This window comes from Leeuwenhoekiella polynyae, from assembly GCF_004104075.1.
Lineage (GTDB): Bacteria > Bacteroidota > Bacteroidia > Flavobacteriales > Flavobacteriaceae > Leeuwenhoekiella > Leeuwenhoekiella polynyae.
This window is the reverse complement of the sequence record NZ_QOVK01000014.1, coordinates 1-102,993: the sequence shown is the minus strand read 5'-3', so window position 1 is coordinate 102,993 and position 102,993 is coordinate 1. Positions and strand designations below refer to the sequence as shown.

Below are 102,993 nucleotides of genomic sequence, written 5' to 3'. Positions count from 1 at the left end.
GCCTGGGGGCCTTGGGGACCGTGGGGCGGAGGTTTTGGAAACACCGTATCCAGAACTACTGAAGGTACATTATATATAGACCTTATTGATGCATCTAAAAAAGAATTAGTTTGGCAAGGTCAGGGTACTGGCTATTTAGCTCGTGACGTTGAACGCAAACAAGAACGTATTAGCGAAATTGTAGGCGAGATTATGCAAGAATATCCACCAAAGCAAATGGCTTCTAATTAAGAATAACAACTAAAAAAGCCCTCGAAATGAGGGCTTTTTTTATGCGTAAGACTTAAGTTTATTTCTTGTAAATTCAGACAAAACAAGCTTACCGCTTGTTGTTGCCCTATCTTCTAAAAGTTTTTTCCAACCCTCGGTACCTGACCAAAACATTTTTTTACATTCCGCTAATGCTTTGGGATTATAGGTTGCCAGTTGGTTAGCTAATTTAGCTACAGCTGCATCCAGTTCTTCAGCTGAATTTAAAACTTCAGCATACACTCCTTTTTCTTTTGCCCATTCAGCTGAATAAAATTCCTGTGCATTTATGGTCATTTGAGAAAATGCTGAAACTCCAATTTTGCGAGTTACCGCCGGCCCGATTACAAACGGACCTATACCAATGCTTATCTCACTCAGTTTTATTGAGGAATATTGAGAAGCCAAACAATAATCTGCAGCAGCAGCAAGACCTACTCCACCTCCTACAGCTTTACCTTGCACGCGTAAAATAGTAAGCAACCTGCTCGCACGCATTGCTAAAATTACTTTTGCAAAACCCATAAAAAAAAGTTTTCCCTGAGCTTCATTCTCAATAGCAATAAGTTCTTTAAAGCTTGCTCCGGCGCAAAACGTTCTATCACCTCCACTTTTAATTACAAGCACTTTGAGATCAGTATTCGCATCTGCTTTAAGTATTTGTTGTTCTAAATCGGTTAAAATGGCTGTAGGTAATGCATTATGCTCTGGCGTAAAAAAAGTAAGCGTACCTACCGCTCCTTCAATATCAAGTTTTACAAATGAGTTTGACATATGATTGTTTTAGTAAACTACCTCGGGCAAGCCCACGAGGTATTTGTTAGAAACAAATTTTCAATTTCGAGACAAGCCTTAGGGTATAAAACCCTTTGGCAGCGCCAATAAATAGAAGTATTATTAAATATTCCTCAAATTTATAGATATAATTACGATAATTATAAACAGATTCTTATTTTTCTAGTTGAAATACAATTGATCTTATGAGCGCTGTTTTAGATAAAAATATAGAAACTAATCCACTTATTGAGCGGTTACCCGCGCATTTAAAGCAGTTTATAAAACCTCAAAATTATGAGGATTATACGGCGATCAATCAAGCGGTTTGGCGTTATGTAATGCGTAAGAACGTGAATTATCTCAGTACAGTTGCTCACAACTCCTACTTAGAAGGGTTAAAACAAACCGGAATTTCGATAGACCACATACCAAATATGTACGGGATGAATCGTATTCTGAAAGAAATAGGATGGGCTGCAGTAGCAGTTGATGGCTTTATTCCTCCTGCTGCTTTTATGGAATTTCAGGCGTATAATGTTTTGGTTATCGCTTCAGACATCAGACAACTCGAGCATTTAGAGTATACTCCCGCTCCAGATATTATTCACGAAGGTGCAGGTCATGCCCCAATTATTGCGAACCCTGAGTATGCCGAATATTTAAGACGTTTTGGAGAAATAGGCTGCAAAGCCATTTCATCAGCTAAGGACTATGAGTTATATGAAGCTGTTAGAAAACTATCTATTTTAAAAGAAGCTGAAGATACTCCACAGGAAGAAATTGATGAGATTGAGCATGTGGTTGACCACTTACAGAATAATATGGGAACTCCAAGCGAAATGGCACTTATACGCAATTTGCATTGGTGGACGGTAGAATATGGCCTCATAGGTACTCCTGATAACCCTAAAATTTATGGAGCAGGATTACTTTCATCAATAGGTGAAAGTGCGTGGTGTATGACTGAAGAAGTAAAGAAAATCTCGTATTCCATTGAAGCAGCACACCAGGAATTTGACATTACTAAGCCTCAACCTCAACTTTATGTAACTCCAGATTTTGCCTATCTCAGTGAAGTTTTAGAAGAGTTTGCAAACATGATGGCTTTACGTACCGGCGGTCCCGAAGGCTTACAAAAACTTATAGACAGTAAAAATCTAGGGACCATTGAACTGAGCACCGGCTTGCAGATTTCAGGTGTGTTTTCTGAAATGATTTTATATAAAGACAAAGTATCTTATTTACAAACTACAGGGGAGAGTGCTTTAAGTTTTCATGAAAAAGAGCTCGTGGGTCATGGCACTAACATTCACAAAGACGGCTACGGTACAGCTCTTGGTAAGCTTAAAGGCATCAATCTTGCTATTGAAGACATGAGCCCCAAAGACCTTCAAGCTTATAAAATATCAGAAGGCAATATCGTAAGCTTAGAATTTGAAGGCGGAATCAGTGTAAGCGGTAAAATAATTACCGGTACGCGCAATTTAAAAGGGAAAATAATTCTAATCAGTTTTGAGAACTGCACGGTTAAACACAAAGATCGTTTGCTCTTTAAACCAGAATCTGGCATCTATCATTTGGCTGTAGGCAAAAAGATCTCATCAGCATTTGCTGGTCCGGCTGATTTTAAATCTTTCAATTTATTGGAACATAAAATTTCTTCAACCACGGTTAAAGCTTCAACAAATACAAAACGCCAAGAACTAGAATCGCTATATCTTTCAGTTAGAAATTACAGAGAAGGCAAAGACACCAAATTCTCTCCGCAGGCTGTTTTTGATATTTTAAAGAAAAATCACGAAAACGACTGGTTACTCTCTGTAGAACTTTATGAATTGGCTAAAGAAGATAACAGAGAAGATTTTCTAAAAGAAATAACCACATATTTGGCAGCGCTAAAAACAAGTAATATTAAAATCAAACATCTTATAGAAGACGGTATCGCACTAGTCTAAAATTTGCTGTAAACTTTGACTGCTTTCTATTGGTGTGGTGTTGTACTTTAATGTCCATCCCAATGTATTAGTCACTACATAAATATTAGACAATTCAGCTACTAATCTATTTTGAGCATTAGCAGGTAATTCTGAAGCTTCAACTTTTTTTCTAATGCTGCTCATCACTCGTTTTTTTATGGTGTTATAGTCTGAAGCTTCAAACTGATTGAGATAATCCTGAGACACATCATAATATTCAATATCTGGATTGATGTTTATTTCAGGCTTAGGGATTTTTGTTATGGTAATTGTTTTGGCTTCTGAGTCTACTTCTGTTTCTAAAGCTCGTAGATCGTATGAAATCGTGACTTTTGCATTGATCACCACAAGTGCCTTTTTATTAGCTTCAACCAAATTAAAAATCTGTTTAGAGTCTTTATAGGTAAAAACCTGTGCAAAAGAACCTTCTGTCACAACGAGCTTCCCTACATTTTTGATTTCTTTCTCAATGAGCGAAGTAGCTTCTAGTAATTGATTGCGCTCTTGATTTTTTTCCTTAAAATATTGATAGGTAAAGTACCCAAGTATGAGAACCAGAATTACAATTAGAACCTTGCGCATAGATCAATTAATTAGAGAATCATTTCAATTTATCTATTAAATACGGAAAGAAAAAAGGAAGCTGTTAATCTTAACAGCATATTATATTATATAATATTATTTTGGCGGGCTTTTTCTATCGCTTCAATTTTACTATGCACCTGTAGTTTTTTATATATATTTTCTATGTGCTTACGCACCGTGCTGGGAGCTAAAAATAGATTTTCTGCAATACGTGTATAACTCAAGCCTTTACTCAACTGCTCTAAAACTTCGGTCTCACGACTAGACAGTGATATTTCTTCGCGTTCATTTAAGCTATTTACAGAACTTGGATTGCGAAGCAATTTAAGTGTTCGCATAGCGATAGAGGGATTCATCGCTGCACCACCAGATAAAGTCTCTTTTACACCCTTTTCTAAAATATCTGGAGCCGTTTCTTTTAATAAATAGCCATCTGCACCCGCTTTAATGGCACTAAAGATATGCTCATCATTATCAAACACAGTAAGCATTATAATTTTTATCTGCGGAAATCTTTGTTTTACAAGTGCTGTAGCTTCAATACCATCAAGTATCGGCATCTCAATATCCATTAAGATTAAATCTATATTCGAATTTGAATCGAGTTTATTTAACAGGTCCGCTCCATTTTCAGCAATAAATTTTAAGCTGAATTCATCAAAAAAGGAAAGCTTTTCTGCTAATGCACGGGCTAGAAATAATTTGTCTTCTACAATTGCAATTTTTACCGGCATTACAAACGCGTTTAAATTAAAAACCGGGAAAGTCCCCTAACTCTTTCCCGGATTTAAAAAATTCAATAAATAGTACTGAGATTGAAAGCACTAAACTAAAAAAGTCTGTTTAGGAATGCAATAGGGCAAATGCCCTATTTATGAGTTAAATTTCAAAATTATAACCACTTTCTAAAAGCTCTTGATATTTTTCGGCGTCAAAACGGTACAAAAATGCTCCGCGTTTAGATCCGGATTTATCTTTCTCTTCAAGTTTTACCAGCACTTTAAGCGACAATACTTTTTTTCTAAAGTTACGAGGGTCTAACTCGCGTTGATAGATCGCTTCATAAAGCTGCTGCAATTGCGGTATAGTAAATTTTTCAGGAAGTAGTTCAAAACCTATAGGCTGTTGTCTCGCCTTACGTCTTAGTTTATTTAGAGCATCTGCTACCATCTGGTCATGGTCTAATGCCAACTTAGGCAAGTCTTTTAAAGTGTACCAATAAGCGCCATGACTTTCTACCAATTCTTTATCATAATCATCAATACGTATCAAGGCGTAATGCGCCACCGAAAGACAGCGATAACCCGGATCACGATCTGCTTTGCCATAAGTTTTAGATTGCTCTAAAAAGATTTCATCAAGACCTGTTATCTCTTTAAGAACACGACGTGCGGCATCATTTACATCTTCATCAAGTTGTACAAAACTACCTATCAGTGACCAGATACCAGAGTCTGGCTCTACGCGTCTTTTAAAAATCAATAGTTTTAAATCTCCTTCATCAAAACCAAAAACAATACAGTCTGTAGCGACATACAATTTCTCGTTATCAGCATAAAAATCATTATTGGAAGCATGTGCAACACTTGCAGAACTTGGGGTCATAAAAATTACTTTTAAACGTACAAAATACGTTTTTTTGATGAAAAAAAGTAATTCAACTTTTTTTAGTTTGACCTACTAATTTTATCAAGCTTTGGATTGAATAGAAATTGTTGTTCCCTTATTTACCGATGTTGATATCTTAAAATCTGCGTCAATATCGTTCGCCCGCTTTTGCATATTAGAAATCCCATGGCCTGATTTACCCCCATTTATATCAAAGCCTCTTCCATCATCAAGAATTACTATTTTATACTTGGAATCTGAAATTTCCATCTTCACACATATAGTCTGTGCTTCCGCATATTTTAATGCATTATTTACTGCTTCCTGAATGATGCGGTAAACATTAATGCCACCTACAGCAGAGAATTCTAATTTTTGTAGATGTTTTTCTTTATACTTAAACTGAAAATCAACATCTCTCCTCGAACTTTGTGCTTGATCTATAAAATTAGAAATACGCATTTGCAAGTCTTTTACCGTTATCACTTCCTTATTCATTGCCCAGACCGTATCGCGAAGTTCATTTATAGTAACCGAGGTGAATGCACTGATCGCTGCAATACGTTCTTTCACCTCCTGACCAGTATCTTTAAGCATATAATTAAGATTGTCAAGACTGATTATAATGAATGTAAGCTGTGAACCAATGTTGTCATGAAGATCTCTTGAGATGCGCAGGCGCTGTTCTTCAAGTCGGTTTTGTGTTTCAATTTTAGCGAGAGCGACCTGTAATTCTTTTTCTTTCTGAAGCTGACGGTTTTTTTGCTTTTGACGGCTATAAATTAAATACCCTAAAAGCCCCAAAATGATAGACAGCCCTAGGCTTCCAAAGATATACGCATTCTTGCGGCGCACTTCAAGATCCTTCTCAGCTAATTGTGTCCGCTGTCTTAATATCTCATTTTCCTTTTGTTCGGTTTCAAATTCAACCTCCAGAGCTGCAATTTGCTTGGTGGTCTCTAAACTATTGATACTGTCTTTAAAGACGGCGTATTTTTCAAAATAATACAAAGCAGAATCAGTTTGCTGCATTTGCTTAAATGTTTCAGATAATTGCTGATACGTGTATTGCATTAGAAAACGGTAATCCTCCTTACGCGCAATTAGCAGCGATTTTTCAAAAAACGGAACAGCTTCGGCGGGCTTACCTTCTATAAGATAGACTTCACCAATCTGTGTGAAATTTTCGGCAATTCCTTTGCGGTCATTGATTTCTTCCCGTATCACTTTGGCTTTGTAAAAATAGTCGCGTGCGAGGTCAAAATTGCCCATTTGTCCGTAAGCGCCCGCCAGGTTACTATAGCTGTACGGCAAGCCTTCGGTATACTTACGCTCTTCTACAATAGCAAGTCCCTTTTTATAAAAATACAGGGCACTGTCTAGCTGTCCCTGCATTTCTTTAAGCACCCCATAATTATTGTAGGTTCGGTCTAAAACCTCTTTGTAATTTCCTTCTTCAGCCATTTTTAGGCCTTTATTCATATAATACTGAGCTTTCTCCATATTATCGCGCTTCATCCCATAGCCCATTTCACCATACAAGTTTGCTGCCTGCGGCTTAAGGTCATTCTCTTCAAAAATGCGAATGGCTTTCAGATTATAAGCTACCCTTTTTTCACCATTAGCTTCATAACCATAAATGGTTGCCAGATTTTTATAAGCTTCGCCTATTCCTTTTTTGTAATCAATTTTTTGAGCTGCCTTTAGGTTATTCTCAAAAATGACAAGAAGGGAGTCTGTTTTGAGCGAACTATTCTGAACCAGAATAGCATTTATTGAATCTATCTTTTGTATTTCCTGAGCAGAAAGCGCATAAACACTCAGTAAAAAAGCAAAAGCCCAACAGTAGCAGTGTTTCATAAAAATATGAATTCTTTTGATTTACAGGCTAATATATAAAAATGCTAGAATACGTATTCACTTTAATTTGTGTAAAAACAAATTTTCTTAAACTACTATTTCGGGCTGAATGATTAAAGCTTCATCAAGATTGTATGCTAAAAAGTTATAGCGATCCAAGTGGTTTTTGCGCTTTATAATTTGACTTTGATTAAACTGAATGCTGTGCTCAAAACGAATTAATCTGGATCTTGCCTTTTTACTATCCTGTATTTTGACTACCTGGAAATACAGCACGACAAACGCAAGCGCCAAAACAACACTTCCTGTAATAACCGCAAATTCTGTCTCAATCCAAATCATTTTAGTTCTTTTGATTCATAACTAACAAGGATATAAGTTTTAAAGTGCTATAAATCAGTTTTTCAATTCTTGAAGTAATACGTTGGATTAAAATTTCCGCAACATCCGCTTCAACATTTGAATCATGGCTCAAAGTCTACTTCTACCCTTATTAAACTATGAGCCAAAAGCTGCCTATATAAGCAGCTTTTGGCAAAAAAATATTTAGAATGGTTAATTGTTTTTAGTCAAAAAACTCTTTCATTTCTTCATCTATAAAAGAACTCCCGGCTTTATAAAGCGCATCGGCCATTTTTGCTCCATCGGTTTCTGCAAATTTTGCATTGGTACTTATGGTGCTGTAGGTATTTTTCACCACATACAAATCCCCAATATTGGTATAGGTTATTGATTTTCCTTTATCAAAAGCACTTGCTTTGGTATCATCAATCACTCCGGAAATATAGATAGGCTTCTTTAAATACCCTTTTGATTGAACTTTTTTCAACCCGGCTCCCTGGTAAAATTCAATTGAAGTGGGCATTGTATAAACCTCTTCCTGTCCTTTCATCCGTAGTCCTTTGGTTTTGGGAGCTTGCACCGTATGCGTACCCATCATAAGGTTTGTCTTTACAGATGCATTGGCACCTGACAAACTTTTAAACCAACTGGAGCCCGCTTCGCTAAAGTTAAGCGCAAGTTTCACTTCAATAACCAGAGCGTCATCAAGGTCTTTTGATAACTGATTGGGACCTGCAACTGCGTTACCTATCATTTTCAAATTATTCATAAATCCTTTTTTGTTGTTTGCCTTTCCTTCAGCCTCGCGTTTACTAACCATAAAACTGGCTCCGGTAGGTAAGATTTCCAGATAACCGGGATTGGCACTTTCCCGAATATTAGGACCGTTCATACGCTCCGCATTTTTATAGTAGTCTGTCTTTGCTGCGGTTTCCACATCAATAAGCGTATACCCTTTAGCCTTTAAGTCAGCTACAAATTCTGCATACAGCTTATCTACTTCAGCCTGTAATAAGTCTGTATCAACCCCTTTAAGCCCTAATGCTGCCTGTGCTGTTGCTTCGCCCCGACCTATGCCTCTAAACTCGCGTTCCTTTTTGTAATCTACATCTTCGCGGTAAACTTCTACCAGCACCTGAAAGTCTGAGATATACGCCTTCATAGGCATCTTACCTTTGGGTTTTTGCCCCCAGTGATCCAATTTTGCATTGACCTCACTCAGTGTTTGTGCCTCAGCTGAAACTCCAAAAGAAAGTAGCAACAGCAACAGCGCATAAAAATAATTTGTCTTCATAATTGTTAAGGTTTAAAAGTTTTTACCTCCCAAAAGTCTCTAAAAATCAAGCATCAATCAATAGGGCAATTGCCGTATATTTTGACCTGTAAGTGCGTTTTTAGAGTTATAGAAATAACCGCAAGCAATAAAGCCGAAAACAGAATTGCTCCTGCTTCCGGCTTCGTGTAAAAACCTCAACACTTGAGATTTTTGATAACTACTTACTTTCTGATCTTAACATTAAACTCTCCATTACTTACCTGTACCGTTTTACTGGTATCGCTGATAAGGTATCCGGTAAAACTGAAGGTGCCTTTTACGCTTTCGCCTTTGGTGTATTCTGCTATTTTAATCTCGCCGTTTGAAGCCGCACCCGTCGAAGTAGAAAAAACCTGTGCACTCATAAAGTCAGACTTATCTTTCAGGAAGGTATACGTAGCGATATTACTGGCATTAAGGTCGTAGGTTCCTACTCCTTCAAAACCTATAATAGTAATTTGAATATTTTCAGAGTCAATTGAGCCACCCGAGATGGTGATGACCTCTATATCCCCCGACGAATTTTCTTCAGCCAGAGTAGCTTCGGGCATTGAGGTATAGGCTTTACCCTCAACGCTTGCCTTTAGTTCGCTATTGCCGGTTACACTGTCACCGCCATCATCGTCTTTGGAGCAAGCTGCAAAAAGAAGAAGTAAGCTTAAAACGAAAGTTGAAATGAGTTTTGTAGATGTTTTCATGGTTTTGGTTTTTAATTACAAGACAAATCTCCTGTAAATCAAAACCCAAATCCATAAGGCAATTGCCGTATTTAAAATTGAATGTGCGATACTTCAGCCTGAAGTGCTTTTATTTTCTCATCCAGCTTTTGAAGAAATTTTTGATGTGCGGCGGAATCAGGATTGAAAGCTTTGTGTGCCAAACCGCGTTGTATTTCTTCAACCTGATCCATCGTTTTTTTAGCCTGCGGCGAAAGATACACAGCCAGGAAACGCTCCCAGATATAATCAACTGCCAACGCATTAGGATGTACCATATCCCGATCGTAAAACCGGTAATCGCGCAACTCATCCATCATAATCTCGTAAGATGGAAAGTATTCAACACGTTTATTTTTTGCTATTACTGAATGCACAGCGGCGATAAGATGCGCCTTACTACGCTGATTTTCCACAAAACCGTCTTTAATGTGACGCACCGGCGAAACAGTAAAAATTACGGAAGCTTTAGAATTAAGACTTTCGACAGCCGATAATACGCGAAGCAACGATGCTTTAAGTTGTGCAACCGAAGCCAACTCTTTCTCAAACTCTTTTTGCGGAATTTTATGACAATTAGCTACAATTTTATCTTGCTTTTTATGCCGGTAGCCCCAGGCAGTACCCAACGTGATCACCAAATAGGTTGCATTTTTAAGCAGTTCAAAAGTTTCTTGAATTGCAGTATTTAAGTGCTCGACCGCAGCTGCAGAATTAGTGGCACCCAAGTCTGAATGCGCGTCCAGCGAAACAAACAAACCGTTTACTTCTTCCAGATCGGCTTCCGTAAATTGCATTTGAGCCGCCACAGCTTCAAAAAACCTTGCAATCGCTTCGGGATGAAACAAAATCCCAAACGGATTAACCAAATTCTGAAACTTAAAATACTCCAGCTTCGCCCCAATATTCTCTACAAAACAACTACCCACCAACAGCATCTTTGAATCATAATCAAATTGATTCGCTGAAGGTTGGAGTGGGATTTTGGTTTGTAGATGCACTATTATTATTGGAATTGGTTTACTGGTTGTAGATTGGTTAAAAGTTAGTGATTATTTAGTTACTTAAAATTGCACGATACAAGCGCGCAAGAGCGAGGGCTTATAATTTAAGTATCAAGAATTGTTGAGCCATATAATTAACTGGTTTCAGTTCAAGACCCAATTCCTTTTACCTGTATCCTTTTACTTTCTCCCCTTCAATATCAACAAAAATAATAATAGCAATTAAATAAGGTACTCCTTCACCGCTCCCAAAGCAGCTACAATTCCATCAGGATTTTTACCCCCGGCAGTTGCAAAAAACGGCTGACCGCCACCGCCTCCCTGAATGTACTTACCTAATTCGCGTACAATGGTTCCTGCATTTAAGTCTTTCGCTTTAGCTAGATCTTTATCAATATAACAGCTCAACAAAGCTTTTCCACCTTGACGAGAAGCCAGCAATAAGAATAAATTATCTACTTCGCCACCCAGCTGAAAAGCCAGATCTTTAATTCCATTTGCGTCGAGGTCAACCTCCTTAGCTAAAAATTGAACATCACCAACTGATTCTAGGTCGCTTTTCAGTTCGTCTTTAAGATTCTTAGCTTTTTCAGCTAATAAAGATTCTAATTGCTTTTTGAGTTCGTTGTTTTCTTCTTGTAAACCTTCAATTACTCTTGCAGGTTCTTTAGTGTTATTTAGCAAACCGCGCACCGCCTCTAAAGTCTCATCCTGATCTTCAAAATACTGCATAACAGCATCACCGGTAATCGCTTCAATACGACGAATTCCCGAGGCAACTGCTCCTTCTGACTTGATTTTAAAATACCAGATATCTCCGGTATTTGTAGCGTGAGTACCACCACACAATTCCATTGATTTACCAAAACGAATCGTACGCACAGCATCACCATATTTCTCACCAAAGAGTGCAATCGCACCTTCAGAAATTGCCTGATCGTAAGGAATAGCACGCTGCTCTTCAAGCGGTAACTGCTCCTGAATACGCGCGTTTACAAACTGCTCTACTTCTTTTAATTCTTCGGTAGTGACTTTTGAGAAATGTGAAAAGTCAAATCGCAAATACCCGCTATGCACCATTGATCCTTTTTGCTCCACGTGTGTCCCTAAAATGGTACGCAACGCCTGATGCAATAGGTGAGTTGCGGTATGATTAGCTTGTGTACGGTAACGTTGCTTTGCATCAACCACCGCTGTAAACGTTTCGTTTAAATGCTTCGGAAGGTTTTTAGAAAGATGAATGATCAAGTTATTTTCTTTCTTGGTATCTGTGATGTAAATCACATCGCCATTCGCCGTTTCTAAATATCCTTTATCACCTACCTGACCACCACCTTGCGCATAAAAAGGCGTTAGGTTGAAAACCAATTGATATTGATCTCCTTCTTTTTTAGTATTGATTTTTCGGTAGCGGGTAATTCGCACAGGAGTTTCTAGCGTATCATACCCCACAAATTCTTCTTCGGCGTCCTCTTCAAGAACCGTCCAGTCGCCAGCTTCAATTTTTCCGGCAGCACGAGAACGTTCTTTTTGCTTTTGCAATTCTGTCTGAAAACCTTTTTCATCCAAACTGTAGCCTTTTTCAGAAAGAATCAAAGCTGTTAAATCTATAGGAAAACCATACGTATCGTATAATTCAAAAGCTTTTACACCAGAAACTTCTTTTCCGGTTGTGTCTGCTATAATAGAATCTAAAAGAACCAAACCTTGATCAAGAGTTCTTAAAAAGCTTTGCTCTTCCTCTTTAATCACATTGAAAATAAGATTCTGTTGTTTTTTTAATTCCGGAAAAGCTTTGCCCATTTCGTCAACCAGAACACTAACCAATTTATATATAAAAGGTTCTTTAGTATCTAAAAATGTAAAACCATAACGTACTGCACGGCGCAAGATGCGGCGAATCACATAACCTGCTCCGGTATTACTTGGTAACTGTCCGTCTGCTATTGAAAAAGCTACAGCACGCACGTGATCTGCAATTACACGAATTGCAATATCAATATCTTCTTTAGCACCGTATTTTGAATTGGTAATGGTTTCGATCTCGCGAATTAGCGGAGTAAAAACATCAGTATCGTAGTTAGATGTTTTATTCTGAAGCACCATACACAACCTTTCAAAACCCATCCCGGTGTCAATATGTCGTGCCGGAAGGTTTTCAAGAGAGCCGTTTGCTTTTCTGTTGAATTGAATAAAAACCAGATTCCAGATTTCTACTACTTGCGGATGATCTGCATTTACTAAATCAGCTCCCGGTACTTTTGCTTTTTCTTCTTCAGAACGCAGGTCAACGTGAATCTCAGAACAAGGTCCGCAAGGCCCCTGATCGCCCATTTCCCAGAAATTATCCTTTTTATTTCCATTTAAGATTCTGTCTTTTGACACATGCTTACTCCACATATCAAAAGCTTCCGTATCACGCTCCAGGTCTTCACTGCTATCGCCCTCAAATATGGTCACATATAGCTTGTTTTTATCTATTTTAAAAACTTCAGTAAGCAACTCCCAGGCCCAGTCTATCGCATCTTGTTTAAAATAATCGCCAAAACTCCAGTTCCCCAGCATCTCAAACATTGTATGGTGATACGTATCTTTACCTACTTCTTCAAGATCGTTATGCTTTCCGCTTACGCGTAGACATTTTTGAGTATCAGTTACCCGAGTGTCTTTAGGAACCCCATTACCAAGAAAAAATTCCTTAAATTGATTCATTCCGGCATTAGTGAACATCAACGTAGGATCGTTTTTGATCACCATTGGCGCAGAAGGCACGATGGAATGATTTTTGGATTTAAAGAATGATAGAAACTGATCGCGTATTTCCTGGGATTTCATGAGTAAATTTTAGAGTAGATTTTGCCAATATAGCATTAGCGGCAAACTATTTTTTATATTTGTTCGTTTCCCTTTATTTAATTAAAGGTTAGAGACCTGAATTTTAACGCAAAAATAGAATAATTTAAATAATGTCTAAGGTTAAATATTATTACGATAAAGAGACACTTTCCTATAAAAAAATAGAGAAGCGCAAAGGTCGTAAACTTGGCTACGGATTGCTTTCTATTGGAGCATCTTTTTTAGCCGGTTTTATTCTCCTTCTTATTTATCTCAATATTCCAGATCTGGAAACCCCTCGTGAAAAAGCACTTGCCCGCGAACTTCAGAATATGAAAGTTCAATACGGCGTGCTCAACAAAAAATTAGATCAGGTACAAAATGTTCTAGGTGAAATTGAAGAGCGCGACAACAGTATTTACAGATTGTATTTTGAAGCGAACCCTATACCTGACGAACAACGTAAAGCGGGTTTTGGAGGGGTAAACCGGTATAAAGATCTTGAAGGGTATGACAATTCTAAGCTGATTATAGAAACTAACAAGCGTCTTGACATTCTAACAAAACAGCTTGTGGTTCAAAGCAAATCTCTTGATGAGATTGCAGTTTTAGCAGAAGAAAAAGAAAAATTTCTAGACGCGATACCAGCTATACAGCCTGTTGCCAACAAAGATCTTACCCGTATAGCTTCTGGATATGGTTTACGTACAGACCCATTCACCAAAGAACGTAAAATGCATTGGGGGATGGATTTTACCGCTCCTCGCGGTACTCCTATTTATGCTACCGGTAATGGTGTGGTAGACCGTGCTGATAACAACGCTACGGGATACGGAAACCACATACGTATTGATCACGGGTATGGTTATGTAAGTCTTTATGCACATTTATATAAATACAATGTAAAAAAAGGGCAAAAAGTTGAACGTGGAGATTTAATAGGTTTTGTAGGCAGCACAGGTCGTTCTGAAGCTCCACACGTGCACTATGAGATTTTTAAAGATGGCCAACGTATTAACCCTATTAATTTCTACTACGGAAACCTTTCTCCTGAAGAGTTTGACGTAATTTTACAGAAAGCTCAGCTAGAAAACCAATCTCTGGATTAATGCACGTACAACTGCCCGAAAAATTATATTATAGCATCGGCGAAGTCGCTGAAGCTTTTGGTGTAAACACGTCATTGATACGTTTTTGGGAAAAAGAGTTTGACGTACTTAAACCTAAGAAAAATGCTAAGGGCAATCGTAAATTCACTCCAGAAGATATTAAAAGCCTGGAACTGATTTATCACTTGGTTAAAGAACGTGGCTTTACTCTAGAGGGAGCAAAGACACATTTAAAAGAAAACAAACAACAAACACTCAATAAATTTGATCTTATTAGAAAACTAGAAGGCATAAAAGCACAACTTCAGGAATTAAAAGATCAACTCTAAATCAATCATCAAATATGAAAAAAGGAATCATTGCACTCATCGTAATCGTTATTTTGGGAATTATTGGCTATTCATTTTTTAAAGGCTTTTACAATACCGCAATAACGCTAAAAGAAGATGCAACAAAACAATGGGGTAACGTAGAGAGCAGCTACCAGCGTAGATCTGACCTGATCCCCAATATTGTAAACACGGCTAAAGGCTATGCAGAATTTGAGCAAAAAACCCTTACAGATGTTATTGAGGCTCGTTCTAAAGCTACTGGCGTAAACATCGACCCGTCTAATGTCACCCCAGAGCAACTGGCCCAGTTTCAACAAGCTCAAAGCGGTGTAAGCTCTGCTTTATCAAGACTTCTGGTTACTGTAGAACGTTATCCTGATCTAAAGGCTAATGAGAATTTCAAGGAACTTATCAATGAATTAGAGCGCACAGAAAACCGCATCAATGTAGAGCGTAATCGGTATAACGAAGCGATCGCTCCGTATAACAAGCACATTAAAACCTTCCCTAATAATATCGTGAACAACTTCATAGGCAACTTTGAAGAAATGGGATATTTTAAAGCTGATGAAGGCACTGAAAGTGCTCCCGAAGTCAATTTTGACTTTAATAACGACGCAGCATAATGGCATCTGTAGTTAAAGACTTTTTAAATACCGAAGAAGAACAGGAAGTTGTTGAAGCAATACGTCAAGCCGAATTGAAAACTTCTGGTGAGATTCGTGTGCACTTAGAACGCCAATGTGAAGGAGAAGCTTTAGAGCGAGCCAAAGTGCTTTTTCATCATCTGAAAATGGACAATACTAAAGCTGAAAATGGCGTGCTAATTTATGTTGCTGTTGACGCTAAAAAATTTGCCATTTGCGGTGATCGCGGTATTAATCAAGTAGTACCAGAAGGGTTTTGGCAAAGCACCAAAGACTTGATGCAAACTGAATTTAAAAATCGAAAGTTTAAAAGTGGTTTAGTAAAAGGAATTACTTCTGCTGGTGAGCAACTTGCGCAGTTCTTTCCGTGGGATGATAACGACATAAACGAACTTTCAGACGAAATATCAACCTCTTGATCAATTTACCCAAACTATATACTTTTAGAAATGCAGTGCTTATTGCTTTTCTTTTTTGCCTTACTGCAACAAGTTTTGCACAGTATGACATTCCTGAAGTTCCCAGTGAGCAAACCAGTGTTTATGACTATGCCGGCCTCTTAAATTCTGGTCAGAAATCTGCTTTAGAAAATAAACTGGTTAAATACAGCGACACAACTTCAACTCAAATTGTAGTTGTTATTATTCCAAGTTCCAAAGGAGAAGACATTAGTTTTCTAGGAGCAAAATGGGGACAAAAATGGGGAATAGGTCAAAAAGGAAAAGACAACGGTATTCTCATCACATTAGCTACTAAAGATCGTAAGGTGGATATCAATACCGGTTACGGAATTGAGACGATCATAACAGATCGTATGGCAGAACAGGTTATCAATCGCATTATGATTCCCCAGTTTAAAAAAGGGGATTACTATGCCGGTCTGGATGAAGGATCAGATGCTATTTTCCAGATGTTACAAGGTGAATATAAGGGCTCAAGAGCCAAAAATAGTCAGCCCGGTTTAAAGAACTTTTTACCCATTATCATAATCTTCTTTGTCATTATTTTTATACTGAGTCGTTCTCGCGGAGGTGGCGGAGGTCGAAATGGCGGTAGACGCAGTGGGACCGGCAGCTTACTTGATGTTATTATCTTGAGCAGTCTGGGTCGTGGTGGCCTAGGCGGAGGTGGCTTTGGAGGAGGATCTTCCGGTGGAGGTTTTGGCGGCGGAGGAGGCTTTGGAGGTGGCTTCGGTGGCGGAGGCTTTGGCGGAGGCGGTGCTTCCGGTGGATGGTAACACACTCTCTAAAGTTTTATTGTTATAAAACAATAATCATTAGTTAATACCTCAATTTTAAAAAGCAATTCATTTGGAATCTTTTCTAAAACTTATACATCAGATCACCCGCTACGGAACAAAACCAGTTATTCAAAAAGATAAGCTGGTTTCTTTAAAAAAATCTCTGGGAGACCTTTATGCGCTCTACCTCAACTTGAATTCAAATTTTGACGAAAAACTTTACGAAGAAGTACACCGACTGGATTATGGAGTGGTTTATGCTCACGTAAAAGCTAATTTCCCAGAATTTATTGAATACCATCAAATTGATCAAATATTGGAGCTTGACCAAACTCCTGAGATACACCTTGGGGATGTAGCAGATGATCTTACAGACCTCATCATAGACTTAAGCGAAGTTGCGTGGCGATTAGAAAACACGAGTCTTAATGATGGGCTGTGGTACTTCAATACGTTGATGAAGATTCATTCTGAAGCACATTTACTCAATTTGTTGACGTATTTAAAAGCTTTAGATGCTTAATTGTAAAATCGCACAGTACACAAAGCGACTCTATAATCTAGAGTCGCTTTGATCTAATTACCAAAACCTGTCTTGTTACCAGAACAGGTCTTGATTTATATTTCTCACTTATTCAATTTTTGATGCAGTTTTAAATCTCGTGTATTTTTCTGCACGGTAACTGCCGCAAACATACTTAAGGTAAAAGCCATACCGTAAAAGCCTTTTTCGCTAAGCTCAAGATCTGCATTCCATAAACCGATAATCAACAATAAGATTGAAGCAATTGTTGTAAACCAGCTGATGCTATAATAAATATCAGTTACTTCTATCCCCTCCTGCTTATCCCGCACACTCTTTTGTACAGAGATTACCGAGAATAATCCAAAAAGTAAAATCGTAAAATAATATCCCTTCTCATTAAGTAACATAGATGCATTAAAGAGCCCTATACAAAATGCAGCCATCCCAATGAATAATGCTGCCCATGCCGCAGATATAAAAGCAGATGTAGGTTTTGTATTGAACGTAAATTGATCTTTTGCAGTTTGAGAACTCCTTGTTTTTTTCTCGTTTTCAAATGTAGTTTCCATATTGGTTATTTTGATAATTAGACCACAAAGATGCTGATGACTGGTTAGATGAAAAACTTCATTTTTTTTAAATACTTATGATTTAAAAAATTAAAATAAAACATAATTTACTATATTTATTGATTTAACTTACTTTAAAACTTATGATTTAATGAGTGCTATTTTTAAATTAATAAGAACGTTCACACCTGAACAACAACAACAAGTTATTCAGTTTTTAACTAATAAAAACAGACGTGGGGACACGAAGAACATAGATCTGTTTAAAAAAATTTGTAAAGGTGAAATCCTTAATCTTCACGAGACACTTTATAAAAATCCCAATCGCAATGCGTATCACGCACTAAGCAAACGTTTGCTTGATAATTTAATTGATTTTATAGCAACTAAGAGCTTCTCAGAAGAAGCAGGCGAAGAGATGACAACTCTAAAACTTATTTTAGCAAGTAGAATTCTCTTTGAACAGAAACTTAATAAACTAGGCTGGAAGACTATATGTAGAGCCGAAAATCTTGCAATTAGTTATGATTTATATACCGCACTGCATGAAATTTATGACACTCAATTACAATACGCTCATCTATTTAAAAATGTAGATTTTGAAGATATCTTAGCTAAAAGCAGTGATAACCTGAAACATCTCAATTCCGCTTTTAAACTGCAACAAGCTTACGCTTTTTTAAAAAATCATTTACAAAGCAATACACCCCATGCTAATATGCTTTTAGAAGAAACATTTGAGCGCTTTAATATAAGCCCCAAAGAAGAATTCACCTATAAATCTTTGTTTCAATTTATGGAGTTGCTTAGTGACACCGCAGAATTAGAAAGTGATTATTACCGTATTGCGCCATTGATGCAGGAAGCATTTGCATATATAACACAAAAAAATACATCAGAAAAACACCTGTATTACCATCTTCAGATTTTATACCTGATGGCTTCAAATTCTTTTAGAAATAAAGATTTCAAAGAGTCTCTTGATTATCTAGATGAGCTAGACCACTTATTAACGGATAAATACCGGAATCAATTTCAAATTTCATCAGCAATACTCAGATCACTTGCTATGAATTATATGGGGATTTATACGCAAGCTATTTCGCTTTGCGAAAACCTAAATGATAAGTCCCCCAGAGTCCTCTTGCTTTTAATGACACTTTACTTTCAGCAAAATAAGTTTAAAGAGTCTTATGCTATTTACAAGAAGCTTAATCACAGTGATCAGTTTTACGAAAAACAACTGGGTTTTTTATGGGTTGTCAAAAAAGAAATTATAGCACTACTCCTGCTGATTGAATTAGACAAACTTGATCTCGTTTTACAGAAACAAAATGCCATTCGTAAAAAATTTCACAGTAAACTCAGCGCTTTAGGAGAAGAGCGGGTAATGCATTTTATAAAACTTGCAGGAATCTATTACGATAATCCTCAGTTTGCAACTTCAACAAAATTCCATGATCAAGTTGAAAACTCCTTTAAATGGATAGGTGTTGACCGTGAAGATCTGTTTGCAATGAGTTTTTATGCCTGGCTTAAATCTAAAATGGAAAAACGAGATTTATATGTTGTTACACTAGAATTAGTTAATCAAACCAATTATTCTCTCTAACCTCTCCTTTTTTCCCAAGCGTATTGAATTTATAACTAAAACTCAACATAAAGTATTGCTGCAATACAGTACTCTGTACATCTTCTACATAAGATTGTGTTGCATTACGACGAGAGTTTGTATTCTGGTTGAGCAGATCATAAACTTTGAAAGTTGCCAATGCTTTATTCTGCATAAATGAATAAGCTAAAGAACTATTCCAAAAAACAGCATCTCTCTGAAAACCAGAACCTACATTAGGGTTGTAGATATAGCGTATATCATTTTCCCAAGTAAGCCATTCAGGGAAGAAGGTTGTGGTTCGCAAGCGTGCCGAATGTTGTGTGAACTCACGCCCGTCAAAAAAGTCTCGATTAAAACTTGTATTGTTAAATTCAATGCTGTATTCTGGTCGTAATTCAAACCACTTGTTCCAGGTAAAGCGTAAGCCCAAGCTGGGGCGAATATTTTTAGTTATACTGGCGTATTGATCTGTATTGAAAAAGTTTACAAAACGATTTAACCCTCCATAAATACGCGCTTCAAGTTTTAGAGTTTTAAGACTGTCCAACTTAAAGTCTTTATTATAATTCAAGTTTCCGTAGGCATTATAAACTCCGTCTACGTTTGTAAAGGTGGTTTCCCGTACGAAATTATCATCAACCGTGGTAAGGTTTACAACCTGATCATTTATTAATGAAGCTCCCAGATAGGCGTAAAATCCTGATTTTGACTCCCAGTCATAATTGTTAATCCCCAAATTAAAATTATGTTGATTGGTAGGGCTCAATTCAGGGTTACCCTGAATTGTGTTAATAGGGTCTGAAACATCTAAGTAAGGAGAAAGCTGGCGTATATCTGGCGCATTATTAGTTAATCTATAAGCAGACCATAAGCTTAATTTCTGTGTGAAATTGTAATTAAGTCGTGCTGAAGCTTCAAGAGCATTAAATTTATTTTCAAAATCAATATCGCGTACCCGGTTTCCTGCATTATCAGTTAACAAATCTTCACCGGTTAACTTTCTGGCAACATAAGACGCATTAATACCAGCTCTTAATTTTTTATCATTATACGTGACTCCAAGTTGCGGTTTATGGGTTCGGTTTCTACTTTCAAAATCGGTACTTTGAGGTAAAATAATGTCGTCATAACTCTGGTTAAGGTTATCAAAGCCGTAGACAAGTTGCGTATTGGTTCGATTCTGAGAATTGTATTCATACTCAGTCTCTACAAATAATTTTTTAGCAATAACGGGAATTCGCCAGTTTACATTAGTTGTTATACCGTTATTCACATTATCCCCATCAGTAAATTGATTACGCAAAATTTGACTGGGATTATCGCCGTAAACATTTGTTTCTGAATTTGTAAAATCTTCGCTTTTAGTATCATCTAACTGAAGGTTTCCATTAATTCGAATAAAGCCTCCTTTATCCCCATATCGTTTAGTTGCAGTTAAGCGATTACCAAAGTTACGCGTGGTTCTAAAGTTACTATTATCATAGTCACTGTCATTCACTAAACTCCCATCAACATTTGTCACTTCAGACGTACCACTACTTGTATTTTGCCCTTCAGAATAAGATAAACTAGGTAGAACCTCTATCATAAGGGTAGAGTCTATTTTAGCCTGAAACCTCAAGTTTGCCGTGTGATTATCAACATTAGAGTCTGTTCTTGAAGTACTCACCGATGTAAAACGATTTTGAGGTAAAATATTTTCTCGATTTCGCTGGGTCTCCTCAAAACTATTGGAGCCAGAATAGAAATAATCAGCAGAAGTCTCAATTTTTTCACCAAAATCATTGGCAAAATTCATGCCTGCATTACGTGAATTCACAATACCATTCCCCATACCAAAGCTTCTACCTCCTACATTAAAACCACCATTACTATTAACTGAGATATAGCTAGCGTTACCAAACATTTTTTCGATCTCTCCAAAACTAAAACCTGGCGAATTGATATTGTTCCCACTCCCCAGCAAACTTATTCGCAAATCATTATCAAAATAATTACCAATACCTGCATATTCAAAACGGTCATCGGTACCACCTCCAGCGGCAATCCGACCGAAAAGACCTTTATTCTTATCCTCGTCAATTGTTATATTGATCGTTTTATTTTCGCTATCTCCTTCTTCTCCTGAAAATTCCTGAGATTCAGTTTTCGTGTCAACAACCTGAATTTTATTAATAAGTTCTTTAGTTAGATTACGCGTCGCAATTGTAGGATCATCACTAAAGAAGGGCTTTCCGTTAACGAGTATATTACTAACCGGTTTTCCGTTAATACGTATCTGACCATCTGCATCAACTTCTGCTCCGGGCAACTCCTTAAGTAAATCTTCTAGTGTTGCATCCGGATTTGTTTTAAATGAAGCTGCGTTAAATTCTAAGGTATCTTGTTTAACAACTACTGGCGCTGCTCTACCTTTTACAACGACGTCTCCTAAAGATTCTACTTGAAATTCTAAAGGAATTGATCCCAAATCGAGTGTGCGGTTTTGAGTAAAATCTATCTCCTTTTCAAAGGATTGATATCCCACAAACGTGACAAAAAGATTTGCTTTAGTTAGCGAACTTTTACCGCTCAACTCAAAATTACCATTACGATCACTTATCGTATAAGTAATCATGGTACTATCTTTTAAAGTTTCGAGAACTACAGTTGCCGCTTCAATAGGACTCTTTTGTTCATCATCTATTAAACTTCCGGTAATTTTAAAATCTTGAGAGAATACACTAATGGAGAATAGGCCTAGTACAAGGCACAGTAAATAACGATTGATCATGATTGTTTTTTGATTGATGTACGAAGAAATGTATTTTTAATAAAACTAAAAAATTAGTTATTCTGTTTAAGATAATTTTAACTATTTATAAATCACTCTATATTAACAAGCTATCTCCTTCTAGGCCCTCCTCTTCTATTTCCACCTCCAGATTTGCCTCCAAAGTTGCTCATTTTATAAGTGAAACTCAACATTGCATATTGAGTTAAAATCAGGCTGTTAGTATCCTGAATATAATCATCACCTATGATTCTTCGGGTATCTACCACCTGATCGAGCAAATCGTAAATCTTTAATTTTAACGTTGCTTTTTCATCTAAAAACTGATATCCTAAACTGGTATTCCATAGAATTGAAGAGTTCTGAAAGCCGGGAGAAACATTTCCGTTGTAATTGTAAGTGATATCATTACCAAAAATCACATTTTTAGGCCAGAAGGTCGTTGCTTCAAAACCTACGGTATGATTTATAAAATCTTCATTTCGGTTAGCATTTATAGAATACTGCGTATCATTATACGTAAGACTATAACTTGGATTCAACTCAAAAAACTCTTGAATTGCATAAGTAAGCCGAATCCCCGGGCTAAAACTAAAACGTTTTGAATTGAATAGCGTTCCGTTTGTAAAACCTACGTTTTTATTATAATTCCCGGTAAGGCTCAACCGGTATCTAAACTCCTTTTCTTCTTTACGTGTACTTTTAGTATAAAAAAGACGTACACCCGCAGACATCGCACCATCTACGTTTGCATAGGTTGTGGTTCGTCTTAAATCATCACCTACAGTACTTACAGACACCACTTGATTCTCTGTAAAATCCAGAGAGAACGAACTGAAAATACCACTACCTCCACCAGCTCCAAAATTGAAACTTCTAAAACCCCCATCAATATTATGGCTGTAAGCAGGGCGCAACTCGGGGTTACCAATAACAATATTTAATGGATTTGTTCTATCTGCCACCGGTTGCAACTGGCGTATTGAAGGGGTGTTTGCATTTGTACGATAATTTAAATAAACACTTTTTGAGCGTTCTAATTCATAACGTACCCGTGCGCTTAAATACAGGTTATTATAGGTATTATCAAAATTTACCGGGTTGAGTAAATTCTCATTTTTGAGTATTGTGTTGAGCAGCCCAAAGTTAGTATTGATCCGCCATGCCTCGTGATCGTAGTTTAAACCTAAACTGGGTGTATTGCGAATAGTGTTTACTTCAAAATCACTACTCAACGTATCATTTTGTACAGTATAGTTCCCGTCGTTATCGGCCTCATAAACATATCTTGAGTTTGTAGATTTTACAGAAGAAAAATCATATGCCAAATCCATAAAAAAGTCTGTTGCCAGCACCAGTCGCTGCTCTACTTCAAAACCGTACTCATACTGTTTCTCATCTTCATCAATGTACTGATCTTGAACTTCGGTACGGGCCTCATCTCCAAAAAATTCACTGCTTGAGAAATAAAAATCATCGTTTACCTGATCGTTATAACCTTGCGAAAGCTCTAACCTCAAATAGGCTCCTCTACTCCCAAAACGTTTTATAAAGTCTAGGTTATTATTAAAACTAAAACTCGATCCATCTCCCTGATTTGAAGTCTCAGTATTGTTGACAAGATCACGGTTTCCGTCTAATGAATTAGCTAGCGAACTACGTATAGATTTTGTTTTGTTAGTATTGAATCTTGGTGAAAAAGAAAGACGGGTTAGAGTATCAAATTCTACTTCAAATCGAGCGTTGGCGCGATGCCTGTCGTTTAATGCGTTGCTGCTATTTTCTGAATTGGAATAATACGTTGTATCAGGTAAAATATTCTCGCGTTCAGTTCGAGAACGCGTATCTGTATCAGAACGGTCAAAGAAATAATCGCCGTTAAATTCGTATTTATCATTCCAGTCGTTGCTGTAGTTCAAACCAGCCGTTTCAGATTTTGTTATTCCTCCACTTCTATTTCCTGCCGCTACTGCTCTGGCACCACTACGCCCCATCATCCCATAAACATCATCAAAATCAAATCCAGAACTGTTGATGTTGTTAGATCCTGCCAGAGCCGTTAAACGCATATTATCTTTAAAAACATTACCTATAGCGCTCATCTCATAGCGCTCATTAGTACCACCACCTAAAGTTGCCCTGGCAAAGTAGCCCTTGTTTTTATCTTTTTTAATAGTGATGTTGATCGTCTTATTTTCAGAATCTCCAGACTTCCCGGTAAACTCTTCAGATTTGGTCTTGGTATCAACCACTTGTAGTTTTTCTATAATTTCCTTCGGAAGGTTTTTAGTCGCGATCTTAGGGTCGTCACCAAAGAACTCTTTTCCGTTTACCAGAATTCTCGAAACCGGTTTTCCGTTAATGGTTATAGCCCCATCTGAATCTACTTCAGCACCCGGAAGCTTTTTCAGCAGTTCTTCAAGATTCGCATCGGGTCTGGTATCAAAAGAAGCCGCATTAAACTCAAGCGTATCCTTTTTTACCGTTACTGGTGCACGATTTGCAACTACAACAACCTCGTCTAATAAATTATCTTGCACTTCTAATTTAAGATCACCTAGATCCATCGTGGGGGTTATCGTAACCTTTTTACGCATTGGTTTAAAGCCGGCATAAGAAACAAAAAGATTAAGCTCTTTTTGCTCTGTAGTTCCCTCCATCTCAAAAAATCCTTCCCGATCTGTGATTCCGTAAGTTACCAGCGTGCTGTCGCTTATCTTTTCAACATAAACCGTAGCAGATTCTAACGGAGTTCCGCTATTATCTAAAATTTTTCCTGAAAGTTCAAAGTTTTGCGCGAGCAGGGAATGACCTAACAAAACCCCAAATAGTAGCAGTAAAAAGTGCTTCATAAACCCAATATATGTACAGTGTACGTTTATTCTATGACTGAATAAAACTCAAAAGGTTTAAAACAAAGACCCACTTTTTTTAAAAAAAGTGGGTCTTTGTTATTTAAATAGATGAAGCTATTACTATTTCTTACGAAAATATACCGCTACCGGCACACCTTCAAAGTCAAACTCTTCACGTAATTTATTTTCTATAAAACGTCTGTACGGATCTTTTACATACTGCGGAAGGTTGCAGAAAAATGCAAACTGCGGATGCGGTGTAGGCAACTGCATACAGTATTTTATCTTAATGTATTTTCCTTTAGTTGCCGGTGGTGGAGTCGCTTCAATAACCGGTAACATATAATCGTTAAGCACACTTGTTTTAATTCGCTTTGTACGATTTTCAAAAACTTTTACAGCTGTTTCAATCGCTTTGTAAACACGTTGCTTAGTGAGTGCAGAAATAAAAACAATAGGCACATCAGTAAACGGTTCCATCTCCTGACGGATCATTTTCTCGTACTCACGCATGGTTTTATTTTCTTTTTCAACCAGATCCCACTTATTCACGAGAATAACGATTCCTTTTTTATTCCGCTCTGCGAGCCAAAAAATATTTTGAACCTGCCCGTCAAAACCTCTTGTTGCATCCAGAACAACCAGACATACATCACAATGCTCTATTGCCCGAACAGATCGCATAACAGAATAAAACTCTAGATCTTCTTTAACCTTAGATTTACGACGAATCCCGGCAGTATCTACAAGATTAAATTCAAAGCCAAAACGGTTATATTTTGTATCAATTGAATCTCTTGTAGTCCCTGCAATATCGGTAACGATATATCGATCTTCACCAATTAAAGCATTGATAAATGATGATTTGCCGGCGTTAGGTCTCCCTACCACAGCAAAACGAGGCAAAATACTTTCTTCTACTTCTTCTTTCTCTGGTAACACCTCAACAAGCGCATCAAGTAAATCACCCGTACCACTACCGCTAATACTTGCTATGGTATAGTAATCACCCAGTCCCAGACTATAAAACTCTACGGCGTTTTCTTCACGCATTGCGTTGTCTACCTTATTGATCGCCAAGAAAACCGGTTTTGATTGGCGTCTAAGCAGTGTAGCTACATCTTCGTCCATGCCGGTAACTCCGCTTTCTACATCAACCATAAAAATTATGGCATCTGCCTCTTCAATAGCAAGTTCTACTTGCTTATCAATCTGTTCTTCAAATACATCATCACTTCCTTTTACATACCCCCCGGTATCAATAACAGAAAATTCCTTTCCGTTCCAGTCAGTCTTTCCATAATGACGATCACGCGTAACACCACTTACTGAATCAACAATGGCTTCCCTACGTTGAATGAGGCGGTTAAAAAAAGTGGATTTTCCCACATTAGGTCTCCCTACAATAGCTACAATACTCATAAATCTTTCTTTGTGCTTTTCTCGATAATCGAGATTTGACAACGCAATTGCTTTTTAAAAAACAATCGTGATCTCAAATTATTCCCCTGAGCATTTTATCTCAAGGTAGTTTTTGCGCTGCAAAATTACGATAATTAACGGCACAGAAATCAACAATGATTTATTTAGCTAATAACTAGTAAATCAATGCCCTACCTACACAAAAACGTATAAAAGGCTAAATTATACCTAAAATCTGTTAAGAATGCTGTTAATATTAAACATCTCAAATCTACATCCTCCTATCTTGCGTATGTATTACCAAATAAACAGATTATGTATCTTCTTATGAAAAGAGTATTTATATGCCTTACATTAGCCTTCACATTAAACAGTTGCAACTTACTTTCTGCAGCGGGTATTACAAGTGGTGGGCAACCAACTAAAGAGGCCGGAGAAAATTTAACTTCAACAACAGCAAACTCTGCAGAAAATGTAGATCACAGTGCGTGGGATGCTTTACTTAAGAAGTATGTTGACGCAAATGGGATGATTGATTATAAAGGGTTTAAAACCGAACGTTCTAAATTAGATGCGTATTTAAAAACGTTATCTGGTTATGAACCCTCTAACGACTGGTCTGTACAGGAATTACTGGCTTATTACATCAATTTGTATAATGCCTATACTGTAGATTTGATTCTAGATAATTACCCGGTAAAAAGTATAAAAGACATTAATGGAGCGTGGACAAAAGGTATTGTGCCTGTTGGTAATAAAGAACTTTCTCTAGGTGGAATTGAAAACGGTGTACTTCGTAAAATGAACGAGCCGCGTATACATTTTGCAATCAACTGTGCTTCTATGTCTTGCCCTAAATTATTAAATGAAGCTTATACCGCCGGAAAAATTAATGAGCAATTAGAGCGCGCAACTAAAGAATTTATAAATTCTGACAAGAATGATATTAGCGCTAACAGTCCCAAAATCTCTTCCATTTTTGACTGGTATAAAAAAGATTTTATAACCGATAAAACTCCTACTGTTGTAGATTACATCAATCAATACAGTAAAACTAAAATAAATTCTGGCGCAACAATCTCTTATAAAGATTATGACTGGAATTTAAATGAGCAGTAGCCCAACAGATTAATTTTTATAAAAATCCCGAAATCTATCGGGATTTTTTATGCTTAATGCGTAAGAATTAATTTAGTTTTGAAAGGCTTACCTGATCTAAACCTTTTGATTTATCGAACTTAACTTTATGATTAGTATTGTCATCCCGGTTCTTAACGAAGCGGAAAACTTACCCTTTCTTTTAAAGCATCTTGCTGATCATGCAGCAGATACAAATTCATTAGAAATCATAGTTGTAGATGGTGGCAGCACAGATGAAACGTTATCTGTAGCCAAACAAATTCAAGCTAAAAATACACTTAAAATTCAGGTTGTATCATCAGAGCGTGGTCGCGCAAAGCAGATGAACACTGGTGCTGATAATGCCAATGGATCTGTTTTATATTTTTTACACGCAGATTCTTTCCCTCCTAAAGACTTTGACAAACACATAGCTAATGAGGTTGCTAAAGGCGATCCTGCAGGTTGTTTTAAAATGCGCTTTGACAGCAATCATTGGTGGTTGCGTCTGGCGAGTTACTTAACAAAATTTAGTTGGAGAGCGTGTCGCGGTGGTGATCAAAGCCAGTTTATTACCCGTGAACTTTTTGATGAAATAGGTGGTTTTAATGAAAGTTATGTTATTTATGAGGATAATATCCTTATTAATGAATTGTATGCTCGAAACTCCTTTGTAGTTATTCAGCATCCTATTAAATCTTCAGCACGTATGTATGACAAATATGGTGTGTGGTATGTACAATATCACTTTTGGACTATTTATGTCAAAAAATGGTTTGGTGCTTCAGCCGAAGAATTACTGGCTTACTATTCTAAGCATCTTAAGAAATAACCCTTATATCATTTAGAAGAATTAAGCATTATCAATAATTGTAAGAATTGATACTTTGTTAATAGCCTGCTGAAAAGCTTCGGTGTATTTTCAATAAAAATCTAAAAAACTACGCCATGAATATTTTTGAAGCCATCCGTAAAGATCATGATAAACAGCGACAGCTTTGCGAACTTGTAACTTCTACTTATGGAGAAAGCAAAGACCGTAAATTGCTTTGGGAACAATTAAAGAAAGAGCTTGAGATTCATGCTGATGCAGAAGATCGTACGTTTTATTCTCCACTTATTCATAACGATATGATGCAAGAACACGCGCGTCACGGCATTGCAGAACATCACGAAATGGATGAACTTATAGAAAAGATTGATGATACTGAGATGGATTCCCCTGCCTGGTTAGTTTATGCTAAACAGCTTTGTGAGAAAGTAGAGCATCATCTGAAAGATGAAGAACACAGCTTTTTTCAATTAGCAGGAAAAGTTTTTACTGAAAAACAAAAGATAGATATCGCAAAAGACTATCAAAAACAAATGCAAGAAAACCGATAGATTACAGGGTTAAACTTCCTATAACCTCAACAAAAACACCATCAGGATCTTTCAACAAAATCAGAAAGCTACCATTACCAAGATCAATAGGCGTTTCTGCTTCCGGCAAAATGCCTTCTTTTTTTAGACGCGCTATAATGGGATCTAAAGAATAGACTTGAAGGGTTAAATATTGCAAACCTAATTGCTCCTGAATACTGGTTTTCACTTCTTCAACATTAAGGTCCTCCTCTTCTTCAAACGATACGATTTTAAGTTGTGAAGAATCTGGCGAATCTGTGAACTTTAGCACGGTTACTTCAAAAGGAACACCAGCTGACAAGCCTAAACGTTCTGCAAAGGCTGCATCAATAGTGAATGCGCCGGCATCTTTAAGGCCTAAAATATCTCTATAAAAATGTAGTGTTTGTTGACTATTACTAGAAATAACAGCAGCAGTTAAAGCTCCAGACTTGAAATTTGTTTGCGCGCATAACGCCTGTATCGAAAGTGCAAAAAAGATTAATCCAGAAAAAAGAATACGCATAAAAAAAGGGTTTTATAAATATACTTATAAAACCCAATGCTTCGTATTATTTTTAGACTTAGCCTCTGCTATTCACATAAAATGCGTGAATTACTCCCGGCAACCAGCCTAGTAAAGTAAGAATCACATTGATAACAAAATCTTTACCAATACCTTTTGCCATTGCAACACCTAGTGGTGGTAAAAGAATAGAAATTATTATTGTAAGAATTGACATAATTAGAATTTTTAGTTAGTTATGCTAAACTAGAACTAATCACAAAATCAAGCTCTTAAACAAATATCAATTGGCAAGAGTTTGACACTTAAAGCGGTTATTTAACATCTCTTTTATACCACTTTTTTAAAATCTGTTCTGCTTCTTTTCCCTGCGGAGTAAAACGGTTGTTTTCTTCCTGTATAGCGCGGTCGTGATTGTGAAACCATTTCCATGCAAAACCGCCTGCAAACCACTCTTCGTCCCAAAACGTTTCAAATACCGCTTCGTATAAATTAGCCTGAGCTTTAGCATTCATTTTCCCGTCATGACGATCGCTTACCCAAGGTTCTTTTCCCGCATAATCTGCACTTCGGTATCCAAACTCGGTAAATAAGATGGGTTTACTATACCTCTGCGAAAGCGATACCAGCAATTTTTTATGCGGCTCCCAGCCTTCTTTTGCTTTAGCTGTTCTGGGTGTAGCCTCATCAGTAACCGGAAAATAAGCGTCAGCACCTATAAAATCTAAGTCACTCCAAAATGTTACTTCACCAACTTTATCCCAATTTTCTGCATACGTCAACTTACCTGAAAAAACATGGCGTACTTTTTCAATTAAAGAAGCCCAAAACTCAGGACGCTCTTTTGTGAAATTATAAAGTTCGGTTCCTATGCAAAACAATTCTGCGTGAGTTTCTTCGGCTAATGTTGCATATAGCAAAATGTAGTCTTCATAACTTTTTTCAAAAAGCTCCCAGTCTGCTTCAGAGTCCATTTTCATATCGCCTGTAAATACACCACGCCAAATCCAGATATGCGGTTTTATCATCACCTTAATATCATTCTGATGCAAAGCTTCGACATATTGTTTCACACCGGTATATCGCTCACCAAACCACTGTCTTTCTGAATTGAATTGCAGCTCAGGATTATTTTTATCACGCACAAAAGCAAACGGCATAACCGCTGCGTGACTTGCACCTACATTAAGAATAGGGTCTATATGTGATTGCGTCAAGGTATCTTTTGACGAAACAAAACTAACCCCATTAATCTTTTGCCCGGCAACGGGTGTTGCAGAGCAAGCTGTAATGCAAATGGCAACAACTAAAACAAGTAAAAAACGAATATCTATTCTCATCACGCTAAAAATACTGGAAATTTTTAGATAGCTCTTGTGTTTTCTTTCGTCTAAAAATGCAGTTAAAAAGATTTTAAGAGCTTGCTAAGTTCTTATCTTGTAAGTATTCTCAACAGCTAAAGATATGGAGCATGTGGTTATTGTGGGTAATGGTATAGCAGGAGTTACGGCTGCGCGTCACATCCGCAAAAATTCTGATAAAAAAATAACCCTTATTTCTGCCGAAAGTGAGCATTTTTTCTCGCGTACGGCATTAATGTATGTGTATATGGGCCATATGCGCTGGAAAGATCTCAAACCGTATGAAGACAAATTCTGGGCTAAAAACCGAATTGATTTAATACAGGCTTATGTTGAAAAAATAAATCCTCAAGAGCAAATACTTCATTTAGCAGATGGTCAAAAACTAAAGTACGACACACTTATTTTAGCTACCGGTTCTATTCCTGCAAAATACGGCTGGGAATGTCAGGATCTTAAAGGTGTTCAGGGTTTGGTCTCTAAACAGGATCTGGAATTGTTAGAGCATAACGCACCCAATAATGAGGTTTGCCCAAAAGCCGTGATTGTTGGCGGCGGACTTATAGGTGTTGAATTAGCTGAAATGCTTCACACTCGTAAAATTGATGTGACCCTCCTGGTGCGAGAAAAAGGGTTCTGGTCTGGTGTTTTGCCTGATGCCGAAGCTCAATTGATTTCTGAACATATTTTAAGTCATGGTATTGACCTTCGTCACGAAGAAGAACTCGATAAAATTATAGACAACGGCACCGGAAATGTACAAGCTATAATTACAAAAAAAGGAGAAGAAATTCCATGTAATTTAGTTGGCATCACCACCGGAGTAAAACCAAAAATCGACTTTCTGAAAGACAGCGGTATAGAAACCGATAAAGGAATACTCGTAAATAGATTGCTTGAAACCAATGTAAAAAATGTTTATGGCATTGGCGACTGTGCACAACAGCGTGAAGCCATAGGCTTGCGCAAACCGATTGAAGCGGTATGGTATACCGGCCGTATGATGGGAGAAACAGTAGCTCAAACCATCTGCGGAACACCCTTTGAATACAATCCTGGAAACTGGTTTAATAGCGCTAAATTTTTTGATATCGAATATCAAACGTATGGCTGGGTCTTCAGTACCAAAAATAAAAAAGACTACGAGCAACATTTTCATTGGAAACATCCTGACAATACAAAATGTATCACAATCGCCTTTCACAAAGAATCCTTACAATTTTTAGGGATTAACACCTTTGGGATCAGAATGCGCCACGAAGTTTTAGACCGCTGGCTCAATGAACATAAGTCTGTTGAATATGTGCTACAGCATTTAAGTCAGGCTAATTTTGATCCCGAATTTTACAAAAAATATGAATCACAGATACAAGCTACTTACAACGCTTCAAAACAAACAGCATAACTATGAGCAGCATACAACGAGATCTATCGCTTACCGGTCAGCCACCAGCTTCTATAAACAGCATTCAGAAAATAGGTACAGCAATTGGTGTGGGCGGTCTCATCATTTTATTACTCGCTTTATTCAACATTAATTTGCTTAACAAAACATTGTGGCTTACACTCTCGCTTGTTTCAATTTTTGGTGGGATTCTTCTTTTTTCCTACGGAGCCTATGCTGACAAACAAGAGGGGATTAAAAATGATGGCGTCTGGTTTAAATCTATTTCCAGTCGCGGTTTTTTGGCCTGGGTTGCTGGCCTTGCTCTAACCGGGTTTTACATTGTTCTTTATTTTAAAGCTGATCTGCTAGGTCTTAGTGCAGAAGGAGAAAACACTGGTCTCATTGCACTTTTTGATCCTTTGAGTAAAATTCTAAGTGGAAACCCAGCCAGCCAATGGTTTGTTTACGGGACTTTATACACCATTGCTATTTTAGGTTTTGGTATTAAATTTCTATGGAAGTACCGCCACAACCGTTACGAGCGCTTGCGAACAATAAGCGTTATGTTTTTTCAGACAGCTTTTGCTTTTTTGATTCCAGAATTTATGGCGCGTTTAAATTCTGATGATTTCAGTCTTCCGTATTACGACATAAAAAATGTTTGGCCGCTCAATTATTATAATTTTGAGCAGTACCGCGTAGATGATTTTATTTCAGCAGGTGAAATCGGGTTGGCATTATTACTATTTGGTATTGCTTCAATTTTTGTAATTACGCCTATACTCACTTACAAATACGGTAAACGCTGGTATTGCAGTTGGGTTTGCGGCTGTGGCGGACTCGCAGAAACTGCCGGTGATTCGTTTAGACATCTTAGTGATAAGAGCGAATTTGCATGGAAGGTGGAACGCTGGGTTGTACACAGTGTTTTGGTTTTTGTGGTAGTGATGACAACAGCTGTAATTTCTACATATCTGGGTTACGATCCTGATAAATACTGGCTCACTAAAGATATTTTTCTAATTGGCGTGGGTGTTTTTTTAACGCTCCTTTTTACTGCAATATGGATTTTTAAAAAAGAAGAGTTACAAAAAGATGCGCGTTATGGCGCTTTTGGGTATTTAGTGATTGTTTTAGCCTTAATAGGTATTCATTATACCAGCGGAAGTACACTCTTTTTAATCCCGGCAGAAACCTTGCGTACAAGTTATGGTTTTCTAATCGGTAGTATTTTTAGTGGAGTAATCGGTACAGGCTTCTACCCTATTTTCGGCAATCGTGTGTGGTGCCGTTTTGGCTGCCCAATGGCTGCAATTTTAGGCCTTCAGCAAAGACTTTTTTCAAAATTTAGAATCACGACAAATGGCGGACAGTGCATTTCTTGTGGTAACTGTTCTTCCTATTGCGAAATGGGAATTGATGTACGTGCTTATGCGCAGAAAGGCGAAAATATTGTACGTGCAAGTTGTGTAGGTTGTGGTATTTGCTCTGCAGTTTGCCCGCGTGGCGTTTTAAAATTAGAAAATGCTGCTACAGATAATCGCATCAACAGCCGTGAAGTATTGCTTGGTAATGATGTAGACCTTATGGATTATTTGAATCAAAACTAGAAACTCTTCAGTATAGGTTTAGATTCATAAATAAAAAAAGACGGAAGTCTCCACTTCCGTCTTTTGAACAAATCATATAACAAACAAACAATCTCTTTTATATTTTAATATTAAGGCTAATCAATACAACATGAATTATTTTTTAAGATCACTATGATTGGTACATTTCTTAATGCATTAATTATAAATACATACGAAGCTTGTTCACATTCGGTTTTGAAAAAAAATGTTAAATATTTGATTTTCAGATTCATTAATTAAAAAACCACTTAAACCTCAGCTAAGTCTAAATTCCCTTCTATTATTCGAATACTCTTTCAGCAAGTCTAATGCACATATCAACTAAAACTCTAATTACATAAATGAAAAAAGGTGCAAATCTCAACCTGCACCTCTTAATAACAAATCTAATAATCAAACGGTATTTGCATTATTTACGAAATGACAACCATTCCGTTCTAGAATTTTAAAGTATAGGTAATAACATCTGATCAATTACGTGTACAATACCATTTGTAGTTTGCACATCTGGAATCACCATATTTGCAGGTGCAGCATTACCAGAACCGCTTACACTAAGCACACCATCTGTAAATACTCCTAGAGTTATATCATCTGATCCTAATGCATCATAAGTACCTGCATTTAATTCTGAAGTAAATTTACCGGCAGAAAAATCTGCAAAAACATGATTTAATAAAATTGCTTGTACTGTACCAGCACCTAAAACCATATCTAATTTTGCTATATCATCTGTAGTACCAGTATAATCATCACCAAGTACAGCTTCTAAAACAGCTTTAAAAGCTGCATCTGTAGGAGCAAAAACCGTAAAACTAGCATCAGGATTGCTCAAAGCACCTGCTAAATCAGCATAAACTACAGCCGCCACTAAAAATGTAAGCTCCGGGTTTTTAAATACGTTTGCATCATTTAATGCCAAAGCTGTTTGTACTACATCTGCTCCTGATGCAATCATCACTTTGTCAATCACGTGTACGGTTCCATTTGAAGCTGATATGTCTGTAGCTAAAATCTCAGAACCGTTAATATATATAGCTCCGTCGCGTTCAATAAAACGACGTGTTGGACCTAAAAGTGAAGGCGCAGTTACTCCATCTGTAATAGAATTTGCAAGCAAATTACCGTTAGAAACGTGATACAGCAATGTACTTTTCAAAAAAGGTTGTTGCAAAGCGCCTAATGTTGACTCCTCAAGACCCAAACGTGCAAATGCTGCATTTGTAGGAGCAAAAACTGTAAAGTCGCCAGAAGCATCATTAGAGTTACTGTTACTCAAGGTTACAGCTACATCTCCTAATACAGCAGCAGTTTCTAAAGTGCTAAAATCAGGATTAGCCACAGCAATTGCTGCAATAGATGCAGGCTCATCTTCGTAAGCACTATCGGTTTCACAAGATGTGTTTAAAACAGCACCTAAACAGGCCAGTGCGACACCGGTATATTTGTATATATTTTTCATAATATCTTTTTTATGTAGTTATTGAAATTTTTGATTTTTAGAATGAATACGTCACCCCCCAGTTAAAACCATCTGCATCTCCCAGGTTACGACCTTCGATATAGTTAGAATATCCTCCAGAAAGGCCTACACTCTTACATACCGGAACGTATGCATTAAAGCCTAAGCGTGTATAGTTCACCCGCGTTGCAGGAAAGAATCCATTAAAGCCTTCTCCTAAAATATCAACCCCACTATCATCTGATAACTGGTTTGCCACATACCCTTCTAAGTAAAATTTTGAAGCAGCATAGCCCAATTTAACTTCACTCAACAAAGCATTAGGAACGCTGTTACTGCGTAAGCTGTAACCAATTTGTCCCGTAATAAAAATACCATTATTGTGTTTGTAAGATGCAATCGCAAGACCTGTAATATCTGTAGAGCGATTACCTATTGCTATAATAGATTGTAGTGCTTCGTCTACACGATAATCACCCAAAGGTGTTTCAATACCTGCAGCAGCGATAAAGTCTATCATTCCGTTAGGAGTTGCTTTAGAAGCAAAACGGTACTTCCCGTAAATACTAACATCCTGCAAACCTTTACGCTCATTCTCATAACCTGTATTTTCTAAGGTTTCTGGTATAGCTTGTCCTTCAGACTTGATATAAGGAAGATTAAATACTAAATTGAAATTATCTGAAATTCCATACTCAGCATAAAGCGAGTAACTTGTTGTTTTAACTTCATTAAAAACCGGTACTCCATCTACCTTTTGAGGTACAAGAAATACTTCATCATATTTTTCAGAAGAAAAAGAAGCCGTTATACTCCCATCTCCTTTAGTTTTCATAAAGCCGCTTACCGGACTCTGAGCAAGCATCAGAACTGGCAGCATAAAAAGCGCACCAGTAAGAAATCGTAAATTTAAGTTCATCGTTATAGATTTTTGGTTACACGACACATACGCTGTATTCAATAATTCAGTTTTATTAATTTTATGTTAAAAACTCTTGAGAGGGTTTTTGCGTATACAATCCTTGAAAACCATATGTTAGTTCAAGCAATCTTTTTCGTCTTACATTAATAATTCCATGATATTTAAAATCTTACTCTGTTTAATTGGTTTCATTTGCATTTCTCAGGAGAGCAAAATCTATATACGGGAATTTGACGCCAATGGAAACCTAATTGCTGAAGGATGGGAAAAAGGCTCTGATAAAGAAGCTTATTGGTATTATTATTATTCATCAGGAGTGGTTAAAGCAAAAGGAGAATATTATAATGATCAAAAAAATGGATATTGGTTTTATTATGACAAGACCTCCCGACTCTTAAGAGAAGGGCACTACAAACAAGATCAAAAAGTAAATTGGTGGATTGTTTACAGATCAGAAAACCAAAAAGAAAAAATTCAGTATCAGAATAACGTAAAAGAAGGTTACGGTCTGCTTTACAAAAATGAAAAACTTATAAAAGCTAATAGATATGATCAAGATAAACTCTCCGGAAGTTGGACGAGCATATCTCAGTTTAAGAAAGACAATCCTAATGCCCGCTTTTAATGCAAAAAATTAAAGTAATTATACCTGCTTATAATGAAGAAGATTCTATTGAATCTGTAGTTAGGGACATTCCAGATCATGTGGATGAAATAATTGTAGTCAGTAATAATTCTAAAGACCAGACCGAATTACGCGCTAAAAATGCCGGGGCGACAGTGCTATCTGAGAAAAGACCTGGTTATGGCTACGCATGTTTAAAAGGGATAAGCTATGTAGCTGCGAAAGAAACCAAACCAGATATTATTGTTTTTTTAGACGGTGATTACAGCGATTACCCGGAGCAGTTAGATGAATTGATTAAACCCATCATTCAGGATAATCTCGATTTTGTAATTGGTACGCGTGTAAAGCGCCTGCGCGAAGATGGCAGTATGACGTTCCCGCAACGTTTTGGTAACACATTGGCGACAACCCTGATGCGCTGGTTTTTTGGTTCCCGTTTTACCGATTTAGGGCCTTTTAGAGCCATAAAATACGATAAGCTTTTGGCCTTAAAAATGGAAGACAAAACCTATGGTTGGACGGTTGAGATGCAGTTAAAAGCCTTAAAACAAAAGCTTACGTACACCGAAATTCCCGTAAAGTACCGCAACCGCATCGGCGTATCAAAAGTTTCAGGAACCGTTAAAGGTGCTATATTTGCCGGTGTAAAAATTCTGGGCTGGATTTTTAAATACAGTTTCAAATGATAGAGACAGCAGTAATCATCCTATACACTCTGGCGCTGGCAGTTATATTTTTATACAGCCTGGCACAACTCAACCTGCTACTTAATTACCTGAAAGCCAAAAAAAGTACAGAAAACGCACCGCTTTTTGACTTTTCAAAACCGGAAGAAACTCCGGTTATAACGGTACAACTTCCGCTTTATAATGAAATGTATGTGGTAGAACGATTGCTTGAAAGCATCGCAAAGCTCGATTATCCTAAAGACAAATTAGAAATACAGGTGCTTGACGACTCTACAGATGCGAGTCTTGAGACTACCCGCAAGCAAATAAACCAATTACAGGACCAGGGTCTTGATATCAAACACATCACCCGTACCGACCGAAGCGGCTTTAAAGCCGGCGCTTTAAAAGAAGGCCTTCTGATCGCAAAAGGTGAATATATCGCCATTTTTGATTCAGACTTTGTTCCCAATCCCGATTGGTTGCAAAAGACAGTACCGTATTTTAAGGATGAGAAAATCGGCGTGGTGCAAACCCGCTGGGCGCACCTCAACCGCAACTATTCCCTATTGACCAAAATTCAGGCATTTGCACTTGATTTTCATTTTGTTCTGGAACAGGTAGGCCGCAATTTTGGGCATCACTTTATCAACTTTAACGGTACCGCAGGAATCTGGCGCAAAACCTGCATCCTTGATGCCGGCAACTGGCAGGGAGATACCCTAACCGAAGACCTGGACCTCAGCTACCGCGCGCAACTCAAAAAATGGGATTTTAAATACCTCATTGATGTAGAAACCCCAGCCGAACTGCCCGTAGCCATTAGTGCTGCACGTTCGCAGCAATTCCGTTGGAACAAAGGAGCTGCCGAAAACTTTCAGAAGCTGTATGGCCGACTTTTAAAAGATCCTACGGTTTCGTTTAAGACGAAGTTTCACAGCTTTTTTCATCTGCTCAACAGCAGCATGTTTTTGCTGGTATTGCTCGTAGCGATCCTGAGCGTCCCGATTTTATATATCAAAAATAACAATCCCGCATACAGCTGGTATTTTAATGTGATCGCTGCTTTTGCCGTGAGTACAATCATCTTTTTTGGCTGTTATTGGGTCACCTATAAAAAAATACACGGCGGCGGATTTAAAAATTTCCTCAGGTATATCGGTATGTTTTTTACCTTTTTCTCCATTGCCATGGGCTTTAGCGTACACAATTCGCTTGCCGTTCTAGAAGGGCATTTTGGTAAAAAGTCTGAATTTATACGTACGCCAAAATTCAACATCAAGAAAAAAGGCGACAGCTACAAGGCAAACATTTACCTTAAAAAACACCTGTCGCTCAACACCATCGTAGAGAGCCTGCTCTTTTTATATTTTGGCTTTGCTATTTACAGCGCGTTTGCCATTCAGGATTTTGGCCTGATGCTATTTCACCTGATGCTTTTCTTTGGTTTTGGCTTTGTAGCCTTTAAATCTATTTTTTCACAAGCCTGATTTTGGGCACCTGTTTCTGATGCTCCCGCTTCAGAAAAACCGCGCTTTCCACTATATCTTTAGCGCCAAAAAAGGCGCTAAAGGATGCCGCTGTAATCGCTGGCGCATGGTATAAAAGCCTATATTTATCCTAATTTCTGCACTAAATTGATGCTAAAAAAACTAAAGCCTTATAAAATACAACTCCTATTTATCATCAGTATCCTGGTGATGTATTGCACGTTTGCCTACGGTTTACAGCGTTACGATTTTGTAAAACTCATCACACTTTACGCAGCTTTATTCTTTCTGTCTTTTAAACTCATTCATCTTCTAAAAACCGATTTTAAAATTCTTGTTGCTGTGGGTGTCCTTGCCCGATGTATTTTCTTTATTGCCGAACCCAATTTGTCACAAGATTTTTACCGCTTTCTATGGGATGGCCGTTTACTCACTCAGGGATTGAGTCCGTATTTACTTACGCCCGATCAATGGGTAGCTCAGGGAACTATTCCTATTAGCCAAAGCAGCGAACTACTGGAAGGAATGGGCAGTTTAAGCCGTGCGCATTATTCAAATTACCCCCCGGTGAATCAGTTTTTCTTTTGGCTTGCCGGACTTTTCAGCGGTAATTCGATCCTGGGCGGAATCGTAGTTCTGCGACTCAGTATCATCGCTGCAGATCTCGGAATCGTTTGGATAGGAAGCAAATTTTTAAAAGTGATGGGCTTGCCAGCACAACAGATTTTCTGGTATTTTCTCAATCCGTTTATTGTAATTGAACTCACCGGAAACCTGCATTTTGAAGGCGTTATGCTCTTTTTTATGCTTGCAGCGCTGTATTTGTTATACCTTAAAAAGTGGTTTTGGGCGGCAGTGCTCTGGGGACTTTCGGTTTCCGTAAAATTGGTGCCGTTGATGTTGCTTCCGCTGTTGTTTCAGTTTTTGATCAAGCCTGCAAAACCTTCAGTTCAAACGCAAGACTTTTTGCGTTACGTAAAACAAAATCTTCCGGCTTCACTCTGGAAATCAACCCGCTTTTACGGATTGGCTATTTTGATTTTCATCTTGAGTTTTTCACCCTTTTTAAATTCAGCTTTGCTGGAGCATTTTAGTGCGACATTATCCCTTTGGTTTCAGAAATTTGAGTTCAATGCCAGTATGTATTATGTCGTGCGCTGGGTAGGTTATCAGGTAAAAGGCTATAATATTATTGAAACTGCAGGCAAAGTTCTTCCGCTTATAGCGGTAGTTGCACTACTCGCACTAAGCTTTTTTAGAAAAAACAGAAGTCTGCAACAACTCTTTACCGGACTTCTTTTTGGTATTTCCTGTTATTTTGCGCTTTCTACAACCGTGCATCCCTGGTACCTCGCTACGCCATTATTACTTTCGGTTTTTACAAGATACCGCTATATGCTAATGTGGACATTTACTATAATGTTTAGTTACGCTGCGTATCAAGTAGATGGCGTACACGAAAAATTAGTATTAGTAGCTTTTGAATATTGCGCCGTTGCCGGCTATTTAATTTTGGAATTGAATACCAAAAAGAGCTTGAAGCTATTTTCTTAATTGGCTTCAGAAACAAGATATAGGCAACCAATCCTTCGGGTTTTATAATTACGATCCGCTTTCGTCGTTATATTTCCATCATAGCAGCCTTTTAAAGTCATTTTTAAGCCGGCTAACAATTGTTCTACTTCTTTTTTACGTTCTTCCTCTAAAATCAAATAAAAAGAAGTTTGAGCAGGCAACTGCAAGCCTTCACGTGTATTAAGCACTGGTACACGCTCTCCTAAATCCCAAATCAGTTCCGGCGAACTGTTTTCAAATAGGTAGATGGGTTTGCCGGCAACCTTATAGTCTGCAATTATTGGTGCGATTTCTCTAAAATCTTGATTGGTATAGCTAAGCCTAACCACCGGAAACACAAAAAGAATAATAGCACAAGAAAAACCAATTACTGCAAAAAATGCCGGTTCAATACTTTTAGATCGTAAACTCTTTATAAATACAAAAGCAAAGCCTATCGCAGCTAGTTGAAATAAGCCAAACCAGAGCCAGTCTGTTGCCTGAAAATCTTCACTGAAAAGGTATAAAATGACAGGACCGGAAAGTAAACAAATCGTCGCCAGCAAACCAAAGTAAAAATATACCGGTATGGTTTCGCGCTTATCACTCAGGCTTTTGAATTCACGGACGAGATACTCTATGTAGAACGAGGTATTGAACGCAAGGGGAATTAGTACCGGCAATAGATATCTTGATTTTTTCTCCGGAATACAAGAAAGTAAAACGACTGCTGCTAACGTCCAGATCAAACTGAAGCGGTAGGCTCTTAAATGCGTAACCCTTGATTTTAAATAAGGATATAAAAGCGCTACAAAAGCCGGAACCGTCCAGATTCCGCTTTGCGTAAAAAAGCTCCAGTAATAATAAAAAGGACGCGTATTGTGATTGGCCCACGCTGCCGACTCTTTATCGGCTATTGCCTGTGCTGTTTCCCCGTCTACAAAATAAATAGCCAGTGCCCACCAAGAACTAAGCACCAAAGCGATAACCAGCAGCATCATAAATGGTGCTATTCTACCTTTAAAACTTCTGAATTTGTAAACCCAGGCGTAGGCAATCAAAAATGGTAGAAGAAGCGCAAAATGGCTTACAGGGCCTTTACTCATAAAAGACAGACCAAGAAACAACCCGGCAAGGGAAGCGTTTTTATACTTCTGCTTGCTTTCGGTAAAAAACTGAAATAAAAAATAAATACCACCCAGCATAAAAGCGTGGGCGAAAATATCCCAGGTGCCATTTCGCCCTGCAAAAATCACATAAAAGGAGGTTGCAAGAATGAGCGTCGTATACAAACTTTGTTTTGGAGACAAACTGAGACGTTTTCGCGAAAGCGAAAAACTAAAAAGGGCCATTACCGTGGTAATAATTGCAGAAGGCAGTCGCAACGCCCAAAGTTTACTAATACCAAAAATCGCACCCGAAAAGGCCGCCAACCATGTTGGTAAGGGTGGCTTTTCATAACGGGCTTCACCGTTCATTGTGGTAAACACCCAATTGTCGTAGTGCAGCATTTCGCGTGCGGTGATGAAGTTACGCGCTTCCATAATGTTGGCGTATAGCACATCAAGATGCGGAAAAAACAGCAATGCACAAACTGCCAGAATGATTAGCGGATAATATTTTTCGTCAATACTCATTCTTTATCAATACCAATTGAAAGTTTCATATTGCGATAATAGATAAAAACGCCCATAAGGTGTCCCACAAAAAGTACCGGATCTCTGCGCAAAATAGCATAGGTAAGAATTAGGAGTCCGCCTACGAGGCTCAACAACCAGAATCCTAAAGGCAAGCTTGATTTCTTTTTGCGTTCAGAATAAATCCACTGATAGATAAATCGCAACGTAAAAATCACCTGAGCAATGCTCCCCAAAAGCAACAGCCACAAGGGAATATCTTCATTTCTAAACAATTTATCGATATCATAATGCCCATTATTGTAGCCATAAATCACCAGCAGAATCGGAAAAACAAATAAAAACCAGCGAAGGACTTTAGGTGATTTAACCCACTGTCCCTGTAGTTGCAAGTTTCTGATGTAAATAAAATAGGTTAAGGTTTGGCCTAGCATAATGGCGAAATCATCCCGTAAATACCCGTAGACAAAAAGCAAGAAAGAAGCTCCCAAGCTCAACCACCAAAAGGTTGAAGGCGTAAGTACCCGTTTCTGCTTTTCAGATAAAAACCATTGAATAATCAAGCGACCGCTAAACATTAACTGCGCGAGAAAACCAATTGCATATATCCAAACGGGGCTATGCATCTGATTTTTTGGCTACTTCATAATTAATGTATTTGTTCTTCATCCACAGGTACGCAAAACAGTCCATCAAGGGACCTAAAAGGCGGTTCCACAAACCAAACTTGGCAGTTCCTGCAATACGTGGAAAATGACGAATAGGAACCTGTACCGTTTTCCCATTTTGAAGCATAATCATGGCAGGCAAAAAGCGGTGTAAACCTCTAAACATGGGGATTCGCTGAGCATAATCAGTCTTGATAATTTTTAAAGGACAACCTGTATCATCCATCCCATCATTTGTAAAAGCACGCCGAATTTTATTTGCAATTGTACTCGACATATTTTTTACAAAAGAATCCTTTCGATCGGCACGATGACCGGTTACCAGATCATACTCTTTAATATAAGGATACAGGACGTTAAAATCTTCTGGAGTAGTCTGCAGGTCACTGTCAATATAACCTACCAGAGGAGTTTTAGTATAATCAAATCCGGCTTTAATCGCTGCGCTCAATCCGCAGTTTTTTGCAAAAGAAATAAACTGAAATCCTTTACTACGCGCGCAAATGGTTTCTATAAGCTCTTGACTTTTATCTTTAGAACCATCATTTACAAAAAGCACTTGAGTAGGTACCGCAGCTATTTTAAAATAATCCTGAAAAACCTGCTCTACCCGAAGTAGATTATCTTCTTCATTATAAACAGGAACGACTACCGTTAACTTGTAAGACATACTAATAAATAAGTTTGCGAAAATAAGCAATACTTCTAAAGCAAATCTAAAGATTACCTGTTTTTGTTAATTACAGAACTTTAAATGCATCCTCTAATTTACAGAGCACTTTTTCTTTTTATAATTTTTGATAGTGTAATTTGCAAGATTCTTTTAACTAGAAAGTTAAGTATAACAGTTAAACCTTCGATTTTAATACAACCAATTGATGCATTATTCTAAATCTTCAGCTATAGCATTCAGCTGTATTGCAATGCTTTTTTTTTCTTGTAAACCCGAAAAAGAACCTCGGCACTTAAATCTTCCTAAAACCGATTTAACTCAGGCAGACCTCATCCCAAAACCTTCAACTACAGAAGCTACATACAGCGCTTTTCCGTTAGATCGATTTACAGCTATTCACACAGCACCAGATTCATTAGATTTTAATGATGTCGGCTTGTTTTTAGCTGATAAACTAAAAGATTTAATACAGATGGATGTTCCTGTAAATACAGAGTTCCCGAATCAGGAAAGTGTCATCTATATTCACCATTCAAATAGTTTATCTAAAATAAATCAAGAGTCTTATTTTTTAAAGATTAATAGAGACTCTATTGTTTTGAGTGCTGCAAGTGCTGCCGGAGCCTTTAGAGGTATTCAGACTTTGCGCCAACTCATTCCTTCAAAAGCAAGTGATTCTATCATCGATTATCCTGTGTGGCCTATCCCTTCAGGAAGTATTAATGACAGCCCTTTATTTGCGTATCGCGGCGCTATGCTAGATGTAGCACGTCATTTTTTTACTGTGGAAGAAGTCAAAAAATATATTGATCTCCTGGCTTACTATAAGTACAATATTTTGCATCTACACCTGACAGATGATCAGGGATGGCGAATTGAAATAAAATCATGGCCCAAACTTACGGAGATAAGCGGAGTTACAGAAGTAGGTAGCGAGCCCGGTGGCTTTTACACACAAGAAGATTATAAAATTATTGTTGAGTACGCTGCCCAAAATCACATCACCATAATTCCCGAAGTCGATATGCCTGGTCATACCAATGCAGCTTCGGTGGCTTATCCTATTTTAAATGGAAACGGAAAAACTCCGAAAATATACCGAGGCACACACGTAGGTTTCAGCACGTTTGACACGCATAAGGATACGGTTTATACATTTATAGATGATGTTGTACGAGAGATCTCGGCATTAACGCCCGGACCTTATTTTCACATAGGTGGTGATGAAAGCCACGTGACCAAAAAGGACGATTATATCTATTTTGTAAATAAAGTTGAACAGATTGTTCAGCGCTACGACAAAATTATGATTGGTTGGGATGAAATTGTTACGGCAGATATTGATACTACATCTATTGCTCAGTTTTGGTCAAGTACAGACAATGCAAAAATGGCCGTAGCTAAAAACCTAAAGATAATTATGTCTCCTGCAAACAAAGCCTATCTGGATATGAAATATGATCTTGAGTCTGAATATGGCTTGAATTGGGCCGGCTATGTGCCAGTAGATACAGCCTACATTTGGAAACCGGAATCTTATAAAAATATACCTCAGAAAAATATATTGGGTATTGAGGCACCTTTATGGTCTGAAACTATTAGCACTATTAGCGAACTTGAGTACTTAGCGTTCCCAAGAGCTATAGGTTTTGCTGAGTTGAACTGGTCACAACCTGAAAACAGAGACTGGGAAAATTATAAAGCTCGTCTCGGCAACCAAGCTCCATTCTTAGAGAAGATGAATGTAAACTATTATCCTTCCCCTTTGATAGAATGGAAGACTGAAAGCGAAATACCCAAGACTTTAAAAAAATAAAAGTATATATCTTTAGTTATTGAATATAGACTTATAAAAAAAGCCTCCTGAATTTTGGCTTTAGGAGGCTTTTAGTTTACTAGAATTCATCTTACATATCCAACAGATATGCAAAAATAAGCGGAGCTACAATAGTAGCATCACTCTCGATTATAAATTTTGGTGTATTGATATCCAGTTTACCCCAGGTGATTTTTTCGTTAGGAACAGCTCCTGAGTACGAACCGTAACTGGTTGTAGAATCTGATATCTGACAGAAATAACTCCAAAATGGCGTGTCTTCGCGTTCCATATCCTGATACAACATAGGCACTACACATATAGGGAAATCCCCGGCAATACCACCACCTATTTGAAAGAAACCAATTCCGTTTTCAGAATTATTGGTGTACCAATCTGCTAAAAAGGTCATATATTCAATACCTGACTTCATTGTTGAAGCTTTTAGCTCTCCCTTTAACACATAAGAAGCAAAGATGTTACCCATTGTGCTATCTTCCCAACCCGGGCAGATTATTGGCAAGTTTTTCTCAGCCGCGGCATACATCCACGAGTCTTTTAAATCAATCTCATAGTATTCTTCAAGCACACCACTCAACAACATTTTATACATAAACTCGTGGGGTAAATAGCGCTCACCGGCATCATCTGCATCTTTCCAGATTTTGAAAATATGTTGTTGCAATCTGCGGAAAGCTTCCTCCTCAGGTATACAGGTATCGGTAACACGATTAAGACCTTTTTCTAAAAGATCCCATTCTTCCTGCGGAGTTAGATCTCGATAGTTAGGCACGCGTTTATAATGTGAATGCGCTACAAGATTCATAATATCTTCTTCAAGGTTTGCACCGGTACAAGAGATAATCTGAACCTTATCCTGACGGATCATTTCGGCAAAAATTTTACCCAACTCTGCGGTACTCATAGCACCGGCAAGAGAAACTAGCATTTTTGCACCATTCTCGAGTTGCGCTTCATAACCTTTTGCAGCATCTACAACCGAAGCAGCATTAAAGTGTAAATAATATTTTTCTATAAATTGAGAGATTGCTCCCTTAGTCTTCATCGTCATTTAGGTCAAATTTATTTACGCCGCCTTTAGAAGTTTTAGCTACGTAAGTATTATCATAATTATCTTCTATATCTTCTCCTTCAAATTTGTAGCTTAACATTTTATAATACAGTTTAGCAGCTAAAAAGTCTGAAGATTTATCGTGCTCGCTAGGGCAAAGTTCCATTATATCAAAGCCTACCACATTCTTTTCAGCAAAAAGACGCTTTAAGAAATCCATAGTTTCATACCAAAATAAACCACCCGGCTCAGGAGTTCCTGTAGATGGCATTATAGAAGGGTCTAATCCATCAAGATCAAATGTTACAAAAACGTGATCTGTACATAAATCTATAACCGTATCTGCCCAGTACTCATCCTGCACCATTTCGTGAGCGAAAAAGACTTTGTCCTCATCCATTACGGTTTTCTCAAGAGCATCCATACTTCGTATGCCTACCTGGATTAGATTTGTTGTCTGGCTAGCTTCATACATTGCACAGGCGTGGTTGCATTTGCTACCCATATATTCCTGACGCAAGTCTGTATGTGCGTCTATTTGTAATACCGTAAGATTGTCGTACAGCTCATTAAAAGCACGTATGGCACCTATTGATACCGAATGTTCACCACCAAATAGTGTAACAAACTTGTTACGTTTAATAAAGTCTTTAGTTGTTTTATGAACTTCTTGTACCATTGCTTCTGGAGAACTAGCTTCAGTTATTGCAGGAGCGAGATAAATACCCTGCTGATAAACTTCAGTATCAGTCTCAATATCGTAAGTCTCCATATTTTCTGATGCGTCTAAAAAAGCCTGCGGCCCTTTGTCTGCACCTTTACCCCAAGTACTAGTCCCATCATAAGGCACCGGGATTAGTACAATTTTTGAAGTCTCCAATTTGGCAAACTCATCAGGGATGCCAGCATAATTTTTAGTTGTACTCATAACCTAAAATCTTAAGCAATTGTTCTGCTTTTTGTTGTTCATTAAATATACGGGTTGTTAAGCTACCATTTTCATCCCTATCTATCAGAATATGTTTAGGCTGAGGGATTAAACAGTGTTGCAGACCGCCATAGCCTCCTATGGTTTCTTGATAAGCACCGGTATTAAAAAACCCGATGTATAATGGTTTGTCTTTTTTATATCTGGGTAAGTAAATCGCGTTACTGTGCTGCTCACTGTTGTAGTAATCATCACTATCACATGTTAGACCTCCTAACAGAACGCGCTCATATTCTTCATCCCAGCGGTTTACCGGTAGCATAATAAAGCGCTTGCTAATCGCCCAAGTGTCTGGCAAAGTAGTAATAAATGATGAATTTATCATATTCCACTTTTCACGATCATTTTGTTGCTTTTGGTACAACACTTCATAAATGGCACCGCCGCTTTCTCCTACTGTATAACTACCGAATTCTGTAAAAATATTAGGCACAGGCACCTCAGCCTCATCGCACGTGATCTTGATTTGATTGATGATCTCATCTACCATATAAGCATAGTCGTAATCAAAAGCCAACGAATTTTTAATAGGAAAGCCTCCACCAATGTTTAGACTGTCTAATGAAGGACAAATCTTTTTCAACCTAATATAGACCTTAAGACACTTATTCATCTCATTCCAGTAATACGCGTTGTCACGAATCCCTGTATTGATGAAAAAATGAAGCATTTTAAGTTCCAACTGATCATTATTCTTAATCTGGTCTTCATAAAAAGGAACAATATTCTTATATCCTATTCCTAACCTTGACGTATAAAACTCAAACTTAGGTTCTTCTTCTGAAGCAATACGAATACCTATTTTAAAATCACCTTTAATACCTTCAGTAAGCAGATTGATTTCCTCATAATTATCAATGATAGGAATGCAGTTCTTTTGCCCATCATTGATAAGATTGGTAATATTCTTTATGTATTGGTCCCGTTTAAAACCATTGCAAATCACAAATGTCTCATCTGTGATCTTACCATTTTCTTTCAGCTTATTTACAATATTGATATCAAAAGCAGAAGAAGTTTCTATATGAATATCATTTTTTAGAGCCTCATCAAGTACATGCTTAAAATGCGAACTTTTAGTACAATAGCAGTAATTATAAGATCCCTTATAGTTATGCTTTTTGACAGCATCTGCAAACCAGCCTTTGGCTCGGTTGATATTTTCAGAAATTTTTGGCAAATAACTGAATTTCAATGGAGCGCCATACTGCTCTACAAGAGCCATCAAGTCTATATCATGAAACTTTAATTGATTGTCCTCAAGTTTGAATTCCTCTTGAGGAAAGTAGAAAGATTGATCTATAAGATCTATATACTTTGTATTCATTAAATTGTTTAAAGCAGGAAATGTAAAAAAAGAATTTGATATACAATGCAATCAACTCTTAAGGTAATGTAAAAAAAATACTAATCTCCCTTTTTACAACACTTTAAATCTAAAATAAAAAATAAAACAAAGCCTTAAAGCATCATAAGATTATTAATCTCCTGCTCACTCAAGTGTTTATATTTACCTCTTGGCAGGTCTTTTTTTGTCAAACCGGCAAGTGTAACACAATCTACACGTACAACCTGATAATCTAAATGTTCAAAAACAGTACGTATAAGACTGCTTCCTATATTTCTTATACGAAGACCTACTTCTTTTTTAGGAGCTCCATCTACATATTTTAAATCTTCAACCTCGTACTTTTTACCATCTACCGTAAGACCCTTTTTAATTTTCTCAAGATCTTCACCTTTTAGGTTTTTATCAAGCTCTATATGAAAGAGACGCTGCAAACCGGCTTTTGAGTTGGTTAATTTTTGCATCACCTTCTCATCATTGGTAAATAAGATAAGTCCTGTTGCATTACGCCCCAATCTTCCTACCGGCTGAATTCTAGACTTTGTAGCGCTAGCCACGAGATCCATAACCGTCATTCCTTTAGAATTACTGGTGGTTACAGAAAAACCTTTTGGTTTATTAAGCAATACATACGCTTTAGACTCCGGGTTGATGCGACGACCGTCAAAACGCACATCATCATCTAAATTCACTTTATACCCCATCTCATTAATGATCTCGCCATTAACCGAAACCTGCCCGGTAGCGATATACATATCTGCCTCTCTGCGAGAACAGATGCCACTATTAGAAATATATTTATTTAAACGAATACCGCCTTTACCAGAACTGGCGGTCGCTGTGCGACTGCTAGCGGCTGTATTTTTCTTTATAGGAGCGTTCCCTCTTGCGTTACTTTTGCTACGCATATTGTTAGAACCGCGACCAGACGCTTTCCCGTCTCTCTTTCCATCTTGATGTCTGCTCATAATTTAAATTTTGTGCAAAGATACATATTTAAAAAACGAATTTAACACCTGAAACAAAGCTTCAAAGACATAAACTGAATGCCTAAAAAACTCTTCTTCTTAACCCTTAGTTCATATTAGAAACCAGTGCGGTTATTAAAACTGAAGGCTTGAGAAACAATAACAAATTAGTATGTATTAATTCAATCTAAAACCTTCTGAAAATTCACGACTTTCTTGCTTTTAATTAATAAAAATAGATTTGTTTAGAAATTGTCACTAACCTGAAATTTAACAGAAAAAGCAGGTATTTCATCAAATTAGCATAATACAAATTATACCGTGTAACGCAAGCTGAGTTAATATTTTTGAGACATCAATCACAAATAAAAAAAAACATGAAAAAGTTACACGTTTTAGTTTTAGCTCTTGCACTAACAGCTACAAACCTTTTTGCAAACACAGACCCAAAACCAGAATCAAAAAGTGTTGAGCTTCGTGCTCAGGTTGTAGCACTTTTAGGAAATTCTGATATCGAATTAGAGCAGGATATACTAGAAAACAACATTCACTTTATGGTGACTGCTCAAGGGAAACTTGTTGTACTCAATGTAGATACGGAAAATAAAATCATTGAAAACTACATCAAATCAAGATTAAACTACAAAAAGACCGATATTAAAGTATCAGGGAATCGTTTTTTCAATATTACCTATACCATTAAAAAAGCATAAGTAGTAATTAGTTTATTTGAGTCAGCCTTAAAAGCCATCCTCTCAGATGGCTTTTTTTTTTATAGAATACGGTTGATCACAACATCTGTATCAATTAGTAAAATACTAAAAACACCTAGCACGATAATTAATTTCAAAATATTGTGTAAAAGCAGGTAATGCAACTTCTCGTTAGACTTCCACAACCAGAATAAAAAAACCAGTAGCAGAATCATACTTAAATAGAAATAGTAGCTCATCAACCCTACATCAAAGTTGTTGATGAGTAAAAAAGCGGGAATTACTGTAATACCCACAAGTAATGTTATTAAAGCTTTGGTAGGACGTTCTCCATAAATAACTGGAAACGTATGATAACCTAGGGCAATATCTCCTTTTATATTTTCCAGATCTTTAATAAGCTCGCGCACTATTATAATCAAACCCAAAAATAATGCGTGTACAAAAATCACTTTTTCAAAATTTCGGTAATAAATAAATACTGCAAAAAAAGGAGTTAACGCAAGAGATGCAGAAGTAAGATTTCCAAGAAAAAGAACTTTCTTCAGTTTGTGGGAGTAAAACCAAATCCCGAAAATATAGGCTGAGAAGAACAGCACTGCAAAGAAAGAAACATAGCTAGCAACAATGACTGAAATGAAATTGAGTACAAAATACAAAGTGAGTATTTTTTTCTGGCTCACCATATGGTCTAGCCTCGTCTTATTAGGCCTGTTGATCAAATCTTTTGCACTATCGTAAAAACTATTAATAATGTACCCCCCGGCGATAACCAGAGAAGTAGACAACACAATTAAAAATAGATTAAGATCAAGCACTACATCTCGCGCACGTAGATTATCTGGCGATAAAATGAATATCGAAGCCAGGTATTGTGCTAAAACAATAATAAGAATGTTATACCCACGCACCACCGAAAACAAACTCAAAAATTTGAGAAGTAACAGTTTATTTCTTCGGCTTATGCGAGACATAAACGAGTATTTTAAATGAAGATAATTCTTAGAAGTTATAGACCACTTCTAATTTGTGACCATCAAGTGACCTACGGGCTTTATCAATATCTTCGGTAAAACCTAAAATATAACCGCCACCTCCAGAACCGCAAAGCTTCAAATAGTAATCATTAGAATCTAAGCCTTGTTTCCATAGATCATGAAAACTTGCAGGGATCATAGGTTTAAAATTGCGAAGCACCGTTTTAGAAAGTTGTTTAACATTACTAAAAAGCGACTTCACATCACCTTTTAAAAAGTCATCGATACAAGCATCGGTATGTTTGACAAACTGATTTTTTAACATTTTACGAAAACCTTCTTGCTTCATACTTTCCATAAATATATTGATCATCGGTGCTGTCTCGCCTACAATACCACTATCTAAAAGAAAAACTGCTCCTTTACCGTCAACGGTTTGAGAAGGAATTCCGGCAGGCTCTATATCATCTTTGCTATTGATCAAAATAGGCAGGCTCAAATAACTATTTAAAGGATCTAAACCAGAAGATTTTCCATGAAAAAAAGACTCCATCTGCGCAAAAATCTGCTTAAGCGTCAATAATTTTTCACGGGTAAGATTCTCCAAAATTGTGATCTTATCACTTGCATATTTATCGTAAATGGAAGCGACAAGCGCACCGCTACTCCCCACTCCATAGCCTTGAGGAATAGTACTGTCAAAATACATACCTTCAGCTATATCAGCCTTTAAAGCTTCAATATCAAACTGCACTAATTCCGGTTGATTTTCTTGTAGTAACTGAAGATACTCAGCAAAACGACCTAAACTTTCGTTAGATTTAACAGCGATCTCATCTGGATTTTCATCTAGTTTTAAAGCACCCTTATAAAAGTTATAAGGTATAGATAAACCCTTTGAATCCTTGATGATTCCGTACTCACCAAAAAGAAGAATTTTTGAATAAAATAAAGGTCCTTTCATAAATCTACTAGTTATTAGGCCTTGGCAAAGTTACAACTTAATTGCGCCACTTCCCACACTGTCAAAAATATACCTGTTATCCTGACAGTATTTACTTAAATCATTCTTAATAAATTCGTGAATCTGCTCTTTATCTATATCCGAAAATAAAACATGAACATTCGCACCCGCATCTAGCGTAAAACACACAGGTATACCGGTTTCTCTTCGATATTCCCAAATCTTATCTATAATATGAAGTGTGTTTGGCTTCATTAAAATAAAATAAGGGTTACTGGTAAGCATCATTGCGTGTAGCGTAAGCGCTTCACTTTCTACAAGCCTCACAAACCCATCTAAATCTCCGGTTTTTAAAATAGGGATGAGGTTAGATAAATTTACCACAGCCTGTTCAAAACGACTTGCAGCATAGGCATGATTGTGCATCAAGTTATGCCCCACAGTACTACTCACTGGCTTTTCTCCTTTATCTACTAAAAGAATAGCATCTTGATAGTTATCAAAAACCGGGTGTATTTCATACGGATATTGAACTCCGTATAAATCGCTGCTCCCTTTTATTTCTGCATGTTCTCCCCAGACAACTAAAGGACCTTCTAAAGATCTACAACCACTTCCTGAACCCAACCGCGCAATAAACGAAGCTTTTTGATTGAAATGTTTCAAAGTCATTTCTGGCTGCATTTCGCGTTCCATTTCCACCAAACATAATGCAAGAGCACTTAAACCGCTAGCAGAAGAAGCGATACCGGAACTATGAGGGAAACTGTTTGATGTTTCAATAGTAAACACATAATCTTTTACAAAAGGCAGATAAGATTGAATACGCCCAAAGAATTGATGAATTTTAGGCTCAAAACCAGGCTTGTGTTTCCCATCTAAAATCACCTTAAGCTCATATTCATCAGTGACTTTCTCACGCTTAACATAACTCAATTTAGTTGTGGTCTTACATGTATCTAGTGTAAAACTAATTGAAGGGTTTTTAGGTATTTGCACACCGTGTTTACCCCAATATTTAATTAGAGCTATATTACTAGGGGAAGCATAACTCACTGACTGACTTGTCAGTGCCTGAGTGTAGACCTCAGGATGAAATTTGGTAGTTGTCATACTGCAAATATACTGTCTCTAAAAACTTATGAAAGTTTAAACTCAATTTTTTAATGAATTAAAAACTCATATTTATTTTCTAAATTAGTAACAAGTACAGTTCTAATGATCACACAAAAGGCTTTACGTATTTTAATACCCGTAACGATTTGCTTAATCGTGGGATTTCTTAGTGCAATAGCGACTCAAAGCAGCGTTGACGTGTGGTATATTAATTTAGAAAAGCCTTTTTTCACTCCACCCAATTGGTTATTTGGCCCCATATGGACGCTTCTCTATATACTTATGGGTGTAGCAGCAGGTATGGTTTGGAACAAAGGTTTCTACCATAAATGGGTAAAAACAGCTCTATATCATTTTGGTTTTCAACTTATATTAAATGCCAGTTGGTCTATATTTTTTTTCGGGCTTAAACTTATATTACCTGCACTTATTATTATTTTGGCTTTGATTATTCTCTTACTTTTTACTTTTAAATGGTTTAAAGTAGTGAATCCTAGTGCGGCGACTCTATTAATCCCCTATATAATATGGGTAGCATATGCAACAGCTCTCAATTTTGAAATCTGGCGTCTCAATTAAAGGCTTTCTGCCAGAGCCTTTGCTGCGATAAAACCACCCGTCCAGGCATTTTGAAAGTTAAACCCTCCCGTTACTGCATCTATATTAAGTACCTCACCTACCAGATACAAGGCCTTGATCTTTTTACTTTGATATGTTTTAAAATCAATTTCAGTGAGATCAACACCCCCTGCAGTCACAAATTCCTCTTTAAAAGTACTTTTTCCACTTACACGAAAATGACACGTTAGCAATTGTTGCTCCAGATCATTAAGCATAGCTTTATTAAGATCTGCCCATTTTAAAGAATCAGAAATCCCTGAAGCTTTAACCAAACTTTGCCAAAGGCGTTTAGGTAAATCAAAAGGAGCCCACTTCGCAACAGTCTGTTTTGCCAGATTAAATTTTGATTCTCTCAAGGCTTCCCGTAATTGATTTATATTATAATCTGGCAACCAAGAAATCTCAATTAGAAATTCATAATTAGATGCTTTTAAAGTGCGAGCACCCCAAGCTGATAATTTAAGAATTCCCGGCCCGCTCATACCCCAATGCGTTATTAAAACTGGTCCTTCAGTACCATTCTGGTCAATTTGTGTCTCATTTACAAGTAATGATCTTTTATTTAAATCTAAAAGCTTCACTCGAGCTTGAGTAGCAACTCCTGCTAAATTTGTGATACGCTCATCTTTTATATTAAATGTAAACAAAGATGGCACTGTGGAAGTCACTTTTACCCGAGCTTCCTCTAGTAATTTCAACATCTTAGGATTACTCCCGGTAGCCACAACAACGGTTTTGGAGAGATAAGTGAAATTTTTAGAACCTAATTCAAAGGTATTATCATCAACTTTTTTTAATGATGTCACAGGTGTTTTAGTTTCTATCGCTATGTTGTAGTGCGAAGCCTTTTCAAGAAAACAATCTATAATACTTTGTGAACTGTCGCTTTGCGGAAAAACCCTCCCGTCTTCTTCTATTTTCAAAGGAATACCTAAATCTTCAAACCAAGCCATTGTATCCCCAGTCATAAACGTATGAAAAGGCCCCAGCAATTCTCTTTTTCCTCTTGGATAAAAATCGGTAAGTAGTCTAGGTTCAAACACAGCGTGCGTCAAATTACAACGACCACCGCCCGAAACACGCACTTTCTCAAGAACCTGACCTCCTCGTTCTAGAATAATAATTGAGCTTCCAGGTCTGTTTTTAGCTAAATTAATTGCAGTAAAAAACCCGGCTGCTCCACCTCCAATAATTATCGAATCGTAAATCATTTTACAAAGATACCACCAAGCTTGATTTCTCTAACTAAACTACTATAAATTTAAAAATCGTTTAATCGATTTAGCACCTTATTAAATAAGCTTTTAAGAATTTTGAATTCAGAGATTACGCAGATTTGACGTTTTAAGGATTAAAAAGGGTGTTTTGTGCAGGTAAAAAAGTACTATTTGAGGTGCTTTTTTGAGCTTACTTTTATTTTTTTTCAAAAAAAAAGAATCATAAGATTCACTAAACTCTTTTAGGCGAAAAATTCAACAGCATGAATATTTCATAATTTTTTCACTATATTATCAAATATTATTAATCATTTGATAATATATTGAGGATAAGCGTATTTCTTACAGTTTTCAAAACTATATCGATTTCGTTACTTAAACGTTGTAGTTACCCTTGTTTATTCAATTATTTATATAAATTTGATAACCAAGAAACACTTTTGGAAAAACCAATAATTCAATTAAAATTCAAACTTATGAAGCATGTAATACTTAAAAGTATGTTGTTTTTCGCTTCGCTCTTACTGGCAGGTATGGCGCAAGCACAAACAGTATCCGGAACAGTATCAGAACCCAATGGCCCATTGCCTGGCGCAAACGTTCTAGTCAAAGGAACCACAAATGGCACTACAACAGATTTTGATGGTAACTATACCTTAAATAACGTTCCTTCAGATGCAACACTTGTATTTAGTTATGTAGGATTTTCACAACAGGAGGTTGCTGTTAATGGCAGATCTACTATTAGTGTAACCCTAGAAGAAGATGCTGCAGCTCTTGAAGAGGTTGTGGTTATTGGTTATGGATCTACGACAGTAAAAGATGCTACTGGTTCGGTTGCGTCAGTAACTTCTGAAGATTTTCAAAAAGGGGTAATCTCTTCTCCTGAACAATTAATTCAAGGTAAGACCGCTGGTGTTCAAATTGCATCGGGTAGTGGTGAACCAGGGTCAGGAATTGCTATACGCATTAGAGGTACATCTTCTGTAAGGTCAAACAACAACCCTTTATTTGTAGTGGATGGTGTACCCCTTCCATCTGGAGACACTTCTGCTGAAGGATCCGATATAGGGGTAGGAAGTAGTGCAGCTAGAAACCCTTTAAGTTTCTTAAACCCAAATGATATTGAAAATATTAGTATTTTGAAGGATGCCTCTTCTACTGCTATTTATGGATCTCGTGGCGCAAACGGTGTAGTAATCATTACGACTAAAAGTGGTCGCGGGGGAGCAAGTGGCGGTACTTTTGAAGTTTCATCAGAAGTTAGTGTTGCTAACCCAGCAAATGAATATGACTTACTCAATCGCCAGCAATTTTTAAGTACGGTTGCTGCCTTTGGAGGTACTGCGAGAGACTTAGGTAATGACACAGACTGGCAATCACTGGTGACAAGAAATACAATTTCTACTAACACAAACTTTGCCTATTCTCAGAACTACGGTTCTGGTAATGTTAGAGCAACTTTCAATTATGGCAATCAAGAAGGGGTTGTAAATAAATCTTCTCAAGAGCGTATAGTAGGTAGGCTAAATGCTTCACAACGCTTATTTGATGACAAATTATTGCTTACCCTTCAAAGTACTTTATCTCGGGTAAATGATGAAGCTCCTCCACTAAGTGGTAGTGCTGGTTCTACAGGAGATCTCTTAGGTGCTGCATATTCTGCAAACCCAACTTGGCCTGCAGACCCTACATTTAATCCTGGAGACCGTATAAACCCTTTAAATCTAATTCAGAATTTTCAGAGTTTAGCTCAAACAGATCGTTTCTTACTGAATCTATCGGGATCTTATGATATAACAGATAACATTTTAGCTAAGGCTACTTTTGGATATGACGTTGCTAATTCAGCAAGAAACGCATCATTGAATGCAAATTCTTTCAACGTTTCACGGGGTGCAGCCGGTAATGGTAGAGGTGCTTTAAATGAGGTTGATAATGATAATAGACTGCTTGAGTTAACCCTTAATTATAAAAAAGATTTCGGAAATTCTAAGTTTGATGGTTTAATAGGGTTCTCCTACCAACAATTTCAAGCTTCGGGCAGAAATATTGAAGGCTTTGGTTATCAAACAACAGATCTAGATCTAATGGCAGATGATCTTAATAATGCTGTTGGCAGATTAGAGTCATTGATCAATGGGGGTTATCAGCAATATGGTTACTCTGCTGGAACAGGTTTGTTTGTTAACAGACTCTTTCCCGAGCCTTCTAATGAATCATTGGGAGAGGTTTCTAACTTGCCTTTACGATCAGTATTCGCTAATACATTTGATAATACTGATGAGCTTCAATCCTATTTTGCTCGTGTTAATTATACAATTGCAGATAAATACTTATTTACAGCAACCGTACGAGCTGATGGATCATCAAAATTTGGTGGAAATAATCAGTATGGTATTTTTCCATCCGCTGCATTTGCCTGGAAAATTAATAATGAAGCGTTTGCTGGAGATACCTTCTCAACACTTAAACTAAGATTGAGCTACGGTATAACAGGTAATCAGGATGGTCTAGGTTATGGTCAATTTGTGAGAAGACAACGGTATTCTGATGGTAGCATTAATGATGACGGAGCTATTAACATTCCGGGAATTACAACAGTTGCCTTTGCTAATCCAGACTTGAAATGGGAAGAAACTACACAATACGCTGCCGGTTTAGACTTTGGCTTTGATAATGACCGCTTTAGTGGTAGTTTTGATGTGTATCGCAAAGAAACCCGTGATTTATTGTTAAATATTGAAGCTGCTCAACCATCACCACAGCCCTTTTTCTTTCAAAATTTAGATGCTGTTGTATTAAACACTGGTTTTGAAGTCGCATTGAATTACGATATACTTCAAGGAGAAGATTTTAACTGGACTTTTGGAGTGAATCTTGCCTATAATAAAAATGAAATTCAAGATTTTGATGGAAGAATTGCTGCAGGAACAATACGCGGTGCAGGTCTTACAGGGGCATTTGCACAAAGACTACAGACAGGTCAACCTATTTATTCCTTTTACTTAAGAGAATTTATTGGATTTGACGCTAACGGTAACCCAACCTTTGAAGGCGGTGTTGATAATCAAAAATTTGTAGGTAAAAGTGCCTTGCCAGATTTCACAGGAGGTATTTCAACCTCAGCCAGCTATAAAAACTGGAGTGCTTCATTATACTTTAATGGACAAGCCGGAAATTACATCTATAACAATACCGCTAACGCATTTTTTACTGGTGGAGCTATTGGTAGTGGAAACAATGTTACAACCGATGTTATTGATCTGGCAGGGGTTGAAGGTAGATTTGCTGAAGCATCAGTTTCAACACGTTTTTTAGAGAAAGGCGATTTCTTAAGATTACAAACAGCATCATTATCCTATAATGTTCCTATTCAAGGCGTAGGATTTTTTAAGAGTATGCGTTTTAACTTAACTGGTCAAAACTTATTTGTCCTAACAAGCTATAGCGGGTTAGACCCTGAAGTTAGTGTTGTACCAGGAGGTGGTGATTTATTAAATGGATTACCAATCGCAGGTATTGATTACACATCATTCCCTAGACCAAGGATTTATAGCCTTGGGGTAAACTTAACTTTTTAAAAAATAGATATGAAAATAAGAACAATAATTAAACCCTTTGCGTTATCAGCACTTATTATTAGTGCTTTGATATCCTGTACAGATTTAGAAATTGAGGAGACCGATTCCATTATTAGTAAAGATACTGGCGACTTTACATTCTCGCCATTAGCAGATCCGGCATCTTCCCTAAGTGACCTCTACAACAAGATAGGTGGTGATTTTCAAGGTCAAGATAATATCTATGCACTTAATGAAGTTACTACAGATGAACTTTTAGTGCCTACTCGAGGTACTGACTGGGGAGATAATGGGGTGTGGAGACAACTCCATACACATACTTGGAATTCTGCACATTTATTTATAAAAAATGCTTGGAACACTCTGAACCAAAATATTTTTAGAGCTTCTGAAATTATAGAAAGTAATCCTTCTCCTGCTATTATTGCTGAAGCAAAATTTTTAAGAGCATATAATATGTTCTTTGTTATGGATTTCTATGGTTCTGTTCCATTTAGAGAAGTTGACGAAGGTCCTAAAGTTAACCCTAGAGTTTTAACAAGACCAGAAGCCTATGCTTTTGTACTTCAAGATTTAACAGAAGCCTTACCTGATCTTCCATCTACCGGACCAGATTTAACTAAAACTGTAAAAGCTACTAAAGAAGCAGCTCAATTTTTAATGGCAAAGTTATATTTAAATGCCTCTGTTTATAGTAGTTCTGGTGAATTTGACTCCGCTGATATGGATAAAGTTATTGCTGCTGTAGATGCTATTACAGCAAGCGGATTTGCTATTGAGTCTGAAAAAAGCTATTTTGAAATTTTTGAACCCACTGAAGATACCGAAACTATTTTCTTTTTAAGAAGTGAAGTTGCTCCAAGAATTTGGAATACGCTACATTACAATCAAAATGCTCCCGATAATACTGGTGGTGGTTGGAATGGATTTTCTACTCTTGCTGAGTTTTATGACAAGTTTGAAGGTGATCCCAATACAAATTACGAAGGCGACGGTCAGGAAGAGCGTAGAGGTATTGTGTGGGATAACACCAATGCAAATGATCTTAATCTTGGAATAGGCTATGGATTCCTTATCGGACAGCAATATGACTCAGATGGTTCTATGCTAAAAAACAGACAAGGCGGACCTTTATCTTTTACTAAAGAAATTCCCTCTTTGGTAGGTAATACAGAGGTACAAGGTATACGACTTATTAAATATCATCCTTATGATCCAATTCCCGATACAGGTGATGATACAAGTCCTTTTATTGAATCTTTTAGAAGACATCAAGTCTTTTTTAGATACGCTGATGCTTACTTAATGAAAGCAGAAGCAATGTTTAGAAAAGGGCAGACTGCAGAGGCTTTAACTATGGTAAATACTTTAAGATCTAGTAGAGATAACACCCCTGCATTAACAAGTCTTGACGAATCATCCTTATTAGATGAGCGTGCCAGAGAGTTGTTTATAGAAACCTGGAGAAGAAATGATCTTGTACGTTTTAATCAGTTCACTTCACCTTGGGCGCTCAAAGAAGTTTCCGGGGACCCTAACGTTAATCTGTTCCCAATTCCAGAAACTGCTTTATTATCAAATCCAAATCTTGTTCAAAATCCTGGATATTAATCCTTATATTTTGTTACCCATAATAGAAAAGAGGATCATTTATGGTCCTCTTTTTAAATTAGTAACTTTCCAAAACTACTGTAACCTACTCTATGCCGCGATTACATCTTTATACTATAATCGTTTTGATTTATACTTTTTGCTGTTCTTGCGAAAAGGAAGGTCAGCCCTATAAATTAGCTTATGTTGCAGATTCTGGGGTAGATTTTAAAAATACATTAACCAGCACTCCTCAACTCAACATTCTCAACTACCTCTACTTCTACAATGGTGGTGGTGCAGCTATTGCAGATTTCAATAATGATGGGTTACCTGATCTTTATTTTACAGGAAATCAAGTTTCAGATAAGTTATACCTTAATGAAGGTGATTTTAAATTTAAAGACATTACCTCAGCTTCCGGAATTCATGAAACTAAAAGTTGGAGTACAGGGGTCACCGTTATTGACATCAACGCAGATGGCCTACTGGATATTTATGTATGCACAGTAAGCGGTCATTTACAACTTAAAGGGCACAACAAATTATACATAAATATTGGCGAGCAAAATGGCATTCCAAAATTTAAAGAAGCTGCTGCTGAATATGGTCTGGATTATGCAGGTCTTTCCACTCAGGCTTCTTTCTTTGATTATGACTTAGATGGCGATCTCGACATGTATTTACTCAATCATTCAGTTCATCCCAACGCCAATTATGGTAAAGCTGCTGTTCGTAAAAAAGCAGATAGTTTACTTGGCGATAAATTGTACCAAAACAACAACGGTTATTTTACAGATGTCACTGAAAAAGCAGGTATTTTAAGCAGTAAAATAGGCTACGGCCTTGGTGTTTCAGTCTCTGATATTAACAATGACAGCTATCCTGATTTATATATTGCCAATGATTTTTTTGAAAATGATTACCTCTATCTTAATAATCAAGACGGAACATTTTCAGAGCTAAATACCACAGAAAAAAGTTTAGGACACACCTCACACTTTTCTATGGGAACTGATATTGCTGACATTAATAACGACGGAAACACAGATATTTTAAGTCTCGATATGCTTCCTGAAAATCTGGAAGTTCTCAAGGCTTCAGGGAATGAATATTCCTACCCTATTTACCAAAATCAGTTGCGTAACGGTTATGATTACCAGTTTATGCAAAATACGCTACAGCTCAATTTAGGTGATGGTCGCTTCGCGGAAACTGCTTTTCAAAGTGGAATTGCCGCTACTGAATGGTCTTGGACTCCACTCATAGCTGATTTTGATAACGATGGATTTAAAGACATTTATATCGCAAACGGAATTCTTGGCGCGACCAACGATATGGATTTTGTGAATTTTATTTCTAATGAGTCTATTCAGAAAAGATTAGGCAAAAACATGTCTGAAACAGAAATGGAATTCATCAAAAAACTCCCGGAAACTCATGTAGCAAACTACATGTATAAAAATAATGGCGACGGTACTTTTGAGGATGTCACCCAGTTATGGACGGCAAATAAACCATCTTTTAGCAACGGGGCTTCTTATGCTGATCTGGATAACGATGGGGATCTGGATATTGTCGTTAATAACGTAAATGAAGAAGCCTATATTCTTGAAAATACAACAGCTCAGGAATCAACTCAGAAAGGCATTCAAATTCAGTTTAAAGGGGAAGACAAAAACACTTTTGGCATTGGAGCAAAACTCATCGCCTATCAAAATAATAGAAAACAAGCTTTTGAAAATTACACCACACGAGGTTTTATGTCTGCTGTACCCCCCTCTGTTTTTGTGGGGCTGGGCGATGCTAAACAATTAGATTCTCTTATAGTGATTTGGCCATCAGGAAAACAACAGATTTTGACAAACACAAACTCAAATCTTGTCTTATCTGAAAGCAATGCTGAATCAAAAGAAAAAAATATCAAAAATCCTGAAACTGAAATCAATTGGACTATTGATTCTCTTCAGGTAGATTTTAACCACAAAGACGGAAATTCTATTGAGTTTAGCAGAGACGGCCTTGTTCCCTATGCGAATACTAATACGGGCCCACAAATTCAAACTGCTGATTTGAATAATGATGGCTTAGATGACTTTATAATTCTGGGTGCTAAGGCTCAAAAAACAACGATATTCTTTCAGAACAAAACAGGAAATTTCACCCAGAGCTTTCTTCCTGATGCTGATGAAGATGCTATAAATGAGGACACCGCAGCAGCGCTTTTTGATGCTGACGATAACGGAACTCTTGATATTGTTATAGCAAGCGGAGGTAACGAATTTAAAAATGGTAAAGCCCTTACTCCCCGACTCTACTTAAACACTAAAGGTTCTTTTGAAAAAGTAAATAATGCTTTTGAAGGTATTGAACTTAATGCGTCAAAAATAAAAGCTGTTGATCTTGATAAAGACGGAAAACTAGATTTAGTGATTACCAGTGATTTAGTTCCTCATGAATTTGGAGCAACTCCTAAACAATATATTTTTAAAAACTCCGGAAAAGGAAAGTTTGAAAATATCACAGCAACCTATGCTCCAGAATTTGCGACACTAGGAAATGTAAAAGATATTATTTGGGCAGATCTGGATGTAAATGGATATCCTGATGCGATAGTTTGTGGTCATTGGATGCCAATACAAATTTTGATGAATTCGGGTTCTAAACTAGAATTACAAAATATTGAAAGTCTAAAAAACACAAATGGACTCTGGAACTCGATTCTGGTTGAAGATTTTGATCAAGATGGTGATTTAGATATGATTGCCGGTAATTGGGGCTTAAACACAAGATTAAAGGCTTCTTTAGAGCAGCCTATTAATTTATATCGCTTTGATTTTGATGCTAATAGTAAAACTGATCCTGTGACTTCATATTATTACAAAGGCTCAGAAACGGTTTTAGCAACTAAAGATGAACTGGTTAAACAGCTCCCCTTTTTAAACAAGAAATTCTTAAGCTATCATGCATTTGCACAAGCCAGTATAACCGATTTATTTTCAGAAGAAAAATTAGAAAAAGCTGAAAAAAAACAAGTTTTTAAACTCGCAAGTACGTATTTTGAAAACGTAGGTAACTTAGAGTTTAAAGCACATCACCTGCCATTTATGGCGCAAGTTTCAACGGTTAAAGTTATCACCGCTACAGACTTTAATGAAGATGGCTTAAACGATCTGCTACTTTTGGGTAATGACAGTGAGATTAGCACACAGTTGGGAAGGTTAGATGCATCACACGGTGTTTTTCTTCTGAATACCGGTAATAATTTTAAGTACGCCGGACAACATAAAATTGATATTAAAGGAGCTGTGCGCAGCATTGCACCGCTAAAAATAAAAGACAATCCCTATTACATTATAGGTCGTAATAATGACAAACCCCTATTTTTAAGAAAAGAGAATAACTGATGAATAGTCTTAATAAACTTTACTTTTTCAGCTTAGTATTGATACTTATTGCTTGTGGCGATAAAGGTTCAGAAGAGAAAGAGACCACTAGCAAAGAACCTACACTCTTTAGCCTGATGGCTACTGAAGAAACCGGTATCGACTTTGTCAATACGATTAAAAATGAGAAAGATTTCAATATTTTTAAATACCGAAATTTCTACAATGGTGGTGGAGTTGCTATAGGTGATATTAATAATGACGGTCTTGCAGACATTTACCTAACCGCAAATATGGGGAAGAATAAACTCTACCTCAACAAAGGTAATTTTGAGTTTGAAGACATTACCGAAGCTGCCAGGGTAGGCGGCAGTAAACCCTGGTCTACCGGTGTGGTTATGGCAGATGTGAATGCCGATGGCTTACTGGATATTTATGTAAGTAATGCCGGTAATATGAAAGGAGACAACCACGACAATGATCTTTATATCAATAACGGGGATCTTACTTTTACCGAAAAAGCCAAGCAATACAATCTGGCTAAATCTGGTTTTTCTACACAGGCCAGCTTTTTTGACTATGATAAAGATGGGGATCTTGATGTCTATATTTTGAATAACAGTAATGTGCCCGTAAGTGGGTTGGGATATGCTGAACAGCGTGATACTCGCGCAGAAAACTGGGAAAATGTTCCGGATATTTTTAAAGGTGTAGGTGATCTTTTAATGCGGAATGATGGCGATACTTTTACAGATGTAAGTGAAGAAGCAGGTATCTACGGAAGCCTTATAGGTTTTGGCCTCGGAGTAATGATCACAGACATCAACAATGATCTTTATCCAGATATCTACATCTCAAATGACTTCTACGAGCGCGATTATCTTTATATCAATCAACAAGACGGGACGTTCAAAGAAGATATTAAAAACTGGACATCACGCCTTTCTCTCTCCGCGATGGGTGTTGATATTTCTGACATCAACAACGATGGTTTGCAAGATATTTTTATAACCGATATGCTTCCCGAACCTGAAGAACGGGTGAAATCTGTGATGGAGTTTGACAGTTATAATGTTTATAAACTAAAGCAGAGTAAAGACTTCTATCAGCAATTTATTCAAAATACCCTACAGGTAAATAACGGTAACGGTTCGTTTACAGAAACTGCTTATTACAGCGGTATAGACGCTACAGACTGGAGTTGGGCGGGATTATTAGCTGATTTAGACAACGACGGCTACCGCGATATTTATGTCACAAATGGAATCAATCACGATCTTACTGATTTGGATTTCGTAGACTTCTTCGCTAATGAGATTATTCAAAATATGGCACTCACGGGTAAGCGCCAGGTTATTGATTCTATCATTAATAAAATGCCTAAAAAACCGTTACCCAACGCAGTTTACCGCAACAAAAAAGATCTGACTTTTGAAGATGCCGGTAAAAAATGGGGGTTAGACATTCCCAGCATGTCTAACGGTTCTGCTTATGGCGATCTGGACAATGATGGCGATCTGGATCTTGTGGTGAATAATGTGAATATGCAGGCATTTATATACCGTAACGAGAGCAGACAACAAACCGATAACAATTATATAACTATCACTTTTAAAGGTGGTGAGAAGAATCCGTTTGCAGTGGGATCTTCAGTACGTCTGTACTTTGATGGGCAAGAAGTTTTACAGGAATTATATCCTGTGCGAGGCTTTCAATCTTCTATGGATTATAAGATGACTATAGGTCTGGGACAAACGCAAACCATAGATTCATTACGCGTGCTTTGGCCCAATGATAAAACTGAAGTATTCAAAGAAGTGGCTGCAAATCAAACTTTAAATCTCGATCAGGCTAAGGCTACTGAAGTATTTATTCCACAGAAGCAAAAAACAGGTCCACAATTGCTTACCGAACTTAATAACGATAAGCTTAAAGCTAACAAAGAAAACAACTACAATGACTTTGATTACGAAGGTCTAATTGCTAAAAAACTTTCTCAGGAAGGTCCGGCTATCGCTGTAGGCGATGTCAATAATGACGGAAATGAAGATATTTTTGTAGGAGCTCCCAGTGGAAGTGCGGGAACACTATATCTACATCTAGGCGGTGGAAAACTAAATGCAAAAAATCAGTCGCTCTTTGAAGATGAAGCTAATTTTGAAGATACAGCAGCTGCATTCTTTGATGCAGACGGTGATGGGGATCTTGACTTATTAGTAGCTTCCGGAGGTAATGAAGTGGGCAAAAAAGAGTTGCTAAGACCGCGCTTGTATCTCAATGACGGCAAAGGCAACTTCAGCAAATCATCTAATGAGCTTCCGTCAGCATTTCAAAATATGAGCGTTGTTGCTCCTTATGATTTTGATGGCGATGGCGATACAGATGTCTTTATTGGTTCTCGCAGCGTTGTTGGGGTTTACGGTATAGATCCTGCACAATTATTTTTAGAAAATACCGGAGACGGCATTTTTGTAGATGCCACCGAACGTCTGGCTTACGACACTAAAGATGCCGGTATGGTGACCGATGCAATCTGGCTTGATGTTGACGGAGACGACAAAAAAGACCTGATTACCGTTTCAGAATGGGGTTCGCCTCTGATTTATAGAAATTCAGGCAGAAGAATTTCATTAAAAAAGAATAATCTGAGAGACAAAACCGGCTGGTGGAATACCATTACTGCAGTAGATATAGATAATGATGGCGATATGGATCTGGTTTTAGGAAACGAAGGAGAAAACTTGCATTATTTACCTACGGTAGAAAACCCGATGTCGATGTACATTAATGATTTTGACAATAACGGAACGATTGAACAAATCACCACGATGCACAAAAATGGTAAAGATTACCCCTTACATCAAAAGAAAGAAATCACAGCACAAATGAGTTCACTTAAAAAACAGAACTTAAAAGCTTCAGATTATGCCAGCAGATATATCGACGAGATTTTTTCAACAGAGAGCTTAAATAATGCGATCAAGAAAACGGTAAAATATTCTCAATCTATGTTAGCCATTAATGATGGAAAAGGCAATTTTAGTCTAAAACCTCTTCCTTACCAGACGCAGTTGTCTTGTGTTTGCGATATAGTTTCTGCTGATATCAATAAAGATGGGCTTGCAGATTTGATCATGGCGGGTAACAATTATGAGTTTAAGCCACAATATTCACAATTGGATGCCAGTTTTGGCAATGTACTGCTTAACGAAGGTAATGCGAATTACAAGTGGCAGAATTATGATAAGAGTGGATTCTTTATTAAAGGAGAAGTCAAGCACTTATCAACGTTTAGCGACAATAAAGGAAATGTTTACCTTATCGCTTCTGTAAATGATGAAAAACCAAAGATATTTGCACTTAATGAATAAAGCTATTGTACTCATAGTATTAGGTTTTGTCGTTTTTTCGTGTTCTAAAGCGCCCGAATTATTTACCAATCCTGAGACTGAAAAAATCGGAGTTAGCTTCCAGAATGCACTTACTGCGACTGAAGATATGAACATCTTAGATTACCTCTATTTTTATAACGGAGGTGGTCTAGCTATAGGTGACATCAACAACGACGGATTGCCAGATGTGTATTTTTCGGGTAATCAGGTAAAAAATGAACTCTACCTCAATAAAGGAAATCTAAAATTTGAGAATATCACTGAAGCTGCCGGTGTTGCCGGAAATAGCGATTGGAATACTGGTGCTGTAATGGGCGATATCAACGGAGATGGCTTTCTGGATATATATGTTTGTGCCGTTGTAGGGCTTAACGGTCTGAACGGTTACAACGAACTTTTTATAAACAATGGTGATGGTACTTTCACTGAGAAAGCTTCAGAATATGGTCTTGATCTGGATACCTTTTCTTCTTCTGCAGCCTTTTTAGATTATGACCTGGATGGTGATCTAGATATCTATATTCTAAATCATGCGGTACATACTCAGAGTTCATTTGGGAAAGCAGATTTGCGATACGAGCGCAATCCACAAACCGGTGACCGCCTGATGCGAAATGATGGAGATCATTTTACAGACGTGAGCGAAGAAGCGGGTATTTATGGCGGAATAAACAGCTATGGATTAGGTATAGCAGTATCAGATTTTAATCTAGATGGTTATCCTGATATCTACATTGGTAACGATTTTCACGAAGATGATTATTACTACTTAAATAATGGCGACGGTTCATTTACCGAAGCATTGAAAAAGCATTTTGGGCATACTAGCAGATTTTCTATGGGTAGTGATGTTGCGGATTTAAACCATGACGGTTGGCCAGATCTGATCTCGTTAGATATGCTTCCACAAGATGAGAAGGTTTTAAAAGCATCTGAAGGTGATGACAATATACAAACACAGCGCCTGCGCACAGACCGTTACGGATATCACTACCAGTTTACCCGAAATATGCTATTTATTAACCGCGAAGGTGGTAACTATCAGGAGACGGCTTTATTAAGTGGCGTTGCAGCTACAGACTGGAGTTGGAGTGCTCTTTTTGGCGATTACAATCAAGATATGCAGCAAGATTTATTCATTTCAAATGGCATCCCAAAACGTCCCAATGATCTGGATTATATAAAGTTTGTATCAAGTGACCAGATTCAAAATAAAATAAATAATACAGCGCTTATAGATCAAAAAGCCTTAGATCTTATGCCTAGCGGAACTACTCATAATTATGTATACGAAGGCAGTGAAGATCTCAATTTTAAAGATCAGTCCGGTAAATGGATCGCAAATGACACCATCGTTTCTGGAGCCACAGCCTATGCAGATTTAGATAATGACGGAGACCTCGATTTGGTGACCAATAATATCAATGCTGCACCTACTTTTTACATCAACCAGACTAATCAAAAAGCAAACTACCTTAAAATTAAACTGACTTCAAAAAGCAAAAATGAGTTTGCCATTGGTGCTAAAATCTACGCCTATGCCAATGGAATAAAACAGTTTAAAGAACTCTATACGGTGAGAGGTTTTCAGGCATCTTCAGAACCATTAATTCATTTTGGGTTAGCCCAGGAAAAAATAGTAGATTCTATTCGCATTATTTGGCCAGATAAGACCAGCCAAAAATTAACTAATGTTGAAGCCAATCAAACGTTGACAATAAAGGAAGAAAACACTCAACCCTTTAATTTTGGCAATCTCAAACCAAGAAAAAAGATACTTTTTACAGCAGTCACAGACAGCTTAGGCCTTGACTTTGTTCATAAAGAAGATGCCTATTCAGACTTTGATCGGGAGAAATTAATTCCGTATCAGATAGGTGATCGCGGACCAGCAATTGCTCAAGGCGATATAGATGGTGATGGCAAAGAAGACTTATTCTTTGGGGGTTCTAAATACATCGCTTCTCAAATTTATCTACAAAAAGATTCTACCTATCAGCGCATTAGTTACCCGGCTATTGTCAATGATTCTATTAATGAAGAGGTTTCTGCAGTTATAGCTGATTTTGATCAGAATGGAAAAAATGATCTAATGACCGGTACTGCGGGAGGTGACTTTTTTAACAGAGCAAAACCCTTAATAGATGGTTTGTATTTAAATACAGTAGAAGGTTTTGAGAAGTCAACTATGCCAGAGCTTTTTGACAATACTTCGGTATTAGCGGCCTATGATTATGATAACGATGGCGATCTGGATGTCTTTGCAGGAACTCAAAGTATCACAGGAAGTTTTGGTAAAATACCGGTTTCTTATCTTTTAGAGAATGCTAAGGGTTCTTTCCGCGTAGCGCAAGAATTTAAAGACCTGGGTATGGTAACTGCAGCCGTTTGGGATGATTTTAGTGGCGATGGCGTACAAGATCTTATTATAGTGGGTGAATGGATGGAGCCTACTTTTCTTAAAAATGAAAATGGAAAACTTACCCGAACTGAAGTTATAAACGAAAAATTGAACGGACTCTGGCAAGGTATTATTCCGTTTGATATTGACGGCGACGGCGACACCGATTATATATTAGGTAATTGGGGCGAAAACAGTAAATTTAAAGCTTCTGCAGATGTTCCGATGTTGCTCTATTACAATGATTTTGACAACAATGGGCAAACAGAAACTATTGTAACTACCGCAAAAAACGGAAAATACTACCCCTTAATGGGACTAGACGCTTTAGCCTCACAAGTAGTGAGTTTCAAGAAAAAATACCATAGCTATAAAGATTTTGCCGGTCAAACCATTGAGGAAATTCTTAATGAAGACCAATTAGAAACAAGTAAAAAACTTGAAGTAAACACGCTTAAAACCGGGTATTTGCGCAATGATAACGGGCAATTTACCTTTGTTCCGTTAGGCTATGATTTTCAGGTTGCTCCCATATTAAGTTTTTGTAAATTTGACTTTGATAATGACGGTAGAGATGAGGTTCTCGCGGCAGGAAACTATTTTGGCGTTCAACCCTTTCACGGAAGATTAGACAGCTTTGGTGGAGTTTTAATTAAAAACGCTGACACGTTTATTCCCGGGGATCAAATCGGTTTAGACTTCACACAAAAATCAATTCGTCATTTAAATATTCTTTCATTAAAAGGTCAAAAGTATTTACTTGCAACACCTAATGACGCAGCCATCCAACTTTATAAACTGAAAAATTAAAAACAAGCATTCATCTTTAATGATGCATTTCTTAAATTAAGTTAGGACTATGTTTAAAAAAATAAGTTTAGTTTTTATAGCCGCACTGGTAATTACTTCTTGTGCTAAAGAAGAAGTACCGCTTAAAGTAACACCAGATGATTACAACAATGCGGTAGATAAAGTGACCGAAGTAATCATTCACGATATTTTCTCACCGCCTGTTGCCAGTCGTATCTACTCCTATTCTAATATTGCTGCGTACGAAGTTTTAGCACAAAACAACCCCGATTATGTGACTTTAGCCGGTCAATTAACAGACTTAAAAGAAACTCCTAAACCTGATGCCGGTGCATCTGTGAATTATGATGTCGCTGCATTGATTGCTCAAATGGAAATAGCAAAAAGTCTTATTTTTTCTGAAGATCGAATTACTGAGATGCGCGACAGTTTATATATGAAATGGGAAGACCAGAATCCTACAGAATTAGCAGCTTCTAAAGACTATGGTTTAAAAGTTGCTGATCACATTAAAAGCTGGATGGATGGGGATATGTACAAGCAAACGCGTACGATGCCTAAATTCTCGGTAAATCCTGACAATCCCTCAAGATGGCAACCTACTCCTCCTGCTTATATGGATGGAATAGAACCGCATTGGATGAAGATTCGCACCTTTGTAATTGACTCTGCTTCTCAATTTAAACCCATTCCACCACCAGAATTTTCTATGGAAGAAGACTCTGAATTTTACAAGCAATTGATGGAAGTTTACAATGTACGTAATGAGATGTCTGATGAAGGAGACGACTCAGAAAAAGTGGCGATCGCTCAGTTCTGGGATTGTAACCCGTATGTTTCTACGCATAAGGGGCATTTAATGTTTGCCACAAAAAAGATTACTCCAGGTGGCCACTGGGTCGGGATTGTAAAAATTGCCACAAAAAAAGCCAATGCAGATTTGATGGAGACTGTTTACGCATACACAAAGACCTCTATCGCGCTTTTTGATGGCTTTATAAGTTGTTGGGATGAAAAGTACAGAAGTAACCTCATACGTCCCGAAACACTCATTAATCAGCATATAGATGACAGTTGGGCTCCTGTTTTACAAACACCTCCTTTTCCTGAGTACAGCAGTGGCCACTCTGTAGTTTCTGGTGCAGCGGCCGAGGTTCTTACACAAATCTACGGAGATAATTTTCAGTTTGACGATGATACCGAAACCGCATACGGACTTCCCATACGTAGTTTTGACTCCTTTAGACAAGCATCTTCAGAAGCTGCTTTAAGCAGACTTTACGGGGGTATTCATTACCGTGCCGCTATTGACGAAGGTTTAAAACAAGGTCGTCAGTTAGGTCAGTTTGTGGTTAAAAATCTTATCATGAAAAACAATACCGCTCAAGCTTCAAATTAATTGCATTTATGAAAAAAGGACTTCTTGCCATTGGTGTAATATTGTGTATTGCCGCAGGTTGGTATTTGTTTATTAAGCCAAGTGATTATATCATCAACTTTAAAGTAAAAACAACTCCGGGTACCATAGTTCAATCTATAAAAAGTTGGAACAGCAATTTAACCGCGAGTACCATTACCGAGCAGCACGGAACCTCAGCTATTGTTCAAGAGCGGCAATTTGGCGATTCAACGGTAACGTATTCCTTTAACGTTTATCCGCTTAATGATTCGATCACCAAAGTAAGCGTGGGCGTCAAAGACGCTGAGCACAGCCTAAAAAACCGGCTAACAGTGCCTTTTACCAATACACTTTTTAAGGATCGAAGTACTGCTAATGCAATGGATTTTTACGAGACACTTAATCAGCATCTTAAAGAGATTAAAATAGAAGTTACGGGCATTGAAAAAACACCTTCTACCTATTGTGCGTACATTTCCTTAAAAAGTATGCAAGAAGCAAAAGCCTTAGGGATGATGCGTAATTACGGTTATATAGGCGACGTTCTTACGCGCAACAATGTTGAAATGAACGGCCCTCCATTTGTAGAAGTAACCGAATGGAATCAAAAGACAGACAGTATTTCTTACAATTTTTGCTTTCCCATTATTCGCTCTGAAAACCTGCCCATTACTGACGAAATTAAATACAAACGCTTGTTTACAAAAGATGCCATTCACGCGGTATATAACGGCAACTACATCACTTCAGATCGTGCCTGGTACGCGCTTTTGGCTTACGCGAAACAAAATAACATTGAAGTCGACCCCAAACCTCTGGAAGTATTTTTCAATAACCCTAATATGGGCGGAAATGCTATGGAATGGAAAGCAGATATTTATATGCCTTTGAAACAGGAAAATCCCGTAAAGGTAGATTAGTGGGAAATTTCCGAATATTTAATTTATTAAATCAAAAGAGAGCTTAATCCCTTGTATCACCATTGTTGTACCAATGATGGCAATGATCAATCCCATAATTTTACCAACTACCGAAATTACATTTTCTCCTATTTTACGAGCAATAAAATCACTGAGACTAAAGGCTATATAGGTGAGTAAGCACATCAACCCAAAGATCAAAATTACCAGACCTATATTTACATAAGAAGGATTCGACACAAAATTGGTTGCTGTAACTATTGTACCGGGGCCAGCTAAAATGGGGATCGCTAATGGAGATACCGCAATATTCTCATCAAAATTAGGCTCTTTTAAATGCTTTACATTGGACTTTTTAGACTGAAGCATTTCAAACCCCACGTAAAATATTAAGATTCCTCCAGTGATTTTAAATGCCGGAATGGTTATTCCAAAAAGTCCAAAAATAAACTTTCCCAGAACTACAAAAACCGTTATAATAATAAACGCAACCAGAACAGCTCGTTTATTCACATTTTGTTTTTCTTCACGGGTTGCACCTTCAGTAAGTGATATAAAAATAGGAATGTTTGACAACGGATTCATTATCGCAAAAAAGCCAGTAAAAACAGATATTGAATAGGTTAGAATATCATCCATAAGTGTCAATTTAATTTAGGGGTTTAATGAAATATACAATTAAATCTCAATATCAAGAACCTTATTCTCTGCAGCTGCATCCTTATCTTTCTTTCTACCAACGTTTACGCCTATCGCTATACCGAAAAGCATTCCTATACTTAAATATGACATATTACCCAATGCTGCTCCAAAAGCGGCTCCCATCGGAATACCAAATGCTGCCATGCCTACTGCTAACCACTTACTGCGATAATGATTTTTAGTTACGATACCGGCTTCTTTTTCTAAAAAAGTCAAAATTTCAAATTGAGATTTTCTAATCTTCTTCTGCAACTTTTTATCAGAACCTTTAAAGCTATTCAGTTCTTCTATGTTTATATTTATTTCAGTTATTACTTTATCTGAAAATTCTTTTAATTGTAGTTCCGCAAGTATCTTATTCAGCTTCTCAAACTGCTTATAAATTTTGCTGTCAGGGTTTAGATTTTGGCGAGTTTTAAGTTGTTTTAATTCTATAATAAGTTCTACATAAACAAAAAAAGCCTTTGCTTATAAATTAAGCAAAGGCTGAATTCTTCAAGTAATTTCTAATTTAAACTTCAACTGCTGCATCAGAAGTTACTCGTATTTGTTTACCATCAACTAAAATATCCAGATCATCACCGGTATCAAGACTAAAGATGTATTTATCTTTACCCACTGCTACTTTTAGTATCTGATTTCTAAAATTCAGTTTAAAGGAAAAACCTTCCCAGGCCTTTGGCATTTTTGGAGCAAAAGATAACATATCATCTTTAATTCGCATTCCCCCAAAACCTTCAACAACACTCATCCAGGTACCCGCCATACTTGTAATGTGTAAGCCTTCGTGTACTTCTTTATTATAGTCGTCAAGATCTAAGCGAGAGGTTCTCAAGTAAAATTCATAAGCTTGATCCATCTGTCCTAATTTTGCAGCTTGAATCGCGTGAACGCATGGACTTAATGAAGACTCGTGAACGGTAAATGGTTCATAAAAGTCAAAATGCTTCTTGAGTTCTTCTTCTGTAAAGTGATCTTCAAAAACATAAAAACCCTGAAGCGTATCTGCTTGTTTTATATAAGGTGATCGTAAAATTCTGTCCCAGCTCCATTTTTGATTGATAGGCCGTTCTGCTTTATCAAGATCTGCAACAGTTACCAGCTCTTTATCTAAGAAACCGTCTTGCTGTAAATACACACCTTCTTCTTCAGAAAAAGGTAAATACATTTTTTCTGAAATATTGATCCAAGAATTTAATTCTTCATTAGAGACACCGGTTACTTCTGCAATTCGTTTGTAATCTGAACTAAATTCTTTAGCAACCTTTTTAGTATGCTCTACCGCATAACTCAGGCACCATTTTGCAAGATAGTTGGTGTAAAAATTATTGTTTACGTTGTTTTCATATTCATTAGGCCCAGTCACTCCAAGAATTACAAACTGCTCTTTTTTGGCAGACCAAGTAGCACGTTGTTTCCAAAAACGAGCTACTGCGATCATAACTTCTAAACCTTTTTCAGGAATATAGCTGTAATCACCCGTATAATTCACATAATCTCTAATAGCAAATATCATCGCTCCATTACGATGTATTTCTTCAAAAGTGATTTCCCATTCATTATGGCACTCTTCCCCATTCATCGTAACCATAGGATACAATGCTGCTCCATTTTTAAAGCCTAACTTTTGAGCATTTTCAATTGCTTTTTCTAAGTGATTGTAGCGATAAGTCAACAAATTACGCGCAACCTCTTGATCTTTGGTAGCCATATAAAAGGGCAAACAATACGCTTCGGTATCCCAATAGGTTGAACCACCATACTTCTCTCCGGTAAATCCTTTAGGACCTATATTTAAACGGGCGTCTTTTCCTAAATAAGTTTGATTCAATTGAAAAATATTGAAACGAATTCCTTGCTGCGCTTTTACATCACCTTCAATAACAATATCTGCCATTGACCAGATTGCTGCCCAATCTTCTTTTTGTTTGGATAATAAACTATCAAAACCTTCTTCTAACGCAATATCTAAAACTGAAGTCGCTGCTTTCTTTAAATCATCTTTATCGTGGTTGAAAGAAGTGATATATCCTGCATATTTTTGGATAGCAAAAGTTTCTCCCTCACGTATATCGGTTTCGTAAACATGACCTATGTAGCTATCAGTTTTATTGGTTTTGAGCGTCAGAGAAATTTCTTTCCCATCTACTGTAAAGGTGTTAGACATTGCGGTACATACATAGAAAAATGTTTTCATCGTATGCGCAGAAATAAAAGCTTTATTTCCGTCTTCTGCTACTTCTAAAGTATTCCAGAATTTATCATCCCAGTTTGTGTCTTCATTGGTGATACCGCTATCTAAATAAGGCTCATAACTAATACTCACGTCTTTATTGAGGGGAGTAACCTCATAATTAATGGCCCCCAATTCATCATGCTCTAAACTCAAAAAGCGTTTAGACTTCACTTTAAGTTGGGTTCCATTTTGAAGTTCGGCTTCAAAGCTTCTGCCCAACCAGCCTTCTTTCATATTGAGTTCGCGACGGAATTTTGACACGCTTTTTGCTGTGTTCAAATCCAGTGACTCCCCATCAACTTTTACTTTTATACCTATCCAACTAGGTGCATTAAGCACTTTTGTAAAATACTCCGGGTAACCATTTTTCCACCAGCCTACGCGGGTTTTGTCAGGATAATAGACACCTCCTATATAACTTCCCTGAAATGTTTTTCCACTATACTCTTCTTCAAAATTGGCACGCTGTCCCATTGCTCCATTACCTATACTAAACAGGCTTTCTGAAGATTTTACGCGTTCTCTTTCAAATCCTTCTTCTATCACTGCCCAGGGAGCAGGTACTATATAATCTTGATTCATGGTTATGCGTTAATTAGTTGATCTAAAAATGCAGTATCAATTTCTGTAAAATCATTAAAATTATAATCGGCTTCATGCAAAACTTTGGCATCGCCTATACCTACACTTACCATATCAACTCTATTTGCTGCCTGAATACCGGCAATAGAATCTTCAAAAACGATAGCATCTGTATATTCTACTTCAAGTTCTTCTGCTCCCAAGGTAAAAACCTCAGGATCTGGCTTTGCCTTTTCTACGTGATTGCCATCTACAATACAATCAAAAAGATCAAAAAGACCTACGCGTTTTAGAATAGGTTGTGCATTTTTACTTGCAGAACCTAATGCCATAGGTATGTTTTTTTCTTTAAGATAGGTTAGTACTTTAAGTACTCCCGGAAGGATATCATTTTCAGTCATCTTAGCGATATAACTTAGATACTCCTCATTTTTTGAAACCAGCCAGCCTTCCTTTTGTTCTTCCGTTGCTTTAACGCCACCTATCTCGAGTAAAATCTCTAAAGATCGAACGCGGCTTACCCCTTTGAAAAGCTCATTTTGTTCTTCCGTGAATTCAAAACCCAATTCATTAGCCAAGTTGCGCCAAGCGAGATAATGAAATCCTGCCGTATCTACAATTACTCCGTCTAAATCAAAAATAAATCCCTTCTTACCCATATTAGCGTTTGATGACTTCTTTTGTAGATTCTCGCTCTACCAGACTGGTATCTATGTAAGCTGTGCTGTACTCCTCTTCTTCATCTTCAGGACGCTCTAATTTGTCTATAAGCATCGCCGCAGCTTTGCGCCCCATTTCTTCTCCGTGTTGACTTACAGCAGTAAGACTAGGCACAGCATGCTCAGATAATTGACCATCAGTAAAACAAACTAAGGAAATATCATCTGGAATCTTCTTCCCTAAACCACTGATTACACGTGATGCGTGAACAGCAAAAAGTTCATTAACCGTAAAAACTCCATCAAGGTCATTTTTAGTAATAAACTCTTCGATGCGCTTTTTAGATTTATCAGAAAGATCATCAATATTGTCTAACTTCAAAATACGCTTATCATCTGGTTCTATACCAAAATCGTCTAAAGCATCTAAATAACCTTCTGTTCTTAAACGACCTACACTTACATAATCTTCACTAGTAATAATACCTATCTTACGACATCCAGAGCGTATCATATGGGTCACCCCCTTCTTTGCTCCTTCTTTATCATCAATAAGTACGCGATCACACTGTATACCATCTACCACACGGTCAAACATCACAACCGGCATACCTTGTTCTATAACTTCATTTAAATGGTGATAATCTTCTTTAAGCATCGTCTCTTTTGATACCGAAAGAATAAAACCATCTGTACTACCATTCGCAAGTAATTCCATATTGAGAACCTCTTTGTCAAAATCATTGTTTGACAAACAGATAATTACATTATAATTTTTCTCTCTTGCCTCATGCTCTATACCCTGTATCACAGTTGTAAAAAAATGGTGAACGATTTGAGGAATGATAACACCTATAGTATTGGTTTTACGATTCTTCAAACTCAGGGCTATATTATTTGGCTTATAATTATAAAGCTTGGCATAAGCCTTTATTTTCTCACGGGTTTCTTCACTAATTTCAGGACTGTCTCGCAAAGCTTTTGATACTGTAGAAATTGATACTCCCAGTTCTTTAGCGATTGATTTTAAGGTCAGCTTTCTTTTCATAATTTGGGAAAAAGAATTAATAATATTAAGTCTATCTATAGACTATTCAACAAACAGTGTTGTGGCAAATTTACACGACTAAATCGATTAAGTTCAATTAAAATGTTTTAAATTTCCGCGGAATTAAAATCTATTTTCTAATTAAAGTCATTTAGTATGAAATACTTATCTTCAATCTTACTAGTCTTTTTGATTATGACCGCTTGTAAAAAAGAAAATACAACTAATGCTACCCCTAAAGATACGGTAGTTGAAGCATATTACGAAAATTTTCGTCCACAATATCATTTTTCTCCGGAAGCACACTGGATGAACGACCCTAATGGACTGGTTTATAATGTCGGAACTTATCATTTATTCTATCAGTTTTATCCTGATTCTACCGTATGGGGACCTATGCATTGGGGACACGCTACGAGTAAAGATTTAAAAAAATGGACCAACGAGCCAGTAGCATTAAAACCAGATAGTTTAGGTTATATATTCTCAGGAAGCGCAGTAGTTGACCATAATAATACGTCAGGCTTTGGTACTTCTCAAAACCCACCTTTAGTTGCGATGTTTACCTATCACGACCCAGTTGGCGCAGCTCAAAAAACAACCAACTACCAGTATCAAGGTATCGCATATAGCTTAGATAATGGGCAGACTTTTACCAAATACGCTAACAACCCTGTTGTACCCAACAGCGATAACCTTGTAGATTTTAGAGACCCTAAAGTTTTCTGGCATGAGGCTTCTCAAAAATGGGTTTTGCTGCTTGTAGGCGGAGATCGTGCGATGATTTATAATTCTGATAATTTAAAAGAATGGACTTACCTCAGCGATTTTGGTCAAAATACTGGTGCCCACGGAGGTGTATGGGAATGTCCAGATCTTTTTCCGCTAACGATTGAGGAAACCGGTGAAACTAAATGGGTTTTGCTTATTAGCATCAATCCGGGTGCTCCTAATGGAGGTTCTGGAACTCAATATTTTATAGGAGAATTTGATGGAAAAACTTTTACAACTTCTCAAACCGAAGAAAAATGGATTGACTTGGGAAGAGATAATTATGCCGGTATCACCTACAATAACCTTCCGGATGAGCAGCGTATTTTTATAGGATGGATGAGCAATTGGGATTATGGCCAAGTTACTCCTACCGAAAAATGGCGCAGTACGATGACGCTTCCGCGGAAGTTAGAACTGCACAAAAACGAAGCTTATTTCTTAACAAATAAACCTATAGAAACACTAACTGAAAATCTTCAAACTGAAAATCTTCAAATTCAGAAAAAAAATGAAATCTACGTGTTTTCTCATCCTGAACTGAATCAATCTAAAATAGCATTTGATCTACCAAAACCACTTAATGATTTCAATATAAAATTAAGCAATACTGATGGCGAGCAACTTTTAATCTCGTACGATTCAGAAAAGCAAGAATATAGCTTAGACCGAAGCAAAAGTGGTGACACAACATTTTCTGACTCGTTTGCTTTACCTGTTATGAAGGCTCCAGCTAATTTTAAAAAGGGAGAATCTGCAGATTTTTCAATTTACATAGATACATCATCTGTCGAGTTTTTTGGAGACGGCGGTGCTAATGCATTGACCGCTCAATTTTTTCCAAGTAAACCCTATACAGAATTTAGCATTGAGACAAAAGACAAACCCACAACTATTACATTAACCCCTATTCCTTCCATCTGGAAAGAAAACTAATCCGAATTAATTCACGTTTATGAAAGCAGTTCAAAAATGGTCAATCACAGTAGCACTTGCAGGCTTTCTGTTTGGTTTTGACACCGTCGTTATTTCAGGAGCAAACCTTCCGGTAAAAGAACTTTGGAATCTTTCTCCATGGTTTCACGGTTTATTCATTATGTCTATGGCATTATGGGGAACCGTTTTAGGTTCATTAACCGGCGGTATCCCCTGTGATAAATTTGGACGTAAAAAAACCTTGTTTTGGATAGGAATTTTATACTTCGTATCAGCTTTAGGCTCTGCACTATCACCAGATCCTTACCTTTTTTCGTTCTTTAGATTTATTGGCGGCGTAGGAGTTGGTGCCTCATCGGTTGCTGCACCTACCTATATTTCAGAAATCACAACAGCTTCTAATCGTGGTAAACTGGTAGCGCTTTATCAATTTAATCTCGTTCTGGGTATTCTTATCGCTTTCTTTTCTAACTATTTATTAGAAGGGTTTCAAGGTGAAAACGATTGGCGCTGGATGGTTGGTGTAGAAGCTATCCCTGCCTTTCTATATACTTTATTAGTACTCACAGTTCCTGAAAGTCCCCGCTGGTTACTCCATAAGAAAAAAGATGAGGAAGCTGCTTTTGAAGTCTTAAATCAAGTTTATGATAAAACTGAAACTCAGCAAAAAATAGATGCTATAAAAACAGAACTGGCTAAAACTTCTGACGACATCAAACTTTTTACCAAGCGGTTTAAAAAACCTCTGGTACTCGCCTTTTTAATCGCATTCTTTAATCAGCTTTCCGGTATAAATTTTATTTTGTATTATGCTCCTGAGATTTTAGTTAAAGCTGGTTTGGCTACAGAAGATTCGCTATTAAACTCTATATCTATAGGTGTTGTAAATCTTATTTTCACCTTTGTAGGCGTTGGTTTAATTGATCGTCTAGGAAGACGCACTCTGATGTATATTGGTTCTTTAGGCTACATCATCAGTCTGGTCACTGTTGCCTGGTGTTTTTATAATGGTTCTAGTCCTGCGGTATTACTCACGTTTATTTTGATTTTTATAGCATCTCACGCTATAGGACAAGGAGCAGTCATCTGGGTATTTATCTCAGAAATATTCCCGAATAAAGTTCGTGCTTACGGTCAGTCATGGGGTACCGGAACCCACTGGGTTTTTGCGGCTTTAATCACTCTTTTAACTCCTGTATTTTTAGATGGTGATAACGGAGTTTTTAAGGATAACCCCTGGCCCATATTTGCATTTTTTGCATTTATGATGTTTTTACAATTGCTATTTACCAAATTTATGATGCCGGAAACTAAAGGTATTTCTCTCGAAGAATTAGAAGAAAAAATCTTAGGGTAATGAAAGATATGTTAAGCGCCATTTCTTATGGCGAGATTTTATGGGATGTTTTTCCTGATGGAAAAGCGCTGGGTGGCGCACCACTCAATTTATGTCTGCGACTAAAAAGTCTGGGGCTTACTGTAAAAATGATTAGTAGATTAGGCTCTGATGCTCTCGCTAAAGATACACAAGCTGCGATTGAAAAGTTTGATCTCGATCAAAGTCTGATACAAGAAGATGATTCCCTAGAGACCGGTCAGGTTATGGTGAGATTAGATTCAAGCGGTAGCGCTTCATACACCATTAAGGAGCCTGTAGCGTGGGACGCAATAGCTTTAACCGAAAACAACCTAAAGGCAGTAAAACAAACCGATCTTTTTATATTTGGATCTTTAGCGGCTCGCGGTGGGACTTCCCGCAATACCTTAAAAGAATTACTTACTGAAGCCAACTATTCAATTTTTGATGTAAATCTGCGTGCGCCTCATTATAAAATGGAACATCTCATTCAGTTTATGAAGCAGGCTGATATGGTTAAAATGAATGATGAAGAACTGGAAGAAATCGCGCAATATCTTGACATCAAAAGTCAAAATGTTTCTGATCAAATTGAAGCAATCAGCAAGCATACAGAAACTAAACTCATTTGTGTAACCTGTGGTGGAGATGGGGCGATCTTATATCAAAACGGGAAGATTTACAAACACCCGGGCTATAAAATCGAGGTTGTTGATACTGTAGGTGCAGGAGATTCTTTTCTTGCCGGTTTGATCTATCAACTATTTATGGTTGAAAACAAGCCTGAAGAATCACTGGCTTTTGCTTGTGCTTTAGGCTCGCTGGTAGCAGGTGAAAAAGGTGCGAATGCAAAAATTTCAAAAGAAAAAATATTAGAAAAAATGGCAGAATAATTATCCTGCCATTTTCTCACATAATGCTATAGTTTCTTCTACATCTGTAAGTGTAGTTCTAGGATTTATCAGACACATACGCAGAACGATCTGTCCGTTCAAAACTGTAGTTACCAGCATCGCTTCTCGCGAATTCACCACACGCTCAGATATTTTAGAGTTGAGTGCATCAAGCTCTTCTTCTGAAAGATTTTGATTAATAGGGTGATATCTGAAATTAATTACCGCGAGCGTTGCCGGTGAAACTACTTCCCACTTGGCACTTTTCCGAAGAATACTTTCTACTTTTTCGCACAAATCAAAATTGTATTGTACCGCCTCTCGAAACGCTTTAAGGCCAAAAGTTTTTACACTCATATAAAATTTAAGCGCTCTAAAACGACGTGTAAGCTGTATCCCATGATCGTAAAAATTGATCTCAGATTTATTTCCTTCTACATCTTTAAGGTACTCCGGGACTTCAGTAAATGTACCACTCAACCACTTGTGATTACGCACTAATAGACAGCCCATTTCATAAGGCTGGTAGAACCACTTATGCGGATCTACAGTAAGTGAATCTGCCTTTTCAACACCCTTTAAAAGCTGCTTTCCATTTTTAGAAAGAATTGCTGCACCACCATACGCTCCATCAATATGGAACCAAAGATCTTCTTTTTTTGCAATCTCAGACAATTCTGTAAGTTGGTCTACAGTTCCGGTATTTGTTGTTCCGGCCGAAGCCAATAAGCAAAAAGGCTTCCACCCTTCTAAACGATCTTTATTAATCGCATTTTTAAGTTTATTGATAGAAAATTTGAACTCCATGTCTGTTGGGATCAGACGTATTTGTTCTTTTCTAAAGCCCATCACACGTATCGCCTTGATGTTTGAAGAATGTGCCTGATCAGAAAGATATATCACCGCCTTAGAAAAATCATCTCCGCATTTTATATTTCGGGCTGTTATTAGTGCCGTAAGGTTTGCCATTGAACCGCCACTGGTAAAGATCCCACCACCTCGCTTTTTAGGAAAACCGTAAAGACTGAGTAACCAGTTTATGGTCACGATCTCTAATTCTGCTGCTGCAGGAGATGCCGCCCACCCCCCAGAAAACACATTAAAACCTGTCGCTAGCGCATCTGCCATGGCGCTGACATAATTACTGGGCCCCGGCACAAAAGAATAAAATTTAGGATGACTCATGATGTTGGTATATGGCATCACTTTTTCCATCACAGTATTAAAAACATCATCTACAGCAGTCGCTTTTTCAGGTACGTTCTCTCTCAGTAACGAGTCCATCTCCGCACGACTTGCCTGAGCTACCGGTTTCTCTTTATGTTGATTGAGGTGATGCGCTACAATAGCATCAACCACTTTGTAGCCATAATCCCGCATTTCTTGCTCAGATAATTCTAAACGTGCTGTTTGTTGTGCTTTCATAAGGTTCTAAATTTTCTGCAAAATTAAGGCTTTAAGAAGCGCCCAAAAACTTTTAAGCAACAAGATTTAAGTATCCAAAATCTTGCTCAAAAATTATCTAAAGTTTAAGATTTTAAATCTAGTCTCTATTCAAGTTGGCGTAACTTTGCGCTGAAATTTCAATACGCTGAATTTGAAAGAATCACTTTCTAAAATAATGACTTTAAATACATTATTTCGTTCTGCTTTTGTTCTAAGCTTAATTGGAGTTTTTGCATTCATTCTTGATTTTGGTTATGAGCAGTCTGAAGATATTCAGCTGTTTTTAAATGCCTATTACCTTATCGTATTATTTATAGGTATTGCCACAACACTTATCAGGTATTTTATTCAGTCTAAAAAGTTAAGCACACAGGTTATTTTCTTTGATGCTGCCAGTATTTTGCTCATTCTCTATATTATAGGAATTCATTTTTTTGGACACGAAGCGCACGAAAAGCTGGGTTTTTTATACAATGACAAATGGTTGAAGGCAGCCATTATTCTCACCTTTATACGTGAATTTGCAGAGCGAAGACTTAGCTATAAAAAAAGTCATCTAAACCCTGCTCAACTTTTTATTGCCAGTTTTATAGGTATCATATTGTTTGGTGCATTTTTATTAACGCTACCTAATGCCACTTACGATGGAATTTCCTTTTTAGATGCGCTATTTACTTCAACAAGCGCCGTATGTGTAACCGGTCTAATTGTGGTTGATACCGGCAGTTATTTTACACCTTTGGGTCAAAACATCATCATCTTTTTAATACAGTTAGGCGGATTGGGGATTCTTACCTTCGCCAGTTATTTTAGTTATTTTTTTAAAGGTGTTTCCTCTTTTGAGAATCAGGTGGTGCTGAGTGATATGAATAATTCACAAAAAATAGGCGAAGTATTTTCTACCCTAAAACGCATTCTGGTCATCACCTTTTCTATTGAAGCTATTGGCGCACTTATTATCTTTTTTAGCCTGAAATTAAAAGATATCCCAGAGTTTACAGATCGTGCGTTTTTTGCGGTATTTCATTCTATTTCTGCATTTTGTAATGCGGGATTTTCAACGCTCTCAAACGGAATCTACGACATCAACTTTAGATATAATTACGCACTTCAGCTTACCCTAATAGGTCTATTTGTATTTGGAGGCTTAGGTTTTCCTATTGTCATCAATGTTATTAAATATTTGAAATACAAAGTCATAACCCCTTTAAAAAACAGAGATCGCAGTATCGTTTACAAACCCTGGGTTTTGAGCTTAAGCAGTAGAATAACCCTGATCACAACAAGTGCCTTGACTGTTCTAGGTACACTCGTTTTTTATATCAATGAATACCACAATACTTTAGAAGAGCATGATGGGTTTGGTAAATTTGTCACAGCCTTTTTTGGTGCAACAACTCCCAGAACAGCCGGCTTCAATACGCTTGATATGAACCAGCTGCACTTTTCAACCATTATGCTAATCTTTTTACTTATGTGGGTTGGAGCTTCACCGGCATCTACTGGTGGAGGAATAAAAACCAGCACTTTTGCTATTGCAACCTTAAATTTTTTAAGTCTTGCAAAAGGAAAAGAACGCATAGAAATTTACCGCAGAGAAATTGCTGACATTTCAGTGAGACGTGCTTTTGCAATTATCTCTTTATCATTAGTAGTTATCGGTTTTGCTGTTATCGCAATAACTTCCTTTGACCCTGATAAAACCCTACTCAGTATTGCTTTTGAATGTTTTTCAGCATACAGTACTGTAGGATTGAGTCTGGGTATTACCTCAAGTCTTTCCGCAGCAAGTAAAGGAGTTTTGATTTTAGTAATGTTTATAGGAAGGGTAAGTATGCTGACTATTATGATTGCTATATTTAGAAAAATCAAACACAAAGCATACCGCTATCCCACAGAAGAAATTTTGATCAATTAAAAGAATTTAGAAGATGAAATATATCATTATAGGCTTAGGAAGTTTTGGTGCATCTCTTGCTGAAAAATTAACAGCTCAGGGAAATGAAGTTATTGGGATTGATATCAAAATGCCTCGTGTAGATGCATTAAAAGAAAAAATAACGCATACCATTTGTCTAGATGCCACCGATGAATCTACAGTTAGCGGGCTTCCGCTAAAAGATACTGATATTGTAATTGTTGCCATTGGCGAAAACCAGGGGACCAACGTTATGGTAACAGCGCTCTTTAAAAACTTACAGGTTAAAAAACTCATCAGCCGTGCAGTTAATACCTTGCACGAAAATGTCTTGAATGCTATTGGCGTTGACGAGATCGTGCACCCTGAACAAGAGAGTGCAGAACGCTGGGCAAAACGTCTTTGCATGCGCGGTGTTGTTGATTCATTTGAATTGAATGATTACTTCAGTATTGTAGAAGTAAAACTTCCTGTGCGTTATGCAAATAAAACAGTAGAGGAAGTTCAGTTTAGAGAGCGTTATAATTTATTAGTCTTAACAACCTTAAAAAACGCTCAAGTTGAAACCAATATAGGTAAGAAGAAAACAATAATAGATGTACAAAGTGTCGCCACGCCCAAGCTTTTACTCGAACAAGGCGACATCTTAGTTCTTTATGGTTCTAATAAAGACATTAGAAAATTCATAAACTCTTAGTCTAAAATAGTGTAACTGCGACTTCAATTGCGCCATATTCCTGTTCAGGATTCCACATTGCAGTTGCTGCAAAAGGCAAAGTGAACTTTTTAAGCACCCTTACTTCTTTAGTATAAATAAGTCCCAAATTGGTTACATTAGGATGATCTCCATAAAAGTGCGCCTCATTTTCAAATGAAAAAGCACCTCCTACAAAAGCACTCAGCGACCAATCCTTTTTTTGAATCAAGCCATAATTCGCTTCTACATAATTAGAAAAAGCATTACGCAATTTTTCGGAGTTGGTTATATAAGTATCTCTACCCTGTACTATTGTACTCCACGATAATTTAAGCGGAATGGGCTTGAACTGATATCCCAATGTCACATCAACAAAATGTGAAGTTGTACTGCGATCGTAATCAAAAATCTCTGCATCTGGAAAATCACTCGAGTTATTGATATCCCAAACTGCCAATGAAAAGCCGTTTGTACTATATGAAGCATAATAATCAAACTCGGTATAATAACCGGTTACACCAGCACCACCCCAAAGACCGGCTTTAAATTTTCCGTCTCGTGAGGTATAATTGAGATCTACATCAACAACCGGAGCATCAGTTACACGTAAGCCTTTCCACAAGTGCATCGTCTTTACTTTTAAATTAAAGTCGAAAGGCTGGTATTTTGAAGAAGTTGAATCTACGATTTCAAGATTTGATGAGCGTAAGTCTCCCTGTGCCTGTAGTTGCTGAAGTGCAAAAATACACACCAGCACTAAGGCCGATTTAAATAATTTCATAAATAGTTTAGCTGAAAATTAGTTTAAGGTGAGATAAAGAAGTGCTGCGAGAACTGCACCAATAACAGGACCTACTACTGGAATCCAGGCATAACTCCATCCGCTATTTATTTTTCCTTTTATAGGCAATAATGCGTGAACAATGCGCGGTCCTAAATCCCTTGCAGGATTGATAGCATAACCGGTGGTTCCGCCCAGAGAAAGCCCTATTCCCCAGACTACAAATGCAACCGGAATTGCACCTATAGATCCTAAACCAACTTTTGTACCGGTTCCGTCAACAATTTCTGCTCCTGAAAAATAGAATACACAAAAGATCAATACAAAGGTTCCCAGAATCTCACTTATGATATTTCTAAAATTATTGGGAATGGCCGGGTCTGTACAAAATACTGCACGCTTGAGCCCACCGTCTTCTGTAGCATCAAAATGATCTTTATACATCAGATATACTAATGATGAACCGATCATTGCTCCTAAAAATTCTGCCGCGAGGTATGTAGGCACATCTGCCCAAGGAAATAAACCACCAACTGCGAGACCTATGGTAACCGCCGGATTGAGATGTGCTCCGCTATAAGGTCCCGCAACAACTACACCTACAAATACTGCAAGCCCCCAAGCCGTTGTGATGGTCATCCACCCACCACCGTGACCTTTAGTTCCTTTTAAAATATCGTTTGCGACTATACCTCCTCCTAAAAGGATTAACAGTCCTGTTCCTATTACTTCTGCTATAAATGGTGTCATTCTATACGTCTTAAAGTTTTGTCCAATGTTCTAAGGCTTTAACAGCACGATACCACCCTTTGATACCCGCTTCAACATCTGCTCTGGGTTTTTTGGGTTCAAAACGTTTATCTTCTTGCCACATCTCTTGAATCTCTTCTTTACTTTCCCAGAAACCTACAGCCAGACCTGCAAGATATGCGGCTCCTAAAGCTGTCGTTTCGGTGATTTTTGGTCTAACGGTAATAGAATTCAACACATCTGCCTGAAACTGCATAAGTGTTTCATTTACCGAAGCTCCACCATCTACACGTAATTCTTTGATCTCAATACCAGAATCTGCCTGCATAGATTTTAAAATATCCATAGTTTGGTAAGCAATCGCTTCAATAGAAGCTCTGGCTATGTGCGCATCTGTAGTTCCTCGGGTAACACCAAAAATGGTTCCTTTTGCTTTTTGATTCCAATACGGTGCGCCAAGACCGGCAAATGCAGGAATAAAATAAACACCATCTGTAGATTCTACAGACTCTGCAAGCGGCTCCACATCTTCAGATTTAGCAATAATACCAAGTCCATCTCGTAACCATTGCACCACAGCACCACCAATAAAAATACTTCCTTCTAGAGCATATTCGGTTTTTCCATTTATTCTCCAGGCTACAGTGGTTAGCAGATTATTTTTAGAAATAATGGGTTTATCCCCAATATTCATCAACATAAAACAACCTGTTCCGTAAGTGTTTTTTACCATTCCTTTTTTAGTGCACATCTGTCCAAAAAGAGCTGCCATCTGGTCTCCTGCAATACCGGCAATAGGAATTTTAGAAGCAAATACTGTAGTTTTTGTGTGACCATAAACTTCACTAGAATCTTTTACATCTGGCAGCATACTTTCTGGAATTCCAAAAAGTTCTAAAAGCTCTGGATCCCAATCCATCGTATTTATGTTATACAAAAGCGTTCTACACGCATTAGTTACATCGGTTACATGCAAATCGCCTTTTGTAAATTTCCAGATCAACCATGTATCTATAGTTCCTAAGATAAGATCACCTGCTTCTGCTTTTTCACGAGCACCTTCAACATTATCTAAAATCCATTTTACTTTAGTCCCTGAGAAATACGAATCAATAACAAGTCCTGTTTTCTCCTGAATCATTTTTGCCTGACCGCTCTCTTTCAGCTCTTCACAATAATCAGCAGTCCGCTTGTCTTGCCATACAATCGCATTGTAAACAGGCTCACCAGTATTTCTATCCCAAACCACAACGGTTTCCCGTTGATTTGTAATCCCAATACCTGCAATGTTTTTCCCATTCAAACCTTTAGAAACAGTTGCTTCTGCAGCTACACCTGCTTGGGTAGACCAGATTTCCTGTGGATCATGCTCAACCCAACCCGGCTTGGGAAAATATTGTTGAAATTCTTTCTGTGCTATAGAAACAATACTACCTTTCTTGTCGAAAACGATTGCGCGAGAACTTGTTGTCCCTTGATCCAGAGCTAAAATAAACTGGTCCATTATATATAAGTTTTAAGGTTAAACTCCTCAATACTATCATTGAGGAGCGATGATATTTGTATTAATATTAGGCGATAACTGTATTGCTATCTATGCAATAATGATTTGCCAACTTTGTAAACTCTTCTATTTGATTAAGCTTCCAGCCCTCATCTCTATGGAGTTCGCCTGCAATTAGTGAAGCAACTTCTGCGGTCATATCACGGGCAGCAGCAGCATCTAGAAAGAGTGCTCTTACCCGTCTAGCCAAAACATCTTCTACAGTACGTGCCATCTCATATCGTACCGCCCAGATTACTTCGGCTTTTAAAAATGGAAGTCTGGGGTGTAATTTTTCACCTAAAGAAAGATCTTCATCAACCAATTTAGTAATCCCTTTCTGATCGGTTCCATAAATATACATATGGTTTTCTCTGTTTTCAGTAGGCATGGCTCCGTGAATCTCTAAATGCTCTGTCTGGCATTTTTTCTTCGGTAGCTTTTTAAGCGAAATTGCTTTATTTATGGTATCCTGAGCCATACGTCTATAGGTCGTCCATTTACCACCGGTAATGGTAATCAAACCGGTTTCTGAAACAATAACTTTATGACTTCGGGATATTTCTTTTGTTTTTTCGGAAGAATCTTTGGGCGCAGCAAGTGGGCGCAACCCAGCAAAAATACTTCTCACATCGGCTCGCGTAACTTTCTTTTCAATGTAATTATTGAAGGTTTTCAAAATAAATTCAATCTCCTGTTCCTGAGCCTGAGGCTCCAGACTGTGGTCATCAAGATTAGTATCTGTAGTACCCACCAAAACTTTATCGTGCCACGGCACAGCAAACAATACGCGACCATCATCTGTTTTTGGGATCATTATCGCATCGTCACCGGGCAAAAAGCTTTTATCAAAAACCAAGTGTACACCCTGACTAGGCACAACCGACTTCTTAGCTTCCGCATTTTCCATACGTAAGATCTCATCTGTAAACACGCCTGTAGCATTAATTACCAGATCACTAGAAAATGTATAGCTTTCGTTGGTTTCGATATCTATCGCTTCTACACCTATAATTTGCTTCTGATCATCTTGTAACAAATCTGTTACTTTAAAATGATTGAGCAATGTTGCACCGTTTTCAATACAAGTCTGCGCGATGTTTGTAGCTAAACGAGAGTCATCAAACTGACCATCCCTATAAACCACACCGCCGTAAAGTCCTTTTTGACGCAAGGTTGAAAGACGCTCAACTGTTTTTGTTTTATTGATGTGTTTTGATTTTCCTAAGCTCAGTTTACCGGCAAGAAAATCATAAGCCTTAAGACCTATTGTATAATAAATGCCTTCCCACCAGCGATAATTAGGAATCACAAAATTTTGATTCTTTACCAAATGCGGCGCATTTTTAGCCAAAAGACCACGTTCGTAAAGAGCTTCTTTAACCAAGTCTATATTACCCTGTGCTAAATAACGCACTCCACCATGAACAAGTTTTGTACTTCTGCTCGAAGTTCCTTTTGCATAGTCTACCTGCTCTAGTAGTAATGTTTTATAACCTCTGGTTACGCTATCTAACGCAACACCAAGTCCTGTAGCCCCACCACCTATCACGATCACATCCCACTTTTTGACTTGTGGCAGTTCACTTATAATATGCTCCCGACTGAAAATATTCTGCTTCATTTGGTTTTTAAAAATTACTAATTACACACAAATATATAAATAATGAAACAAAACGATTATTTTCGAAAGTTAAAATTTCGTTTAAATAAAATAACGATCAAAACCGAAATCAAAAGAAACTAGTTTTCATTTGATTTTCTACACCTTATATTTGTAACTCCCTACAAAATGAATTAAGTATTCTATATGGAAAGACATCAACAGATTCTAGAGCAACTAAAAGAAGAAAAACACATCAAGGTAGCAACCCTTTGTGAACGACTTGATGTATCTGCAGTAACCATTAGAAAAGACCTCAAACTACTAGAAGACAAAGGATTACTTTTCAGAACACACGGTGGTGCTTCTCTAGAAAATCCATATATGAATGAGCGTGACGTGGTTGAGAAAGCAAATATTTCTGCTGCAGAAAAATCATTAATCGCCGAAGCTGCAGCTGATCGGATTCAGGAAAATGATTCTATAATTATTGCCAGTGGAACCACCGTTCAACAATTAGGTCGCGCGATAAAACCGAAAGGAAAACTAAACGTAATTACATCTTCTCTACTAGTTGCGATAGAATTGATCAAACATAAAGATATAGATATCATTCAGCTAGGCGGAAATATACGCCATCGCTCAGGATCTGTAACTGGTCATTATGCTGAACATATTTTAAATCATATTTCTTCGCATCAGTTTTTTATGGGTGTAGACGGGATTGACCTTGATTACGGGTGCACCACTACCAATATAGAAGAAGCGATTCTCAATAAAAAAATGATGGATGCCGCCCAGAAAACCATTCTCCTGGCAGACTCTTCAAAGTTTGGCAAACGCAGTCTAGCTAAAATCTGCGAACTGGATGAAATTAGCGAAATCATCACTGATAAAGAGCTATCTGCATCAGATGCAGAACGCATTCGCGAAATGGGAATAAAACTCACCTTGGTTTAATTCTTGAAACTCAACTTGAGGTATTTAATTTTTGTACGATTATGAGTATATGTGAGGTGCACAAAACCCTTAGAATCTTGTATAATCGCAGGATAGCTAAACTCGCCTTCCGGCTCGTCTTCAAGTTTTAAAACATCTTCCCAGTTCTCGCCATCTGTACTATAAGCTAAATTCAATTTATTGCGCCCGTCTGACCAATCTGCTCCAGATTCAGCCGGATTGTATACTAAAAGAAAATTTTCGTTAGCTAGCGTAACTGCATCAATCCCACTGTTTGGATTGAGCATTTTTCCTTTTTTAGCTTCAGACCAGGTTTTACCATTATCCGTACTTACACTTTCTAAAACATAATTTTGATCGCTGCGTAAAAGTGCTTTTAGATTTCCGTCAGGAAGTTTGATTAAAGTAGGCTGAATCACTTTAACTGAACCTGCTGAAGGAATAGCAACGCGCTCCCAAGTATATCCCCCGTCGCTAGAAAGCTCAATGTGCGACTTCCAGATTGCTCCATCTTCAGATTCTATACTAGACGGACTCACAATCACACCTGATTTTAATTGAATGGGTTTATTTTTTATAGGACCTAAAATGCTGTCCGGAAATTGTTTTGGTAAAGACCAAGTTTTACCATCATCTAAAGACACCTTAAACTTTCCCCACCAGGTTGATGGTGAGGGGCCTTCTTTGTAATAAAGCAATAAATCATTTTCCGTATTTTTAAATAAAACAGGATTCCACGTTGGGTAAGTCAAGGTATCATTTGCCGTTTGACCATCTGCTATTTTTAAAGGTTTTGACCAGCCTGTATCAGTTTTTGTACTTTGATAAATACTTACATCAGGATGCCGCTCGTATTCCCCACCAAACCAGGCAGCAAGAATATCTCCATTTGCGGCTTCAACCAGAGTCGAAGCATGGCATTGTTTAAAAGGAGCTTTTTCAAAAATAGAACTATCAACTAAAACATCAACCTGAGGTATTTGTCCGTAGGCACAGAAACCAAAAAGACTTATAAATACTAAAAAACTCCTGAACATGTATTTTTACTTTAATTCGCCTACAATGCGACTCCCGTGATAGAATTTGGCTCCCAATTGTGCATGAAGTTCCTGCAGGTTAAACTGGGTAATTTTACCTGCGGGCATAACCTCAACTTGATCTCCAGCCAATTCCATCATAGTTTTCAAGGTTTCTGACCCGTCAAAAGCATTAGACCTGCCTCCTGAAGTAAGCACTGTATCTATGCCTTTAATTTTTAAGAGCTGTTTTAAAGCCTCTAAAGGTTCTGGCGTGGCATCAATGGCTTTATGAACGACCACGCTTAATGGTTTTGCAACCTTGGTCAATTGCTCAAGAGCTTCCAGATTCAAGGTGGAGTCAGGATTTAACACTCCAAAAACCACTCCTTCAACACCCAGTTTTTTACAAAACTCTATGCCTTTTTGCATATGCTCCAGTTCGTCTTCGTTATATTTAAAATCTCCGTTACGCGGTCTGATCATCACCCGAACCGGAATCTTCACCTGCTCTATAACTTTTTTGATCAGGTCGGGCGCAGGGGTTAGTCCGTCAAAAGCCAGGTATGCGCAGAGCTCCAGACGGTCTGCTCCTTTAGCTTCGGCAGCAAGTGCCTGATCAAGCGTTTCTACGCAAGCTTCTTTCAAATAAGGTGTTGACATAAGTGAATATTAATTTTTAGATTTCGGAATAACTAAAGTTTCCGAAGTAATACTGCCTTTTAATTCAGAGCCATCAAAAAGACCAGCCTTCACATTGGTGCCGGCCTTAAGCTTTAGTGGTTTTTCGTAAACCGGTGAAGCTACTGTTGGCGTGCTCCCATCAAGCGTATAGCGTACGGTTCCCTCCCACTGCGGATGTAATACAACCTCAAAATCTTTAACTTTTTCATCATATTTCGCACGGATTTCCACATTATAAATTGTGTTTGCAAAATGGATATCCTGCAGCTCATAGCGTTTTAATTGTTGAGGAATACGCTTTTGAAAACTTTCCCAGTCTTTATGATCTTCCCCGCTCCAAACCACTTCAGCCAAAGCACTAATACGTGGAAAGACCATATACTCCCTGCTGTCTGAAGTAGGCAAATACTCGGTCCACACATTGGCTTGTGCGCCCATAATGTACTTAGCTTCGTCAGCAGATAATGTATCGGGTGTAGGTTTATACGAATACACTTTCTCTAAAGGAAGATATCCTCCAATATTTAGAGGTTCCTGATCCGGGTCTCCCTGCCCGTGATCAAAATACAGATGCGAACCCGGTGACATCACTACATAATGCGCATCTTTTGCGGCTGCAATTCCGCCTTCTTCCCCGCGCCAGGACATTACCGCTGCGTTAGGAGCCAGACCGCCTTCTAAAATTTCGTCCCAACCAATGATTTGACGGCCTTTTGAATTCAGGAATTTCTCAATATGGGTTATGAAATAACTCTGCAACTCGTGCTCGTCTTTCAGTCCCAGAGAATCTATTTTAAACTGAATACGCTCAGAGGCTTCCCATTGATCTTTTGGTGCTTCATCGCCCCCAATGTGAATGTATTTAGAAGGAAAAATATCAAGTACTTCAACCAAAACATCCTCCAGAAAATCAAAAGTGCTTTCTTCTACATTAAAAATATCAGGAAATACACCCCAGGTCGTTGCAGGCCTAACTTCATTATCGGTATTACCCAGCTCTGGGTAAGCTGCTACGGCAGCCGTAGAATGCCCGGGCATTTCAATCTCCGGTATAACTGTGATGTAGCGATCTTTAGCATAATCAACGATTTCCCGGGCCTCCTCCTGAGTATAATATCCGCCATAGCGTTTACCATCGTATTTGCTGGTTCCGTAATGCCCCACTAAGGTAGAATCACGATAAGCACCCACTTCGGTAAGCAGTGGATATTTTTTAATCTGCAAGCGCCAGCCCTGATCTTCGGTAAGATGCCAGTGAAAAGTATTCAGCTTATGCGCTGCCATCTGATCCAAATATTTTTTTATGAAATCAATGGAGCTGATATGCCTGCCGGCGTCTAAATGCAACCCACGCCATTTATACGCAGGAATATCAGTAATACTGACCGCAGGAACGCTCCAATCAACAGCCCGAACCACCTCGTTTTCTACCACTTCCGGCGGAAGCAACTGGTACAGGGTCTGCACCGCGTAAAAGAGTCCGGCAGGCTTATTTGCATGGATTAAAATATGATCTGGAGTGACCTCAAGTTGATAGCCTTCTGCGCCCAATTCGGCATCAGGCATAAGGTGAAAAACTACGGCATTCTGCTGATCCTCAAATTCAGCCAATGGCATTACCGGAAGCAGCATCCCAGTTACCGTTCGCAGTTGCCGCTGAAAACCTTCGGCAATATCTGTGACTTCAACTTGCGTGGGATTTGCATACAACACGGTATATTGATCGATCACAAACTCCCCTTCTCCCAGTTCATATTCCGTAGGAATGGGAATTACCGAAAGTTCTCCTTTTTGAGCGCTAAGTTTTCCGCAAAGAGAAAACAAAACAAGCACCAGGCTTAATCTTAAAATAACCGAATGTTTCATATGTTATAGTTTTAAATCTTCAAGAACAGGTTTTTTAACCCCAGAGAGCTCCGTGACCTGCTTCTCGTTAAGTTGTTCAAATACAACTATTTTATTGTTTTCTTTAAGCCAGCATCCCGGCACATACAACGTTTGCTGTGGTCCCACTTGCCAATATCGTCCCAGATTGTGACCGTTGACAAAAACGATTCCTTTACCTAAATCACTCACATCAAGAAATGTATCGCCCAAATTATCCAACTCAAAATTACCGGAATAGATAACTGGTCTACCGGTCTTTATCGTTTCAGATTTGAGATCCTGAGGTACTTCTACAAATGGAGCTTTGTACATCTCCCAACCACCGGTAATTTCATAATCGTTGATCGTAACAGGTTTGATGATTCCTTTGAGGTTGTTTACGATTTCTGAACCGTAATTGATACGCCCCATATTTTCTACCAAAATTTCCAGACTTCCATTGAATGGAATTTTGATAGGCATCTCATACGTGTTGAAAACCCGGTTGAGTACCCCTGCTTTTTTTCCGTTTACATAAACCGTTGCAAAATCCCGCAAACCCGGAACTTTTAATGTTCCGTTGATGGGTTGCGTAAAACGTTTTTTATACAAAACATATCCATAGCCTTGCTCCAATTCTTCAAAAGTAAGCGGGCTATCACTAGTTACCGGGTTTTGTTTTTTGATGTAGGATAAGGCATCAGTTTTTTTAGACAAGCTGATATTAGAGATTTCAATAACAGGAATTTGCTCGGGCACCTCGGGAATATCGTAAGGAACATAGTGTTGCATCAAAGCTCTTATAGAATCGTATTTAGGCGTTACCCAACCTGCTTCAGAAATTGGCGCATCATAATCGTAGCTGGTAATATCTGGCTGAATGTCGTGCTCCTCGTTATAATTGGCTCCTGATGTAAATCCAAAATTGGTTCCTCCGTGTGCCATATACAAGTTGAAGTTTATACCCTTTTCAAGGTATACTTCGGTTTGCTTTGCAATGTCTGCAGCACTGATTTTCACAAAGGGTTCTGCCCAGTGATCTAACCAACCGGGATAAAACTCAGCCACCATATAGGGGCCTTCGTTGTTGTGGTAGGCATCAACGGCTTTTTTGAGATTGGCGACATTGCCCTCCCCATTTGCTGTGGGCAAAACCCCCTCAAGACTACCACCTTCAAAAAGCCACGTACCGTCTGACGTAAAAAAAGGAGCCTGAAACCCGGCTTCTTTCAGCATTTTATAAATCTTATTTTTATAGGCTTTATGTTCTTCTGCAGGAATATCTTCACGCTGGGCTACATAAGATCCAAATTCGTTCTCCACCTGCGTCATAATGATATTCCCTCCATTATTAACATGAAGCGGAACTACTTCTTCTGCCAATCTGTTGATGTACTCCCGGCAAGCTTCCAGAAAGGCTTCATTATTTTCACGTATTTTCAGCCCTTCAATATTCTGAAGAAACCATGGATAACCACCAAATTCCCACTCCCCACACGCGTAAGGACCCGGACGCAAGATGACAAACATGCCTTCTTCCTGCGCCATTTTAATAAACTCAGTAATGTTTTTATTTCCGGTTTTAAAATCCCAGATGCCGGGAGCCGTATTGTGGTAATTCCAAAATACATAAGTAGCAATGGTATTGAGTCCCATAGCCTTCATCATCTGTATGCGATGTCGCCAGTATGCTTTAGGAATACGCTCATAATGCATCTCTCCAGAATAGATAGGGATCGGCTTCCCTTTATAAACAAAAGAGCCATTTTCTATTTTAAAAGCAGCGTCAGTTTGTGCAATTAAACCATTAAAAAAAAACAGGATTATTATGAATACGATTCCCTTTTTAAACATAAGATTGGATTTTAATAAACTTCTATAGTAGAAATTAGTGGGCAAGCCAGTGACTCAGTAATGTCTACTTTCAATTTTGAGGTTTCAACACCGTTTAATTTTAAAATTCTTTTATGACCGATTGTTGTTTGACTTTGCACTTCTTTCCATTTTCCATCTTCCCAAACCGAAACCGTAAATGCGGCAATCCGCTGACCCAATTTTATGTATTCCTGAAGTACCAGATAATTCAATTTTTGGGGCGCTTCCCAAGTCAGTTCAATGCTTCCGGTAGTAACGCCATCGTCAGTAGCCCAGTAGGTCTCTGCATCGCCGTCTAACACTTTCGCGGCATCAAAAGTCTCCATCTTACCCCGATAACTTCTTGCAGTGGCTGTTGCTTTTTCTGCAAGATTTGTTGCAAAAACACTGTCTAATATCTTACGAAAGCCTTGCAGGGCAGCCACATCATTCTCATGAAACAAGCCGCGACGATCTGGCGGAATATTGAGCAGCAAGGTTGAACCACGACCTACTGAAGTTAAATACAATTCAAATAAATTTTCTGGCGTACGTACCAGCGAATCTTCTGAAGCGTGATAAAACCATCCCGGGCGAATGGAAGTATTCACTTCTGCAGGAACCCAGTTTTTACCATCTGGCGAACCGTTTTGCAGGATGTCACCAATGTCAGACTTACCGGCATACAGCGTATCGGTGCTAATGGTATTCCAGTGGGTCTCCCCGCCTATTCCACGCTCATTGCCTACCCATCGTAAATCGGGGCCTGCATCACTAAAAAACAAAACCTGGGGCTGAATTTCTTTGGCCATAGCTATCGTCTTGGGCCAGTTGTAATAGGTTTCCCGGTCTATTTTTCGTTCTTCGTTAGCCCCGCCGTAATAGCCGTCACCGCCATTAGCGCCGTCAAACCACATTTCAAAAATCGGCCCATAGCCCGTAAATAATTCGGTAACCTGATCTCGGTAATAATCTACATACGAGGGCTCGCCATAGTCCGCACGATTGCGATCCCAGGGAGAAAGATATACGCCAAATTCAAGTCCATATTTTTTAGCCGATTGAGAAACTTCTTTAACCAGATCTCCTTTTCCGTCTTTATACGGACTCGCAGCAATATCGTGATCGGTATATTCTGAAGGCCAAAGCGCAAAACCATCGTGGTGTTTTGCAGTCAAAATCGCCCCGCTAAAACCGGCATCTTTTAGGGTTGACATCCACTGGTCGGTATCAAGGTTTGTGGGATTAAAAAGCTCTGGTGACTCATCACCATACCCCCATTCTTTATCGGTAAATGTGTTTATGGTAAAATGAATAAATGCATTCATTTCCATATCATACCACGCGAGTTGTTCTTCTGACGGTATAGGACCATAAGGTTCTGGTGCTTCACTGTTTGAAGAATCACAACTCGTAAGTACCAATGCAAATATTACCGAAAAGCCTGTATAGAATTTATTCATAATTACTTTTATTCTGATTTGTATGAAAATGCCAAAGCTGCTTTTGCTTCTTTACGAATAGCAGCAGGAATAGTTATGGTAACTTTATTTCCGCTGATCCTGTATTTTAACGTTTTTCCGCTACTCACTTCTTTAAGTCTGCTTCCTTTCTTGGGCAAGTTTCCTTCCCAAAAAATAGTTTTTGGAGTATCAGTATCTTCTTCTAGTAAGGTTATTGCAAAAGTGTTTTTATCATTAGACGTAAAATAAGTCGCTTCGCTATGGTAATTATCAATAGCATGTGTACCATAAATAGCTTCAGAATTAAGGTCTAACCACTCACCTATTTCATCAAGAATAGGTAAGGCGTCAGGTGGCATAAAACCGTCAGGTTGCGGGCCAACACCTAAAAGCATATTTCCGCCTTTGGCAACCACTTCAACCAGGCTATGAATCACTTTAGCCGAAGTTTTAAAGTTATCATTAGGCACATACCCCCAATTGTTACCCAATGTCATGTTGGTTTCCCAAGGGTGATCTAATTTAGTTTCAGGGATTGAACGCTCTGGAGTCTGGTAGTTTTCATAGGGCCCGTGAACAGTCCGGTCTGCAAAGATGATTCCCGGTTGGGCTTCACGCGCCATTTTTGCGATACGCGGCATATCTATTTCCTGACTAAACTCTGGAATAGGGGCTCCCCACGCACGCACTTCATCGGTTACCGTTTCACGTGGACGTACCCAGCCACCGTCTAACCAAAGAATATCAATAGCACCATAATCGTGCATCAACTCACTGATCTGATTAAACGTGAAATCCTGAAAGTTTTTCCATTTCTCTGGGTACTTTCTTATGTCGTAATTCACATTGCGATCTGGAGTAGCATATTTATCCCACCAGAAATCTTGCGAATGCCAGTCTGGTTTAGAATAGTAAGCGCCGATCATAAAATCTTTCTTTCTAAATGACTCAAATACATGTTTGGCCACATTGGCTTTTGGATGATTTTTAAAAGGTCCGTTGGTGATTTTATAGTCGCTTTGCTGGGTGTCAAACATATTAAAGCCGTCATGATGCTTGGTGGTAAAAACCACATACTTCATCCCTGCAGATTCTGCTGCATCTGCCCACTGATCCGGGTCAAAATTGACAGGATTAAAGACCGAACTCAAATTCCAGTACCATTTTTTATAGTCGTTATACGAGATGCCTTCGGGACGCTCTAACCAAGATTCAGAACAAATCTGCCAGGATTCTATAATTCCGGGAACCGCATAAACACCCCAATGTATCAACATGCCAAATTTTTGCTCGCCCCAAACTGCAAGTTTTTCTTGTACTTGTTTATCTGCAGGTGCCTGATAAATCTTTGATTGCTCGTGCAAATTACCTCCTTGAGCTAAAAGACTAGTACTGCAGGTTAGGGAAACCAGCAGCATAGCCAAAACATAAAAAAACTTAGGGTATGAAAGGAATCGCATAATTTATTTTGTTTGAGTTGTGAGTAAAATAGCTTCAGTCAATTCAAAGCTGTCTGTAAGTCTTATATCTTTTGAGGAAGCCCCCAGTTGTACTTCAAATTCTCCTGCTTCTGCCACCTGTTTCATTTCTGCATTATACAGTGCTAAATCTTCAGGCCTAATCTTAAAAGTTAGTTTTTTACTTTCGTCTTGGGCTAAATGAATCCGTTTAAAACCGTGCAATTGCTTTACCGGAGTGACCACACTGCTTATAACATCACGCAGATACAACTGCACCACTTCGTCCCCGGCCTGAGCTCCTGTATTTTTTACACTTACCGAAACTTCTATAAGCTTGTCTGTATCAGTTCCACTTTGGGAAATTTTTAAATCTGAATAGTCAAATGTAGTATAGCTCAACCCGTAACCAAAAGCATAGAGCGGACTTGCCGACTCCTCTACATAATCGCGGCATTTGGGCCACCAGTGGTTGTAATAAACCGGCGTTTGACCTACCGATCTCGGAATGGAGATGGGCAAACGACCCGCCGGATTATACTCACCAATTAAGACGTCTGCCAGCGCATGTCCACCCTGAGAACCGGGATACCACGCGTCTAGGATTGCAGGAATGTGTTTGGCAGGCCAGTTGATTAATAAAGGTCTGCCGGTAATCAACACTAACACGGTTGGGGTACCGGTTGCGGCCACAGCCTGAAGCAGTTCGAGCTGTTTGCCCATCAGGTCAAGAGTTGCGCGGTCGTAGCCTTCCCCGCTTTCCATATCGCTTAAAATGTTGTCATCTTTAGTAGAAACCGTCGCGGCACCGGTCTCCAGATATTCGGTTTTAAAGTCCCGGGCACTGGAGCCTCCCAGCACGACAATCGCAACTTCAGCCTCCTGAGCGGCCACAACCGCTGCCGGAATATCGGTTTGAGTGGTATCGCGAATTGCGGTTCCTTTTGCATAGGTAATTTGCGCATTGGGCCATTTTGCCCGTATGCCTTCAAGCGGCGTAATGATGTATTCGGGATTCTGCGGTGCCGTATAATCACCCAGCTGGTTATACATCGTATCGGCATTGGGACCGATTACCGCAATTTTTTTGAGGTTCTTTGAGAGCGGAAGCAAACCTCCCTCATTTTTAAGAAGGGTAATACCTTCAAGAGCTACTTCTTTCGCCACAGCGATGTGCTGCTCGCTGCGAACCACTTTAGCAGGCTTCTCTTCATCTACATATGGATTTTCAAAAAGACCCATTTCAAACTTCAACCGAAGGACTTTTTTAACTGCTTCGTCAAGTCGGGCTTCAGAGATGTCACCCGCTTTAAACGCTGCCAATAATGCATCGTCAAAACCATTACCTCCAAGATCTACATCAACCCCGGCGTTCATCGCTATGGCAGCAGCAGCTTCAAGTGTTGCTGCCGCGTGATGATCATTTTTAATACCCTCTATACTCCCGAGGTCCGAAACCACAAAACCCGTAAAACCCCATTGCTCCCGAAGCAAACCGGTAAGCAATTTTTTATTTGCTGTACTTGGAATCCCATCTACCGAACTGTAAGCCGTCATCACCGAAAAAGCTCCGGCATCAATCGCTTTTTTAAATGGGTACATATAGTCCTGCATCAATTCGCGTTGGCCAATATGAACCGCCCCTCCATTATGACCACCTTCAGAAACCCCGTAGGCCGCAAAATGCTTTAAAGTTGAAATAACCTGTTCTGGATTGTTTATCCCATTACCCTGAAAACCTTTTATAAGACCCAATCCCATTTCTGAAATCAAATACGGGTCTTCCCCAAAGGTCTCTTCAACCCGGGACCAGCGCGGTTCACGAGCCAGGTCTAGTATAGGACCATACCCAATATGCGCACCCTGAGCTCTTAATTCGGTTGCGATAACGCTTCCCATTTTTTCGATGAGTTGCGGGTTAAACGTACTAGCCTGAGCGATGGCAGCAGGGAATTCGGTTGTACCAATGGCCATATGGCCGTGCATGGCTTCTTCGGCTAAAAACAAGGGAATACCCAGGCGACTTTCTTCAACCGCAATTTTCTGAATCGCATTAGTAGCCTCCGCCGCAAGCATCGGATTAAGACCGGTTTGCAAAGTTTTTTGTGTCCAAGGATCGGCGCGCAAGGTACCCCAGAGGGCTCCAATTTTCTGAGTAGCGATAGCGGTTTTTAGCGTTTCACTAGCTTCTATACCATTTTTAGTTTTGGTATACATAGGCCAACCCAATAAGGTAGAGAGCTGCCCTACTTTTTCTTCCGTAGTCATGCGATCAATAAGATCATTAACGCGTTGTTCTAGCGGAAGTTTTGAGTTTTTATACACGGCATTCGCCGGAATTTTATCTTGAGCGAAAAGTTGAGCCACCGAAACAAGCACAGCAACAGTGGCAATCAACTTTTTCAAATAAATAGAATACATAGGACTTTTGTAGTTTATGCTGAGCTGCATTATCAATAATTCATACTAATTGTCAGAATAACGATAATACGCTCTTTAAAACTAAGAGAACATTAAAGGTATCTGAAAAATAATCGCTGAATAACCGCAGAGCGTAGCTTAATAACGCTGAATATTAAGATTTTTTCAATAAAATAATGGACTGGTTAATTTTGAGATTTGGAACTCGTCAAGCCTTGAAATATTCAATACACTCTAGTTTCTGTAAAGCTTGAAAGTAAACTATCTCGGAGCAAGCTCACGGGGCATACGTTAAAAACAAATTTTCAATTTCACGACAAGCCTCGGGGTATGAAACCTATTGGCGGTGTCAATAAATACAAAAAGGGTGCTTGTACAAGCACCCTTTTCACCAGAAACAATTTAAAAAAACTCAAAAAACTCTCGTTTTAATGCGCTGCCATAGTTTCACCAGAACTACAGTTGCAATCAGCGTGAGTAGCGTTAGGATGCCGGCCTTGGTATAATAACCATAGATCCAGTATCCGGTGCTGAACAGTGCACCATATATTGTAACACAACCTACAAGGGTAGCCAATATTCCTGCCGGTACAGACCATTTTTG

81 protein-coding genes and 1 pseudogene are annotated in these 102,993 nt (G+C 38.0%); 34 read left to right on the top strand and 48 right to left on the bottom strand.

The window, feature by feature from the left end:
* Positions 1 to 231 (top strand): DUF4136 domain-containing protein (locus DSM02_RS14095; RefSeq protein WP_164918321.1); only part of this gene is annotated, 231 nt, incomplete at its 5' end.
* 39 nt (positions 232 to 270) lie between these two features.
* Here the strand turns inward: DSM02_RS14095 and DSM02_RS14090 are convergent.
* Positions 271 to 1,023 carry an enoyl-CoA hydratase/isomerase family protein gene (locus DSM02_RS14090; protein WP_128766257.1) on the bottom strand — a complete coding sequence of 251 codons (753 nt, stop codon included), beginning with the start codon at positions 1,021 to 1,023 and terminating at the stop codon, positions 271 to 273.
* A 206-nt stretch (positions 1,024 to 1,229) separates the two neighbouring features.
* On the opposite strand from DSM02_RS14090, the gene DSM02_RS14085 reads away from it, so the two are divergent.
* Positions 1,230 to 2,981 carry an aromatic amino acid hydroxylase gene (locus DSM02_RS14085; protein ID WP_128766256.1) on the top strand — a complete coding sequence of 584 codons (1,752 nt, stop codon included), beginning with the start codon at positions 1,230 to 1,232 and terminating at the stop codon, positions 2,979 to 2,981.
* On the opposite strand, the gene DSM02_RS14080 is transcribed toward DSM02_RS14085, so the two are convergent.
* The 9 genes from DSM02_RS14080 to alaS all read right to left on the bottom strand — a co-directional run bounded on the left by DSM02_RS14080 (position 2,973) and on the right by alaS (position 13,267).
* Entirely contained in the window at positions 2,973 to 3,584 is a 612-nt protein-coding gene (locus DSM02_RS14080; RefSeq protein WP_128766255.1) for a DUF4230 domain-containing protein, read from the bottom strand. The two genes, DSM02_RS14085 and DSM02_RS14080, sit on opposite strands and share 9 nt — an antisense overlap.
* A gap of 86 nt (positions 3,585 to 3,670) precedes the next feature.
* Entirely contained in the window at positions 3,671 to 4,321 is a 651-nt protein-coding gene (locus tag DSM02_RS14075) for a response regulator (protein WP_128766254.1), read from the bottom strand.
* A gap of 145 nt (positions 4,322 to 4,466) precedes the next feature.
* Complete coding sequence (locus tag DSM02_RS14070; RefSeq protein WP_128766253.1) at positions 4,467 to 5,192, bottom strand: NUDIX hydrolase; 726 nt, start codon at positions 5,190 to 5,192, stop codon at positions 4,467 to 4,469.
* 84 nt (positions 5,193 to 5,276) lie between these two features.
* Positions 5,277 to 7,055, bottom strand: coding sequence for a tetratricopeptide repeat-containing sensor histidine kinase (locus DSM02_RS14065; protein ID WP_128766252.1), 1,779 nt, complete (start codon positions 7,053 to 7,055; stop codon positions 5,277 to 5,279).
* Positions 7,056 to 7,142: 87 nt separating this feature from the next.
* Entirely contained in the window at positions 7,143 to 7,397 is a 255-nt protein-coding gene (locus DSM02_RS14060; RefSeq protein WP_128766251.1) for a hypothetical protein, read from the bottom strand.
* 223 nt (positions 7,398 to 7,620) lie between these two features.
* Positions 7,621 to 8,691 (bottom strand): hypothetical protein, encoded by a 1,071-nt coding sequence (locus DSM02_RS14055; protein ID WP_128766250.1) that lies wholly within the window; start codon positions 8,689 to 8,691, stop codon positions 7,621 to 7,623.
* A gap of 203 nt (positions 8,692 to 8,894) precedes the next feature.
* Complete coding sequence (locus tag DSM02_RS14050) at positions 8,895 to 9,410, bottom strand: DUF6252 family protein (protein ID WP_128766249.1); 516 nt, start codon at positions 9,408 to 9,410, stop codon at positions 8,895 to 8,897.
* Between the two features lie 71 nt (positions 9,411 to 9,481).
* Positions 9,482 to 10,429: a GSCFA domain-containing protein gene (locus DSM02_RS14045; protein ID WP_128766248.1), complete on the bottom strand. Its 948-nt coding sequence runs from the start codon at positions 10,427 to 10,429 to the stop codon at positions 9,482 to 9,484.
* Positions 10,430 to 10,654: 225 nt separating this feature from the next.
* Positions 10,655 to 13,267, bottom strand: a complete 2,613-nt coding sequence (alaS, locus tag DSM02_RS14040; protein ID WP_128766247.1) for an alanine--tRNA ligase — start codon at positions 13,265 to 13,267, stop codon at positions 10,655 to 10,657.
* A gap of 131 nt (positions 13,268 to 13,398) precedes the next feature.
* On the opposite strand from alaS, the gene DSM02_RS14035 reads away from it, so the two are divergent.
* The 6 genes from DSM02_RS14035 to DSM02_RS14010 all read left to right on the top strand — a co-directional run bounded on the left by DSM02_RS14035 (position 13,399) and on the right by DSM02_RS14010 (position 17,118).
* Positions 13,399 to 14,376: a M23 family metallopeptidase gene (locus DSM02_RS14035; protein ID WP_128766246.1), complete on the top strand. Its 978-nt coding sequence runs from the start codon at positions 13,399 to 13,401 to the stop codon at positions 14,374 to 14,376.
* A complete protein-coding gene (locus DSM02_RS14030; protein WP_128766245.1) occupies positions 14,376 to 14,705 on the top strand; it encodes a MerR family transcriptional regulator in 330 nt (109 codons plus the stop codon). The genes DSM02_RS14035 and DSM02_RS14030 overlap by 1 nt, the downstream gene beginning before the upstream one ends.
* Before the next feature lie 14 nt (positions 14,706 to 14,719).
* Positions 14,720 to 15,334: a LemA family protein gene (locus DSM02_RS14025; RefSeq protein ID WP_128766244.1), complete on the top strand. Its 615-nt coding sequence runs from the start codon at positions 14,720 to 14,722 to the stop codon at positions 15,332 to 15,334.
* Positions 15,334 to 15,774 (top strand): TPM domain-containing protein, encoded by a 441-nt coding sequence (locus DSM02_RS14020; protein ID WP_128766243.1) that lies wholly within the window; start codon positions 15,334 to 15,336, stop codon positions 15,772 to 15,774. The genes DSM02_RS14025 and DSM02_RS14020 overlap by 1 nt, the downstream gene beginning before the upstream one ends.
* A complete protein-coding gene (locus tag DSM02_RS14015; protein WP_382402995.1) occupies positions 15,774 to 16,592 on the top strand; it encodes a TPM domain-containing protein in 819 nt (272 codons plus the stop codon). The genes DSM02_RS14020 and DSM02_RS14015 overlap by 1 nt, the downstream gene beginning before the upstream one ends.
* A gap of 73 nt (positions 16,593 to 16,665) precedes the next feature.
* Positions 16,666 to 17,118: a DUF5063 domain-containing protein gene (locus DSM02_RS14010; protein WP_128766242.1), complete on the top strand. Its 453-nt coding sequence runs from the start codon at positions 16,666 to 16,668 to the stop codon at positions 17,116 to 17,118.
* Positions 17,119 to 17,222: 104 nt separating this feature from the next.
* Here the strand turns inward: DSM02_RS14010 and yiaA are convergent, their stop codons facing one another.
* A complete protein-coding gene (gene yiaA, locus DSM02_RS14005) occupies positions 17,223 to 17,690 on the bottom strand; it encodes an inner membrane protein YiaA (protein WP_128766241.1) in 468 nt (155 codons plus the stop codon).
* Positions 17,691 to 17,841: 151 nt separating this feature from the next.
* Here yiaA and DSM02_RS14000 point away from each other — a divergent pair, with 151 nt between their 5' ends.
* Complete coding sequence (locus DSM02_RS14000; RefSeq protein ID WP_128766240.1) at positions 17,842 to 19,302, top strand: hypothetical protein; 1,461 nt, start codon at positions 17,842 to 17,844, stop codon at positions 19,300 to 19,302.
* Here DSM02_RS14000 and DSM02_RS13995 read toward each other — a convergent pair.
* The 3 genes from DSM02_RS13995 to der form a co-directional block, all read right to left on the bottom strand.
* Complete coding sequence (locus DSM02_RS13995; protein WP_128766239.1) at positions 19,277 to 22,078, bottom strand: outer membrane beta-barrel protein; 2,802 nt, start codon at positions 22,076 to 22,078, stop codon at positions 19,277 to 19,279. The genes DSM02_RS14000 and DSM02_RS13995 overlap by 26 nt on opposite strands.
* 110 nt (positions 22,079 to 22,188) lie before the next feature.
* Entirely contained in the window at positions 22,189 to 24,930 is a 2,742-nt protein-coding gene (locus DSM02_RS13990; protein WP_128766238.1) for a TonB-dependent receptor domain-containing protein, read from the bottom strand.
* A gap of 123 nt (positions 24,931 to 25,053) precedes the next feature.
* Positions 25,054 to 26,355 carry a ribosome biogenesis GTPase Der gene (gene der, locus DSM02_RS13985; protein ID WP_128762735.1) on the bottom strand — a complete coding sequence of 434 codons (1,302 nt, stop codon included), beginning with the start codon at positions 26,353 to 26,355 and terminating at the stop codon, positions 25,054 to 25,056.
* Between the two features lie 327 nt (positions 26,356 to 26,682).
* On the opposite strand from der, the gene DSM02_RS13980 reads away from it, so the two are divergent.
* The 3 genes from DSM02_RS13980 to DSM02_RS13970 all read left to right on the top strand — a co-directional run bounded on the left by DSM02_RS13980 (position 26,683) and on the right by DSM02_RS13970 (position 28,857).
* Positions 26,683 to 27,474, top strand: a complete 792-nt coding sequence (locus DSM02_RS13980; protein ID WP_164918320.1) for a DUF547 domain-containing protein — start codon at positions 26,683 to 26,685, stop codon at positions 27,472 to 27,474.
* Between the two features lie 127 nt (positions 27,475 to 27,601).
* Positions 27,602 to 28,306, top strand: a complete 705-nt coding sequence (locus DSM02_RS13975; protein WP_128766236.1) for a TIGR04283 family arsenosugar biosynthesis glycosyltransferase — start codon at positions 27,602 to 27,604, stop codon at positions 28,304 to 28,306.
* Positions 28,307 to 28,422: 116 nt separating this feature from the next.
* The gene (locus DSM02_RS13970; protein WP_128766235.1) at positions 28,423 to 28,857 is read left to right on the top strand and encodes a hemerythrin domain-containing protein; all 435 of its coding nucleotides are present in this window, start codon (positions 28,423 to 28,425) and stop codon (positions 28,855 to 28,857) included.
* Between the two features lies 1 nt (position 28,858).
* Here the strand turns inward: DSM02_RS13970 and DSM02_RS13965 are convergent, their stop codons facing one another.
* The 3 genes from DSM02_RS13965 to DSM02_RS13955 all read right to left on the bottom strand — a co-directional run bounded on the left by DSM02_RS13965 (position 28,859) and on the right by DSM02_RS13955 (position 30,723).
* Positions 28,859 to 29,383: a VOC family protein gene (locus DSM02_RS13965; RefSeq protein WP_128766234.1), complete on the bottom strand. Its 525-nt coding sequence runs from the start codon at positions 29,381 to 29,383 to the stop codon at positions 28,859 to 28,861.
* Positions 29,384 to 29,441: 58 nt separating this feature from the next.
* Entirely contained in the window at positions 29,442 to 29,600 is a 159-nt protein-coding gene (locus tag DSM02_RS13960) for a YqaE/Pmp3 family membrane protein (RefSeq protein WP_128762730.1), read from the bottom strand.
* Between the two features lie 97 nt (positions 29,601 to 29,697).
* Positions 29,698 to 30,723, bottom strand: a complete 1,026-nt coding sequence (locus tag DSM02_RS13955; RefSeq protein ID WP_128766233.1) for a glycoside hydrolase family 113 — start codon at positions 30,721 to 30,723, stop codon at positions 29,698 to 29,700.
* Positions 30,724 to 30,847: 124 nt separating this feature from the next.
* On the opposite strand from DSM02_RS13955, the gene DSM02_RS13950 reads away from it, so the two are divergent.
* Both DSM02_RS13950 and DSM02_RS13945 read left to right on the top strand, forming a co-directional pair.
* Complete coding sequence (locus tag DSM02_RS13950; protein WP_128766232.1) at positions 30,848 to 32,149, top strand: NAD(P)/FAD-dependent oxidoreductase; 1,302 nt, start codon at positions 30,848 to 30,850, stop codon at positions 32,147 to 32,149.
* A 2-nt stretch (positions 32,150 to 32,151) separates the two neighbouring features.
* Positions 32,152 to 33,741 (top strand): 4Fe-4S binding protein, encoded by a 1,590-nt coding sequence (locus DSM02_RS13945; RefSeq protein ID WP_128766231.1) that lies wholly within the window; start codon positions 32,152 to 32,154, stop codon positions 33,739 to 33,741.
* Positions 33,742 to 34,207: 466 nt separating this feature from the next.
* Here the strand turns inward: DSM02_RS13945 and DSM02_RS13940 are convergent, their stop codons facing one another.
* Complete coding sequence (locus DSM02_RS13940) at positions 34,208 to 35,224, bottom strand: fasciclin domain-containing protein (protein WP_128766230.1); 1,017 nt, start codon at positions 35,222 to 35,224, stop codon at positions 34,208 to 34,210.
* A gap of 37 nt (positions 35,225 to 35,261) precedes the next feature.
* Positions 35,262 to 36,143 (bottom strand): hypothetical protein, encoded by an 882-nt coding sequence (locus tag DSM02_RS13935; RefSeq protein ID WP_240674065.1) that lies wholly within the window; start codon positions 36,141 to 36,143, stop codon positions 35,262 to 35,264.
* A gap of 157 nt (positions 36,144 to 36,300) precedes the next feature.
* Between DSM02_RS13935 and DSM02_RS13930 the strand changes: the two genes are divergently transcribed.
* The 4 genes from DSM02_RS13930 to DSM02_RS13915 all read left to right on the top strand — a co-directional run bounded on the left by DSM02_RS13930 (position 36,301) and on the right by DSM02_RS13915 (position 40,486).
* Entirely contained in the window at positions 36,301 to 36,771 is a 471-nt protein-coding gene (locus DSM02_RS13930; RefSeq protein ID WP_128766229.1) for a toxin-antitoxin system YwqK family antitoxin, read from the top strand.
* Positions 36,771 to 37,460: a glycosyltransferase family 2 protein gene (locus DSM02_RS13925; protein ID WP_128766228.1), complete on the top strand. Its 690-nt coding sequence runs from the start codon at positions 36,771 to 36,773 to the stop codon at positions 37,458 to 37,460. The genes DSM02_RS13930 and DSM02_RS13925 overlap by 1 nt, the downstream gene beginning before the upstream one ends.
* On the top strand, positions 37,457 to 38,932 hold the full coding sequence (locus tag DSM02_RS13920) for a cellulose synthase family protein (RefSeq protein ID WP_382402994.1): 1,476 nt from the start codon (positions 37,457 to 37,459) through the stop codon (positions 38,930 to 38,932). Before DSM02_RS13925 ends, DSM02_RS13920 begins: the two co-directional genes overlap by 4 nt.
* A 150-nt stretch (positions 38,933 to 39,082) precedes the next feature.
* Positions 39,083 to 40,486, top strand: a complete 1,404-nt coding sequence (locus DSM02_RS13915) for a putative hexosyltransferase (protein WP_128766227.1) — start codon at positions 39,083 to 39,085, stop codon at positions 40,484 to 40,486.
* Here the strand turns inward: DSM02_RS13915 and DSM02_RS13910 are convergent.
* Genes DSM02_RS13910 through DSM02_RS13900 form a run of 3 tightly spaced genes read right to left on the bottom strand, consistent with a single transcriptional unit; the run spans position 40,483 to position 43,461 of the window.
* Positions 40,483 to 42,123, bottom strand: a complete 1,641-nt coding sequence (locus DSM02_RS13910; protein ID WP_128766226.1) for an ArnT family glycosyltransferase — start codon at positions 42,121 to 42,123, stop codon at positions 40,483 to 40,485. The genes DSM02_RS13915 and DSM02_RS13910 overlap by 4 nt on opposite strands.
* Positions 42,120 to 42,749 (bottom strand): lipid-A-disaccharide synthase N-terminal domain-containing protein, encoded by a 630-nt coding sequence (locus DSM02_RS13905; protein WP_128766225.1) that lies wholly within the window; start codon positions 42,747 to 42,749, stop codon positions 42,120 to 42,122. The genes DSM02_RS13910 and DSM02_RS13905 overlap by 4 nt, the downstream gene beginning before the upstream one ends.
* Positions 42,742 to 43,461 (bottom strand): glycosyltransferase, encoded by a 720-nt coding sequence (locus DSM02_RS13900; protein WP_128766224.1) that lies wholly within the window; start codon positions 43,459 to 43,461, stop codon positions 42,742 to 42,744. The genes DSM02_RS13905 and DSM02_RS13900 overlap by 8 nt, the downstream gene beginning before the upstream one ends.
* A gap of 208 nt (positions 43,462 to 43,669) precedes the next feature.
* On the opposite strand from DSM02_RS13900, the gene DSM02_RS13895 reads away from it, so the two are divergent.
* Positions 43,670 to 45,280, top strand: a complete 1,611-nt coding sequence (locus tag DSM02_RS13895) for a family 20 glycosylhydrolase (protein WP_164918319.1) — start codon at positions 43,670 to 43,672, stop codon at positions 45,278 to 45,280.
* A gap of 91 nt (positions 45,281 to 45,371) precedes the next feature.
* Here DSM02_RS13895 and DSM02_RS13890 read toward each other — a convergent pair whose 3' ends face one another.
* The 4 genes from DSM02_RS13890 to DSM02_RS13875 form a co-directional block, all read right to left on the bottom strand.
* Complete coding sequence (locus DSM02_RS13890) at positions 45,372 to 46,346, bottom strand: deoxyhypusine synthase family protein (RefSeq protein ID WP_128762716.1); 975 nt, start codon at positions 46,344 to 46,346, stop codon at positions 45,372 to 45,374.
* Complete coding sequence (speB, locus tag DSM02_RS13885) at positions 46,336 to 47,280, bottom strand: agmatinase (RefSeq protein WP_128766223.1); 945 nt, start codon at positions 47,278 to 47,280, stop codon at positions 46,336 to 46,338. Before speB ends, DSM02_RS13890 begins: the two co-directional genes overlap by 11 nt.
* Positions 47,267 to 48,667, bottom strand: coding sequence for an arginine decarboxylase (locus DSM02_RS13880; protein ID WP_128766222.1), 1,401 nt, complete (start codon positions 48,665 to 48,667; stop codon positions 47,267 to 47,269). The genes speB and DSM02_RS13880 overlap by 14 nt, the downstream gene beginning before the upstream one ends.
* A gap of 134 nt (positions 48,668 to 48,801) precedes the next feature.
* Positions 48,802 to 49,656 carry a pseudouridine synthase gene (locus tag DSM02_RS13875; protein ID WP_128766221.1) on the bottom strand — a complete coding sequence of 285 codons (855 nt, stop codon included), beginning with the start codon at positions 49,654 to 49,656 and terminating at the stop codon, positions 48,802 to 48,804.
* Positions 49,657 to 50,033: 377 nt separating this feature from the next.
* On the opposite strand from DSM02_RS13875, the gene DSM02_RS13870 reads away from it, so the two are divergent.
* The gene (locus tag DSM02_RS13870) at positions 50,034 to 50,369 is read left to right on the top strand and encodes a hypothetical protein (protein ID WP_128766220.1); all 336 of its coding nucleotides are present in this window, start codon (positions 50,034 to 50,036) and stop codon (positions 50,367 to 50,369) included.
* A 59-nt stretch (positions 50,370 to 50,428) separates the two neighbouring features.
* Here the strand turns inward: DSM02_RS13870 and DSM02_RS13865 are convergent, their stop codons facing one another.
* The 3 genes from DSM02_RS13865 to DSM02_RS13855 are packed head-to-tail and all read right to left on the bottom strand — an operon-like array spanning position 50,429 to position 53,423.
* The gene (locus DSM02_RS13865; protein WP_128766219.1) at positions 50,429 to 51,343 is read right to left on the bottom strand and encodes a geranylgeranylglycerol-phosphate geranylgeranyltransferase; all 915 of its coding nucleotides are present in this window, start codon (positions 51,341 to 51,343) and stop codon (positions 50,429 to 50,431) included.
* Positions 51,344 to 51,371: 28 nt separating this feature from the next.
* Positions 51,372 to 52,310, bottom strand: a complete 939-nt coding sequence (locus DSM02_RS13860; RefSeq protein WP_128766218.1) for a mevalonate kinase family protein — start codon at positions 52,308 to 52,310, stop codon at positions 51,372 to 51,374.
* A 30-nt stretch (positions 52,311 to 52,340) separates the two neighbouring features.
* Positions 52,341 to 53,423 (bottom strand): diphosphomevalonate/mevalonate 3,5-bisphosphate decarboxylase family protein, encoded by a 1,083-nt coding sequence (locus tag DSM02_RS13855; protein ID WP_128766217.1) that lies wholly within the window; start codon positions 53,421 to 53,423, stop codon positions 52,341 to 52,343.
* 105 nt (positions 53,424 to 53,528) lie between these two features.
* Here DSM02_RS13855 and DSM02_RS13850 point away from each other — a divergent pair, with 105 nt between their 5' ends.
* Positions 53,529 to 54,005 carry a TspO/MBR family protein gene (locus DSM02_RS13850; protein ID WP_205875153.1) on the top strand — a complete coding sequence of 159 codons (477 nt, stop codon included), beginning with the start codon at positions 53,529 to 53,531 and terminating at the stop codon, positions 54,003 to 54,005.
* Here the strand turns inward: DSM02_RS13850 and DSM02_RS13845 are convergent.
* On the bottom strand, positions 54,002 to 55,258 hold the full coding sequence (locus DSM02_RS13845) for a BaiN/RdsA family NAD(P)/FAD-dependent oxidoreductase (protein WP_128766216.1): 1,257 nt from the start codon (positions 55,256 to 55,258) through the stop codon (positions 54,002 to 54,004). The genes DSM02_RS13850 and DSM02_RS13845 overlap by 4 nt on opposite strands.
* Before the next feature lie 482 nt (positions 55,259 to 55,740).
* Here DSM02_RS13845 and DSM02_RS13840 point away from each other — a divergent pair, with 482 nt between their 5' ends.
* From DSM02_RS13840 to DSM02_RS13810, 7 genes are all read left to right on the top strand, one after another.
* Positions 55,741 to 58,848: a SusC/RagA family TonB-linked outer membrane protein gene (locus DSM02_RS13840; RefSeq protein WP_128766215.1), complete on the top strand. Its 3,108-nt coding sequence runs from the start codon at positions 55,741 to 55,743 to the stop codon at positions 58,846 to 58,848.
* 9 nt (positions 58,849 to 58,857) lie between these two features.
* A complete protein-coding gene (locus tag DSM02_RS13835) occupies positions 58,858 to 60,459 on the top strand; it encodes a RagB/SusD family nutrient uptake outer membrane protein (protein WP_128766214.1) in 1,602 nt (533 codons plus the stop codon).
* Between the two features lie 92 nt (positions 60,460 to 60,551).
* Positions 60,552 to 63,845: a VCBS repeat-containing protein gene (locus tag DSM02_RS13830; protein WP_128766213.1), complete on the top strand. Its 3,294-nt coding sequence runs from the start codon at positions 60,552 to 60,554 to the stop codon at positions 63,843 to 63,845.
* Positions 63,845 to 67,195, top strand: coding sequence for an FG-GAP-like repeat-containing protein (locus DSM02_RS13825; RefSeq protein WP_128766212.1), 3,351 nt, complete (start codon positions 63,845 to 63,847; stop codon positions 67,193 to 67,195). Before DSM02_RS13830 ends, DSM02_RS13825 begins: the two co-directional genes overlap by 1 nt.
* A complete protein-coding gene (locus tag DSM02_RS13820) occupies positions 67,188 to 70,427 on the top strand; it encodes a VCBS repeat-containing protein (protein ID WP_128766211.1) in 3,240 nt (1,079 codons plus the stop codon). Before DSM02_RS13825 ends, DSM02_RS13820 begins: the two co-directional genes overlap by 8 nt.
* Positions 70,428 to 70,476: 49 nt before the next feature.
* A complete protein-coding gene (locus tag DSM02_RS13815) occupies positions 70,477 to 71,826 on the top strand; it encodes a vanadium-dependent haloperoxidase (RefSeq protein ID WP_128766210.1) in 1,350 nt (449 codons plus the stop codon).
* A gap of 8 nt (positions 71,827 to 71,834) precedes the next feature.
* The gene (locus DSM02_RS13810; RefSeq protein WP_128766209.1) at positions 71,835 to 72,746 is read left to right on the top strand and encodes an AraC family transcriptional regulator; all 912 of its coding nucleotides are present in this window, start codon (positions 71,835 to 71,837) and stop codon (positions 72,744 to 72,746) included.
* Between the two features lie 18 nt (positions 72,747 to 72,764).
* Here the strand turns inward: DSM02_RS13810 and DSM02_RS13805 are convergent, their stop codons facing one another.
* The 5 genes from DSM02_RS13805 to DSM02_RS13785 all read right to left on the bottom strand — a co-directional run bounded on the left by DSM02_RS13805 (position 72,765) and on the right by DSM02_RS13785 (position 77,973).
* Complete coding sequence (locus tag DSM02_RS13805; RefSeq protein WP_128762700.1) at positions 72,765 to 73,385, bottom strand: MarC family protein; 621 nt, start codon at positions 73,383 to 73,385, stop codon at positions 72,765 to 72,767.
* Positions 73,386 to 73,424: 39 nt separating this feature from the next.
* A complete protein-coding gene (locus DSM02_RS13800; protein ID WP_240674064.1) occupies positions 73,425 to 73,700 on the bottom strand; it encodes a hypothetical protein in 276 nt (91 codons plus the stop codon).
* Between the two features lie 259 nt (positions 73,701 to 73,959).
* The gene (locus DSM02_RS13795) at positions 73,960 to 76,266 is read right to left on the bottom strand and encodes a glycoside hydrolase family 65 protein (RefSeq protein ID WP_128766207.1); all 2,307 of its coding nucleotides are present in this window, start codon (positions 76,264 to 76,266) and stop codon (positions 73,960 to 73,962) included.
* Between the two features lie 2 nt (positions 76,267 to 76,268).
* Entirely contained in the window at positions 76,269 to 76,925 is a 657-nt protein-coding gene (pgmB, locus tag DSM02_RS13790; RefSeq protein ID WP_128766206.1) for a beta-phosphoglucomutase, read from the bottom strand.
* 1 nt (position 76,926) lies between these two features.
* A complete protein-coding gene (locus DSM02_RS13785; protein ID WP_128766205.1) occupies positions 76,927 to 77,973 on the bottom strand; it encodes a LacI family DNA-binding transcriptional regulator in 1,047 nt (348 codons plus the stop codon).
* A gap of 156 nt (positions 77,974 to 78,129) precedes the next feature.
* On the opposite strand from DSM02_RS13785, the gene DSM02_RS13780 reads away from it, so the two are divergent.
* The 3 genes from DSM02_RS13780 to DSM02_RS13770 are packed head-to-tail and all read left to right on the top strand — an operon-like array spanning position 78,130 to position 81,930.
* Positions 78,130 to 79,680 carry a glycoside hydrolase family 32 protein gene (locus DSM02_RS13780; RefSeq protein WP_240674063.1) on the top strand — a complete coding sequence of 517 codons (1,551 nt, stop codon included), beginning with the start codon at positions 78,130 to 78,132 and terminating at the stop codon, positions 79,678 to 79,680.
* Positions 79,681 to 79,699: 19 nt separating this feature from the next.
* Positions 79,700 to 81,037, top strand: a complete 1,338-nt coding sequence (locus tag DSM02_RS13775; protein WP_128766204.1) for a sugar porter family MFS transporter — start codon at positions 79,700 to 79,702, stop codon at positions 81,035 to 81,037.
* A complete protein-coding gene (locus DSM02_RS13770; protein WP_128766203.1) occupies positions 81,037 to 81,930 on the top strand; it encodes a carbohydrate kinase family protein in 894 nt (297 codons plus the stop codon). The genes DSM02_RS13775 and DSM02_RS13770 overlap by 1 nt, the downstream gene beginning before the upstream one ends.
* Here the strand turns inward: DSM02_RS13770 and DSM02_RS13765 are convergent, their stop codons facing one another.
* Positions 81,931 to 83,355, bottom strand: a complete 1,425-nt coding sequence (locus DSM02_RS13765; RefSeq protein ID WP_128766202.1) for a pyridoxal phosphate-dependent decarboxylase family protein — start codon at positions 83,353 to 83,355, stop codon at positions 81,931 to 81,933. It abuts the gene before it with no gap.
* A gap of 196 nt (positions 83,356 to 83,551) precedes the next feature.
* On the opposite strand from DSM02_RS13765, the gene DSM02_RS13760 reads away from it, so the two are divergent.
* Together DSM02_RS13760 and DSM02_RS13755 are read left to right on the top strand one after the other, a co-directional pair.
* Complete coding sequence (locus tag DSM02_RS13760) at positions 83,552 to 85,294, top strand: TrkH family potassium uptake protein (protein ID WP_128766258.1); 1,743 nt, start codon at positions 83,552 to 83,554, stop codon at positions 85,292 to 85,294.
* A gap of 13 nt (positions 85,295 to 85,307) precedes the next feature.
* A complete protein-coding gene (locus DSM02_RS13755; protein ID WP_128766201.1) occupies positions 85,308 to 85,991 on the top strand; it encodes a potassium channel family protein in 684 nt (227 codons plus the stop codon).
* Position 85,992: 1 nt separating this feature from the next.
* Here the strand turns inward: DSM02_RS13755 and DSM02_RS13750 are convergent, their stop codons facing one another.
* The 4 genes from DSM02_RS13750 to DSM02_RS13735 form a co-directional block, all read right to left on the bottom strand.
* Positions 85,993 to 86,772, bottom strand: coding sequence for a hypothetical protein (locus tag DSM02_RS13750; protein WP_128766200.1), 780 nt, complete (start codon positions 86,770 to 86,772; stop codon positions 85,993 to 85,995).
* Positions 86,773 to 86,790: 18 nt separating this feature from the next.
* Positions 86,791 to 87,522, bottom strand: a complete 732-nt coding sequence (locus DSM02_RS13745; protein WP_128766199.1) for an MIP/aquaporin family protein — start codon at positions 87,520 to 87,522, stop codon at positions 86,791 to 86,793.
* A gap of 10 nt (positions 87,523 to 87,532) precedes the next feature.
* Positions 87,533 to 89,026: a glycerol kinase GlpK gene (gene glpK / locus DSM02_RS13740; protein ID WP_128766198.1), complete on the bottom strand. Its 1,494-nt coding sequence runs from the start codon at positions 89,024 to 89,026 to the stop codon at positions 87,533 to 87,535.
* A gap of 67 nt (positions 89,027 to 89,093) precedes the next feature.
* Positions 89,094 to 90,689 (bottom strand): glycerol-3-phosphate dehydrogenase/oxidase, encoded by a 1,596-nt coding sequence (locus DSM02_RS13735; protein ID WP_128766197.1) that lies wholly within the window; start codon positions 90,687 to 90,689, stop codon positions 89,094 to 89,096.
* 186 nt (positions 90,690 to 90,875) lie between these two features.
* Between DSM02_RS13735 and DSM02_RS13730 the strand changes: the two genes are divergently transcribed.
* Complete coding sequence (locus DSM02_RS13730; RefSeq protein ID WP_128766196.1) at positions 90,876 to 91,628, top strand: DeoR/GlpR family DNA-binding transcription regulator; 753 nt, start codon at positions 90,876 to 90,878, stop codon at positions 91,626 to 91,628.
* Here the strand turns inward: DSM02_RS13730 and DSM02_RS13725 are convergent.
* From DSM02_RS13725 to DSM02_RS13690, 8 genes and pseudogenes are all read right to left on the bottom strand, one after another.
* Positions 91,625 to 92,665: a sialidase family protein gene (locus DSM02_RS13725; RefSeq protein ID WP_128766195.1), complete on the bottom strand. Its 1,041-nt coding sequence runs from the start codon at positions 92,663 to 92,665 to the stop codon at positions 91,625 to 91,627. The genes DSM02_RS13730 and DSM02_RS13725 overlap by 4 nt on opposite strands.
* Before the next feature lie 6 nt (positions 92,666 to 92,671).
* Entirely contained in the window at positions 92,672 to 93,307 is a 636-nt protein-coding gene (locus DSM02_RS13720) for a copper homeostasis protein CutC (protein ID WP_128766194.1), read from the bottom strand.
* A gap of 9 nt (positions 93,308 to 93,316) precedes the next feature.
* A complete protein-coding gene (locus tag DSM02_RS13715; protein WP_128766193.1) occupies positions 93,317 to 95,194 on the bottom strand; it encodes a beta-N-acetylhexosaminidase in 1,878 nt (625 codons plus the stop codon).
* Between the two features lie 3 nt (positions 95,195 to 95,197).
* Complete coding sequence (locus DSM02_RS13710) at positions 95,198 to 97,048, bottom strand: beta-galactosidase (protein ID WP_128766192.1); 1,851 nt, start codon at positions 97,046 to 97,048, stop codon at positions 95,198 to 95,200.
* A gap of 11 nt (positions 97,049 to 97,059) precedes the next feature.
* Positions 97,060 to 98,511 (bottom strand): alpha-L-fucosidase, encoded by a 1,452-nt coding sequence (locus DSM02_RS13705; RefSeq protein WP_128766191.1) that lies wholly within the window; start codon positions 98,509 to 98,511, stop codon positions 97,060 to 97,062.
* A gap of 8 nt (positions 98,512 to 98,519) precedes the next feature.
* A complete protein-coding gene (locus DSM02_RS13700; RefSeq protein WP_128766190.1) occupies positions 98,520 to 99,971 on the bottom strand; it encodes an alpha-L-fucosidase in 1,452 nt (483 codons plus the stop codon).
* 3 nt (positions 99,972 to 99,974) lie between these two features.
* On the bottom strand, positions 99,975 to 102,389 hold the full coding sequence (locus DSM02_RS13695; RefSeq protein ID WP_128766189.1) for a glycoside hydrolase family 3 N-terminal domain-containing protein: 2,415 nt from the start codon (positions 102,387 to 102,389) through the stop codon (positions 99,975 to 99,977).
* A gap of 412 nt (positions 102,390 to 102,801) precedes the next feature.
* Positions 102,802 to 102,993, bottom strand: a pseudogene (locus tag DSM02_RS13690) (Na+:solute symporter); the annotation flags it as partial.

What these genes read in the sequence shown, in the direction of transcription:
- DSM02_RS14050 (WP_128766249.1), bottom strand. Translation starts at nt 9,410, where the DNA reads ATGAAAACATCTACAAAACTCATTTCAACTTTCGTTTTAAGCTTACTT.
- DSM02_RS14085 (WP_128766256.1), top strand. Translation starts at nt 1,230, where the DNA reads ATGAGCGCTGTTTTAGATAAAAATATAGAAACTAATCCACTTATTGAG.
- DSM02_RS13695 (WP_128766189.1), bottom strand. Translation starts at nt 102,389, where the DNA reads ATGTATTCTATTTATTTGAAAAAGTTGATTGCCACTGTTGCTGTGCTT.
- DSM02_RS13840 (WP_128766215.1), top strand. Translation starts at nt 55,741, where the DNA reads ATGAAGCATGTAATACTTAAAAGTATGTTGTTTTTCGCTTCGCTCTTA.
- DSM02_RS13895 (WP_164918319.1), top strand. Translation starts at nt 43,670, where the DNA reads ATGCATTATTCTAAATCTTCAGCTATAGCATTCAGCTGTATTGCAATG.
- DSM02_RS13730 (WP_128766196.1), top strand. Translation starts at nt 90,876, where the DNA reads ATGGAAAGACATCAACAGATTCTAGAGCAACTAAAAGAAGAAAAACAC.
- DSM02_RS13855 (WP_128766217.1), bottom strand. Translation starts at nt 53,423, where the DNA reads ATGACAACTACCAAATTTCATCCTGAGGTCTACACTCAGGCACTGACA.
- DSM02_RS13900 (WP_128766224.1), bottom strand. Translation starts at nt 43,461, where the DNA reads ATGTCTTACAAGTTAACGGTAGTCGTTCCTGTTTATAATGAAGAAGAT.
- DSM02_RS13715 (WP_128766193.1), bottom strand. Translation starts at nt 95,194, where the DNA reads ATGAAACATTCGGTTATTTTAAGATTAAGCCTGGTGCTTGTTTTGTTT.
- DSM02_RS13710 (WP_128766192.1), bottom strand. Translation starts at nt 97,048, where the DNA reads ATGTTTAAAAAGGGAATCGTATTCATAATAATCCTGTTTTTTTTTAAT.
- DSM02_RS14025 (WP_128766244.1), top strand. Translation starts at nt 14,720, where the DNA reads ATGAAAAAAGGAATCATTGCACTCATCGTAATCGTTATTTTGGGAATT.
- der (WP_128762735.1), bottom strand. Translation starts at nt 26,355, where the DNA reads ATGAGTATTGTAGCTATTGTAGGGAGACCTAATGTGGGAAAATCCACT.
- DSM02_RS13830 (WP_128766213.1), top strand. Translation starts at nt 60,552, where the DNA reads ATGCCGCGATTACATCTTTATACTATAATCGTTTTGATTTATACTTTT.
- DSM02_RS13980 (WP_164918320.1), top strand. Translation starts at nt 26,683, where the DNA reads ATGAAAAGAGTATTTATATGCCTTACATTAGCCTTCACATTAAACAGT.
- DSM02_RS13725 (WP_128766195.1), bottom strand. Translation starts at nt 92,665, where the DNA reads ATGTTCAGGAGTTTTTTAGTATTTATAAGTCTTTTTGGTTTCTGTGCC.
- yiaA (WP_128766241.1), bottom strand. Translation starts at nt 17,690, where the DNA reads ATGGAAACTACATTTGAAAACGAGAAAAAAACAAGGAGTTCTCAAACT.
- pgmB (WP_128766206.1), bottom strand. Translation starts at nt 76,925, where the DNA reads ATGGGTAAGAAGGGATTTATTTTTGATTTAGACGGAGTAATTGTAGAT.
- DSM02_RS13905 (WP_128766225.1), bottom strand. Translation starts at nt 42,749, where the DNA reads ATGCATAGCCCCGTTTGGATATATGCAATTGGTTTTCTCGCGCAGTTA.
- DSM02_RS13750 (WP_128766200.1), bottom strand. Translation starts at nt 86,772, where the DNA reads ATGAAATTATTTAAATCGGCCTTAGTGCTGGTGTGTATTTTTGCACTT.
- DSM02_RS13990 (WP_128766238.1), bottom strand. Translation starts at nt 24,930, where the DNA reads ATGAAGCACTTTTTACTGCTACTATTTGGGGTTTTGTTAGGTCATTCC.
- DSM02_RS13735 (WP_128766197.1), bottom strand. Translation starts at nt 90,689, where the DNA reads ATGAAGCAGAATATTTTCAGTCGGGAGCATATTATAAGTGAACTGCCA.
- DSM02_RS13960 (WP_128762730.1), bottom strand. Translation starts at nt 29,600, where the DNA reads ATGTCAATTCTTACAATAATAATTTCTATTCTTTTACCACCACTAGGT.
- DSM02_RS13845 (WP_128766216.1), bottom strand. Translation starts at nt 55,258, where the DNA reads ATGATTTACGATTCGATAATTATTGGAGGTGGAGCAGCCGGGTTTTTT.
- glpK (WP_128766198.1), bottom strand. Translation starts at nt 89,026, where the DNA reads ATGGACCAGTTTATTTTAGCTCTGGATCAAGGGACAACAAGTTCTCGC.
- DSM02_RS13785 (WP_128766205.1), bottom strand. Translation starts at nt 77,973, where the DNA reads ATGAAAAGAAAGCTGACCTTAAAATCAATCGCTAAAGAACTGGGAGTA.
- DSM02_RS14055 (WP_128766250.1), bottom strand. Translation starts at nt 8,691, where the DNA reads ATGAAGACAAATTATTTTTATGCGCTGTTGCTGTTGCTACTTTCTTTT.
- DSM02_RS13760 (WP_128766258.1), top strand. Translation starts at nt 83,552, where the DNA reads ATGACTTTAAATACATTATTTCGTTCTGCTTTTGTTCTAAGCTTAATT.
- DSM02_RS13775 (WP_128766204.1), top strand. Translation starts at nt 79,700, where the DNA reads ATGAAAGCAGTTCAAAAATGGTCAATCACAGTAGCACTTGCAGGCTTT.
- DSM02_RS13865 (WP_128766219.1), bottom strand. Translation starts at nt 51,343, where the DNA reads ATGTCTCGCATAAGCCGAAGAAATAAACTGTTACTTCTCAAATTTTTG.
- DSM02_RS13745 (WP_128766199.1), bottom strand. Translation starts at nt 87,522, where the DNA reads ATGACACCATTTATAGCAGAAGTAATAGGAACAGGACTGTTAATCCTT.
- DSM02_RS13955 (WP_128766233.1), bottom strand. Translation starts at nt 30,723, where the DNA reads ATGAGAATAGATATTCGTTTTTTACTTGTTTTAGTTGTTGCCATTTGC.
- DSM02_RS13970 (WP_128766235.1), top strand. Translation starts at nt 28,423, where the DNA reads ATGAATATTTTTGAAGCCATCCGTAAAGATCATGATAAACAGCGACAG.
- DSM02_RS14060 (WP_128766251.1), bottom strand. Translation starts at nt 7,397, where the DNA reads ATGATTTGGATTGAGACAGAATTTGCGGTTATTACAGGAAGTGTTGTT.
- DSM02_RS13950 (WP_128766232.1), top strand. Translation starts at nt 30,848, where the DNA reads ATGGAGCATGTGGTTATTGTGGGTAATGGTATAGCAGGAGTTACGGCT.
- DSM02_RS13765 (WP_128766202.1), bottom strand. Translation starts at nt 83,355, where the DNA reads ATGAAAGCACAACAAACAGCACGTTTAGAATTATCTGAGCAAGAAATG.
- DSM02_RS14075 (WP_128766254.1), bottom strand. Translation starts at nt 4,321, where the DNA reads ATGCCGGTAAAAATTGCAATTGTAGAAGACAAATTATTTCTAGCCCGT.
- DSM02_RS13995 (WP_128766239.1), bottom strand. Translation starts at nt 22,078, where the DNA reads ATGATCAATCGTTATTTACTGTGCCTTGTACTAGGCCTATTCTCCATT.
- DSM02_RS13805 (WP_128762700.1), bottom strand. Translation starts at nt 73,385, where the DNA reads ATGGATGATATTCTAACCTATTCAATATCTGTTTTTACTGGCTTTTTT.
- DSM02_RS14030 (WP_128766245.1), top strand. Translation starts at nt 14,376, where the DNA reads ATGCACGTACAACTGCCCGAAAAATTATATTATAGCATCGGCGAAGTC.
- alaS (WP_128766247.1), bottom strand. Translation starts at nt 13,267, where the DNA reads ATGAAATCCCAGGAAATACGCGATCAGTTTCTATCATTCTTTAAATCC.
- DSM02_RS13770 (WP_128766203.1), top strand. Translation starts at nt 81,037, where the DNA reads ATGAAAGATATGTTAAGCGCCATTTCTTATGGCGAGATTTTATGGGAT.
- DSM02_RS13930 (WP_128766229.1), top strand. Translation starts at nt 36,301, where the DNA reads ATGATATTTAAAATCTTACTCTGTTTAATTGGTTTCATTTGCATTTCT.
- DSM02_RS13945 (WP_128766231.1), top strand. Translation starts at nt 32,152, where the DNA reads ATGAGCAGCATACAACGAGATCTATCGCTTACCGGTCAGCCACCAGCT.
- DSM02_RS14065 (WP_128766252.1), bottom strand. Translation starts at nt 7,055, where the DNA reads ATGAAACACTGCTACTGTTGGGCTTTTGCTTTTTTACTGAGTGTTTAT.
- DSM02_RS13705 (WP_128766191.1), bottom strand. Translation starts at nt 98,511, where the DNA reads ATGAATAAATTCTATACAGGCTTTTCGGTAATATTTGCATTGGTACTT.
- DSM02_RS13700 (WP_128766190.1), bottom strand. Translation starts at nt 99,971, where the DNA reads ATGCGATTCCTTTCATACCCTAAGTTTTTTTATGTTTTGGCTATGCTG.
- DSM02_RS13890 (WP_128762716.1), bottom strand. Translation starts at nt 46,346, where the DNA reads ATGAAGACTAAGGGAGCAATCTCTCAATTTATAGAAAAATATTATTTA.
- DSM02_RS13720 (WP_128766194.1), bottom strand. Translation starts at nt 93,307, where the DNA reads ATGTCAACACCTTATTTGAAAGAAGCTTGCGTAGAAACGCTTGATCAG.
- DSM02_RS13825 (WP_128766212.1), top strand. Translation starts at nt 63,845, where the DNA reads ATGAATAGTCTTAATAAACTTTACTTTTTCAGCTTAGTATTGATACTT.
- DSM02_RS14080 (WP_128766255.1), bottom strand. Translation starts at nt 3,584, where the DNA reads ATGCGCAAGGTTCTAATTGTAATTCTGGTTCTCATACTTGGGTACTTT.
- DSM02_RS13795 (WP_128766207.1), bottom strand. Translation starts at nt 76,266, where the DNA reads ATGAATCAAGATTATATAGTACCTGCTCCCTGGGCAGTGATAGAAGAA.
- DSM02_RS13835 (WP_128766214.1), top strand. Translation starts at nt 58,858, where the DNA reads ATGAAAATAAGAACAATAATTAAACCCTTTGCGTTATCAGCACTTATT.
- DSM02_RS13920 (WP_382402994.1), top strand. Translation starts at nt 37,457, where the DNA reads ATGATAGAGACAGCAGTAATCATCCTATACACTCTGGCGCTGGCAGTT.
- DSM02_RS14000 (WP_128766240.1), top strand. Translation starts at nt 17,842, where the DNA reads ATGAGTGCTATTTTTAAATTAATAAGAACGTTCACACCTGAACAACAA.
- DSM02_RS13975 (WP_128766236.1), top strand. Translation starts at nt 27,602, where the DNA reads ATGATTAGTATTGTCATCCCGGTTCTTAACGAAGCGGAAAACTTACCC.
- DSM02_RS14090 (WP_128766257.1), bottom strand. Translation starts at nt 1,023, where the DNA reads ATGTCAAACTCATTTGTAAAACTTGATATTGAAGGAGCGGTAGGTACG.
- DSM02_RS14020 (WP_128766243.1), top strand. Translation starts at nt 15,334, where the DNA reads ATGGCATCTGTAGTTAAAGACTTTTTAAATACCGAAGAAGAACAGGAA.
- DSM02_RS13880 (WP_128766222.1), bottom strand. Translation starts at nt 48,667, where the DNA reads ATGAATACAAAGTATATAGATCTTATAGATCAATCTTTCTACTTTCCT.
- DSM02_RS14035 (WP_128766246.1), top strand. Translation starts at nt 13,399, where the DNA reads ATGTCTAAGGTTAAATATTATTACGATAAAGAGACACTTTCCTATAAA.
- DSM02_RS13815 (WP_128766210.1), top strand. Translation starts at nt 70,477, where the DNA reads ATGTTTAAAAAAATAAGTTTAGTTTTTATAGCCGCACTGGTAATTACT.
- DSM02_RS13965 (WP_128766234.1), bottom strand. Translation starts at nt 29,383, where the DNA reads ATGCGTATTCTTTTTTCTGGATTAATCTTTTTTGCACTTTCGATACAG.
- DSM02_RS13780 (WP_240674063.1), top strand. Translation starts at nt 78,130, where the DNA reads ATGAAATACTTATCTTCAATCTTACTAGTCTTTTTGATTATGACCGCT.
- DSM02_RS13915 (WP_128766227.1), top strand. Translation starts at nt 39,083, where the DNA reads ATGCTAAAAAAACTAAAGCCTTATAAAATACAACTCCTATTTATCATC.
- DSM02_RS13820 (WP_128766211.1), top strand. Translation starts at nt 67,188, where the DNA reads ATGAATAAAGCTATTGTACTCATAGTATTAGGTTTTGTCGTTTTTTCG.
- DSM02_RS13875 (WP_128766221.1), bottom strand. Translation starts at nt 49,656, where the DNA reads ATGAGCAGACATCAAGATGGAAAGAGAGACGGGAAAGCGTCTGGTCGC.
- DSM02_RS13870 (WP_128766220.1), top strand. Translation starts at nt 50,034, where the DNA reads ATGAAAAAGTTACACGTTTTAGTTTTAGCTCTTGCACTAACAGCTACA.
- DSM02_RS13860 (WP_128766218.1), bottom strand. Translation starts at nt 52,310, where the DNA reads ATGAAAGGACCTTTATTTTATTCAAAAATTCTTCTTTTTGGTGAGTAC.
- DSM02_RS13925 (WP_128766228.1), top strand. Translation starts at nt 36,771, where the DNA reads ATGCAAAAAATTAAAGTAATTATACCTGCTTATAATGAAGAAGATTCT.
- DSM02_RS13940 (WP_128766230.1), bottom strand. Translation starts at nt 35,224, where the DNA reads ATGAAAAATATATACAAATATACCGGTGTCGCACTGGCCTGTTTAGGT.
- DSM02_RS13810 (WP_128766209.1), top strand. Translation starts at nt 71,835, where the DNA reads ATGAAAAAAGGACTTCTTGCCATTGGTGTAATATTGTGTATTGCCGCA.
- DSM02_RS13850 (WP_205875153.1), top strand. Translation starts at nt 53,529, where the DNA reads ATGATCACACAAAAGGCTTTACGTATTTTAATACCCGTAACGATTTGC.
- DSM02_RS14070 (WP_128766253.1), bottom strand. Translation starts at nt 5,192, where the DNA reads ATGACCCCAAGTTCTGCAAGTGTTGCACATGCTTCCAATAATGATTTT.
- DSM02_RS13910 (WP_128766226.1), bottom strand. Translation starts at nt 42,123, where the DNA reads ATGAGTATTGACGAAAAATATTATCCGCTAATCATTCTGGCAGTTTGT.
- DSM02_RS13755 (WP_128766201.1), top strand. Translation starts at nt 85,308, where the DNA reads ATGAAATATATCATTATAGGCTTAGGAAGTTTTGGTGCATCTCTTGCT.
- DSM02_RS13935 (WP_240674065.1), bottom strand. Translation starts at nt 36,143, where the DNA reads ATGAACTTAAATTTACGATTTCTTACTGGTGCGCTTTTTATGCTGCCA.
- speB (WP_128766223.1), bottom strand. Translation starts at nt 47,280, where the DNA reads ATGAGTACAACTAAAAATTATGCTGGCATCCCTGATGAGTTTGCCAAA.